Raw genomic sequence first — 115,343 nt, forward strand, 5'->3', positions numbered from 1 at the left:
TGGATCAAAAGTTTTAAAGATTCCGGATCTCCACTTTCTGCAGCTTTATGAACAGGTGTCCAACCCTCATCATTCTTCATGTTTAGATCAGATCCTCTTTGCAAAAGTAATCTTGTGATATCAGGAAATTGAACAGCTAGATGTAAAGGAGTCATCCCATCATTTCGAGTTGCATTTGGATCAGCTCCTGATCTTAAAAACAGAGCGCATAACTCATAAAAACCATGAAGTACTGCTCTATGTAGTGGAGTTTCTCCTTCTCCGTTTTTGGAATTTAACTCCGCTCCTATTTGTAAAAGAAAGGAAGATACTTCATAGTATCCAAACCCTGCTGACTTATGTAGAGGAGTATTGTCTAAATAATCTTTTGTATTTGGATCTGAACCTCTTAGCACAAATCGATTGATATCATCTATCTTTCTCTGGCGAACAGATTCGAAAAAATCTGGATCCAAACTTGGCTCTGTTCTGATAGAACTCCTCAAAATTTTTAAAGAGTCAGGACTAATCAGTATCGTATCACTTTCTGCTAATCTTTGTGCCGCATTTTTGCCTGAATCTGAATGGATAGAATTTGGATTGGCTCCTAGCTTGATGCATGTATCCACTTGTGTTCTGGATTTTTTATCAATTCCTTCATGAAGAAGAAGGTCTGCTCTTTCCTGATCGAATAAATTTTTACCAACCTGAGGCGCTGCCTTATTTCTGAAATGGTTGAAATACTTGATCTGTTCTTCTGAAACGAATTCGGATCTTGCTAAAATTTCCAGGATCTGTTTGAAACCTTCTCCTATCTTTTCTATATAATTTTTCTTACGATCTGGATCTGACTCTAAGGCTTCTGCCAAAAATGATTTTTCTAAATTCTGATATGATCCTGAAAGTTTACTTTGTAGATAGGATCTTCCTGTAGTTTCGGAGGTTAGAATCTTTCTTTCTACTCTTGATTTTAATGCAGAAGATTCCGGTCCGGATCTTAATTTGATAAGCTCACTTCGAACCGCTCTATAATTTAAGATAGCACCTGTGAAATCAAAATCTGCATAAAGCCTGTCTCCTTCTTTCTCTTCCAGACCAAAGATCAGAAAATTTAGTTTTTCGATCCGATCATCTAATGCCTTTTCAAATTCAGCCAATCTAAAAGAAGAAGGAGTTTTGGTAGTATATTCTTTTTTAAGATCCTTATATTGCTCAGTTAATTTTTGCAGAAAAGAGACTTCTCCACCTTTCTGAGCAGATAAGTCCATTTCGGAAAATTTATCTTTATATATTAGAAAATAGGAATTAGATATTTTGCCTCGGATATTTTTTAAATAATCTGACATCTCCGTTTTAGATCTGTCTGAAAGCCTTTGTTCTAAAGCGTTCAAAGTATCCACATATTCTGGAATGGATTTCTCATAGAGTTTTTCTTTCACAAGATCATCTGCCTTGGAAAGTTTTGGCCTGATAGTTTCTATAAAACTTTTAGCACTTTGATCCTCTATTCTAAAATTTAGAACATTGATCTCTCCAGTTTTGTCGTCCTGGACCTTAAAGCTTGGAAATTCTACCTTCTCCACTACTCCAGGAAATGCGGCTGCAAAATTGATCGCATATCTTGGATCGATTAATTTGCGTCCTGCTTCAGAAGAATAATAATCTATTTGGTATTCCGGAAATTCCAGATCGAAAGAAGTTTTGATTGTATAAGTTAGTGCAACCGAATCTCTTTTTTGAGACCTTAAATTGATCTTATAACCCTTATTCGAAGGAAAGATAGTACCTGAAATTAATTCATCAGCATCGATTGCATCTGCGATTTGTTTCATACAGATCTCGTCGCTGCAATTTAACTTTTGGTTTAACTCAACTTGTTTGAGAAGTGCTGCCAAAGAATCATCGTCGGCTATATTATATTTTCCTTCAAAATTTTTTAATATAGAATTGATGATCCCGTTCCTAAACCTGCTTTCTAAAAATTTTGGGACTCCATTTTCTAATTTGAGTTTATGGATATATATTTTCTGGACCGAGCTTTCTTTCGAGAAAAGTCCTGAGCTGGAGAGAAGGAAAAGTAAAAGAACACAAGCAATTTTTAAAAAAGCGCCTTTTGTTGGAATTCCAACATTGCACGACTGCCGATCAACATTCACATTAGAGTTAGTTAACAATCGAACCGGCGACTTCACAAAAATCTTTCCCAAAGGATTATCTCCTATTTTCCAGAACGGAAATCATTTTGGACCAGTTTTCTTTGGTGTATCCGAATTCTTTGAATATTACGTTTTTCTTTTGGACCACGATGGTTGTAGGAGTTCCTGGGAATTCTAAAATTCTCATGCTAGTTTGCAAGCTATCAAAGTATAAGGAAGCTTGTTTTTTAATTCCTAACTCATTCGCTAATTTAGACACAGAACTAGGATCATCTCCTACAAAAACGATCCAAAGATGTAGTTTTGTTTTTGGATGAGAACCGTTCCATTTTTTAGAATATTCTAATAGATTCGGGACTTCTTCTTTGCAAGGAGGGCAATCAGAACTTGTGAAATTCAGAATGACCAAATCTTCGTCAGGGACTTTACCAAGTTCTTGGTATAATGTTTTTCTTTCTAGATCCAAGGAATAAAGTGGAATGTTTTGGATCTCGTTTTGATCTTTTGGACCTGCGGAAAGGTTTCCGAAAGTAAACAGTGAGATTAGAAACCAAAGGATCGTTTTCATACAAAAGTGAAAGGGGCTTCCCTTTTAAAAATTGGACCCAAGTTGGGCACAATTTACTCCCAGGGTTTTTAGATTTAGAATGAAGTTCTAAAAATTAGGAATGGATTTGGGATCAGTTAATCTTCTTCGCTTGTGAATGTGAAAACGAAAGAAGCTAATATACTTAGAACGGATTGGTAGAATACCCAAAGCCAGATCAGTTTTACCGGAAAGGCACCAGTAAATTGAGAGATTGCTAAAGCAGGAGCTACAAAAGCAGCGATTGAAAAACAAATCCCAGTTAGTAATCCGCCTAAAAGACCATAAGGTAACGCAGGTCTAACAAGAGATGCTAATATTCCAATGAAGAATACTTCTAAGATGTCAGCAACAATAGGTCCGATCCAAAATACTTGTGACATTGGAACGAAGAAGTCCTTTAAGTTTGGATCAAAATAGAATGTAGAGAATAATAAAGTTCGAAGGGAAACAGAGGCTACTTCCCAAATTCCAAGAGCTACGAAAAACCTAAGTAAGAATTGATTCCAATCTTTCGCTGTGCGTAAACCCATATAAACGAAAAGCCCGGGGATACCGGGCTTTTCCATTCTTTTTTGTAGAAAGAATTTATTTTCCGACTACGAACACGTAATTGGTGGTTGCTGATCCTCCGATATTGAGCATCAGTCCATTTTTAGCGCCTTCTACTTGGTAATCACCTGCAGTTCCAGTAACTTGTTTGTAGATGTCTAACATCATTCTAACACCGGAAGCTCCAACAGGGTGTCCCGCTCCGATAAGTCCACCGGAAGGGTTGATTGGTTTTTTACCGTGGAAGTCGATCACTCCGTCTTCGATTGCTTCGTGTTCTTTACCAGGTTGAGTGATCCCGAAAGCAGAGATCGCTGCATACTCAGAAGAAGTGAAACAGTCGTGAGTTTCGAAAACATCGATGTCCTTCGTATTCAAACCAGAACGATCGAATGCATCCTTAACGGTTTGACGAGTCCAAGGAAGAACCCATTTGTCACCTTTAGATTCAGCAACTTTTGCTTCGAAGGTGATTGGAGCAACTCTGTGTCCCCATCCTTTGATCTTAGGATAAGCAGAAAGTTTAGTTCCTTTTTTCTTAGCGAATTCTTCTGCGTAATTTTTGTTAGCAAGAACTACTAACGCAGCGCCATCAGTTACCTGAGAACAGTCGGTGATTGCAAGGCGTCCACCCACTGCCATATTGAACTCACCACCCCTTGAATTTGCGTGTTCATTGTTCATGAACCAAGAGCGAGTTTGAGCTTTAGGGTTACGTTTTGCGTTTGCGTAATTAATTCTAGAAATTTCCGCAAGAGCTCCCATATAACGTTTTTCATCTAACTTATAACGCTCTAATAGAACGTCTGCGAGTTTTCCGAAAAGTTTAGGGAATGGGAATTGAACTCCCTTAGCTTCTTTTTCGTAATATGCTGCTGTTCCTAAGAAGTCTCCTCCAACGGAAGAAGAAACTGTTTTCATGATCTCCATACCAACAACGATCGCTACATCATAATCTTTAGAGCGAAGTTTGGTTTGAGCAGCATCAATCGCAACAGAGCCGGAAGCACAAGCTGCCTCATAACGAGCTCCTGGAACTCCGAAGAAACAAGGGTCAACTTCAGTTAAGAAAGCGCCCAAATGTCCTTGGACTGCATATTGTTCCCCGTCAAAGTTTCCTACGAAAACTCCGATACGATTTTGTTTGTTTAACTTTTTGATTTCGTCAGGAGTAAGACCAACTTTTTCTAGTCCGTCTTGAACGGCTTCCCTGAACAAGGACATGAAGGTTTTTCCTTCTTTAGTCCAGTTACGTTGGAAGTCTGTTTGCTCTCCGCCGAGTACGTAAACTGCATCTTTCATGTAATCTTTCCTCCCTTATTATCCTTTAAAAAGAGAACGAGCGTCTAAAATATCTTTCAATTGATAGAAAGGTTTTCCCGCTTTCGCTTTTGCCAATACTTCCGGAACAGGAAGTTTTGCTTTAGTGATTAGACTGATTGCTTCCTTAGGTCCGCCTAAGAAGTCTACAAATGCAGATGCAGGAGCCCAGTTAAATCCGGTTCCCATTGCAAGATCACTCATTTCTTTAGTATCTACAACTTCTCCCACGATGGAAAGAGAGTAGCTTACGTAACGAGCGATAAAGTAACGAGCGATATCTGCTTCCAGACCTTTCGCTTCTTTTACTATATTCATTGCGCCGATATAATCAGCCTCGCCGATCCTGCGGTTTGCTTCTTTGATAAAAGGAATATCAAATTTAGGGACCGGAACATACAGGTCACCTTTGATATCATAATACAATTTTTCCTTTTTACCATCAGGAGTTTTGGTCATTTTATAAAGACCTTGTCCGGACTTTCTTCCTAAGTCACCTTTATCGATTAACTTTTGGAAATAACCAGGAAGTTTGAATGTAGAATGTGCAGCATCTTTAGTCATCTCATAGAGGTTGTCTACGATTGCTTTGTGAACATCTAAACCAACGAAGTCAGCAGTGTCTAGAGGAGCCATTGCTCTTCCAGTGTATCCACTCATGATTGCGTCGATAAGTGCGATACCACCTTTGTCGGAATATTCTTCTGCTTTGAGAGCAGCTTCATTGATCAACTGGAATCCGATCCTGTTACCTGCGAATGCTGGAGTATCATTCGTATAAACTACAGCGCGTCCCAGAGTTTTATCCAGATACTCACCTAGTTTTTTGGTAACTTTCTTATCGTTTCCTGCGTGAGTTACTAATTCACAAAGGATCATTTTATACGGAGGGTTGAAGAAGTGAGTTCCGTAATAATGTTTTTTACCGTCTTCGTCAAAAGCATCTGCTAGACGAGCGATAGAAAGACCAGAAGAAACAGTAGATACGATAGTGCCCGGTCTACGAGCTTTCGCGATCCTTTTGTTAATCGGTTCTTTTACTTCATAACTTTCTGCAACAAGCTCGAAAACCCAATCGGATTCGGAGACTGCTTTTTCCAGGTCTTGGTCATAAGAACCAGGAATTAATCTAGGACGAATAGTGTCCGTTTTGATGGAAGAAATTGCTTTTTCGATCCCTTCTTTAGCCTTGTTTACGTCACGAGCCAACATATGGACTTTCGCTTTGCCGAAGGCTGCTACGATAGCTGCGGATCCGGCGCCCATTGTCCCATTTGCGCCAAGAACGGTTACGGTTTTGATTTCCCTCATGGAATTATACCAACATCTCGGTTTTTATAGAGTTAAGTCCTTGTTTAAAACAGGCTTTTAAGAGGGAAAGGCTTTTTTCTCCTCCGAAGCCCCTGCTTTAGCCGTTATCTATCAGACTTTGTAGAACGGTCGTTACGTTCGAAATAAACGCTGTTCTCCCAAAAAAATCAATTTTCTCTCCAATTATAGGAAGTTTCAGGGTTTGAAGAAGGAGCCATGTCCTCTTTAGAACCTAGAACTCACTCAATTAGGTGACTGGTTTCTTGAGTAATTATCATCTTCTTTGTTACATTCATATCAGGTTTACCGCTTGCCTCTTGTTAGATTAGAATAAAATGATTCCGATAATTTAAATTGATAAGCGAAACATATATCAGGAATCATTCGGGGGAACCTTTTCTATGATCTTAGAAAAGAGCTTATTAGATATACTTTGGGTCTTGGTATGTTCGGGACTAGTGCTAATCATGCAAGGTGGTTTCCTTGTATTAGAGTCCGGACTTACTAGAGCCAAAAACTCCATTAACGTTGCGATCAAGAATGTGGCGGACTTCGGAGTTGCTACTCTTCTTTTTTACACATTCGGATTCGGACTCATGTTCGGAGTGACTTGGAATGGTCTTATAGGAACTTCTTTATTTGCTCCTGTGTTTCCAGAAGGTAAGGCTTGGCCTCCCACCTTCTTCTTATTCCAATTAGTTTTTTGCGGAACTTCTGCAACGATTGTTTCAGGAGCAGTTGCAGAAAGATTAAAATTCCATTCTTATTTATTTGCTACGGCTCTTATCTCAGGAGTGATCTATCCAATCGCAGGTCATTGGTGTTGGGGAGGAAGTTTAACAGAAGAGAATCATGGCTGGTTAGCCGCGAGAGGATTTCATGATTTCGCTGGTTCCACTTTGGTTCATAGTGTTGGTGGTTGGGTATCACTTTCACTTCTTCTTGTCGTGGGAGCAAGGATAGGAAGATTTCCAGAGAATGAACCACCTAAAACTGTAACCGGAAGTAATTTGCCAATGGCGATGTTAGGTGGAATTCTTCTTTGGTTCGGATGGATGGGATTCAATGGGGGAAGTACTCTGGGTTTTAACGAAAAAGTTCCAGGTATTATTCTAAACACGATCATCTCTTCTGGATTTTCTCTCATGGTTGCGATGTTGGCAGCTTGGTTGATCAAAGGTTTTCCAGAAGCAACTGCACCTTTGAATGGATCCTTGGCTGGACTAGTTGCAATCACTGCAGGAGCAGATTGTTTTACTCCGGTTCAATCAGCGATCATCGGAAGTATCGCTGGCTCATTTGTTCTTCCTACAGAAAAACTTTTAGAAAAACTCAAGATAGATGATGCAGTGGGGGCAATCCCGGTCCATTTAATCGGAGGAATTTGGGGAACCATTGCCGTAGGAATTTTTGGTAATCTGGATCTGATCGGGCATAATGTTACCAGGACTTCTCTTCTTCTTACCCAAGTTCTTGGGATCGTTGCCGTGGGAGGATTTGCATTCGGACTTTCTTTACTGATCTTCTACCTGATTAATAAATTTTTCCCTCTTCGGGTGGATGGGGACGAAGAGAGAATGGGCCTGAATATTTCAGAACATAAGGCAACTACTGAGCTCATTGATCTATTCTTAGCGATGGATTATCAAAGAAAGACTGGGGATCTGGCAGTAGATGTTCCTGTAGAACCATTCACTGAAGTGGGTCAAATTGCAGAACGTTACAATTTGGTTCTCGGAACAGTACGTTCTACGCTTGCAGATAATGAAAAAGCAAGAATAGAGATCGAAGAAGCTTATGAGAAGGTGCGTATCGAGCAGGATAAGGCGGAAAAATTGCTACTGAACATTCTTCCTGACTCTATTGCACAGGAATTGAAGTCAAACGCAGGACTCATCGCAGATAGTTATCCGAATGTTTCTATACTTTTTGCAGATATTGTTGGTTTCACTAAAATTTCTGCAGTGATGAAGCCTGAGTCCGTAGTACGCATCTTAAACGAAGTATTTTCTCATTTCGATATTCTGGCAGAAAAGTACGGTTTGGAGAAGATCAAGACCATCGGAGATGCGTATATGGCTGTAGGAGGCCTTCCTTTACCGAATGAAGCACATCCTTTGCTTGTAGCTCACATGGCTTGGGACATGAAGGAACTTCTTTCTAAATTCAAACTCAAGAAAATGGGTACTAAACTGCGTATGAGGATAGGAATTAATACTGGTCCAGTAGTCGCAGGAGTCATCGGAACTAAAAAATTCATCTACGATATATGGGGAGATGCAGTAAATCTTGCTAGTCGTATGGAATCTCATGGTGTTCCGGGAGAAATTCAGGTCACAGAATCCACTGCTGAACTAATTAAAACCGATTTTGCGTTAACAGAAAGAGGAGAGATCAAGGTGAAAGGAAAAGGTTTAGTCAAAACCTTCTTAATTAGCCATCGACTACGTTCTCCTGAAGAGAGTTTTACCGATCTAGGATACTCATTCAGCACAACTTAAGATAGAAATGAATCATTATGAAATGTTTTACATTGCTTTAATGAAATAAAATGAAAAAAGGTTTTACTCTTTTTGCTCTAAGTCTTACGAGTGGAAATTTACTCTAGGAATAACGGAAAGATTCCCCAGATACAAGGAGTATCTATACCATGGTAGCTAAGAAGAAAGCAAAGAAAAAAGTCGCACCTAAGAAGAAAGCGGCAAAGAAGAAAGTAGCGAAAAAAAAGGTCGTTAAGGCCACTAAGAAGAAAGCAGTTAAGAAGAAGTCTGCGCCTAAAAAGAAAGTAGTTAAGAAAAAGACTGCTCCAAAGAAACCGGCGCCTCGTCCTGCTGCTCCAGTTGCGACCCCAGAACCTACGCCTGCACCAAGCCTGTTCCCAACTGGCGGTTCCAGCGAAGGAGAGAGCAATATCTAATTGCTCTTTTTTCTAAAAAAACTGGTCCCGCTCCCTCTTGGGAGCGGGATATTACTCTACCTTCTACTCTTCTCCACCTCCCTATACAGCCAAAACACTCCTCCAGTTTATGCAAAAGTACTCTGCATCAACTCTCCGGAAGGTTGTGAATGTAAGTTTCCTGAAAAGGAACATGGCATCCGTGTATTTCACGGGGAAGCAGTCATTTTAGAAGATCCATTCACCAAGTCAGAAACTTCTAAGATACGTCGCTCTAAAGAGTCCTGCATCTATCCAAGGAGCAATTTGAAACCTCTGGCATACCAACATGCGTTTCGACCCATGCAGACGTCTCTGGATCATTCTCCTAAGCCTCTAGAAAGATTTCTCTCCAATGATGACCTGGAACGTTTGTCGGAATTCCAACCAACGAGTCTAGGAGCCTATTATCCTACGTATTATCATTTAGCATTGGAGGAAGCATTTCCCGGAACAGAAGTGGCCGCTTATTCTCCTTCTGGAAAAGAAATTGGCCGAGCATCTGCTACATTCTTAGAACAAGTACGTTGGGAAGGTTCCGGGATCGCAAAAGATGGGAAGAAATACCATTTCGCCGGAGAAGGAAAATACGAACTCTATGATCTGGAATGGGGTTGGGGTGCTGGATATAATTACCAAGTATTTCCATATCGCACCTTAGCTGTGAGTTTTAAGGATCTATGTGAAAAGATTGGGTCCAGAATTTCTTCCTGCAATAAATCCAAAGTGATCGGTACACTCGCTTTTATTTCTAAGATCAAAGAGAAGAAGATCAAAATGCAGAATGGGAAGTACCATGACGGGTACTTCTGCCTAAACGATACTGGATCTCCTCTGTATATCCGAGATGATAGAGTGGATATGTTCGTAGGAGTTCATGGAGGAGGGAGTCCTTACCAGCCTCAGGAACTTTCCAGAAATATCTTTTTAGATGCAGGGATTCATCCTCTATATCCTTCCGATTGGAAATTATATAGCTCCGAAAAGGAAAGATTCTGGTGCCCTAAGGAAAAACTTCCTAGAAATCCTTTCTCTCCTTCAGAATCAGAATGCAAATTGGATTATCATGCCCAGGCTCCAGAGAAGGGAATGGAAATGAAGATCTTCTTCCGCAAGGATGGAAGTTTGGTACGTTGCAGGACTTGATCCTAAATCTCTAATCAAACAAGCATATTCTATATTATAAAATTCGCCCGATTCGTTTAACAAATCGTTCTATCTTGAATTGACAGTCGTTATATAGATAATTATATAGCGAATATGAGTTCTCGAAAACCGGATCGATATCTAAAAGTTTATCTTGGACTGATCCTCTTTTTAAGTTCTTATTCGATCTGGTCCTTCGATATAATTACAGAAGATAAGAAATTATCAGTTCCTTCTAAATTTACAGTAAACGGAACTTTATGGGTTTCCTATGGACTGAATGATAAAAAGCCGAATGGTGCTCCAGATTATTCCGGACCGAATAGCCAAAGCACTGGTTTTAGAGTCGCAAGAGCCTTAGTAAATATCCAAGGAGATATTGAAGAAGGAGAATATAAGGGTTATGGATTCAGGATCACACCTGATGTTTATTCTACTTATTCTCAAGAAGCAAATGGTTGTACGAATTTTGATGGAAGCCAAGTCTGTCAGGGATTTAATGATTACGCCTTTAGTTTAAGATTCGCTTATTTTAATATGCCTCTGTTCGATCGATTCCTTACCTTAAGGGTCGGGCAACAACCTGCAGCAGTTACGATCAGCCCAGTATTCAATCTCACTGAGATGATGGCACATCGTTATATCGATGGAGATCCAACAGGAAGAATGGGGGCATCTGCTGCATTCCAAAACTTTGGATTTTCCACAGGTGTAGAAAGAGGACTTAGTATTTTTCACAAAGATGAATATTATGGATTTCATTTCATGTTGGGAAATGAATCCACTCATCGCAGAAATAATGCACAAGATTTAGAGATACTTACTGTCACAGGTTCCAGCGATAAATTAAATTCATTATCAAATGGTTCTGGAGATTCTTACGGATTAGATTTTCAAGGGATCTTGAATTTTTTGCCGACTGGAGATTCCAAAAAGTTTCTAGCAGGCTTAAGTTCTCCTTTCATTTTCAAAAATATAACAGGCATTGATAGAGACGAAGTAGAATATAACTCTGCGAATTTTGTATGTACTGCTGATTGCCAAAATCATCCGCGGGTTCGGATGTTTAGAGGGGAAAAAAGAGCAAAGCAGGATATATACTTTGGATTGCAGACGGATCTTGCTTATAATGAAGATTCTTTCTCCTTTGCGTTGGGAGGAGGCCCTTACTATTTTTTAGACAGAAGAGGAAAATCTTCTCTCATCAACGAGCAAATCTTATTTCCGGAAGATTTTTTCAACCAAGGTTTAGATACAACAGTTGCCTCCAACGAATTTCGTAAACTGTATGCAACCAATACTCGAGATGAAAGAGATTCTTTGGCAAAGGGACTCTATTTTTATACTCACGTGAGATATAAAAAAATCGGTGCGTTCTTAATGTATACAACCGGAACAGGGAACGGAATGGGAAGGGCACAAGACCCTGTAACTGGGGTAATGTCTGCACCTTCTAATGTTCCTTGGATAGATCAAGTGGTTCGTTATGATCTGCAAACAGATGGAGTATTAGGTAATGTCAATATCAGAGATATATTCGATCTAAGAAATCATGTAGATCATGGTAAGGCGAGGTTTTATAAAACTGTAGCTTCCTTAAATTATTTTCCAATGGAAAGACTAAAAATTTCCTTAGCCGTTATCCAAATTGTATCCATTGATCAAACTGGAAAACCCACCAGAGTAAATTCTTTGGAAAGGATTAGGGGAGACGAAAGAACAACCGGGGTAGAATCTCATAATGTATCAGATCAATTTTCCGAAGTGGTTCTGACCTCGCTTGGATTTCCAAATGGTGTAACTGTAAACGATCTGATTGGAAAACCTTTGGTAGAAACCCAAACTCTCATCGCTACCGAATATATATTTTAGAAAAAGATGAAACGTTTAGGAAATATCAGCAATTATATTTTATTCTTCTTAGCTGCTTTTTGTACAGTTTGCAGTCCTAAACTTTCTGCTTCTGCCGATGGATTGGCGGTGTTCGCATTTTTGGATTTGGAAACAGAAGATGATCGTTTGAGAAGAGTCCTTGCCTCAAACCAGGTTGGACCTTTGGATAAACACGAATCTCCTTCTGCTGCTGTTCTAAAATTAGGAGAAGCATTATTTTTTGATAAAATACTCTCAGGAAATAAAAACATTTCCTGCGCCACTTGTCATAACCCAGGACTTGTTTCAGGAGACACACTTTCATTATCTATTGGAGAAGGCGGGGCAGGCTCCGGGCCAACTAGAAGTCTGAATACTGGAGTGTTTATCCATAGAAATTCTATGGAATTGCATAATCGTTCTTCTTTGGAATGGAAAAGTTTTTTCTGGGACGGAAGAATATCTATAGATGAGAATTCAAATTTCGTTTCTCCATCTGGAGTCGTTTTACCCTCTTCTGGTCTCAAAAGTTTATTAGCCGCTCAGGCAATGATCCCAGTCCTTTCTAGAACAGAAATGCTTGGACAAAGTGGAAGCAATTCTCTCGCTAATATTTCCGATTCAAATCCCCAAGCAATTTGGAATGGTCTCTTACAAAGATTATTGGATATTCCTGAATATGTGAACTTATTCCAAGACGCATATCCCGAGATAGATGTTTCTGAATTAGGTTTTGAAGACGCTTCTAACGCGTTAGGAGATTTTACAGGTCATCTTTGGGATACTACAGATTCAGGTAATTGGGATCTCTCTCCGTGGAATCGATATTTAGACGGAGATAATAGTGCCTTGAATAGCAAAGCTAAATCAGGCGCATTCTTATTTTATGGAAAGGCAGGATGTTCTAGATGCCATTCAGGTTCTTTGATGACTGACCAAAAATTTCATAATTTGGCAATTCCACAATTTGGTCCTGGGTTTGGGGCAGATTCTCCTTTAGACAAAGGAAGATTCGGAGTGAGTGGAAATACAAACGATACATTTGCATTTAGGACTCCTTCTTTGAGAGAAGTTTCATATACTTCTCCTTATTTTCATAATGGAGCCTATACTTCGTTACGAGATGTGATCCGTCACCATTTAAGGCCTAGAGATTTTCTTTTAAATTATGATCCGAATAATATCCCGACGGATCTAAGAAGTTCTTATTTATCTAGTTCTACGGTAAAAAATGAAATTTTAGCGACTTTAGATCCATTATTAAATGTGAATATAGTACTTTCAGAAGATGAAATGGACCAGTTGCTTGAATTTTTGAGTGCACTTTCTTCACCCACTACTTTGAGTCTGGGCAATAAAATTCCTGCAACTGTTCCAAGTGGATTATCTGTCAGCGACTGAAATTACTCCGCCTTCTTCAAGATAATTGTATTCAGCCAACTCATCTTACGAGGCCCTAAGTTAATCCCGCCTGCAACATCTCCACCATAAGGTGCAGTATCTTCACTGGAGATAGTAGCAATATAATCAGTATCACAAACATTACCTGTACCTGAACAAGAAGTATAATCTCCTAAAGAAGCTGGAGGAGTGTAATAATTTCCTCCCAAACCTTTTTTAAATTCAGTGATTACGATTACTCCAGGAGAAGGAAGGGATCCACTTCCTGAACCTATGATTGTATTCGAAAGTTCTGCGTAAGAATGAGTGATCCTATATTTGTCAGTAGCTTCTAAAATAACATAGTAACTTTGGAAATCATTTGGACTTCTTAAAGTTGATTTAGAAAGAACTTCTAGAAGAGAGACACCTTTTCCTAAAATATAATGTTTACTATTGGAAATAGGGCCGATCGCGCTAAAATCGACAGATGAGAAGTTGGAAACATTTTGAAGATCGGAAATTGAATAATTGAGAGGAGTGATCACATCTCCCGTAACACTGAAAGAAGCGGTTGTTCCGGTCCCACTCTGTGTCAGCCATTCGTTGATCACAGTGATCTTAGTTAAAAATTTAACGTATCGAGTTCCTTGGTTAATATCACCTTTAGAAACGAATGCCATACTTCCTGAATTTGCATCCAGTAGGCCACCATTCTTTTCGTAAGCGATAATCATTTCAGCGCCTAAGGAAGTTCTCATTAGTTCTGTATAAGAGACTACTGCCTTATAACCGTCCTTTCCCTCTAACACTACTACTGTGGCTCTACCATCTTTACCTTTATCTAGAGGTTTGAACTTGCCGCCTATATTGATCAGATCTCTTAAAAGAACTCCGTTAAAGCTACTTACTGTTTCGATCAGATTTCCGTTTTTATCTTTGATAGAAAGATTATTCAGAGTCACCTTTTGAGGAAATTTAGAATCATCTTGTAAGGAAGTCACAGTATATAAACCGGATTCGAAATAAGGAGCCACTGTTAGATCCGTATTTCCGCCATTATCGGGGCCTATTAAAGAGAAAGAATTACTATAGAATGTATTATCAGAAGAACGTAAGGCTAAAGCAGCTAGCCCTGATCCGTCAGTCCCAGAGTTCGGCGAACAAAAAACAATAAGCGAATACGAAACATAAAAGAAGGTTAATTTAAAGAAAATAGATAGGAACCTGCGTTGGGAGAAAAACATAAAAATTAGCATCCTTGATATTGGTAAGGACTCACTAATTCGCTATATAGTCAACTATATAGCGAATGAATAAATTCACATAGTCTTAAAAAATCGGATCTGTGCTTTCCTTAAGGAAAATTTTTGATACTCCTAAGAGTGGCTTTTTCTTATTATAGAACCGGAGAAAAGATGAAGGATAAGTTACAGATCGATGGGGCTCTTTGGCTTAAGTCCAACAAAGAAAACAAATTAGGCAGGGAGAAGATAGAGTTACTTCGTGCGATCGAAAAATGCGGATCCATATCGAAGGCAGCAAAAGAAGTAGGGATTAGTTATAAAACTGCATGGGATTCCATCGACTTGCTAAATAATTTATATAAAGAAATTCTGGTCGAAAAAAGTGTAGGTGGGACCAGCGGTGGTGGAGCAAAACTCACCGATAAAGCCAAAGAAATGATCCAGCTCTATCAAATAGTTGAAGATGAGCACAGAAAATTTCTAACCAGAATAAGCGAAAGAATGGACAACCCGTTCGAACTCTTGAATTTTCTTAACCGTATCTCAATGAAAACCAGTGCAAGAAATCAATTTTATGGAAAGATAAAAACCATCCAAAAGGGGGCAGTAAATTCTGAGATCATTATCTCTCTAAAAGGAGAACAAGAGATTACTGCAGTCATTACCAATCAAAGTGTGATCAATCTTGGTTTGAAGGTTGGCAAAGATGTATATGCATTGATCAAAGCTTCTTTTATTTTTCTTTCTAAAGATACAGATCCATCCATTAGTTCAGAAAATAAACTGAATGGAAAAATTTTCTCCATCATAAAAGGTAGCGTAAACGACGAGATCATTATAGAATTGAATGGTGGAACCAAACTCACATCAATAATCACAAGCCAAGCCACTGAACAGCTTAAGCTAAAAGAAGAAGAAGAGATCTGTGCATTCTTCAATGCTTCTTCCGTAATTTTAGCTACTGAATAATCGATCCACCAATGGCTACAATATTCTCCCATCCAGCAGTTCCGATCTCAATCTTCTTCCTTTTAGGAAAAAAGAAAATCCCTGGATTACTTGCAGTTTTTGGAATATTCTTCTCTATTCTTCCTGATTTCGACGTAGTTGCTTTTAAATTTGGAATTCCATACGAAAGCGATTGGGGTCATCGAGGATTTACTCATTCTATCTTATTTGCATTGGTAATGTCCTGTCTTGTGGCATTTTTTAGGACCAAACTGAAAGCAAGTTGGCTTACTATCTTTTTATTTCTTTTTGTATCTGCAATCTCTCATGGAGTGTTGGATGCGATGACAACTGGCGGGTTAGGAGTTGGATTTTTAATTCCTTGGAATTCTGAAAGGACCTTTTTTGAATATAGACCAATTAGAGTTTCTCCCATTGGTCCAAAGAATTTTTTCACGGAAAGAGGTTGGTTTGTGATCCAGTCGGAACTTTTGTATGTTTGGGCCCCGGCAATTTTGATCTCTATCTTTGGGATTATAACAAGAATGATCTGTAAAAAGAATAATGCTCTAAACTAAAGGATTAACTTTTATAATTATCTATTTCACGGATCCCTTTATAAGTATTTCCGTAAGATCCAAAACATATAGGTAATTTGGAAATAGACCTAAGCTTATTTAAAAACTCAGTATCATCGAGGATTGGTTTTTTTTCATAAACAGGTTTTACTTTTTCCAAAAATTGTGTGATTCGATTTTGTTCTTCCGGATTTCTATTAGGAGTTATTCCTGTAACAGTGAAAGGATCTGCAGCTTTTGTTTGTAAGTAAGCTGATCCTGACTGGTTTTGCTCGCTCTTATATGTTTTATTCCAAAAGATCGGTATACCTTTTGAAAAAATATCTAAATGACTAACTAGTAGACCGCTCAATTTACCAACACAAGAAAGTGCGTATTTAATCAGAATTTCATCTGGGTGACCGCATCTAAATTTTCCTTGCCAACCTTCGTTTGAATTATGTAGTTCCGGAAAATTTAGATTTGGATCTTGAGTGGGTAAGGGACCATTTCCATGCCTAGTTATATAAGTTCTCAATATTCCAAAATGAAGAATTGGCTCAGGCAATTCCCATTCAATAGAAAGATCATTCAGATAATTCGCATGTGTACTACTCCAAGTTGTGTGGGGATGAAAACCAAAATTTTCGTCTAGAAGTATTCCTTGAGCACCTTCGAAAAGACTAGTGGAAGAAGAATGTAATTTTTCTGCGATCCTGCTAGAGGTTAAGGTGGTGACTGAACGAGTTACTATTTTGATAATATTTAACCAGTCGTTTGCAATATTTGTATTTTTTAATACATTATACTCATTCAGAATTATTTCACTTTTATGAACTTCTATTTTGGAAAATTCGGAGAGAAGGTTTTTTCGAATTTCTTCTAACTTATCAAGAACTCGAGAAGGCTGATTTAAATCTTCAAAGAATAAAGTGGATTCTGGAAAATTTAAAGAATATTGGACTGTTTCTCCGATTCCAACTCCGCAGGTACCGTGGGCTTTATCTTCTCTTAAAAGCTCTCTTAGTCTTCCTGCTGCTTGGTGAAAAGGAGTAATAACTCTGCAACGAGGATCTATAAATAAACGATTTAATATATCATTTATCCCGAGTCGATTTAGGAATTCTGCTTCTACTAACAAAGCGCCTGGATGGATTAACACCGGACTTGCTAATATAGTTTCTACTTTTGGAACAAAACTACCGGCACCGAATTGTGAAAATGTATGATGTTGTCCGTTTGGCAATACAACGTTATGTCCTGCTTGCGCACCTCCGTTGAACCTAACGATTGTATCTGCCTTCCAACGTCTAGTGAGAAAATCAGTGAAGATACCTTTGCCGCAATCGCCAAAACTCAATCCGAGTATGGAAGCAAAGCGGGGCGATCCTTCTTTTTTTCTCTTTGAGTCATCAATCAAATATCTTACGCCACCAAGATCTTTTATTAGAATCAGATTTGGATGTTTGAACGTTTAAACGATCAACTATTCCTTTATCTAATAGGTCAGCATAAGGTTGGATCGCTCTCGCTACAGCGCCTACTCTAGATTTACTCAAACCATCCTTCTGTAGTATTTTTACTACTGAATCGACATCGGGGATTGCTTTTTCAGTCAACCCTACAATTGCAGCTGCAACTGTACATGTATCTTCTGGTGATTCCATACAGATTACTTGATCACCTAAAAGTTCACGCCAACGTTTTTCACAATTATATCTTCTTTGTAAATCTGGGATGAGGAAAAAAAGATGATAGGTTTCTGCTGCGGCAGCGATTACTTCTTCAATGGGTAGATCTTCGTCTAAATGATCTCCTACTAAACTTCCTATTTGGTGTCTAGAAACTGTAGGATAAGGCAATTCGTCTCCGGTTAAGAATAGGTAACCTTTTTTCTTTCGTTTATTCCAACAGTCCAGATCGGTATGTTGTGCAGCGAGATAAAATGCAAGTTCGTAACTTTCTTCTCCGGAACCTCCACCTCCGCCTTCTAAGAATGATCTGGTAAGCCATTGGTCCATTAATTCGGCAGTAGATTCAAACTGACCTACTTGCAAAGGTGCACGATCTGAATTTGCATCTCCAATCGCCATAAATAATAATTGAGGATCTGCAATGCCACATGAGTTTAATAATTTCATGAAGGTGGGCAATTCCTTCCTTGCGAGCAGATCGGGTATTGCTCCCATCGATCCAGTGACGTCTAACGCAAAAATTACACTCATAGAATTTGGATGATCTGCGCTGTCTCTAGATTCTCGGACTTTCAGACCTTTTGGATCCATTAGAACGTGAACTCCAGTTTGTGTGAAAACTTCCTTTGCAGATCTATGAGCTCGACCGGCAATCAGCGCTTCGTGAGCTGCGTGTGAATAATTTCCATATCCCATAATATTCTCCCTTTAATTCGAATAAGGACTGAACGGTATAAATTGAGGAGGGCCGAAAGTTTTTTCAGCAACAATTTTCAATTCTTCGTCAATTCCAATTGCACCTAACTTATCACACCAACCCTTATCTTCACAGGCACGTTCGATAAAGGAAGCCAGCGGGTTTGGAACTGACCGGAAGGATTTTTGAGGGTCCTCTTCTCCTTCTAACAAAACTCGGATAGACCAGGCTGCTTGCTGCAAATCTTTTATTTTATCTTGGGACTTCTTTCCCCGTCTCCATCCAATAACTAGAATGCCATGATCTCTTGGTTGTACTAGCAAATGACTAGGATTGATTGCATTATGCGTCCAGCCTTGCTCGTGGATATAGCCAAGAAGATCTAATATCCTTCTCCAAATCCAAACACCATGTCTAGGTTGGATCCCTTTCTTCTGAAATCTTAATACGTCCGATAAACTTCCCCAATACCCAGGATTTGCTCTGGTGATTACGGCTTCTTTTCCTTCGTATTCTGGGTTTATTATTTTCCCGAAGGAAACAATTTGAGGAAGTCTTTGGCTAAAATATGCTGAAATAGGAGTATTCTGTTTTTGTAAACTTTCTAACACAGATACTTCGGAAGAAGCTAAACTTTTTGAAGTTTTGTCCCTCTCAATTTTTATAATGACTCGCTCCATAGCAAGTCCCAACTTTTCTGCAAAAAAAATATCTGCTCTTTCTCCTCCTCCAAGAGGAAGAAGGATTTTATATTTATTCTTACCTATCGTAAGAGTATTCGGGATTGTGTTAATCGACTTTTCGTAGAGCTTCCATGCCTCATGAAAATGTTCTGCAAGCACAGCATTTTTACTATAGGTAACTAATACTCCACAATAAGGACAGGCCACGTATCTCCATCGGACCTGTTTTGGCAAAGCTCCACCGCACTGAGAGCAAAGAAGCGCAGTTATTTCAGCAGTAGACATTTATTTCTAATTACTGAACTACTAGAAGATCTATCTTTCCGTGTTTATTATATTTCACGAATGCTTTTCCTTTTTCGTAGTAGTCGTGATAGTCACCTTGTTTTCTGAATTTAGAACCCAAAAGTTTTTCTGCAGCTGGTTTAGAAGATCCTACAGTGATCCCTTGTCCTAAACCTGGACTATTATCTCCCACTACATTCACCTGAACTACAGTCCCCATATCTAAAATGAAAGCAGTCTCTTTGTTATCGTATTCGAAATATTCCAAACCACTTTTTTTATCCGTTTTGATACGTGTAGGTTTTCCCCAGTTTTTTAGAAGATCTTCCAACTTATCTCCTGGACCAACTCCACCAACCTTAAACGCATTCACTTCATTTGCAGGAGTAGGAGCAGTTAGTTCGATCGCGTGGATCTTTGCTAATACCTTTGCCCAACCAGAAGTAGAATCGTAATTAGTTAAATAATAACTTGCGAGACCTTTAGATTTTGGATCTACCGCAGAATAAGATTCGACCAATGCAATGTTTAAGATTGGGGTGAAGTTCTCATAAATATAATCCGGATCAACCTGCTGTTTTTGAGCAGTGGATTGGCCGATCGTTTTTAGATATTGAGCGATCTGAGGATTGCTTCCGCTTTGATTTGCAAGAGTTCTGATCTTTTGGTCGATAGAAAGTGCAAGACGATTGAAAAGTTCTTTTGCTTCTTCTCTTTTGTCTGTCCAGAATAGAACTACTCCCAAGTTATTCGCTAGTGCAACAGTTCCTTCTGCTTGGAATGCTTTGTTAGCTACACTAACTGCTACATCCAGATCTTTTTCATCCGCAGAATAAGAAAGTAATACAGCATAATTAGAGAGAAAGTAAGGATCATCTGTTTTTACGATCACTTCTCTGTATGCTTTGAGTGCGCGATTATAAGCAGCCTCGTTTCCTGGAACTATCCTCATGACTGCACGTTTGCTTTTGTCTGGAGGAAATACCATTGTGTCTCTAAAGGAAGGCATATCCAATACTGGTTTTAATTTTAATTCTTCATTAGAAGCTGTTGCCATCCAGATCTTGTGCATACAAACAGCGAGAGCTTTGCTTAAGTACGTATTCTCCGGGAATTTTTTAATTCCGTCTTCCAAGTTGGATCTTGCTTCATCCAAATTTCTACCTAGTTGGATATCATCGAAAGTTTTTTCCATCTTAGCTAAGAAGCTATACAGTTCTTGTTTATCCGTTTTTAGTCTGGATAATCTTTCATTGGGAGAAGGATGGCTGGAAAAATAATGAGAACCAATCAGTTCAGGTCTAGTTTTATCTGCTTTAGAAGAAGCTAATGCTTCTTTATAAGATTGTTCCACTTCATTCAAAGTTTGTAGAGTGATGAGCATGAAATCACCACCGTACCCAGCTTTATCTAATAAGAATAAACCTGTTTGATCAGCATCTAACTCTTGCTCTTGTGAGAACTTACTATTTTCTAAAAATGCTTTTCCAGAAGGTTCATCTTTAAGTGCATAAAACTTTTTAACACTATTGAAAACATGTCTATTATAGAAGTGAGCTAACTCGTGAGACAATACTCCTGCGATATATCTTTCACGATGGAAGTCTAACTTCTGAGCGGCATCTGCTTCTTTTTGTTTGATTATCTCATCTAAAGAATCCAAAGCGCCTGAATGAATACAGAATTGTCCGCCGGCCATCGCAAATGCGTTGAAGCTTGCTTCCTTTACAATTTTGTAAACTAGTGGAAAGGGAGGGTTTCCGGAATTTTTGGAAAGTTTACCGAATGCTTTGTCTATCGGCTTCTTCCAACCCTTATGATCTGTAAGCACAGTCTTGGACTTGATCAGATTTGTGAATTGCACATTACTTTGTCTTACTAACTGTGCATACAATTCCGGATCGAATTCTCCTGGTTTACTTTGAGAAAAAATTGGAGAGCCCGAGAAAGATAGGATGCCTAAAACCACCAATAATTTCAGGACATAAGGGCGAACCGAATTCGAAAGATCGATCATGGGAAAAACCTCTTGAGGAGAGAAAACTATCTGCTATTAAGCGACTGTCAACTCTGAAAGGTTTAAAAAGTGAAGTGAAATTTTTTGACCGAAAAACCGGTTTGGAGAACTTTTAATTAGGCGGCGATGGAATGATCGATCAGAATTAAAATATTGATCAAGAACAAGTGAAGAATGCTGAAAAAGAAAAATCCTCTGGCGAACTTAGGTTCTGGATTCTGGAATAATTTTACGGAAAGGTAAAGTATAGAGATACTCAACGCTACAGAAGAGATCATATACAACCAACCCATAGAAGGTTCTGCCCAATAGAACGCGATCACAGATCCAACATAAAGAACGGTATAAAATAAAATAGAACGTCCTGTTTCTTTCACACCTTTTACCACAGGAAGCATTGGAAAATTTGCATCTTTGTAATCTTCTTTCAGGAAGATCGCAAGCGCCCAGAAGTGAGCCGGAGTCCAGAGAAAGATCATTAAAAATAAGATCCAAGCAGGCAAAGGTAAAGAATTACTAACGGCTGCATAACCAATCAAAGGTCCTACACAACCTGCTACTCCACCTATTACAATATTCTGATGTGTTCTTGGTTTTAATAGGATAGTATAAAGAAAAACATAAGCGAGAAGTGCAGCAAATGCACATATCGCAGTTAGCAAATTTGCAAAATAATATAAGATCCCAAACGCAACGAAGGTCATTGCAAATCCAACGATCCAGGCTTGAGCAGTACTGATCCTTCCTGCAGGAAGCGGACGATTTGCAGTCCGTTTCATTTTAGAATCTCTATCTATTTCTATGATCTGGTTGAAGATAAAGGAAGCAGAAGACATTAAAAAAGTCCCAAGCATAGTCATGAAGACAAGAAGTGTGCTAGGCGCGGTCGGGGCACCAAGATATAAACCAGGCACAGCAGTAGCCAAAACAAGGGAGCTTACCCTTGGTTTGATCATCTGGTTCCAGTCTGAAAGAAAACTATTCATTCTATTAAGAAACCTTACTTTTAGACAGCTCTGAAGCTCTCTGCACCCAGACTGCATACATGGATAAGAAAAGAAGAATGGCTACTCCAGTATGAGCAGCAGTCACGAGTTTCGGAAGTTTTGCGTATACGTTGATAACTCCCAATCCTATCTGAATGACTAGAAGAATGATCGCTATCCTTACGTATTTTTTAGTTTCTGCGGAGAATCCTTTGAATATTCCATAAAGGTTTATTAGAAGAATATAAAATGCCACTAAGTAAGCACCCAATCTATGTTGTACCTGGATTTGTATCTTAGGTTCTATAACAGAAGGGAGCCATTCTCCGTTACAAGTTGGAAATTCCATACAAGCAAGTCCTGCGTAGTTGGAACTTACTCTTCCCCCTAAAATAATTTGGAAGAAGATTAATAATACACCGATCAACAGAGGGATCTGGTCCTTCTGCAATAAACTTTGTTTCGTTAAAAACTCATTTGAATTTGTAGAATTTTCAAGATAGCGAGCTTTGAATGCCGCAGTACCTATACAAAGTAAGAACAAAATAGCATTCAACAAGTGAAGATTCACAGTAGCAGGATCTAAAGAAAGAAGAACTGTTAAACCTCCCAAAGTAATTTGAGAAGCAATCAATAAGATCCCTAAGATAAAATAACCTAAGAAAGGTTTTCTTAATTCAGGAATGATTACAGTCCAGACAGTACCAGCAATCAGAACAATTCCTAAAAATCCGGAATAATATCTATGTCCGACTTCCATAAAAATATTAAAATCGAAGTCTGGAAAAAATTTACCGAAACAAAAAGGCCAATCGGGACAAGCGAGTCCTGAGTCTGTAGCTCGGACAAGCGGTCCATATAATAAATTTAGAAAAATTAGAACTGAATAGATTACTAGGAAGAGAGAAAACTTTCTGAATTGAGAATAAGTAGAAGCGATCATTCTGTTTTTTCGGAGAATCCGAGCTCTTCTTTACCATACTTGAGCGAGATTGATTTGGGGCAAGAGATTTGATGTTTGAAAATCGAAAGCTTACATTTTGATCTGAGACTAATTCTCATGCAAAAACATTTCAAGATTCTAAAGAACGACTGTTCTATTCTACCGACCCTCGGTCAGATGCTTTTTATGTCGGTTCTAAACGGTTGAAAAGACTGAAAAGCAAAAACGCTTTCAAAAAAAAGACAGGTCTCCAAAACTGGCTGGTATCTTTCGCTTTTTACAAAAGTGAAACGTTTTTTTCTGATACTTTAGGAGTCATTCCATGAGCCAAAACGGAGACCATTACAACAAGGCAGGTTTTTGGACATTCGTGGTCGTGTTGACCGCCAACATTCTTTATTTCGTTTATCTTTCTGCATTCCACAAAGGTGTTAAAGATTATAATGAAGTAGTTCCTTCCCACACTTCGGCAGCGAAGTAAGGAAAGAATCCGGGAATAAGTACCTTGTTCTCCTCCAATCATCCGCGGTCATTTTTCAAAAGTGCTGCGGCTCTTATTCTTTTCTTACCTTTCCTATCCGTACTATCTTTTGATACAAAAAGAGAATTACCTGCTCACGCAGTTCCTCCTGAACTCGAAGGTGTAGGTCTAGAAGAAAAATTAGGAAATCGTATAGATACCAATTTATCTTTCGTTGATGAACAAGGTAAACAAGTCCGCATTGGCGACTATTTGAAAGAAGGAAAACCACTTCTTCTTACCTTAGTGTATTATAGATGTCCAACACTCTGCAGTCTTTATCTGAATGAAATCTCAACCGCACTCAAAGAATTGAATCTACAAGTAGGAAAAGAATTCAATTACGTAGCGGTAAGTTTTGATCCAAAAGAAAAATCTGATCTAGCAAAAGCGAAAAAAGAAGTATATGTGAAAGATTATGGAAGAGGGGACGGTTCCGGCTGGAGTTTTTTAACCGGAAATGATCCTGAAATAAAGGCTTTGTCTTCCAGCTTGGGTTTTTCCTACAAATGGAATCCATATAATGATCAATGGGTGCATGTTTCTGTTGCCTATGTGATTACCCCTGAAGGACAAATTTCCAGGTATTTAAAAGGGATCCCGATGGATGAAAGGACTCTGAGATTATCTCTCGTAGAGGCTGGAAACGGTAAAATCGGCGATTTGACTGACAGTGTTGCCCTTTTTTGCTTCCAATTTGATCCATCCAAAAATAGGTATACATTATACGCATTCAATATCATGCGAATCGGCGGTTTTCTTACTGTCGTTATCCTTGCGGCGTTCTTATTCCGCTTTTGGAAGAAACAAAACTCGTCTAGTACAGTATAAATAAAGGAAGGAGTGATTTCGATCCGATGAACTGGTTCTCTCTTATTACGGCGACAAGCTTCATGCCGGTTCCAGCGACTAAAGAATCGGGAGATGTAGATAACCTCTATATCTTTCTTCTTGTTTCGGGCCTTATTTCTTTTATCATTCTCATTGGGGGAATGGTAATATTCATTTTCAAGTATAGAAGAAAAACTGAAGACCAGAAAAGTGCGTATATCACGCATAATACTCTTGCTGAGTTCCTTTGGTCCTTCATACCTTTCGTGATCATGATGATCATCTTCGCTTGGGGATGGGATGTTTTCCATGATCTTCGCAGAGTCGGAGAGAAAGGTGATGTTGAGGTTCACGTTACTGCTCGTCAGTGGGCTTGGACTTTCAAATACGCGAATGATATCGAGATCAATAGCCCTACCGATAAAAAGTTACTGGAAAATGAGCCGGACTCTACTCTTCTCAAACCTGAGATCGTAGTAGTTCCACTCGGCAAAACCATTCGTTTCATTCTTACTTCTGATGACGTTCTACATAGCTTCTATGTTCCTGCATTCAGGAACAAAATGGATGCGGTTCCTGGCAGAAGAACTACTTTCACTTTCACTCCGATCGAGAAAGGGGACTTCACAGTATTCTGTACTGAGTATTGCGGAACCAAACACTCCAACATGATGGCTACGATTCGTGTGGTAGACGGAGAAGAATTCGCTGCTTGGCAGGACAAAAAAGTCAAAGAATTGGCTGATGCCGGTAAAGGAAAAGGACCTGCAGAAAGAGGAGAAGCTCTTTTTAAAGGAAGCCTTGGATGTAGCGGATGTCACTCCTTAGATGGATCCAGGATTGTTGGACCAAGCTTTAAAGGTCTTTATGGTAATAAGAGAGACTTCGCAGACGGAACTTCTGTAACTGCGGATGACGCTTATATCAAACAATCCATCCTTGTTCCTACAGCTAAGATTGTAGCTGGTTTCCCTCCTGCGATGTCTTCCTTTCAAGGAAGGATCAAAGAGGACGAGATCAAGGACATCATCGAATTCATTAAGACGCTTAAATAGGATTACGGACAATGGCCCACGAGCAACATAATTACCTGAATCACCAAAAGGGGATTTGGTCCTGGCTTACGACCTTAGATCATAAGCGTATCGGGATCATGTATTTTATCGCGATCATGAGCTTCTTCTTCTTAGGAGGAGTTTTCGCTCTATTAGTTCGCGCAGAATTATTCACACCTGGAAAAACCCTTTTTTCCGCAGATGTTTATAACAGAATGATGACCTACCATGGAGCCATTATGGTGTTCATGGTGATCGTTCCTGGTATCCCTGCAATTTTCGGAAACTTCGTGCTTCCGATCATGATTGGAGCAAAAGACGTAGCGTTCCCAAGATTGAACTTAATGAGCTGGTACATGCTGATGATCGGAGCTGCGATCACGGGTTCCACTCTATTCTTGGAAAACGTTGATACTGGTTGGACTTTCTATACTCCATATTCTTCCATTAAAACTGGATTAGGAGTGATTCCGATGGTTCTTGGAGTATTCATTATTGGATTCTCCTCCATTCTAACTGGATTGAACTTCATCGTTACCACTCATAAACTGAGAGCGCCTGGAATGACCATGAATAGAATTCCTCTCATGGTTTGGGCACTTTACTCAACTGCGATCTTGCAAGTATTGGCAACTCCAGTTCTTGCGATCACTCTGCTTCTTTTGATTGCAGAGAAAACTCTTGGAGTGGGGATTTTTGATCCTCAGTTGGGAGGAGATCCGGTACTATTCCAGCACTTCTTCTGGTTCTATTCACACCCTGCGGTTTATATCATGATCCTTCCTGCGATGGGAGTGATTTCCGAGTTGGTTGCTACTTACTCTCGTAAAGTAATCTTCGGATATACTGCAATTGCTTATTCTTCCTTAGCGATCGCTGGGGTTTCCTTCTTAGTATGGGGACACCACATGTTCGTTTCTGGACAATCTGAGTTTGCGGGAGTTCTGTTCTCCTTCATCACAATGCTTGTAGGAGTTCCTACAGCGATCAAATTGTTCAACTGGATCGCGACAATGTATAAAGGAAGTATCCGTTTGGATGCTCCGATGCTTTTTGCGATCGGGTTCATGTTCCTATTCACCATCGGTGGTTTGACTGGAGTGTATCTGGCTTCTACTGGTATGGACATTCACTTCCACGATACTTACTTCGTGGTGGCTCACTTCCATTACGTGATGGTTGGTGGAACATTGATGGCGCTTATGGGAGCATTGATCTACTGGTTCCCTAAAGTTACCGGAAAAATTTATAGCGACCTTGTAGGAAGAATTTCCTGGGTATTTATCTTCACCGGATTTAACGTTACCTTCTTCCCTCAATTTATCTTGGGAAATATGGGAATGCCTCGTAGATACTATGATTATCTTCCTACATTCACCGAATTAAACCAAATGTCCACTTTCGGATCTTGGTTGATCGGAACAGGATTCTTGGTCGGACTTTTCGGAGTGATCCATGCACTTCTGAAAGGAAAAGAAGCAGGAAACAATCCTTTCGGAGGAAAAACTCTGGAATGGACTACCGCTTCTCCTCCACCACATGAAAATTTTGAATCTACCCCAGTACTAACCGGAGGGCCTTATGAGTACCGCTAATCACTCGGGTGGTTTTCATCACGCGCATCATTTTAATAGCGCAGAGCATCAATATGAATCTTCTAAACAAGGGATCTGGTTATTCCTTGTTACAGAAATTCTAATGTTCGGTGGATTATTCGTAGGATATTCCATTTACCATTCTCTATACCCGCAAGTTTTCCATGCAGGAAGTAAGCAACTTTCCGTAGTTTTGGGAGCTTTAAACACAGTAGTTCTTCTATTCAGCTCATTCACCATGGCGCTTGGAATTAACTATGTGCAAAGAGGTCTTAGAAACAAAGCGATCATTGCTCTTGCAGTGACTATCGCTTGTGCTGCGATCTTCATGGTTGTAAAGTTTTTCGAATATACTCACAAGTTCCACGTGGGTACAGTTCCTGGAAAATACGCTTACACTGAAGAGTTAAGCGCTTCCGGTGAGAAGATAACTAAAGTTGGAGCACTACTTGCAGAAGCTAATAAACTTAGCGTAGTAGAAAGAGAACACAAACTTCACCTGGATGAAACTGAATACGAACACCTGACCCTTTTGGAAAAAACCAAAAACTGGCCTTTGTTCTTCGGATTCTATTTCGTAATGTCCGGTATTCACGGTCTGCACGTTCTTGCTGGTGCATTTTTGATCTTCTGGGTACTTTTGAAAGTGATCAAAAACCAAGTTGGTCCTGAATATTACACTCCTGTAGAAGGTGTGGGCTTGTTCTGGCACGTGGTAGACTTGATCTGGATTTACCTTTTCCCTCTTCTTTATTTGGTGGGATAAGTTAAGTCAAAAGCAAGCAGCTGAAAGGTCTGCTTACGAAAAAGCCGGAGCTTCGCTCCGGCTTTTTTATTTTCTGCCTGAAACTGGCTTATAAAAAAACTGCAAAGAAACGGCGAATCCTGCCGATATTTAAAGAGAGACAGGTTTTCCCGGACGCAATATGCAAAATATAGATTATTCCAGAAGACTGAGACAATCCGGGACCAGAGGTCCGGCTCCACGTCAGGGAGAGTCTTTTCCAACTGTGCAAACAATCCAGCATGTGAGGGGAGGAAATTCTCCGATCCGTTCTTTCCCAAGTTCCAGATCTATCTTTCTGGTTTTAGTTGGGGCCATTTCTCTTTTTACTGGTGGGGTAGTAGTCGGTCTTAGATTGGATCAGAAGGAGCAAACATTTGCTCAAAACGAAACTCAGTCTTTTTATAATGCGGGAAAAAATGTAAGAACAGAACAATCTGTAGAAGAGAGAGAAAATTCTTCTACAGAAACAGTAAGCTCTAATGCTGCAGAAAATTCTGCTGAAACTTCTACTTCTTCCCAAAGCTCTAATCGAAATCCTGGACTCAAATTTCCGGCCAGATCGGATAAGGAAAATTATTTCCTATCTATCCCAACTGAAGATTCAGTCGAGGCGATGGAAATTGGAAAAAAATTGCTGAGAGCAAAACCTGAGTTCCAAGGAAGATTTTTTAGATCCAAAGACGGAGAATTATTCCTAGGATATTTTTACGGAAAAGAAGAAGCTACTAAGGCTCTAGAATCCATTCGCCCTCTGAATGATCCGATTTTTCACAAAACTTCTATTCACAAACTTCAATTTTGATCTGAATTTTCGAACTAAGTTCATATCAGAGCTTAAACTCATTTTTTCCTTGACTTTGCCTCAAAATTTGCTATATTTTTGGGCAGAGTTTTAACGGAAGTCTTAATACTAATTGGCTGGCAAAAAGAAACAATCTGGCTACGATCATGGCGTAGGTGACTACGTCGTATATCCGATCCACGGGGTAGGTGAAATCACCGAAATCTCCAAAAAGGTTATCCTGGGAAAGAAAAAAGAGTGCTACGTAATGGAAATCCAGGGTAGCAAGATGAAGGTGATGATCCCGGTCGATAAAGCAAAGCAGGTCGGAATTCGACCGATTATCGACAAGAAGGATATCAAGAAAGTTATCAATCTACTCAAGAAAGACGAGGTCGATACTGAAGAGGACTGGAAGATCAGGTACCAAAACAACCTGAACAAAATAAAGTCCGGATCGATCTTCGAAGTGGCGGATGTGTGCAGGAATTTATTCCGCAGGGCAAACGGTAAAGAACTGTCTATCATGGAACGTAAATTGTACGAAAGTGCGTACAATCTAGTTAAGATGGAAGTCGCCCTAAGCAAAGGAGTTTCCCAAGAAGAAGCTGGGAACCTTGTGTCAGATGTTTTAGCTAGTACATTCGCTCCGGGAGAAAAAGTTCCCGTAGCAGCAGTCGACATAGACGAAGAATAGTTTCCGATAAAACTCGAATCTTATTTAAAAGGATTTGAGTTATGGCGTATTTTTATAAAGGTCTAACGGCCGTCCTACTCTCCTTAGTGTCGTTCTTTGTAACGCAAAAACAGACTCAAGAGTTTGTATTCTCAGGCTCCAGTGCTGGGCTTGTACTCGTAATTTCTCTCGTACTTTTGTTCGGTGAAACTAAACTATTTCCAAAACTTCGCGGTGACGTTATTTTTTGTGTTGGAGTGGGAGCTCTATTGGGATTCTCACTTGCTTGGTTTATTGGAACTATCATCCGTTTCGAGGAATTGAATCTTGCATTGTACCTGATCCTAGGTCTTTTCGGAGCTAGAGCAGGTAAGTCTTTCGCAAAAGAACCTGGCCTTTCCATATTTGGAGGGGGCGGTGGAGGAACAGCTTCTCTAGTTGATCCGTTTGGCGTAGGCTCTATCGGTAAAGATGAAGTCAGAGACAAAATCCTAGATACTTCTGTTGTTATCGACGGAAGAATATTAGATATTGCTGATACACATTTTATCGATGGTCCTCTCATTCTTCCTAACTTCGTGTTAAGAGAGATCCAGCTTATTAGTGACTCTTCTGACCCAATTAAAAGAGCAAGAGGACGCCGTGGTTTGGAGATGTTGAACAAACTCCAAAGAAAAGGTTCCATTGAAGTTAAGATCACTTACAAAGATTATTCTGACACTAGAGAAGTTGATGCTAAGTTGATCAAACTTGCTAGAGACACCGGTGGAAAGATCGTAACTAACGATTTCAACTTGAACAAAGTTGCAGAACTCCAAGGAGTAAAAGTTCTTAACCTGAACACCTTGGCAAACGCATTAAAACCTGTTGTTCTTCCTGGCGAAGAATTGGCTATCCAAGTCATCAAAGAAGGAAAGGACGAAAACCAAGGTATCGGCTATTTAGAAGACGGAACCATGGTAGTGATAGAGAACGGCGGACATCTTGTTGGTAAAGAAGTGAAAGTTACTGTTACTTCTATCATCCAAACTGCTGCCGGAAAAATGATATTCACTAAAGCTAACGGAAACAGCGGCTTTGATAAAGGTGAACGCGCCCCTGAAAAAGAAAACAGAGGTGGTAAGGGCGGAGAACGCGGAGAAGATCGTGGAAACAGATACGATCGTGGTGACCGAGGAAACGAGGAAAGAGGCAATCGTAAAGATTACCAAAACAAAAACCAGAACCGTGGCAATTACCAAGACAGAGGCGATAAAAACGAAGGTCGCGGAGATGATTTCGGAAATCGTAAAGACTTCCAAGATCAGCAACAACAGCAATAACCAGTCGCTAAAGTGACAGAATACGGGTCGGATTAGGAATTGCCTTCAAATTCGACCCGGTTCCGAATTGACGGTATCTTCCCCCGAAAAAAAATTGAAATACGATCTCAATAAGGAGAGCCAAATGCAGGCCCAAGCGCAAGTGAAGGGACTGAAGGAGCTCGGTATAGAGCCCTCCGAAGTCTTCCATAACCTTTCATACGACGAAATTTTCGAACACGAAAAGAATAACGGTGAAACCGTTCTTTCCTCTAACGGAACCATGATGGTGGATACCGGTATTTTCACCGGACGTTCTCCAAAAGATAAATACTTCGTAGACGAACCTTCTTCTAACAAGAATATCTGGTGGTCTCATATTAACTTTAAAGCTTCCGAAGCAGTTTTCGAAGAGCTTTATCAAAAATGTGTAAACTATCTTAGCGGAAAAAAACTCTACGTATTCGACGGATACGCAGGAGCAAACCCTGAGACCAGAATTGGTCTTCGTGTAGTTTCCGAAAAAGCATGGCAGCACCATTTCTGCACCAACATGTTCCTTCGCCCAAGCAAGGAAGAGTTGGCTAACCTTCTTCCTGAATTCACTATCATCAACGCTTGCGGAGTGAAGAACGAAAAATACAAAGAGCATGGCCTGAACTCAGAAGTATTCGTGATCTTCAACCTTGCAAAAAAACTTTGTATCATCGGTGGAACCGAATACGGCGGAGAAATGAAGAAAGGTATCTTCTCTGTAATGAACTATAAGTTACCATTACAAGGAATCGTTTCTATGCATTGTTCCGCAAATATCGGAAACAAAGATGGAGACACTGCTCTGTTCTTCGGACTTTCCGGAACTGGTAAGACTACTCTTTCCACTGACCCGAACCGTAAACTGATCGGAGACGATGAGCATGGTTGGGACGATAACGGAATTTTCAATATCGAAGGCGGTTGTTACGCGAAAGTAATCAATCTTGATCCTAAGACTGAACCTGAAATTTTCGAAGCAATCAAAAGAGACGCTCTTTTAGAGAACGTAGTTTTCGACGAAAAAACGAAAGTTGTAGATTATACTTCCGCTGCTAAAACCGAAAACACCAGAGTTTCCTACCCGATCTACCATATCAAAAACATCCAAGTTCCTTCTAAAGGTGGCCACCCTAAAGTGATCATCTTCTTAACTTACGATGCATTCGGAGTTCTTCCTCCAGTGTCTCGTTTGTCTATCGAGCAAGCGATGTATCACTTCCTTTCCGGTTACACTGCGAAAGTTGCTGGAACTGAAAGAGGTGTTAAAGAGCCTACCGCTACATTCTCCGCTTGTTTCGGAGCTGCGTTCATGACACTTCACCCAACTGTTTATGCTCAGTTATTAGGTGAGAAGATGCGTAAACATAATGTTCGCGCATACATGATGAACACAGGACTTGTTGGTGGAGCTTACGGAACTGGTAAGAGGATGAACCTTCCTTCTACTCGTAAAATTATCGACGAGATCATGAACGGAAACATCGACAAAGCTCAGTTTGTGAAGCATCCCATCTTCCAAGTAGAATATCCTAAAACTGTAGAAGGTGTGGATAGCTCTATCCTGGATCCTCGCGAAGCTTGGACTGATAAAGCTGCTTACGATGAGTCTTCTAAAAAGCTTGCTGGCATGTTTATTGAGAACTTCAAAAAATATGTAGAAGGTTCTAAAGACTTCGACTTCACAGCGTTTGGACCTCAAGTATAGGCTAATCTCTAAAAAGTCGGATTGTTTTTTCCGGAGGAGTAAGTGGGATTTCCCCTTACTCCTTTTTTATGTCCTCATGGTGTCGGTAAGTTGTTGACAAACCGTTGTGCGGCGCATAATCATCATACAAACATAGGGATCAAAAGTATGGAAAAGGAAATCAAAGAAGCACTGAATTTCGCGATCGGAGCGGCAAAAACCCTGAGGGAACAAGCGGACAGTATTCTTTTAAAAGTGGAAAAAGAATTTAAAGAGCTCTCCACAAAAGGTTCTCAAGACCAAAGCGACGTTGCAAACAATCTTAGAAAGTATATCGAAGACGCATTACGTTCTGTGGAAGGACTTGCTGGCCAAGTTAATTCTAAAGTAGAAGAAGCTAAAAAAGAATTCGGTAAGAAAAACTCTAACGATTAAGATCTTATATCTTTTCGTTTATCCTTCCCCGCCTATCCAAATCAATCTATAAGATTAAAGCCTGGGATCGTCCGATTCCAGGCCCAACCATTTCGCCAATCTTTCCTTGAAAGAGATGGGAGGTGGACTTTCCATATCCAACTCGAAAGAAGTATTCCATAATGAGATATTCTGTTCGAATTTGATCTTTAGGATTTTAAGAATAGTTTCTCTTGAACTGGCAAACCATTCGGAAGAAGGGATCCCTTTTTCTGTCAGATAACCTTCTATTAGATCTATACTTCTATAATCAGAAGAAAGTGAAGAATAAGAAAAAGAATCATCTGCAAATTCTGAGAATACATTTTCCCATTCATCTGCAAAATTTCTTTCTTTGTTCCTACAATCGTAAGCCTGACAAATGGATGCACCGTAAAAGGAATAATTCTGGCTACGTGGATCTCCGGTGTAAACAGGATGGATCATACATCCAATTCTACTTCTGACTTTGATCTCTGGAGAAGTTCCGCTCACTTCTTCTGTAAGCATTCCTAAAAAGGGACAATTATAGGTGAGTGGGTCCTTCTTGATAAAATTCTTTTCTGCTTCTTCTCTTACCTTTCTGAATTCAGCCATGGTATATGGTTTGGAGAAGTCCACGGATTTTTTGAAAGTTTCAGTTCTATCTTTTAATAGAGTTCTGAATTGGTCCGGTCTTAATTCTAGATTGAATAATCCGCAGCAGGCTCCACAAGAGAACGGAACGTCTGCGGAAGGTTGGCAAAGCCCCACTTATAAACCGCCGTGAGGCAGATTCCCAGGCTTAGAAGGAAGAAATCCCAAGAATGAGAGTTCCAATTCTTTTGTTTCAGGATTTTCTACTATATTGCAGTTCAGAGGGAAGATCTGCATTCTATCTTCGTGGAAAACGATCACCTTTCCCCTATACTTTTCGATCTGCTCTCCAATAAAATCTTGTTTGATCATTGGAGCAGCAACTAGAGAGGATTCGGATTTTATTCCACGGAAGAATAGATGATTATTTGAGTTAGTAGAAACTAAGAAGATACTGATCCTTTCTAATTCCTCTAACTCTGTCAGAAGGTTTTCAAAATAATACTGGAATGTGATCAGATATCCGTCTGCAGATTCTGGTTGGATCTGACCTTTGGAGTAAAGATCGATCCAATTGATCATCTTGGAGATGGTATCCTTATTCGCAAAAAGTATTTCAGGAAGATCTGTAACAACAGGAGTGATCTCTAATTTTCTGAAATCATGAAGGCATTGGAACATCAGTTCCCACCATCTCTCCGTATTATAAGCATCGTCAGGATTGTTCGGGATATATTTTCCTAAAGAGTGATTCTGGTGATCACTGAATAAGATCCCACCGATCACTTTTGAAAATTCCTCGAAAGCAAAGATCAAATGTTCCATCAATTGATAGGAAGTAAGTGATTCTTCTTTTTGTTTTTCAGTGAACTTATAATAAGACGCTGCGATTGGATTTGGATAAAACTTAAATATTAAAGAAGGGTTAATGATCTTATGGACCGGTTTACCTTTTGCAGGATCGGAAACCACTCTAATGACTGGCTGTCCATGTAAGCTATAATTGGTCCAAGTAAGATCGCTCGGATCGTAATTCCTTCTGGCATGTTCCTTTGCTAAATACAAGGACTCGCCAATACTTTTATCCGCGAATAAGTTCGTATAAAATTGGATCGTGAAATCGATCGTATTCTGATTGTCTGCGATCTCCCAGTTGGTCCCAATAAAACTTTTGATCCCGGACATCAAAAAGGATCCTGCAAAATTGTTCATTAGATCTGCGTTCAGATTTCGAGTAGCACTCTTGTTGGACTGGCAAGAGTTGGAGAACACCATATCTGTATTGAATCCAGAGTTTTTGATCTCTCTTGCTTTTAAGATCTTTCCTTCTGAGATCAGCCATCCGTTTTCTAAAGGATCATCAGAGAAGTAAAGATGTCCCGAGTAATGGATGATATTCTTTCCTTTGATGAGAGAAAGAAGTTTTAATTTAGTAACTTGGCGTCCGCCTATGAATTCGATCTCTAATCTGGAACTTGGTACCTTCTCACTTAGAACCCTAAAGATCTGTTCTCCTTCTTTCTGAGCCCATTCTAGATCCTCTGTTGGATCTGCGATAATGAGCATACGGAGTTTTTCTTTCTCTTTGAAGGCGCCGCTACTAGATTCTCCTCTTACAGTTTTTCCTATATAGAATTTGTCTGAGAGAAAACAAGTACCATCATGCAGGAGCTCCCATGGGATCACTCCTAACTTAGGATCTATATTAAAGTGAAGATATTTTTCAGTAGTAAGTCTTAACTTTTCTTGGATGGCCGCAGGAAAAAACTGATCGTAGAAAGTTTCTCCCAGGATCTTTAGATCATGCAGAATATCAGTTTCTAGAGTTGGGGTTTGTGCGGATTTTTGGTGGATCGCAACGGAAACACGAACTAAGTTTTCGATTTCCTTAATATACTCTAAAATTAGATCTTCATCCATTGTGGACTGAAGATGTGATTCTGATCCGCTGCCGGAACTATCCAGAATATTGAATACGTTTACGGCACCGACTCTGTCTATGATTAGGTTCAGCATTTGATCTAAAAACTGCGCCTAAGAAGTTTCCTCGCCGTGACATAAGAGTCAGGAAGGAAACTGGTTACAACGCTCTTAATCCAAAAGGATAAAGAGATCTATGGATTTAGACAAGTCTTTTCCCTGAAACTCTACTGTGTACTTTCCTTCTCTCAATCCGGAGAAATTAGTGATCCCTTCGGAGTTGAATTGGTTAGAAAGTATAAATCTTCCGTCCTTAGAAAGATTAACTCGTTGGAAATCTTCCGGTCTTGGACATTCGATTTTGACACTTAAGTAAGCGGTTTCGTCGGTTTCTTGTACGACTTGGTAAGTAAACTTGCAGTCCTTATCCATTTTTTCTTCAAATACAATGAACTCTGAAGAAGAAGGCGATTTTGCTACTGCAGAACGCATAGCAGGCGCATAATCTACACGAGTATTGATCTGAAGAGTTTCAATCAGGCTTCCGAAAAGTTGTGCTCCGGATTTTCCTAATTTAACTACGATAGATTCTTTTCCCTGTGCCTTACGGGCTAATTCCATTTCCACATATCTTTTCAGATATTCAGGAAAAGGTTTAACCTGCCAGCCTTCGTTTAGTTCGGCCTTATTCAGATCCAGATCCTCTTGGAAGGATTGGAAAGAATGTGTACGTGAAGCTGAATCGAAGTAGGACTCACCGGCAGCTTTTAGACTAGCCTGAAGAGCTTCTTCCATTCTAATAAGTTCGTTTTGTAGTTCGGTGTCTTTTTCTAGTTTAGTCAGAACTTCAGGTTTCCCTTCAAATAGTGACTGGATTATTTCTGGCACCGAGTTTTCGCGGTTGGATTCCATTTGAGTAAGATTCTCCAATAGGTTTTAAGACGATTCTTTCTACTCAGACAATTCCGAAAATTTGAGTTTTTTTTGTATTTTTTCGATCAATCTGAGTAATGTAACGCTCACATTTCCCTCGGTTATCCCTAAAAGGTCAGCAACCTCTCTATACGGGGTCCTTGCCAGGAAATGGCCTTTTTTGCGCTTTTCTAATAGTTTTTTGCGTTGTTCGTATTTCTTCTTTAATGCTTGGGAAGTTTTATCTATTTCTTGAGGGAGTAAGGGAGCTTTCTTAACAGTTACGGTCTGCTTTTCTTTCAGCTCTAGAATATTTAAATATAGAGACGTAATCTTGTCTTCCATACGGATATTCTCTTCTTCCCGCTTGGAAAGTTCAGAGCGAAGTCCCAAAATTTTCTTTTTAATTTCTTCTATACCCAGATTTGTTTTTTCGATCAGGAATTGGATCTCTTCCTCGTCTAGGTTGAGGTAATATATATATGAAAGTTTGAAAATGACTCTCTTTTCTACACCTATCTCCCCCAACACTTGGTGGAAATGTTTGGTCAGCTCCTGAGCTTCTTCAATTAAATCAGGGCGAAGATCCGGTTCGTCTTCGATTGTTGCGTATTCTTTTCCTTCCTTGTTGATCTTTCCAAGGTTGGTCATCTTCAGCTCTCGTTTGGTTCTCTGCCAATCGATGAGCATATTACGTAGAACGGAATAGAACCATGTTCTAAAACTAGATTTACCTTTGAAGCTAGAGAATCTTGCTCCGGTTTTCAGTCTTTCGAACGCGTATAAGAAGAAGTCTCCGGCGTCATCTTCACTTAGGTGAAAGATCTTCATCGGGAAATTGTAAATATCTTCGGAATAAGACTCGAAGAATAACTTGAGAGCGGCCTCGTCTCCTTCCCCGCAACGGGTAACTAGGTCGAGGGTTTTATCCTTTGACAAATTCATTCTTTATGTAACCTTGCACCTGAGAGCCAACGATATGAGACGTAGTATATCCCTCGGAATTATCTTGGCCGCGCTCCATCTAAGCACCTTTGCGCAAAACGATAAAGTAATAAATTTTCTTTTCCCGGTGAAAACCGACGGAATCGAGAATAAGGTCACCTCGGTGTTCGGAGAATCCAGGGGGGACCATTTTCACAACGGAATGGACATCGCTTCGACTGGAGAACCGGTTTTGGCGATGGCAGAGGGAAAGATCCTCTATTCACGGTTTGGCGAAGACGATCCTTTCGGGGAAGAATTCGGAACTGGAAATTCTGTTTGGTTAGATCACGGAAATGGGACGTATTCTTCCTATTACCATTTGAAAGACGGACGACTTCCAGGTTTATTAGAAGAGCGTCTAGTCGCCGGCGGAGAAAAGATCGCTTACACCGGAAACACCGGTCATTCCAGCGGCGCCCACCTCCATTTCGTCTTACTTAAAGACTTTGGAAAGACCATCCAAGACCCTATGAAGGTTTTGCCTATCGTGGAAGATGAAAATCCTCCAGTGATCGGAAATTTACTCATTCATCAAGATGAATACAAATATAGCCAGATAAACGACGGAGATAATATTAATATTTCTCGCGCGTTTCCAGTTACTGTCGGAATCCAAGACGCAGGAAAAAAATCGGGCCAGAGAAGAGGAGTTTCTCAGATCCAAGTTTCCTTGAACGGACAATTATTGAAGAAGGCAAGCTTCTCCAATCTACATTACGAAAAAGGAGAATGGAAAAATTCAGAAGGGTTTCCATTTTCAGATCTTTATTTTAAAGATCAATACTTAGTAGGTAATTTGGATTTTCGTAATGGAGAAAATATGATCAAGGTTTTGGCCTGGGACTTCAGACAAAATCTTACCGAAAAAACATTTACATTCTACGTAAACCGTATCCGTTAATTTCTTTCTAAATTATTGTCCGGAATCTAATTTCTCATCCTATTCTTAGGGAAGGGTAAAATTAGTATTGTGAAAACGATCAAATCGTTCTTCAATAGATTCCCTTTCTAAAAATTTATACCGATTTTAAAAATCAAAAGGAGAATCCTGTGAACGAACTTAGTATTTCGAAACTTTCGGAATTCAATTGGAAAAAAATAGCAATATATACTGCTGCGATCGTATTCATTTTAACTGCTAATCCTTTGAAATGTATTAGCTCCGGTCATCGTGGAGTTGTAAGTACATTCGGTGCGGTATCTGATAGAGTTTTGGGAGAAGGTTTGAATGTAATCGTTCCTTTTACCCAATCAGTTCATTCAATCGATGTTAGATTACAAAAGACAGATGTGAATTCAAGTGCACCTTCTAAAGACCTGCAAGAGATCCATACAAGGATCACTTTGACCTATCACTTGATCCCGCAGAGTGTGAATAAGTTATACCAAGAGATCGGATTGTCTTATGAGGATACTATAGTAGCTCCAGCTGTTTTGGAAACGATGAAACATGTTACTGCTCAATTCACAGCTTCCGAACTCGTAACTAAAAGAGATGAGGTTGCTACTCAGATCCAAGATTCCTTAAGGGCGAAACTTACCAAGTTCTATATACAGATCGATGAAGTGTCTATGAAGGATTTTGAATTTTCCAAAACATTCTCCGACTCTATTGAATTGAAGCAGAAGGCAGAGCAAGATGCATTGCGTGCAAAAAATGAATTAGAAAGGGTTAAAGTAGAGGCAGAACAAAGGGTGGCGGAAGCAAGAGCGGAGGCTGAGGCTTTACGTTTAAAAAGCCAACAACTGACTCCGTTGATGGTAGAAATGGAAAGGATCAAAAAATGGGATGGTAAATACCCTGATACTTATATGGGTTCAGGAGCAAATACATTATTCCAAATTAAATAGATTTTTTATAAGAGCCGATCTGGAATCGGCTCTATCCACTTTCTTTCAAAAGCATAATATTCCATTTTTCAAAAATTCATACCGACATTATTCGTTTGTTGCAGAAGCAATATAACATCCGTCTTATAGGTCATTCAGGCTTAGCTTGCAAAGGGTTACTCTTATGTTCGAGATCATAGATACTCCGGGATTACATAGAAAAAATTATCTATTGGGGATTTCTATAGTAGTTGGCTGTATTTCTTTTGGTATTTTGGGTTTCGAATTTTTTATAGGCAATCACACCTTACGTCCTGGCTATACGGTTGCAGGAATAGCTTCTATTCTATCCTGCTTTTTATTATATAAGTCCAGATACAAAGAAGCAGTTTATCTAAATTCTTTTTTGTTTACCATAGCATTGGGACTAGGAGTTGTTTATGGTCCTGGCGTTAAGAATGCTGCAGTTTGGTTTCCGGTTTTAGTATTTTTCCAACTCTATTTTTTCAATCGTAAGATGGCGGCCATAGCAATGTTCTATTGTTTAGGACTTATCTTTTGGAAGACTGGAATTTCGATTGGATCGACTGGTAGTGAAATTTATACAGATTCAATAGCATCACTCTGTGTTCTTACTTTATTTGCTATTTTAATCGGTGCGAATATGGACAAACTGATCTTAGATAAGGATGTTCTTTTAAAAGAACTCTCTCATAGGGTCAGGAATAATATGCAAGTCATCTTAGATATGGTTTCCTTTCTGAAAGATTCTGAACAATCTATGGAAACCAGAAATGTTTTACAGATCTTAGAAAGGAGAATATTGGCTCTTGCTTCTGTTCATACTATCTCACAAGACGCGGAACATGTCCAAAGTGTTTCTATTGGAGAAGTGATCGAAAATTATTTGAATCGTATCGTTTCTAAATATAAGGCTCTTCCGAATTTGGATCCAGTTGCAAAACATTATCAGTTAGATGTGAAAGAAGCGAATCTACTTCTTTTAGTTTTGGGCGAGATAGTCTCCGCAACTTCTGAGTCTGTTACGAATCATGTCGAAGATCTGAAGATCAGTTTTAGAAATCCTACCGTTAAAACTTTGGAACTTCAAGTAGAAGGTGCAAGTTTAACTGAAGGGGATTGGAGTCGTTTTTCTAGGGACTTGCTTAGTCATTCTGGTGGAGATCTAAAAGTAGATCCAAGCGGTAGTGGAAAAGTTTCGGCTAGCTTAGTAACCTTAAGAAGATAAACTTTAAATTTTGTTTTTCCAATCTTCTAAATTGATCCTGTAAAGGACATGGGTTCTAAGTGAAGATCCTATTTGAACTCTAGGATGTTCAAATTCTCCTGAGTAATGTAATCCTATGCTATTCATCACTCCTCTCGAAGCATGATTGATCCTGGAAGTGAAAGAAACGATCTCTCTTGAATATGAATTTTCAAATCCGAATTTTAACGAAGCCATTGCAGCTTCTTTAGCATATCCTTTTCCCCAAAAGTTTTGGTCCAATCTCCATCCGATTTCTAATGCAGGTGTGAAGAATGAATTGAAATTATTGTACATTAGTCCGGTGAATCCAAAAAATTTTCCAGAGGATCTTTCTTCTAAGGCAAATAATCCGAATCCGAATTTATTCCAATGCTCATTGATCTTAAGAATGAGTTTTTCTGTTTCATATTTATTGAGTAGTTTAGGAAAAAATTTCATCACGCTCGGATGAGAATTTATTCTGGAAAAAGGCTCCAAGTCTTCTGGTTTCCATTTTCTTAATAATAAGCGGGAGGTTTCCAGCATCTGTTTGTTAAGGAAGAGTTGGATCGAGAATTAAACGGAAGAATCAAATCTTAACTGCTTGTTTAGTTCCGTTTGTTCCGTAGAGTCTTACATTATCTCCGAAACTTTCGAACACTGTATCTTCGCCCAATAATGTAACCAATCTAGTCATCAGCTCAGGATTCGGCTGGACTGAGTAATGATTATGAGCGCGGATTACTTTCTTCTCTTCGTCTCCAGAGATTAGATGGAAATACACTTGGGAATTTCCTTGGTAAGCTGCGAGTAAAGTATGCAGTTGTCCAATGATATCAGGCATTTTTCTGTGGCGGTCTCCGAGTTTGATATGAAGTGCCTTTTCCATTTTATCTTCGATGGTGGCATCGTTTAAGATCTCGAAACTGTTTACTTTGATCTGTCCTCTGAGTTCAGATTCTCCAGCTTCTATCCTGTCCAGATCTCCTTTTAGGAATACTGCCTGGTCTTCTTTGAGGATTTCTTTGAATTTTTGATATACTTTAGGAAAGGCCACACATTCTATTTCTCCTGTGCGATCTTCCAGTTTGAAGTTTATGAATTCTTCTTTTTTCTTGGTGAACTTGATCTTTAAGGAAGTAAGAATTCCGGCTACTTCTACTTTATTGCCAGCTTTAATATTATCTAATGTTTCGATTGGAACTGAGTTTAGGCTTTTTAAGTGGCTTTTATACTTATCTAATGGATGTCCTGAGAGGAAAAGACCTGTAACAGATTTTTCTCTCTTTAGTCTGTCTTCCATTTCCCATTCGTCTGCGACTTTAGGAAGTTTTAATTCATAACTGAGTCCACTCTCTCCAAAAAGTGAAAATTGGCCTTCTCTTGATCTTTCCTGTTCTTTTTGTGCGAATGAAACTAAACTATCCATGGATTCGAATAAACATTTTCGAGTGTAACCGAAAGAATCTAATGCTCCACCTTGGACCAATGCTTCCAGGATCTTTTTGTTCAATACTCGAGTGTCTATATTGGTCATGAACTCGGTGATTTCTTTGAAACCTCCGAGGTTCTTTCTGGCTTGGATAATATTTTCAGCAGCGCCTTCTCCCACACCTTTCATTGCAGAAATTCCGAATCGAATTGTTTGGTCATCGATTACGGAGAAGGATACGTCTGACTCGTTTACATCTGGAGTCAAAACGTTGATCCCCATTTCGCGAGCATTGTTTATATATTTAGTAATATCAGTAGTTTTGGAATGATCTCCGGCGAGCAATGCAGCCATATACTCGGTTGGATAATTGGCCTTCATGTAAGCAGTTTGATACGTAACTAAGGCATAAGCCACAGAGTGGGATTTGTTAAACCCGTACCCTCCGAATTTTTCCAACTGATCGAAAAGTTCTTCCGCGAATTTTTTAGCATGGCCTTGCCCTTGGGCACCATCGATGAACTTAACTCGCAGTGGATCCATAAGTTCTTTTTTCTTTTTGGCCATAGCTTTTCGGAGCATATCCGATTCGCCCATGGTGTATCCGCCCACAACACGTGAGATACTCATCACCTGCTCTTGGTAAACAGTGAGTCCGAATGTTTCTTTTAAGATAACTTCGCAAGAAGCATGAGGATACGTGACCGGCTTTTTGCCGCTCTTACGTTCCAAATATTCCTCTAACATCCCTGATTCCATTGGACCAGGACGATAAAGTGCGATTAAGGCTACGATCTCATCAAAGTTAGAAACCTGGCTCCGGGCCACAAGATCAGTAATACCGGTGGATTCTAATTGGAAGATACCAAGTGTATTCGCTTTTCTTAATAATGCATAAGTGTTTGCGTCATCCAGAGGGATTTTATCCAGATCTAATTCGATCCCTCTTCTTTCTCTTACAAGTTTGATTGCATAGTTTAGGGTCGTTAAGTTTTTAAGACCCAAGATATCCATCTTGATGAGACCGACGGCTTCCAAATTGTTTTTTTCGTATTGGGTTACGATAGAACGGAAGCCTGGTTTGTCCTTCTCTGCAACTGTGGAAAGAGGAACAACTTCCTCTAAAGGAAAAGGTGAGATAACAACACCAGCCGCGTGGCGTCCGGGCTGTCTATGGTTTCCTTCCAGACGTTTTGCAATCGCAAATATCTTTTTATTTAAGTCGTCTTTTTCACTGGCTTGTTTCAAATCCCCCGACATTGCAAGAGCTTCGTCGATTGTGATACCAGGTTTGCTTGGGCAATAACTTGTGAGTTTATTCGATTCTTCATAGGGAAGATTCATCACACGAGCAACGTCTTTGAGTGCAGCCTTTGCACCTAAGGATCCGAAAGTGATGATCTGGCCGACTCGATCTTCTCCATACTTTTGGCGGATATAATTGATCACTTCTTCTCGGCGTTCCACGCAGAAGTCTGTATCTATATCCGGCATGTCCTTTCTGTCTGGATTCAAAAATCTTTCGAAGAGCAGATTGAATTGTAAAGGTTCTACGTTTGTAATTCCGAGTGCATAAGCTACGATGGAACCGGCAGCGGATCCTCTTCCTGGACCTACTGGAATTCCGGTTTTTTTGGCGAAGTTAATATAATCCTGAACGATCAAGAAATAACCTGCAAAGTGCATGTCCTTGATCGTGTTTAGTTCGAATTCAACCCTTTCTTTGATCTCGGGAGTAACTTGAGAATAACGTTGGCGAATTCCTTCCCAAACCAATTTTTCCATAAAACCGTATTCGTCGAAACCGTCCGGAACAGCAAACTCAGGTAAAAGATAATTTCCGAATTTTAGTTTGAGATCTACTTTATCACGAACTTCTAATGTAGAATAAAATGCCTGAGGAAGTTCAGGAAAAAGAGTTTTCATCTCCGCAGGACTTTTAACGTAGAAGTGTTGGTTGAATCCAAACTCCATTTCGTCTTCGATATTTTTTCTCATTCCGATACGAAGAAGAATATCTTGGGCTTCTTTATCGTCTTTTTTCAGGAAGTGAGAATCATTTGTGACTACTAATTTAATCCCAGTCTTTTGAGCGAGATCGTATACACCTTTTGCAACAATATCTTGCTCAGGAATTCCGTGGTTTTGGATCTCTAAGTAAAAGTCTTCTTTATTGAAAATTTCGTTTAGTTTACCTGCAAGTTGGAAGGACTCAGGTGCTTTGCCTTCTAAAATTTTGCGGTTCACTTCTCCTGCGAGACAAGCAGTAAGACAGACTAAACCGTCGCTATGTCTATCGAGAAGATCGTAATCGATCCTTGCCTTCTTATAAAAACCTTCGGTGTAAGATTTACTCGCGAGCTTTATTAGGTTTTTGTAACCTATTTCGTTTTTAGCGAGAAGAATGAGATGGTATGCGTTTCCGTCGGCGATCTTAAATTCTTCAGTTTCTGCTTTTCTGTTAGGAGAAACGTAAAATTCGCAGCCGATGATAGGTTTTACACCCGCCTTGACGGCTTCGTTATAAAATTCAATGGCGCCGAACATGTTTCCATGGTCAGTCATTGCCACGGAGCTCATTCCAAGCTCCTTAACATGCTGCATTAGCTCTTTGATACGGATCGCCCCGTCGAGCATAGAGTAAGTTGTGTGGAGATGAAGGTGGGCGAAGTCTTCCATACCAAGGGACATAATAGAAATTGGGTCCTACCTCCGTCAAGCGGAGTAGCCGGAAATCTCAAAAACAGGTTCTGGATTTCCGTATCGAAATGCCAGAATTTCCCGAAGCCTTTCCCCTGCGAATCATAATGGGAAAAAATAATAAAATCTACATTTTATAGAATGCTTCTCTAAGGCGATTCACCGGAGTCTAATCCGACTTATTCAAAAGACCCGCTTGTAATGATTTTTGCTACTTATGGATCTGAAAATATTTCAAAAATAAGAGAAAGCTGATGAAAGTTTATGAAAACAATGAGGGAGGAGGTATAATTTAGAAAATCGAAATAGACTTTAAAACGCAGATTGTTTTTATTCCCTTCAAAACACATGCAAAAAGAAAATTCAATCAACATAAGAATCGCTTCCCGTTCCGATCTAGAAGAACTTTCGGAATTATTCGACCTTTATCGTAAATTTTACGAACTCCCTTCCAATCTTGCAGGAGCAAAAAAGTTTTTAGAAGATAGACTTTTGCATAAAGATTCTGTTTTGATCGTTGCAGAAGATGGAGGAAGGCTACTCGGTTTCGCGCAATTGTATCCAATCTTCTCTTCATTATCCATGAGAAGGGATTATATACTTAATGATCTGTATATTAGAGAAACAGAACGTAAAAAAGGAACTGCTAAAAAAATCCTAGACGGGGCCGCGAATCACGTAATAGAACATGGCGGCAAGGGAATGGGATTAGAAACTCATCCAGACAATCGCCACGCGAGACATTTATATGAACGTTTTGGATTTAAATTAAATGAAGAATATTTGCACTATTATTGGGAGATCCCTAAGGAAAAATAGGGAATGAAGATCCTTTACCTCTATTTTTTTTGAGCTTTTCTTGGGAGAGCTTTTTTTAATATATTCTGATTTATTTGGAATCTATTTGAGCTGATTTCAGTAATTAATTCTAATCTTATTAATTCCTGAATATCTCGATCAATTGTCTTATCTGACAAGTCTTTATATATTAAAGTAAGTTCTCTAGATAATAATGTTATTTCCTCTATAGATACTGGCCGATCATACGGCATGGATAATACTAAATTTCTTCTTCTTTTATTTACCTTTTCATTTTTCGCAGTCAAGAGGCCATGACTAAACGTATCATGGATATATCCGCGCCAAAATATTTCAACTTGGGACTTGTTGATGGTTGCCATAACTTTTTTAAGCCCATCTAAATAGCCTTTAACTGCATAAGCTATGAACTCTGATAAGTCTCCTGTCCTAGTTGATTTATCTAAATGTGCATAATATTCCGGTCTTGTTTCATTATAAAAATTTGATAAGATGTGAGAGGCGAAGTCTGGATTCCCTGCTCTCAATAAGATAAAAAATTCTAATAGTCTTGCTGTCCGTCCATTTCCGTCTCCAAATGGATGGATCCAAGCAATGTATACATGCGAAACTATAGATTGAATTACAGTTTCTGCAAAACTTTGCCCTTTTTCAAAATGAAAGTGATTTTTCATCCAGTGGCAGAGCTCATTTAGTAACGATTCTATATTTTGATGATCAGGGGGTCTATATTTGCCTACGACTACATTTTCTTTGCGAAATTGTCCTGGTATAGCACGAAAGATTTCACCTAAATTTTTTCCGACTTTGGTGTGTAATTCTTTAATTAGATCAAGCGATAATAATGGTCGATTACCATCGATTACTTGCGTAAGAATAGTATTGAAAGCTTCTAATATGTTTCTTACTTCTTGGGCTTGATATTCTTTACTAGGGGAGAGTTCTTTCCCTTCTATTAATTCATTTATTTCTTCTTCGGAAAGCGTATTCCCTTCGATGGCGGTTGTAGATTGAGCCCCTTTGACTAGGGAAACATGTAATAGTTGGCGTCTATAATTAGGAAAGATAGGCGTCTCTGATAATGTCAGAATTAAGGCTTCACATTGTCCTAATTCATAGACCGTTTTCTCGTTTATAAGCCATATCGGCTTAAAAGAAATGTGAGCATAGTTGGGCATGAGGCTTAAGAGAATTATCTCCCAAAAGATTGGACAAAAATGATACTAATTTTGTCCAAAAATATGTCCAGCGTTTTGTCTAATTATCGGTCTAACTTCGTCCATACGACTGTACTAATAAAAAAATGATGTGAATACGTATTCTGCGGAGAAGGCTGAATTGTTATACTATGTCCTATTTAAAAATCAGACATAATTCAAGAATTTCGAAAAATCAACCCTTAGGAGGCAGAGGTCCCAATTTATCCAGCAACATCTGGTTCACTAAATTCGGATCTGCTTTTCCTTTGGAAACCTTCATCACATAGCCTACGATTGCGCCTAGAGCTCTGTCTTTACCAGATTTGTATTTTTGGACAGCGTCTTCGTTTGCAGCAATTGCTTCGTCTACGATCCTTTCGATCTCTTTATCGTCACGAACTACGATCAGATTTTTTTCGGTCACGATTGTTTCCGGATCTTTGTCTGAATCGAGCATCTCTTCGAAGACAGTTTTGCCGATTTTACCGGATATTTTTCCGTCAGCGATCAATTTTACTAAGCCGCCGATTCTTTCAGGACTTACTTTGAATTCGGAAATAGTAATACTTTCTTTATTAACAATTCCTAATACTTCGTCTTTGACCCAGTTAGAGGTTTTTTTAGCGTCTCCGGAAACTTTAAGAGCGCTTTCATAATAGTCTGCGATCTCTCTTTCTGCGGTTAGAACTTCTGCATCATATTTAGGAAGTCCCAGTTTTTCTACAAATCTGTCCCTTCTTGCATCCGGAAGTTCCGGAAGAGATTTTCGGATATCTTCCACTGTTTCTTTGGTAAGAATTACTGGAGGAAGGTCCGGATCTGGAAAATATCTATAGTCATGGCTCATCTCTTTGGTTCTCATTGTGAGAGTTACGTTGGATGCCGAGTCCCAAAGTTTAGTTTGTTGAGGGAAAGTTTTTCCCTGAGTGTACATATCTCTTTGCCATTCTACTTCGTAATCGATGGCAGCTTTAACTGCTTTAAATGAGTTTAGGTTTTTGATCTCTACTCTTGTTCCGAATTTATCAGAACCTTTAGGACGAATGGAAACGTTTGCGTCGCAGCGGAGTGAACCTTCTTCCATATTACAATCAGAAACTCTAATATATCTAAGAACTGATTTAAGAGCTAAAAGATAATAATATGCTTCGTCGGAAGAACGCATGTCCGGTTCTGAAACGATCTCTATCAAAGGAGTTCCTGCACGATTCAAGTCTACATAAGATTGAGGAATTTTAGGATCTGCGGAGTGTATTAATTTTCCGGCATCTTCTTCTATATGAATGCGTGTAAGAGTCACGAATCTATGTTTATCTTCTCCCTTGACCGTAAAATAAATTTTTCCACCTTCGCAGATCGGTCTGTCGAATTGTGAAATTTGGTAACCTTTCGGAAGGTCAGGATAAAAATAATTTTTTCGATCGAACTTAGTATGAAGAGTGATATTGGAACCGAATGCAAGACCAGCCATGATCGCCTTTGTCAATGCCTCTTCGTTTAAAACAGGCAAAGAACCCGGAAGTCCCAAACACACAGAGGAAACCTGGGAATTAGGAGGGGCTCCGAACTTGGAAGGGCTATCGGAGAAAACTTTGGAATCCGTATTTAATTGAGCATGTACTTCCAAACCGATGATTACTTCGTATTCCATTAGGGCTCCCTTGCCTCAGTTTCCGAAAGAACAGGAAATTTTTCCTTATTCTTGAAATTTTAGAGGCCTATGTAGTTATTCTTCTAAGAGGACCAGTACCGGCAACGGATTTTTGAATGAAACAAACTCTTTGTATAGCCAATCAAAAAGGGGGAGTGGGGAAAACCACTACGTCTGTCCATCTTGCTGTGGGTCTTGCCAGAAAGGGAGAAAGGGTTTTACTTATAGACCTGGATGCCCAGAGCAACGCGACTTCTGTGTTTTTGGAACCTTCGTCCAAAAATGGTAAGGACTCTTTTTTACTTTTTAGCGAGAAGGTCCCAATTCGTGAATTGATCATTCCTACCCGGATCCAGGGATTGAGTTTGCTTCCAGCTTCTTCCAAATTATCTCAAATAGATGTTTTGCTTTCTGGAAAAATGGACGGCTTTTTTGTTCTGAAGGAAGCCCTGGAAACTGTCGCAAATGATTTTGACTGGGTGGTGATCGATTGCCCTCCTAGTCTTTCCTTGATCACTATGAATGCTTTTGTAGCTGCGACTGGACTTATTGTTCCATTACAAATCTCTAAGTTTTCGTTGGATGGGATAGAAGCGATCTTAGAAGCCAAAAATCATACAGTAAAAAGGTTTAACCCTGATCTGAAAATTTTGGGAGCATTATTGACCTTATTCCAACAAAGGACCACGATGTCTCAAACGGTGGTTCCTATGATTGAAGAACATCTTCGTTTATTCGAATCTAAAATTCCTCCGTCTGTTGCCGTAGAAGAGGCACATCTTTTGAACCAGTCATTGTACGAATACCAACCCAAAAACAAAACGACCAAGGCCTACCAGCAATTCACAGACGAGGTCTATTCTTTTGGCGGGTAAGAAGGACTTATTAAAAAAAGCGGCAGGTGCAGCCGTCAAAAAAACATTAGGGGGAGAAGTTTCCCCGGAAGATAAACCTAATCCTAAAGCTCCGGAGACTTCCGAACAAAATTCCAAGCCCGCGATTTCAGAATCGATTTCCACTTCTTCTTCTGAACCAACTCGGTCTGTCCCTGAGCAAAGTCCTAAGCCAGAGACTCATTCTACTCCTTCTGAAGCGCCGGAAAGCCGGGAAAAACAATTGCCCAAAAAAGAGCCCATTTTCAAGCTAAACAACGGTATGAGGATAGAAGAATACACACAAACGGGACTCCGTGATTCTAACGGAAATAAAAAATGGATCCGCATTCTCGGTGTCTTCTTGGTATTGATCTTTGTTTGGTGGATCTGGCCTTCTAAACACGAGATCTATATGGACGTGGATAAGATGACTCCGGATAAAGTTTCCGGAATGGGTTCTGAAAAAGAATACCATTTCACCCATGGACAAGACTTTTTCATTTATTATAGAAGAGGCGGTTGGTTTTCTCCAGACAAGATCAAACTTACGATCTATAAAGTGGATGAATCCAAAGAAGAGATCAGCGTTCAAGAAAAAGAATTCAAACGCAGATTTGATAAATTCCAAACCTATTATGATGATTCTTTCTTCGATGACGAAGGTTCTTACGAAGCTGAGATCAAAGACGAGAATGGAGAAATTCTCGTTACTAAAAAGTTCACCATCGACTAGATGAAATTTTCAAAATTTATAATATTCTTCATTTGCTCCTTTGCATTCTTTTGTGAATCCGCAGAAAAACCCCAAGGTCTTCCTGCAGGTGCAAAATACGATAAAAACATGAACGCGTATATTCTAAACGAGCCAGGACTCGCCAGAATATATTATGATAATGGAAAGTTATATTTCGAATGTCCTGTAGATGAGAACAAACTCTATCACGGACTATGTAAATCTTATCTCAGATCCGAAGAAGGTGTCTCTTCTATCGGAAAATACGAACACGGCTCTAGGATAGGGGATTGGGTTTGGTATTTTGCAGACGGTAAACCTTATATTAAACAAAGATTTGGAAGTCAGCCCAAAGATCAATTCGCCCAAATGAACGGGGACGAAGGAAACGAAGACGGTCCTTACGAGAGATATTATCCAGAAGGTTCTCTAGAAGCAAAAGGCAATTATAAGAACGGACAAAAATCCGATTTCTGGCAGAAATACTTCAAAGACGGAGAACTGGAATATTCAGGTTATTATTCCAAGGGGAGAAAGATCCGCACTTGGTTCTATTATTTCCCAAATAGACAAACAGAATCTGTCGAAGTTTTTGATGAGAATGGTAACTTCTTATCCAGAACTATCTTTTCCCCAACTGGAAAAGTTCTCTGCGAAGTTCAGAAAAAAGAATCTAGCTGCGGATAATCTTTAATGGATCCTAGGCATCTCAAACTGGAGAAGTTTGTAGCCTGGGGATTTATTATTATTACAGTTTACTTAAGTTTCTATCTTACACTAAATCATTACGCAGGAGAAGGTTTGATACTTTCTCTGATTGTAACTCATCTCGGGATCTTCATCGCATTTAGAAGAGTATTAGACAGATTAAGCTATTCTGTTTTAGCTTTTTCTCATATTGTTCTTTGTTATTGGTTGGGAAAGAACGCTTTAGAGATTCTGTCTACTATCGATGGCTGGAAACAAGGATTCTAAGAACTCGAAATTGATCGTAAGTAGATAATATAAGAATAGAATAAAAACAAATACCAGAACTAAGACCAAAAATATCATCAAAGTGATCCTAATAAATCGGACCTGCAGATAACTGATCCCTAACGCCAAGTTTTGGTAAGTGCTTAGTTCAGGACTTCTTCCGAATTTGAGGTAATTCCGGATATAAAAGGCAGAAATTGCAATGACCGTCCCTGCAATTAAAATCCCGAAAGGTTCCGGATAATTTTTTTGGAGAACAAATAGAGGAATATAAACTATATTTCCGATCAAGGTTCCCAATGCCACAATCCCTAAAAAGTGAAGAAACGCGGTAGCATAAGAACCTTTTCGATTACTTTCGGATCTAAACTCTGATTCATCTTCTCTCAGATTTTTAAGAGAATAAAAACGATCTGCATTTTCTTCAGAGTAAAGTTTTCCAATGGTGAACATCAGATACACCATTCCTATGATCCAAGCAAATGCGAAGAATAGAGATGGTATTACCCAAAAAAGATCTTCTGTTCTTCCGGAACTTGCACCTGCCAAAGCAATATTTGGCATGCTGAAAAGCCCTTGAATAAAACCAAAAAAGTATAGAATTCGATTTAAGAAAGCGTAGAAGAATGCTCTGAAATAAAGAGAAAGAAAGGAAGTCACAGAAAGAATTGCTAAGAATACATAAAAGGAGATCTGCAATCTTTGTCCGAGTAGAACTCTTCCTAATCTATTTTTGATCTCTTCTGGTTGAGAATCATTCGGTAGACTCGGATCTTCTATTTCTTTTAAGATCTTTTCAGTCAGAAGCATTTGAGAAATTGCGCCACCTTGGAAATAAAATCCGGAGATTGGCTCTCTTGCGGTTCCATCTAATAACGCTTCCATGGTAGAAGTGTCGTTTGTATTTAGAAAAGTAGGTTGTAGGAAAAGTTGAAATCCGCTGACCAGCAGGAGAACAAAAGGGATAATGTAAGTGATGGTCAATTTAATGCGAGATCTCATATCTTAATCCGTCGATAGGGCTATGATTTTACTAAGCTACATTCTCTCCATCCAAAAAGTTACGAGAGAAGGTCCTGAATTTTAGAGTAAGAATACAAAAATTGCGATCATTCCAATCCCTACAACTCCCAAAGCGATGAGTACAGTCAGAAGTAGACTGGATTCTCCTGCTTCTAAAGAAGCGCTGGAAGCTGTAGAAGTGTTTGAACCGCCAGATTTTGAAACAGGTTTTTCTCCTGTGTAAAGGCGGACCTTGATTGAATTTTCTTCTTCGTAAATTTTACCGAAAACGTCGTTTCCAATTTTAACAACGGTTTCATTCTCCACACCTTTGTTTTCTGTGGCGACAACCGTAGCTGGAATAGGTTTAATACTTCCGTCTTCCGTTTTGAGTTTCATAGAATCTATGATCCCCATTGTAGTAGGATCACTTCCTGTGAGTTGTACTACGATTTGGTCACCAGGTTTGAGCTGGTTGACTGGAATTCCGGAAACTGGAGAAAGAATAAATTTGAACTGAACTCTTGCTGCAGTAGGAGGAATAGTAGCATCAATCCCAGTCGGAACCCCAATTGGGATTATTGGAGCCTCTTCCGGAGTAGAATCTGCTTGTGCTTCTTCAGAATCCAAAGATTCAAAGGAAGATTTTCCTGAACCAGCCTCATCAATCTTATCACGATCGATCAAAGAATACCAAAGGCTGATATCAGGTTTGGAATTTCCCATCGCCTGGTTTTGGATCTGGTTGATCAGATATTTGATCTTATCGTCTTCGCGTTTATTGATATAATGAATGAGCTGCTCCATAAAATCATCGGAGCGTCCATTGTTTGCAAATAATTCATGAAGTTTGTTAGTAAGGTTTTTAAGTTGTTTACCTTCGTATTTGATCTTCTGGCAAACATTGGTGATGTCTTTGAAGGTGGTTCCGGATAACGGAATATTGATTAACTCGCTATTTCCTACGGCGATTACTTCGAATCTATCGATCCGACTGGAAACCGGGTCTACGATTCCCCCAAATAAGATGTAAAGTGAGGACGCCCCGTCCCTAGACTGAAATAATAAGGAATATACTTGTTCGGATGGCATAAAATTTCGAATGAAACACCGATACTACTATGAGGCCAAATCGGTATCGACTTTTTTTTGACATCCTGCATCGGAATCTGATAATTGTCAAACTAAGGAAATTTGCGGATTTGTTTAATTTCAACCGCCCAACTGATGAATTTCTTCTTTCATAGATCCCCCCTAATCCAACTTCTCACTTCTCGCTATATTCGAGGGTCCAGAGTCACTGGATTACTTTCGCTCAAGTCCAGGATTTCGTTTATCGTAATGGCTGTCGGAGTCGCCCTTCTGATCGTAGTACTTTCTATCTTTAACGGATTTCAAAGGCAACTTAAGGAATCCCTGTGGCAAGGTGGAGAACATATTACAATTGAAAGCAGTTCCAATGGCGGAGAGATCAGAGACTACCAAAAGATCATCAAATATATACAAAACGATCCGGACCTAAAGGGCAGGATCATTTCTGTAGAAGGTGGGATCCAAAGCCACGGACTCATCCAAAGATATAATGTATTTTATCCCGTTCTTATCAAGGCAGTAGCTATTCCAAATGTAGATGCGTTGATAGAACATAAACTTCATAACTTCCCAAGAATCGTTCATTATGATAGAGAAGAGTTAGGTCATCTGAACCGAGAAAGTTATATCATTCTTGGAAAAGAGATGGAGGACCTTTACAATTTCAGTTTGGGCAAACAACTTACTTTAGCAGTTCCTGGAGGAAGATTCTCTCTCGGAAAGGGAGTCGAAGTAAGTGTTCAGAATTTCAGAGTATCTGGATTTTTTAAAACAGGGAACTACAAGTTCGATTCCAGTTTTGTCTACATGTCCTTACCTGTTGCTCAGAAATTTTTCAAAATGAAAGATTCTGTAAATCAGATCACTATCAAAGCAAGATCTTTAGATGACCTTGCGATCAGCAAACGTAAACTGTATAAACTATTTAATAGTTTAGAGTTCGAGCAAGAAATAGATGCTTCTTCTTCTTTGTCCGTTAGAACGATAGCAGAAGAACAGGAAAATCTTTTAGCAGCTTTACAATTAGAGAAGACGATCATCTCTATTATAGTTTTCTTATTTATTATATTAGCGGCACTCGGCATGGTCGTTTCGGTATATTCTCTAGTAAGAGCAAAACGTAAGTCTATTGGAGTTCTGAAAGCACTTGGACTTCCTGCTTCTGATATTCTTTTGATCTTTACATTGAATGCAATGCTTGTGGGGATTTTAGCATCTTTAACAGGTGGAGTTACGGGAGTATTTTTGGCAAACTCTCTCGATACTATTATAGGTTATGTAGAAGAGATCATCAATATGTTCGGACCTTCTTTCACTGGCGGAGACTGGACACCTGTAGAGTTAGTTCCTAAACGTATTTATTATTTTGATAAACTGCCTGTGGATATCAATATACCTTTCATTTTTATGGTAACTACTGCAGCTACCATACTTTCTGGAATAGCCGGATACTTTCCTGCAAGATGGGCAGCAAGTTTGAATCCTGTCGACACCATAAGGAACGACTAACGTGAGCATTATTAAGATCCGAAATCTGGTCAAAAAGTATCATATCCTGGATAAGGAATTTTCCGTACTAGATGGATTGGATATGGATGTAGAAGAAGCTGAGATCTTTTCTATCGAAGGAAAATCCGGGATAGGAAAATCTACTCTTCTAAACATTCTAGGAGCAATGGATAGTTTCGATTCAGGTGATATCGAAGTCTGCGGAATCAATCTAAACAATTTAGATGAGAAGGGAAAAGAAAGTTTCCGTGCAGAAAAGATCGCATTCATCTTCCAGCATCATCTTCTTCTTCCTGATTTTTCTGCATTGGAGAATGTAAGCATTCCACTTTTAATCAAAGGTTATTCTACTTCTAAGGCGGAGAAGGAAGCAATCTCCATGTTAGAGAAAGTTGGGCTAAAGGAAAGGATCCATTCTCATCCTTCTCAATTATCCGGAGGAGAAAGTGCAAGAGTAGGAGTGGCAAGGGCTTTAGTTGCCGGAAAAAAACTCATCCTTGCGGATGAACCTACTGGAAACTTGGACAGAGAAAATTCTAGAAATCTAATGAGTTTGATCCAAGAATTACAAAAAGATCTTAGGTTCAGTCTAATACTAGTGACTCATGATATGGAACTGGCAGCACTCGCTCATAAAAGAAACCAGATCTTCCAAGGAAAACTCAAACCCGCAGTGGTCCCTCAAACGGTATAAACATTTATGGATGGCTGTATTTATTGCGGCTTATCCCTTCTCGACTGGAAAAATCGGGGAAAGATAGGATGTGCCCATTGCATCCAATTTTTGGGAGAAGAATATACTAAGTTTATTCCGATCCAAGCACCCTCCGATTGGGAACCACCTTCTCATTTTCCTGCAATTGATACCTGGGCAGAATTCAGAAAAACAAATTGGGAAGAAGGTTTATCCTACATAGATTCTCATAGTTTGCCTTTCACTTATAGGTTTCGTATCGCCAGAAATCCAAAAAATTCTACATATACCAAACGTACCGAAAAAACGGACCAATTTCTAAATTTGTTTTTAGAAGAGACTGATTCACAAACTGAAGATCTAAATTCGGGAAAAAAACATCCGATCCTAGAATTAAAACAAAGAATTCCCTGGAATTCAGGGACATTAGTGATGGGAGACGAGGATCATATTCGTTGGGAATATGTGACTGATTCTCTGGTTGAGTTAAACTCTGTCCTAAAATCTGATTTTTTAACGAAATTCGAGGCGGAAGATAAGTTTGATTTTCAAAAAGGGATCGGATTCATCAATTCCTGTCCTACCAACTCCGGTTTTGGAGACAAACTTTCTGTTTCTATTCCGGCAAGACTTGCGGACTCGGGAGAGTTAAGGGATTTCAGGCTGCCTACAGACTGGGGCTTCTATCGGGAAGAATTGAAGGGCAGATTGGTCTTTTTCCGAAAAAATTTCGGCCCAAATAGAAAAAATTCCTTTTTCAATTTGGTTTCGTATTTAGCCTTACTGGTAATAAGCGGAAAAGAAGGGACAAAAGCCTCATTTGCCCCGTAATCCTTTTTGGTTAACTAGTCCGATATATTCTTTAAGGGAGATTCCGGCTCCCAGTTGGAAATTGGATGCGAATACAGTCTAACCTACAGAACCCATCAGGAAGGGCGTGCAATTATGTTGGAATTTACTAAAAGAGCAAAACGAGTAATCAACGAGATCGCGCAAGACGAAGCAAAACGTCTTGGTAGCGAATTTATCGGCCCTGAACATATCTTATTAGGATTGTTAAAGGAAGAAGATTCGGTCGCGATAAAAATACTGAATAACCTGAACATCAACCTGAACGAACTTCGTAAAGAAGTAGAGCGCAGGACCAGGGAGAACTCCGGCACATTGTTGATGGACATGGCCCAAGGACAGGATCGATACCAAAAAATTATCGAACTCTCCAAGGAAGAAGCCAAACGTCTTAAACACAACTATGTTGGAACTGAACATATTCTTCTAGCATTGCTGCGAGATAATAATAATATCGCAGGTGGAGCGTTATACTCCTTTAGCGTGAATTATAATGTGATCAAAGGAGAGATCTTACGTCTGTTAGGCGCTCCTCCTACAAGCACAGTGGGTGTATCCAGCCAGCCAACAGCTCAACCTGGAACTCCTCGCGCTGAAAAAACTAAAACTCCAATCTTGGATGAGTTCGCAAGAGATCTTACTCAACTAGCCAGAGATAAAAAACTGGATCCAGTTGTAGGAAGAGCTAACGAGATCCAAAGGGTGATCCAAATCCTTTCTCGTAAAACTAAGAACAACCCAGTACTCGTTGGAGAGTCCGGTGTTGGTAAAACTGCAATCGTCGAAGGACTCGCACTTGCAATAGTAGAGAAGAATGTTCCGGATCTTCTATTCGATAAACGTGTACTTTCCTTGGATCTGGCAAGCCTAATCGCAGGAACCAAGTATCGCGGAGAATTCGAAGAAAGATTAAAGAAGATCATGAAAGAAATTTCTTCTTCTAATAATATCATCATATTTATCGATGAGTTGCATACTCTGATCGGAGCCGGTGCGGCAGAAGGAGCTGTGGATGCAGCAAATATCCTGAAACCTGCACTTGCAAGAGGGGAACTGCAATGTATCGGAGCTACTACCAGCACAGAATATCGCAAGTATATCGAGCGTGATTCTGCGTTAGAAAGAAGGTTCCAAGTAGTAAAAGTTGCAGAACCTTCTGTAGACGATGCTATCCAAATCCTTACAGGATTGAAAAAAGCATACGAAGCTCACCACAAGGTTCGCTACTCAGATCGTGCTTTGGAGCAATCTGTTAAGTTATCACATAGATATATCAATGATAGATATCTACCTGACAAGGCGATCGACATCATCGACGAAGCGGGTGCAAAAGCAAGACTTGCAAATTGTGCTCGTCCTCAAGCAGTAAAAGACTTGGAAGAAGAGATCAAATCACTTTCTCAAAAGAAAGAAGATCTAGTTCGTTCTCAAGAGTATGAAAAAGCTGCTGGAGTTCGCGACGAAGTAAATCGTAAGAAACAAGTTCTGGAAGAAAAGATCAGATCTTGGCAGGAGAAACTGGATGATTTCGCAGTTTCTATCGACGAAGACGATATTCTTTCAGTAGTTTCTCAGTGGACTGGAATTCCATTACAAAGAATGGAAGAGAACGAGTCTGCAAGACTTCTACGTTTGGAAGAAGAACTTAGACTAAGAGTTGTAGGTCAGGACGAGGCTATTGAGAAGATTGCAAAATCTGTTCGTAGAGCGCGCACTGGATTCAAAGCAGAACGTAGACCTACTGGATCTTTCATCTTCCTCGGACCTACTGGTGTGGGTAAAACCGAGCTTGCTAAAGCTCTTGCTGAGTTCTTATTCGGAGACCAAGATGCTATGCTTCGCGTGGATATGTCCGAGTATATGGAACCACATGCAGTAAGTAGATTGATCGGTGCTCCTCCAGGTTATGTTGGTTACGATGATGGCGGACAATTGACTGAGTTCGTTCGTAAAAAACCGTATTCTATCATCTTGTTGGATGAGATCGAAAAGGCTCACCATGATATTTTCAATGTTCTTCTCCAAGTAATGGAAGAAGGTAACCTGACTGACACTAAAGGTCGTAAGGTAAACTTCAGAGATGCGATCATCATCATGACTTCCAATATTGGTGCTAAGGAAATTTCCAGCGCAGTTCGTTTGGGATTTGAAGATCGTTCTGGAGAGACCGACAAATACAAGTCAGACCAAGCTCGCGAGCAGTTGAAAAAACATTTCAACCCAGAGTTCTTGAACAGGGTGGATGAGGTTGTTTACTTCAAACCACTCAGAAAAGAAGAGCTTATGGCGATTATGGATATCATGATCAGAGATACTAATAAGAGATTATTGGATAAGAAGATCAAGATAGACCTGACTCAAGAAGCAAAGGATCACTTCATGGATATCGGCTACGACGAGAAGTTCGGAGCACGTCCATTACGCAGAGTATTCCAACGCGAGTTAGAAGATTATATGGCAGTTCAAACTTTGAAAGGCGCTTACAAAGAGCCTACTAAGATCACAGTTGCTTTCAAAGAAGGTAAACTGGACTTCTTGGAAGAAGTTTGGACAGATTATAAACCTGCAGATCAAGGTTCCGACGGAGGAAGTTCTCCGAACAATCCGGAGCGTTCCGAAGAACCTGCGCTAGTGTAAAAGATCTTTGCCCTCCTCCGGAAACGAAAGGAGGGCTTTTGATCTAAATAGGGAGACTTTATTGGAGAGGGTCTATGCCGTACCTCATTCCCATTATATTTGTGCTCCTTTACCTTTTAGTCCGTAAGGTATGGTTCCATTTACGTAAGATCAGAACCGTAGCTGGGATCGAAAAAATTTCCCTATGTGTTTTCCAGCCTGATTTATTTCTTCCCGAGGTACGCGTCCTCTACAAATACTACTTCCAAGGCGGGGTCTACTTCGGATCCGGTTATATGCTGTTGACTGATTTCCTCGACCAAGAGGAATACGAGATCTACAGAAACTTGGACGGTTTACCTGTTTTGGAAACCGGGGATTTTCAGATCGTATCTGAGGAAAGAATAGAACATTTCCTTTCTATACGATATCCGAGTATAATCGTTTTCATCGACCCGGTGGAGCCATTTCATTCCTTAATTGATTGTCTAAATACAAAATCAATGGGGGTCCCCACCTAAAATTTTTCCCGCCTATAAAAAGTGACCAAAAGATGCACAAAGGAAAAATACTCCTACTTACACTGATACTATTTGTTTTTTCCGCGGGGAATACTTTCGCTCAGAGCGAACCGGATTATCAAACAGCATTAGCAGAATTCCAAAAAGGAAATTCAGAAAAAGCTTTAGAGATCATTCGTGTACTTCACGAACAAGGTAAAAGATCTTACGACACTCATTATTTAGCGGCCTTTTGTCATTATAATGCAGGAAGAAATAAATCCGCTGCCACTCATTGGTCCGAAGCACTAAAACTAAAACCTGGAGATCCTGCTGTAAGTGTGGATTTTGCCAGATATTTGATCCAAGCAGGTAGGAATTCCGACGCATTAGAGATCATTTATAATTCTTACCAAACTAATCCTAAAAACAGAGAAGTAAGATTATTATATGCAACTGCTCTATTATATAATAATAAAGCTAGAGAAGCATTATACATTATCGAAAAATTAAAAGCAGAAGATGGAAACGATTATCGTCCTCTGGTTTTAGAAGCTCAGGTTTACTTCTATTTAGGAAGTGCAGAAAAAGCAGAAGTCAGTTTGAAATGGGCTCAGTCTTTAGTTCCTAATAATCCGAACGTATTGAATAATCTTGGGTTAGTTTACGAAAAAGCGGGAAACCAAGAAGCAAAAAGAGGGAATATCAAAAAGGCCCTTGAACAATTAAAAAATGCTAAAGAACAATTGGATTCTGCACTTAAGTTAAAACCTGACGATGAAAAAATAAAAGGTAATATCAGAAGAATTGAGGCAAGGATCAATGCCCTTTCCGCCAGGTGAAAAAAAGGTACTATTTCATACCTTAGGTTGTAGGCTCAATTTTTTTGAGTCGGATGGTTTATTCTCTTCATTGAGTAAACACGGATATTCCGTGGCTGCTGGAGAGGATATTCCGGATGTGGTGGTGGTCAATACATGTACCGTCACAAATAAAGCAGATTCAAGAAATCGTAATATTATTCGAAACGCGATCAAAAGATATCCAGGTGCTCAAGTCTGGGTTACAGGTTGTTACGCGCAAACTGATAAAGAATCTATAGAGTCAATTCCTGGTATCGCAGGTGTGATCGGTAACGAGAACAAATCCGATCTTCCTAGATTGATCTTAGAAAAAGAAGGTGCTGATTCTTCTCATATCCAAACTGTTTCAGATAGATTTGCATATTCAGATGTTCTTCCAAATGGGCATACTAGAGCTTATCTCAAGATCCAAGATGGTTGTGATCGCCAATGTTCTTATTGTAAAATCCCTCAAGCAAGAGGTAAAGGTATTTCCCGGAACTGGACGGATGTTCTGGATCAGGTTTCCTTCTTACAAGATAATGGAGTAGGGGAGATCATACTTACAGGTGTGAATCTCGGCTGGTATAGAGATGCAGAAGGCAGAAAGGCATTTCCTAAAATGCTCGAAGCCATTTTGAATAAGTTAGAATATTCCAGACTTAGGCTTTCTTCCATCGAACCACCTGATGTGGGTCTGGAACTTGCGGAACTTTTGACTCATCCTAGATTTACTCCATTCTTACATGTTCCTTTACAAAGTGGAAGTAAAGAGATCTTAAAGAGGATGAAACGTAGTTATAATCCTGAAACTTTCCGTAAAAGGATAGAACTTGCTAAATCCAAAGTTCCGGATCTGTTCTTAGGAACTGATGTGATTGTTGGTTTTCCAGGAGAAACAGAAGGAGATTTTAAAGATTCGACTTCTATCTTGGAAGAATTAGGTTTTTCTAAAATACATGCGTTTCCTTTCTCCGTGAGAAAAAATACTTCTGCAGAGCAATTTCCAGAAACAGTTTCGAAAGAAACTAAAAAGGAAAGAGTTCATTCTCTTATGGATCTTTCTCAAAAACTGCATCGTAAATATGCAGAAAGCCAGTTCTCTAAAAAGAGAGAGGCTGTTTTGGAAGGGGGAGGGATCGCAGTTACTGATAATTATCTTAAAGCAGTGATCCCTGAAAACGATCTGAAAAGTTTAAGCCCAGGCCAATTCTTGACTCTAGAGATCGGAGAATATATCCCGGATGCTCACGATAAAGAAGGCAAGGTTTCCGCTCGGATACTTGCTGCGATCGGTTAAGATCTGATCAATTCTTCAGAGTAAGTTTCTTCTTCTCTTAGATCGTAATAACCGTATTCGAATTCAGGACCAGATTGGATCTCTAAACCGTAAACGTTTTCGCTAATACGAACAGTTTTAACAATTTCTAATTTATATTGTTCTGCTAGGAACTTCATCTTATCTAAAGAGATCTTATCATTGATCCTCGGGCCGACTGGATATTCATTTTTGACCCAGTCTAGAACGATTAATTTGCCGCCCTTCTTCATGGAACGAACTAGGCCGTCCATTGCTTGGCCAGGGTCAGCAAAAGTAGAAAGTACTAAAGAAGCAAAGACTACTTCAGGAACTGGGATCCATTCTGGCAATAGAGGACGATCCGCCTTCTCCATATAAAATGGTGTAAATCTTTGGATATCTTCTCTGTTTTTCCAATGTAGTACTTCGTCCAGGAAGTCCTGGTTACATTCTGCACCCCAGACCCAGCCTTCTTTATGGATCGATTTCAGAAGAGTTTCTGTCCAGAAACCCAGACCCATCCCGAAATCTACGATATTCTGCACATCTTTGAGGGAAAAATGTTTCAAAATGGTTTCCGGAGGAGTAAGCTCACGTCTCTTACTAGAGAGGAGAAAATTCTGATATTCTGGGTCGTAATAATATTCTATATCGATCATTTATATGCCGGAAGTCGTATTATGTCTTATGAATGCTCCGATTAGTCAAGATCAAACCGAAGGGAACATTTTCCATATCTTACGCATTTTATATTATTTTCCCCACATTCTCTTAAAAACCGAAGTAAAAATTTCCATTGTAGCAACCGATAATCTAGTTCGGAACCTTATTTCCAGATGAAAATTCGACTCCGGATCCTATCTATATTCTTCCTAATGGCATTGGAAAATTCTATCTATGCCCAGGATACCTTTCGTCTGGACAATGATAACGCAAGTGTCGCAAATTCTATCAACGTAGAAGTCCTTAAAGACGGTAAATCAGTTCGTATTAGCTGGGAAGCGCCAAGAGAGACCGGCGAGATCATCGTGGCTCGATCTTCTTCCATCATTGATAGTCCTGAAAAATGTTATATTTCAGATTCTTTGGGAAAATTTCCAAGCGGTGTAGCTAACGGTGTGAATCAGATCTATGATTATAATCTGAAACCCGGAACTTATTATTATGCTGTAGTGTTAGCGCATCATGTAAGGAAGAAGGATGCAAGATTAGTTGCGAATCGTAACTTCACTACGATCCCAATTGTGATTGAAAACAATCCACAGCCTCAAACTAACAATTATCCTCCTACAAATACCCAGAATAATTATCCACCGGCAACAAATACAAATCAGCCTCCACCTGAAGAGCAGAAGTATCTTTCGGATAACGCTAGAGTTACTGATATATCTGTAAAAAGAGAAGGTCAGTTCTTGCGTGTTTCTTGGGAACCTTATCCAAAAGGTATCCAAGGTGAGACTATCTACACTATTTATAAATCCGCAGAGCCAATGTCTAGTATGACATTGATGAGAAAAGCGGAGAAGTTAGCAGAAGTTTCTCATCCGGAGAATACATTCTTGGATCAAGATCTGACCAAGTCTCAAACTCTATACTATGGTGTTTCGGTAAAACAAGGTTTGAAAGAAGTTTTACCATTGGTTCAGAATCAATCCTTCATTCGTCAGTTTTATGTTTATGATCAAGATAAAAGAAAACCTCCTAAAGAAGATGATGTAGTTACTAATCCTCAATTTGCGTATGATGAAATGCACGTGAAGGATTTAAAGGCGAATATCGTTGATGGAGGAGTTCGTTTAGATTGGAAGGGCCCTGATCGTGCTGACGAAAATACTGTCTATGCCATCTACCAAGCAGGCAAACCTTTATCCGGAGGAGTTTCTACTTTCTTAGGCGGTAATGTTAGAAAACTGGGAGAAGTTTCTCATCCTGATACTAACGTTATGATTAAGATGAAACCATACACTGGAACAATGTATTTTGGTGTTACAGTCAAACGAGGAGATCTAGAAGATTTCACTTTGACTCAGGATCAATCTTATGTTGCGATCGGTGGTCCGGGTGCTTCTGATAATAATACTCAAACTGCAGATAATAACGATAAGCCAAGCAAAAACGAGCCAAAAGAAGAAGATCAAGCTCCTCAGGAAAATAATCAGGACAACCAAAACGTTCAGAATAATGAAAAACAACCTTTGATCGTTGAACAAGAAGAGCCTAGTGAAGAAGAAGTCGATCGAGTTTTAAAATCAACGTATTGGAAAAACGAATACGGAGAAGCAGTAAAACAATTGGCTCCTTATGCAGGCTCAAATGATATCGACATAAGAGGAAAGGCCAAGTTTTTCCTTGGGATGTCTTTTTATAAAAAGGGCGAATATAACAAAGCTCTAAAGTTCTTCGTACAAAAAGATACAAAGAACTATAATCCGGAACGAACCGAGTTCTGGACCAAACAATGTCTGGCCCGGATCGGCGGAGGAAGAAGATGAACCGTTCCATCATATTAGTCACAGGATTTTTATTCGTATGCGCAGGTCTTCTTACGGGGATTTACACTGCGGTGATCCAAGATACCGATTCCACAAATAAAGGGATCATCGAGAAAGTAAGAGAAGGGGAGGAATTTCTAAAACATTCCAATCCTAAATCTTCTGAAAAGGCTTTGGATATTTTTGCAGAATTATCTTCCAAGGATGTAGGTTCGGATCTTTCTTTCAGGATCCAATACGATCTGGCAACTGCTCTGGATAAAACTGGAGATAAGATGAGAGCCCTCGGAATTTTCAGAGAGTTGAACCAAAAAGAAGGTTTGGCTCGCGAAGAAAAAGCAAAGGTAGCCTATGGTCTTGGGAATCTTCTTCTTTTATTAAACAGAGACGAAGAGGGAAAAGGTCATTTAGAGGAAGTTCTTAGAACCTCTGGAGATAATAAACTCAGATCTAACGCGTTATCCGCTATTGCCGACTATTACATGAAAAAAGGTAATTACGATCAGTCTAGAAAGAACTACGTATTGGCCTTACAAGAAGATCCTGAAAACGTAAAAGCTAGAGTAAGATGGGGAAAATCTTTGCGCAGAATGGGCAAAGACTGGTCCGCTTACGACGTTTATGAAGATTACGTCCAATCGGATGCATATTTCGATCCAGACAAAGTTGCAGTAGATAAAGAATTCCGTTCAGGGCTCTTGGAGAAGGGAAGAGAATTATACGTACGCAAAGAATATTATTCTGCGATTGAAACCTTGAAAAAGGCATTGGACATAGGTGTCAGCGAGAGAGCAAGAGAGCAAGCCTGGTATTATATCGCAGAAAGTTACGATGCTTTGGGAAAATCAGAACAAGCAATCCAATATCTGAACAAAATGTTAGAGAACTCAGACGGAACAATGGACCAAGCGGCTATGTTCAGAAAGGGAACCATCTATTTCAGAGGTGGAAAATACGAAAAAGCAGCGGCGGTTTTCCAAGAATCTGCTGATAGAAATCCTGATACTCCTATAGGTAAAAAATCTGCTTCTTGGAAGAAGGAAGCCTTGGATCAGATCGAGGACGATATGAGATACAAGGATGGAGAAGGTGGCGGAAAGGCAAAACCTTCTGATGACGATCGCCAAGATGACGACTGGAAATATTAAGAAATTTTAATTCGTAGATGTCTGAACGAATTCCTGTTCAGACATTTGGATCTGTACCCCTAAACAATCATAGATTGCATGAGGGATATCTTTCAAAGCGTGGATCTTATCCTTCATCTGTTCTGTGTATTTACCATATAGAATGGTTGGCACTGGATTTACAGTATGCACATCCACAGTAAGATCTTCTAGATTTCCATGATCGGAAGTTAGAATGAGTTGGTCTTGTTCTGGATCCATTGCATCCAAAACTCCTAGTAAAAAGTCCTCCAAGTCAGAGATACATTTTTCAGCACCTTTCCAATTCATCTTATGACCTACTTTATCCGTGATAAAGTATTCGTAGATGCATAAGGTATGACCTTTCATTGCGGGAATAATATCTTTTCCAGTTTTGTACGGATCTTGGATCTCTAAAACTGGATCGTCTTTATCTATAAAATCTTTTCCAAACTTTCTGAGAAAATCACGGCTGATATCCATATAAAGACCCTTGCCATCTCTCAGATCATCCATATCTTTTAATGGTTTATCCGCTGCCATTTGGATAAGGGTAGATGCTGATACATGCCTAGGATGTTTTTTTATATGCTCAGCAAATCCTGGAGTATAACAGTTCAGCAAATCGGCTTTAAATCCGTTCTCTTCTAAAATACGAATGATAGAATATTTCGCGATGATACGTTTTAATGTGAATGTAGGAAATCCACTCATATGACGGTTCAGAACTTGACAGGCATTGATCCCAGTCCAAAGGGAAGTTTGTCCTGTTGCGCTTTGGGGAAGTCCTTTAATCCCCATACTCGCATCCGTTTTAAGATAGGTGAGTTCCTTTAATCTGGAAGGAGAATCATCCGGGATGGATTTACCGCCCAGGGGTAGAAAAATCCCTTTTGCGTATTTGGAGAACGGATTTTTATCCGGATTGTTTTCCCCAAAGCCTATCCCGTCTATAAACACATAAAATATCATTCTATTGGCCCGAGAAGTATCGATTATCCTATTGAATTAGACTGATTCTTTATGATGGAATCGCCGATACTAGAAAGGTGAACCCGCGCAAACATAGCAAAAGATCTCGAATTCTCGCTCTGATACTGCTATGTATCGTATTGATTTCCATCCCTTTTTTTCCGGGAGCTTGGAAGGACGCGGTTTTCTTCTCTCCCATCCAAATTCTTAGTTTGTACCCTAAACTGAAAAAGGAATCATTTATAGACTCTATCCTAGAAAGATTTCAAAACAAGTACTATGACCTGGGTTATAGGTTCGAATATTTAATGAGAGAATTTCCTAAACTTGAGACTGACAAGGATGCGGAAGCTTTAGGAAAACATTTCAGCTCTTCTATCAAATTAAAACAGATCCGAATTTATGATTATAATTATAGAGCAATGTATTCTTCTGATCCGAAAGGTCCAGGGTTTCATAAGGGACTAAGATTACTTGGAATGCAGGTGCCTAAAGCAGGTTGGATAGAAGATACAGATGGATTTTTATTATACAGAAATTCTATTGGAGATCTATATTTTCAAATACTGAAAGAAGATGGGGACCGAATTGTACATGAAGCAAGTGGCCCAAAAAAATCATTTTTGCCGCGGGACTTTTCAGAAGGTATCTTATATTGGGTATATAAGAAGAAGGAAGAAGATTCCGAACTCCTAGAAACAAACTTGAATCCCAACAGCTCTTTACTTCCAGATATTACAGAAGTTCCAAGCTCTGAAGAATCCAAAGCGATGATACATGCATTGCTGGATAAAAATTCTAAATCCCAAAACATTCTGCTTCGTCCTGTTTGGGAAAAAACAATTGTAGAAGATCTCGAAATCTTTTTAGCACAACCCAGAAAAACAAGAGCAGAAGAGTTATTATTGATCTTAAGTGCTTTCGGAATTTCTTTAATCGCTTTGATTTGTGGGATACTTGCTTCTAGAATATTATTCACGATCCGGACAGAAAATCGTTTTTCTGAAAGAGAAGAAGTTATCCATGTGAAAACAGAGCTGATTCGTTTACTCGGACAATTTAGGGAAAAGACAAAATGATCGGCTTTAAATTCAGACTTATACTCGCTCTATCTTTTATATTTTCCGTTTCAGTATTACTTTTAGAGCCTTACTTTCCTTCTGGGATTTTTTATAAGTCCCGATTAGAATCTGTATTTTCTTCCTTTAATAAAGAGATCTTAGAATTAGAAAAAAAGATCCGTGAATCTGATCCGGAAGAATTGGATACAAACAATCTATTCCTTCCAGTTCGAAACTTTTTATCATGGGATCCAAATCTAAAGAATACTCCCAACCTAGAGTTTTCAGGAGATAAAGAAAGGTATTTATTATCACAAGCTTGGGAAGGAAAGACTAGTCGTTTTCTTTCTTTGGAGAATGAACCTGTACTATTTGTCCCATTATATTCAAAGTCAGTCGCTGTACTTGCAGTGCTCGATAAGGAAAAATTCAAAATTTCCTTAGACGATAAGATAGAATACTTCGTTCCTGAACCAAGACTTGGTATCTTTCAAGACTGGGAAGAGAAAGGAGACAAAACAGATCCTAGAAAAATTTCAGAAGAAATTTTGAAGTCCATGAAGGATGGAGGAAATGACTTCAAAGAGATCCGTCTGGGAGATAAATTATACAGAGCCTATTACGCATTCTATCCCGAAGATAAAATCGGATTTGTCCAAGGGATTTTGTTATTAGTTCCTTTTGAACGTAATATTTTTCTAATATTATTCCCTGTGTTTTTTGGGTTTCTATTTTTATTGGATGCATGCATTCTAATTGTTAGAAAGAATAAATCCTCTTCTTCTTACGCAAAATCGGATGTATCAAATCTTATCCAAGTTCTTTCTAAAAGAATAGAAGAGACTAATTTTAAACAGGTCGAAGCCGCAAAATTGCAGGAGATCGCTGATATTCCTGAGATTGTAACCGTTCCTCCCGTTTTGGAAACTAAACCAAATGCAAGCGGCACATTCTATGTTTTACCTTTTGATCTGCCTGGAGATTCTTTTTTAACTCCTAAATTTTTAAGAGAGAAGAAGGAGCCAATTCATGTAGAAAGAGATATGGCATCTGCTCCTTCTGCTGTATCTGTTGTGGAAATGCCAGAAGCTCTTCAGAAAAAAAGAGATTCTATCTTTACTGATGAATTGGCAAGACTTGTGGAGAAAGTTAAATCTACTTCGCCTGAAATCCCTCAGATAGAAATTTCGGATCGTCCTAAAGATTCAGGTCTTTTAGCAAAAGCTCTTAGAGTGACTGGACTTGCTGAGATTGGACTGAAGGCAGCGAGAGGTCTTGCTCCTCAGCATAAATCCAGATTTTTCCTTTGGGCGAGAGCTTGGTGGGGAATTCGTAAAACAGATCCGAATGAAGAACTTCCTCTTTCTGAAAAATTCAGAGGCTGGTTAGATAAACAACCTATCCGCGAAAAAAGAAAGATCTTAGAAGTTTTAGATGAGATCCACCAAGGTTTGGATTCTCCTATATCTTCCTTATTAAAATATTATCTTACAATTTTCTCTTCTCTTCATTTGAAATCTTTTAGTATTCATTTTTATGATAGAAGAAGAGGCGCTTATCTTCCTGTAGTTTCTTATGGCTTACAACCTTATAGCCGCCAGAATATGATCTTCTTATATGGGGATCAATTCTTAGGGAAAGAAGTGGGAGATGTTTCTATTATAGATGTTACTGAAGAAAGACGTAATGATCATTTCTTCCGTAAAAAATTTGATACTGCTGACTTGGATGGAGTGATGAGGATTATTTCCTTCCCACTTTTCAGATCAGGATTAGATTTCAGATTTTTCTTAATGTTTCCAGATCCACCTAATAATGATTTAGCGGAACAGATCAGAGAGAATGTAGAAAATTCTATAGAACCTGTAGAAGATGCATTTTTACAATTGGAGATTGAGCAGGCTTCTCATGCCATCCAGGACAAAAGAGATTTGGTCCAAATTCAATTCTTACTTCTTCGTTGGGCAACCCACGGTGAAAGAAGCAGATGTAATTTATACAAGATTAAATGTATTGGTGACTTAGATTATCCTTCTATAGACAAATGGAGAAAGGATGTTCTGGAGGAGATCCAACCTAGACTCGGATCGGAAGATTACGGTTTCGGAGTTTCTCCTTCTGAAATTTTTGTTTTGTCCAGAGAAGAAAGAGAATCAGAACTGAAAATGATCTTGGATTCGATTGGTAAAGAGTATAAGATTACCCCACTTCCTTATCCGGAAAACGGAAAAAATTTATACACTTATATTTAATATTTTCCTAAATCGGATAAGATCTAAACTGAAATGCGCGCCTTTTGTTGTATCATTTTATTTTGTGCAAGTTTATCTTCTTCTTATTCCCAAGAAGAAAATAGAAGAGAATGGAATAAGGCTGCAAAACAAAAAGTTTTACTTCTTCACCAGAGTGGAAAAGAAGCAGAGAGTCTTCCTTTCTTGGAAGAATACGTCAAAAAAAATCCGAACGAGTTGATCTATAAACTCTATCTGGCTCGGGCTCTTTTTTGGAGAGCAGACTTGGAACTTCCTGGTCATTCAGAAGATGTGTTTTCTAGAATGGAGAAGGTCCGAAGGATCCGGGACAATTACCTCCGAGCAGCGAGTCTTTTCGAAGAGAATGTTGGATATTTAGTAAAGGTAAGTCCACGAGATCCTGATTTGGGAAAATGGACCTTTTTATGGGCAATGTCAGAATGGTATGCTGGTAGGGAAGACCGGGCAATTCAGCTATTTAAGAAGTCGTTTAAACATGATTTTCGTTTGAATCAGGCAAATTATAATATAGCTGCCATTTACGAAAACCTGGGACAAATACTAGATTCTCAAATTTATTACGGAACCTACTTGAAAAACGAAAAGGAACTGAAAGAAGAGGAGTAATGGCCCGTGTCGAAAGAAGATTTCAGATGCTCCTCACAGAGGAAGAATTCGAATTATTAAGGACAGAAGCGGAAAAACGAGACCTCTCCGCTTCTGAGTTACTTCGCTCCTGCTTTAGGAACGAAGTTTTTAAATCAGATTCTTACCAAAGATTGGAAGCCTTGAGAGAATTATCCAAAATTTATCCGGAAGCGAAAGTTTGAAATTATTAGTCTCTTCTGATTGTTTTAAGGAATTGGTGCTTGGAAATTCCTCTTCTCGCCGTTCTGTATCGAACGCCATTGAATCACTTACCAAAAAAAATCATATTTTCGTTTTGGCTCTTCCTAGTTTGGATTCAGTGCTTGAAAAAGAATCTGATCCTTTAACAAGAGAGATCATCTGGACCCAATCTAAAAATTTATTTTTGGATTTTCTTCCCGTAAGAAAAGAAGAGATTTCACTTGCGATACGACTTTCTTCTTCTAAGAGCTTAGAATGGAAAGAATGGCTGGAGATTGCTACGGCTTCTTTGGCTGATTTGGATGGGATTTTATGTACGAATGCTAAATGGAAAGAGCAGAATCTAGTAAAGATACTACTCGCTCAGGAAATAGACCTCGACGGAGTCGCTTAAAGGGCTGAGTTGATCTGGTCCATTCTCTGGATCGAATACAGAATTATACGCGGCAACTTTGAAATAATACGTTAGTCCCTTTTGGAAGAATAAAAGTTTTTTATCGTAAGGATCCTTACGAGGTTTTGGCTTTTTCTTTTTGGGTTTTGGATTTTCATCCTCGTCATCATTCTCTTCAGGCTTTTCTGCGTTTAAAGAAATGAGTCTATTGTCTATACACTGACAAAGTTTAGGTCCACTCATATCGTTACGTTTAGGACAAGTGGAATCATCACCCAAGATCGGATCCAAATATTCACTCATTGGATGTTTGGTCTTACCTTTAGTGGTCAGAACGGGCATTTTTCCTTTCGCTAATTCTTTGCTAGTACCTTTTAAGATTCCAACCATACGATTCGGGCCGACTCCGTAATGGATGACGTAGCCGCCTTTCTGCTGCACATTCCTTTCTGGGTTTTGGGTCCAGCTCAAACAAACTTTAGGACCTTGCGCTTCTGGATCATAATCGTCGAAGTTTACTATTTTTAGACCGGCAGGTCTGACTGGAGGAATTGTTTCTCTATAAGAAAATGTTAATGCTTCTAACTCAGGACTGGACTTTGAACCTGAATCAGTCTTAAATTTTACCTTTACTTGGTAATATTTGAAATAAGAAAGTTTATTCCCCCAGACCTTATCCAATGGAATACGATAGCTGGAAGATTTTCCTTTAGGAGAACTTTCTTCTTCAGTTTCCCTGTACGGATCATCTTCTTTAAATTCTTCTTCTATCTTTCGGAGATCAATTGATCTCCAGGCAGGATATTCTTCTGTTTTGGAGAAAATTTTAGGAGAAGATCTGAAATATAATTCTAATACAGAAGATTTAGGAACATTCGCTTTTAATAATACTGCTTCCGGTATAGAATTAGAAAATTTGGTCTTATATACCGGAGAAATTGCAGTCCCAAACTTTGCATCTGCTGTAAAGGAAGAAGGATCATATTTTTGCCCATCATACTGGGTGGATAAAACCTCTGGATCAGGACTTCCTTTGGAAACTAAAAAGTCGTCTAACCAACCGTAAAAACTTTCTCCAATCTTAAATGGAGTACTGTCTTCTGGATGAAAACCAATTCGAATGATTGGTTCTTTGGAGGAAACAGAGGCTCTATCTGTTTCTTTTCCGTTAATATATAATACGATCTCTCTTTGAACAGGTTTGAAGTGAATGATAAAATGATTCCAATCTGATCTGGAAAGTCTGGAATTCCCTGCGAGTTTTAGGGACAGATGTGTTTTGTCCGCTTTTTGGAAAAAATTACGAAATTCTAATATTGGGATCTCATCTTTAATTCTAAGGTCCCAGCCGAATTTTTTTCCTCTGGTATATAAGTCTTTGGAAAGTAAGATTGCTTCCTTATCTAGGTTTCCAGGCAATAAGAAGAAGGAGATATAAAATTCTTCTTTAATATCTGGGCTAGTAAGGATTCCTTTTGTTTTTCCTGAAACTTTGATCCCGGATCTTTTACCCACAAAACCTGCGGATCTTTTTCCGGAATGTGCTTTTGCTGCATCAGGAAGATAAGAAGAAGTTAATATTCTGTAACCGCCAGCCTTATCGTTTAGATCGGCGGCTTCCTTCTCTTCAAAATCTAAGAAAAGATCTGAACCTTCTTTACGATCGCGAGGACTTAATTCTAATTTAGAAGCTCCGTTTTCGGTACTTCCTAAACGAACATATTTAAGAACGAATGCGCTTAGAGAGAATGAATTGGATTCGGCTGAAATAGAGCCGGAGAAAAAGGAAACAAGACCGACCAAACCTAAGAGATAGACCGGATAAAGGATCTTGTTTCGCATTCTTAAAAAGATTTTCCGTTTGTTAAACGATGGTGTCTAACTGACCCACTCTTCTTTCATGACGTCCTGCTTCGAAAGAAGTATTCAGCCATTTCTGAGCGATGCGGATCGCAAGTTCTTTACCTAAAACTCTTCCGCCTAATACCAACACATTTGCATTGTTATGACGACGGGACAATTCTGCAGTGAATTCGTCATGGCATAGAGCAGCTCTAATACCTTTATGGCGATTTGCAGCGATCGAAGCTCCGATACCTGTTCCGCAAAGTGCGATCAGTCCATCCACTTCTTTAGATAGAACTTTTTTGCAGGCCTCAGCGATAATCAAAGGGTAATCCACAGAGGATTCATCCTTTGTGCCGAAGTCAAGGATCTCAATTGAGTCAGCTAATTCTTTGCGAAGGTATTCTTTAAGTTCGAATCCACCGTGATCGGAAGCGATGCCAATTTTTTTCATGTTCTAAAGGTACCGTACCTACGTGAATTCTCTGATTCAAGCAATTTACAGCAAGGATCGGAAAATAAGGAAAAGTTTCTTAATCGAAGAGTCCTTCTTTCAGGAAATCGGGAGCGGTCTGGTAGAATTCCCAATGTTGGAAGAAGAGGGCCATATAGGTATTTTGGAAAGTAGATAAGGGTAGAAGTTTCTCTGATAAGGATTGATATTCTGCCTGGTATAATCTCGATAAAAGTTCTTTTTTAGCCTCTAGAAAGCTGCGTAGGTTTTTCTCTTCGAAAGCGGATAGACGAATGGTCTTCTCGTCAGAGAGCAAAAAATTTTCGTAATAAGAAAACATAAGCTCTTTGGTTTCTCTATGATGAGAATGGTCAGCTAGCAAGGTCATTTGTTCTTCTTTAGTCAGCCCTGACATACGAATACATTCTAAACTTTGGTGAGCAGATTTTGCTTCTTGTAAGGCAAGATTTTCTGCGATCTTGGTTCTTTCTTCTGGAGAAAGTTTAGAAGTATAAAATTCCTTTAATTCTTTATAACTTCCTCCTTGGGATAAGCAATGACCTATCTTCAATTTTGTAGGGAAGAATAAAGGAGAAGCGGATATCTGAAAGATACCCGCACATAAGAATATTAAGATAAGTAGAATATGCTTCATTCTATTCTTCCAGAAGATTTAAGCCTTCTTCTCGAATTCCTTCATATATTCTACCAAGGCAATTACACCTTCTTTAGGCATAGAATTATAGATAGAAGCTCTTAGTCCACCTACAAGTCTGTGACCTTCTAACCCATGAAGTCCTTTTTCTTCTGCTCCTGCTAAAAACTTAGATTCTAAATTTTTATCATGAATAGTGAAAACAACATTCATTACAGATCTTGAATTCGGTTTTACTGGAGCATTATAGAAGGAAGTAGTTTCCAAATAATCATAAAGAATTTTGGCTTTCTCTTCATTGATCTTTTCGATCTTCTCCACGCCACCCAGATCCTTTAACCATTCAAATACAAGTTTAGCCATGTATATAGAATATGTAGGAGGAGTATTATACATGGATTTATTTTTTGCAGTTAAAGCATAATCCAGCAATATAGGAACAGTTCTGCCCGAACGTCCAAGTAAATCCTTACGAATGATCAGAACGCTTAAGCCAGAAGGCCCGATATTCTTTTGTGCTCCCGCAAAGATCGCACCGAATTTACTTACATCTATCTTTCTAGAAAGAATTTCAGAAGTCATGTCCGCGATTAGAGGAGCCTTGGTGATATTCGGAATAGTTACATAACGAGTTCCTAATAAAGTATTATTAGAAGTGATATATACGTATGCCGCTCCAGGATTTACCATGGAGTCATTTAGTTCAGGAGACTCTGTATACTTATGATCTTCTCCGTCGTAAATCTTTTTGACAGGATTGAATCTAAGTGCTTCTTCCATGGCCTTCTTAGCCCAGATACCTGTGACCGCAAAGTCAGCAGACTCTCCATCTTTCAGAAGATTTAAGGGCAGGGCGGAGAAGTGGAGGCTAGCTCCTCCGGAAAGAAACATAATTTCGTAATTTTCCGGAACAGATAATAATTCTCTGAGCAAGGAAAGGGAAGTATCGAGGACTTCTTCAAAAAGTTTTCCCCTATGGCTATCTTCCATGATGGACATACCGGACCCGCGGTAGTTCAGAAACTCGGAAGCAGCCTTCTCCATGACTGGACTAGGTAACATCGCAGGACCTGCGCAAAAATTATAGATTCGGCGCTCAAATTTGCTCATGAGGTTAGGGTAAAAACCAGGTCTTGGGAGGCAACTTCTTACTGTTCCAACATTCATGGAGAATTGAAAAATCCTTGGCAGAGTCCTATCTAGAATCATAAGATAGCCATTCGTCTCTCCCAAGTTTGGGGGGTTCGTTTTTCAAAGGAGTTCCATAATGTCACGGATTCGACTGGCCGTATTTCTAATCTTCTTCGGAAGTTTTAGCTTTCCGATCTTTGCCCAAGAGGGGCCTAAACTTGGAGAAAAGGAAGTTCGTTCTTCTGGAAAAGTGAACTTCGTCAATAGGTCTGCTGCAAGAGCAGATGAAGAAACAAAAGGAAGTAATGCAAGAACCGGTGCTGGGTTATCCGAAGCATTAAAAAAAGATCCAAAATCAGCAGCTTCTGCAGATGGGATCACTGCGCTCCGTATTCTTCCAGATGAAAAAGAGAAAAAGTTCGGAGCAGATCTGATCAGCATTGGTAAAGATGCAGATTACGGACATATTAACTCAATCCAAAGGATACTTTCCGGATATGTGAAAGCTAACTTCGGATATTCAGAAGCAAACTCAGATACATTAGCAACTTATATACTTTATTATAATGCGATCCATCGTAAGGGCGCAGATTATGTTAAACGTAAATACAATACCGAAGTTGTAAAAAATTCACAAAACGATAAGATCGGTATCGGCAGACGTTATACGGAATGGCCTGGAAAAACTCAGATCATTATCCCTATCGTAACCAATATTCTTTCAGATGATGGAAAAGATCTGGATACTGACGAGCTTGAAAAAGAAGTCAATAGAGATCTTGATAAAAAGAAAGAAGGTCAAGACGATAAGAAAAAAATGAACGACCTTCAAAACGAGAAGGCAGAAGAAGAAAAACGTAAACTTAAAGATAAACAAGAAGAGAATAGAAAAAAACAAGATGATGCTTCCAGCAAAGAAAGGAATGCAGAAAGAGAGATCCAGGAACTAAACAAGGATCCTGTCAAGAATAAACAAAAGATCACTCAAAAACAAGAGGAACGTAAACAGGCCCAACAAGAACAACAAAAGGCCAAAAAAGAAGAGCAACAACTAAAGGAAAAAGAGAAGGAGATCGCTAAAAAAGAAGAATCTCGTAAATCGGATTCTAAATCTTCCTCATCCTCTTCTGATTCCAAAAGTTCTTCTTCCGGAGACTCTAAAAAGTCCGAAGCTAAGTCCGACGACAATAAGTCCAAGGAAGAGATCAAACAAGAGTTGAAGGAAACTAAAAAAGAGTTAGAAACAGTTAAAGAAGAACAGAAGAAAAAAGAAGACTTCGACAAGAACGTTGTCGGAGGTAAAATTCTGTTCCTCAAAACTTTAAAATACACTTCAGACGGACATTATAGCAACGAACTTCACGCGTTAGATCCTGCTAAAGATGATACAATCTTCAAAGGTGATTTTAACAAGATTTGCGGACGCACATTCGAAGTAGTGGATGGAAAAGCTCTCGTAGTAGGTTACGAGTCTGATCACTCTGCTGCACACAAACTTATACTGATCGATCAAGAAACTTTAAAACCTGCTGTTTGGTCTGGTGATTCAGTATTCTGGCGAACTCCAATGATCGTCAAAGGAGAAGAGATCTACGCCTTTGAAGAAAGAAACGGAAAATATTATTTAAGCCGTTACGACAAAGGTTTAAAGAAAACTGCTGGAACTGAAGAAGAGATCAGCCCGAACTCAAACGTAACTTTCTTCGGCGAAAAAATTTACGTTACAGGTAAGGAAGAAGGTTCCGGAAAAACGGAAATCGCTGTGTTCAGCAAAGCCGATCTGAAATTGATCAAAAAGATCAAACCTTAAGATTAGCTGATTATTAAGAAGAGAAGGCGGGCTTGCACCCGCCTTTTTTATTTCTGAGGAATGGATCGTTTGTCTTAGTTTTTTCTTAAAAGCCAAGCACCTAAGAATACGGAAACAATTTCAGTAGCCATGCTCATATAAATATATTCATTTCCTGGCCCGTCCAAGAACAGGGTGTATAGTCTTGCTACAAACAATCCTGCCGCACTTGTAACCGAAAGAAGGATTGCTTGGGTTTTGAACTCTTGTTTTACTAAACCGTAATATACAATAAGTCCAACTCCGAAACATAGACCTGAATACATTGCCCTGAAGTCAGCGAGCGCCGCACTTGAGTGGATTGTATAACCAATCGCATTTGCCAAAGGGATCGGAAAGAAAAGGAAGGCCACAGTAAATCCGGCATACACTGCCAAGTTTAAAGCCAGAAAAATTTTAGTGATCCAATATATAAGTGAACCAGTTTGATCTGAAAGTGAATGAGTTTGCATTTTTGTCCTCTCGTTTGGGATGAGAAGAAGATACACCGTTTCCGGAAGACAGTCGTCCGGCGTTATAAAGGCTTACACATTTTTCTGTAAGAAATCGGAGTTTTTTGAGTAAGTTTCAAAAAAGCCTCATTAAAAGAAGAACGATTATTAAAACCCACTGTCATTGCGATTTCCAAAACAGTTTTATCCGTTTCGGACAGAAGTTGTTTTGCATCTTCTATCCTATGGTGGTTGATCAGAGAAAAATATCCTTTTCCCATTCTATTATTGATCAGTTCTGAAAATTGATGAGTGGTTAGGGATAATTCTTTTGCAAGTTCTGCTAAGGACAGATCTTCTCTGCGATGGATTTTTTCTGATTCGAATAGAAAGTTTAATTTTTCTAATATAGAATCAAGTTTCAGGCCTTCTAACCTGGTCCTAGAATATTTTACCTTTGCTAAATCGGAACGAACGGCTTCCGGAAAATCGAAATATTTCCTGCGGATATAATATACAAGTGAGACTGCAAGTGTCACAGTTAAAAGTGCAAGTTTTAGAAAGATAGGATTGTATATCAGCCCGATCATTCCAAAAACAGAAACGATCAAACAATCTAACGCAAATATACCGAATAAGATCTTAAATTTCAGTTCAGAGATCTGAGGAAGTATCTTAAAGATCGGAAAAACAAAACTGAAAGAAAAAATCCCAGCTCCTAAGTATAAGAACCCAGTTCCAGAAATCGGATCTTGGATATTCCAATAAATCTGGTTAGAATCTGGAGATCCGGCGTATTCTCCTAATCTGAAAAATAAAATAACTCCCAAACAAAGTAAGAATGGAAGAAAGAAGAGAGAATGTACAAACTTATATCTGAAATCTTCTTCCAAAAAGGCGAGAAGAGCTAAAAAAGCAAAAGCAGGTGGAAGATATAAAAGAGGAAGATTCCAGAGTTTTAGGTTTAGATCCTGACCAGCATTTGGATTTAAAACCAAAGAACCGGAAAGTTGCATAAATCCTAAAGAGACTAGAGTAAGAGAGAGGTAAACTTGGAATTTATGTTTTCTGTCGGAAGGAAATTCTCCGATTGCGAGTAAAAAAGAAAGAAATCCTCCGAAGAGGATCATCCCGTCTGAAAACCATCCCAATAACTCAGGCATGGTCTTATTGTATTTTAGGAATAGATTAGTCGAATCGAAATTCTAATTAGAAAAATTATCTCATGGAAGTAAGATCTCTATAAGCTCTTACAACTCCATCAGCTAAAGTTTTAGTGAATGTGAGTGCCACTCTTGCTTTTTCAGAAGCGACCATTACTTCGTGAGCATCTACACTATTTGGATCATATACCATTTTTTGAGTAAGTTCGTCTGCTTCTACCTGTAGGTCGTTTACAGATTTGAATGCGTTTCTCATTGCTTCTGAAAAACTTTCAGCAACATAGTCAGGAGCTACCGGCTCTTTTACATCGCCGTAATGACGTTGGTCATCTATCTTTACGGACACTTTATCACCTTTAGGAGAAAGTGGAAAACGAGAATCTGAATAACCTGAGTTATAATTGTACCAAAGTTTGGAATTAAAATCTACGTTCATTCTTCTCTCCTATTAAGCTCTTCCGATCTCTAAGGCTTTGTTAAACATTGCCTTGGATCCATTGATCATCTGGACGTTTGCTTCGTAGGATCTGGAAGCAGAGATCATGTCTGTCATTTCGGTGACTATATTTACGTTCGGCATTTCTACATAGCCTTTTTTAGGTCCGATCTGGATTGCGTCAGGGTGGGTTGGATCATAAGTTAATCGTAAAGGACTCATATCCTTTTCAATTTTCATTACTTTCACACCTTTACCTTCTCCAGGAGAAAGACCAAAAGGATAAACTGGGCTTTTCCATTTGGTTCTAAGATTTACAGGGGTAAGGATCACTCTATCCCTGCGGAAAGGACCATCTCCATTTGTATTTCTGGTAGTAGTTGCGTTCGCGATATTGTTTCCGATCACATCCATACGGAGTCTTTGAGCGGAAAGTCCAGTGGCGGAGATATTAACTGCGCTAAATAGTCCCATCTTCTTCCTCTAAATCTTAGCTATGTCTCTCTTGAGATTAAGCCAACCTCATTACGTTCTTCAAATCGCGGAAGTTCGCATTCATTCTTTCGACCATCATCATGTATTGCATTTGAGAGTTGGAAGCTTCCATTACTTCTTTCTCAGGATCTACGTTATTTCCGTCTGCTCTGACTGTAGTCAGATAATCTATGTTTGCCTTAGGCTTTACAGATTTATAATCTAATGGAGTAAAAAAGGAAATATGACGTTCGTCTTCGATCCTGGTCGGGATCGCTTTAGAAGCTTCTATCTTTTCCGATTCTAATGCTCTTTTGATCATGGATTCGAAAAGTACTTCACTTCTTTTAAAATGGGGAACATCCGCATTTGCGATATTGTCTGCGAGGACTTTTCTTTTCATAGAGGCGGCGTTCATTCCCTTCTCTAATAAGTCCTGAGTCTTCATGAAATGTGTTTTTTGGAACATAAAGCTCTCCCATTTAAAATTTCGGTTGAATTTCAAAATTCCCAAAGATAAAAAAAGAAATCTGGCCGAAAATTTCTCAGAAAAGGCCAAAAAAGGACTCAAATCGAAAATGGGTGAAAATTCGGAGATTATCGAGATCAAGCCGGAGCTGACTGCCCTTTTTAACGACTATTACGCATTTCGAAACCAGTTGATGGACGCAATCGCTAAAAAACCGGTTAAAATCGTCCTGGATCTGGGGAAAATTCCTGTGATGAATTCTATTTCCATCAGTTCCCTGGTTTGGTTTTGTAAAAACGCTAAGTTAGAAGGGATAGAGATCGATATAAGAGAGATACATCCTGATCTAATGAAAACTTTCGAAGTTCTCAAGATAGACGAATACTTTCAGCGAATCTAAAATTTGCAAGATCAGATCCCCGTGCTGACTCTTTACATGCTTAAGAGTGTCTGGAATTCCCTGGACATCCTTACTACGCAGTATAGCTTGGCTTCCATGAAAAAAATTCTTTTTTCCTTAGCGGTCTTATCCTTACTCATTGGTTGCCAAGCTCCTCTTCAGGAGAGAATCTTAGGTATATGGGAAAGAACTTCCGTTTGTGCAGCAGACGGGCAGTGCAAAAATCCAGAGCCAGGAAAGGCTCCTAAACTTTCTATCTTCAGACCTGGGCTTGCGATCTACGAAAATCCGGAAGATCCTGAAAACCAACGCAAGATTGAATATGAGTTTTACGAAAAAGAAACCAAGTCCAGAGAGCCTGAGCTTATATTTAGATTTTTGAATCTAGGATTTGATATTCGTTATATCGTGAAAAAAGCGGATAAAGAAACTCTAGAACTATTGAATCCAGACCTGAACAATACAGAAGTTTATAAAAAATTAGGTCCTGCTCCCGAATGATTATTTGTCGGAAGAAACTTTCTGCACTAATCCTAGGTTTTATACTTCTATTCGGAGTTGGCCTAGGATCTAAGGAAACTGAAACTTCCGACGAAAACCAATCTATACTTGCCCCTTCGCCTGAAGGGGAATTACCTCTTCCTCCTCAACCTACAGATCAAAGTGAAGTTTCTAGAAGAAAATACCAGATCCTAGCTTTAAATACAGAGACAATCAATCTATTAAGATCCAATGCTATAGCCCGTGCCCAAGCAAATATAGAACGTTTGAAAAAGTTGGATCCTGATTGTTTAGAATATCATTATCTGAACGGCGCGTATTTATACGTGATAGGAAGGTATCCACAATCTAAAAAAGCACTTTTGAAAGCTGTGGAGATCAATCCAAGCCATGATCCATCCTATTATCTTCTTGGAATGATCTTTGTAAGAAGAAGTAAATGGGAATCTTCTGTTCAATACTTCCAAAAAGCAGTGGAGCTTGCGAATTATAATCCTTTTTACAGATTGAATATGGCTCTGGCTTATTTTGAAACAGGTCAATATCTAAAAGCAAAAGCGGAAGCGGAGAAGGGGATAGAACTTAAACCTAATTACAGAAACTTAAAACTGATCTTACTAAAAGTGAATTTTCTTTTGGGAAATAAAGCGGATGCTTTGGCTCAGTGTAAGGAATTTGCAAAAGAAGGTTTTGTTCACAGAGAATTTGCATATATCTATGCAAGACTTGCAATGGATATAGATAAAAATTTCCGTAAAGCGATCAAACTTTATAATCAGTTTCCTGACCTTCCTTTTAACGAAAAAAGATTTTTAGCCCATGCTTACTTTCACACTTCGAATTACAGGGCTGCTGCAAATATTTATTCAATCGTTTCAGGTTCTAAGATACTTATAGAAGAAGATAGAGTAAATTATCTTAGATCTTTAGTGTATATTAAGGATTACAGAAGATTAGAAACTTTTGTAGCTTCTTGGATGTTAGAAGAGCCCGAAAAAAAATTAAAGATCCAAGAAGCTTTGGATACAGCGGAACTTTTGAGAGAGAACGATCCGAAAGTGTATCATATGCTTCCTTCGAGATCGCCTTATAACTGATTATTCGACAACTTCTTCCTTTTTAGTGGGAAAGCGAAGAATATAAAAGATTACGCATATTCCAATCACTGCCATTCCAATTCTTACATAAATGATCGGTGCAAAAATTGCGCTGATAGTCATTGTGATCACTATCGTAGAAACAGAAATGATCTTTGCTTTAAGAGGTATCGCCTTATGGATCCTCCAATCTCTGATAAAACTTCCGAAATATTTATTATTCATCAGCCAGTTATAGAACTTCTGAGAAGCCCTTGCATAACAAGCAGCAGTTAAAAGTAAGAATGGAGTAGTAGGAAGAACCGGGGTGAAGATCCCGATAATTCCCAAAATCAAGGATATGGTCCCTATTATGATCAATAAATAACGAACGAATCCATATCTATGAAGTTTTACTTCGTGGCTATAATCCTTTTTTTCTGCCAATGGAATACCTCTACTTCTCAACCCAAAGTTGTTTCGTTTTCAATTTGCGCTGAAAATAAAAAAGGGAGGCCAAAGCCTCCCTTTTGCAAGAATCATTTCCTGAATTTTTCGGAAAATCTGGATTAGGTATCCTTGAGTGCTGTCACGATTTCTTGGGTGGCTTTTTTACCATCTTGGAAATACATGAGGCAGTTTTCTTGGATGAAGAGTGGGTTAGGAACTCCTGCAAATCCTGGGCTCAAGGAACGTTTGATCACGATAATGGTTTTTGCTTTATCCACATCTAAGATCGGCATTCCAGCGATTGGAGAACCTGGATCTGTTTTTGCCAGAGGGTTTACCACGTCGTTCGCACCATTGATGATTACTACGTCTACAGTGTTGAAAGTAGGATTGATCTCATCCATTTCTTTCATTTTGTCGTAAGGAATATCAGCTTCTGCTAATAGAACGTTCATGTGACCAGGCATCCTTCCAGCAACTGGGTGGATAGCAAACTCAACTTCGATGTTCTTATCAGTAAGTTGGTTGTAAAGCTCGCGAACCGCGTGTTGCGCTTGAGCAACTGCCATTCCATAACCAGGAACGATAACTACTCTCTGAGCCATATCCAGTAACATTGCCACTTCTTCAGCAGAAGTTGCTTTTGTTTTTCCAGTATAGATGTCGCCAGAATCTGCGGAAGAAGGAGCAGCACCGAGCCCACCAAAAAGAACGTTTGGAAGAGAACGGTTCATCGCCTTACACATGATCTGAGTGAGAAGGATACCGGAAGCTCCTACAAGAGATCCGGAGATGATAAGAACATTGTTTCCTAAAACGAATCCAGTTGCAGAAGCTGCAAGTCCTGAATAAGAGTTAAGAAGAGCGATTACCACTGGCATGTCCGCTCCACCGATCGGAATTACTAACAGAACTCCAAGGATAGAAGCAACAAGTACGATGTACCAGTACCAATCAATCTTAGTAGGCTCGGTTACGTTTAAATAACCTAAGTAAAGAGAACCAATTAAGAATAAAACTTTTACGATCTGGTCTCCGAAGTAACGAACCGCTTTTTCTGAGATCAAACCTTGTAGTTTTCCGAAAGCGATCAAACTTCCTGTAAGAGTTACAGCTCCGATAATACCAGTTGCTGCAGTAGAGATTGTGAACTGATAATCTGCAAGTTGTGCAGTATCATGACCCGGTTGTAGGATCTCCATCAAAGAGTTTCCACCAACTAAGAAGGAAGCAAGTCCTCCAAGTCCGTTCAGAAGTGCCACGAGCTGAGGCATTCCAGTCATTTCTACTTTAAGAGCGATAAACGTTCCGATTGCAGTTCCTACTAAGAGCGCTGCACCGATAATGATGATATCACTTTGATTGATCGTTCCGTATTCGAAGAATACTCCTACAACCGCGAGGAACATACCGAAAGCTCCGGTAAAGTTCCCTTTTACTGCAGTTTTAGGATGAGAAAGTAACTTTAATCCAACGATAAAAAGGATACTTGAAACTAGATAAATGAGGTTGATATACGCTTTTTCCATTTATGTATTAATCCTTTTTCTTGAACATTCCCAACATGCGGTGAGTTACTACGAACCCTCCGATCACGTTGACGGTTGCTGCAACGATTGCGATAAATCCTAATACTTGAATAATCCAATGATTTGTAGTATGAAGAGTTAAGATCGCTCCGATGACTGTGATACCCGAAATGGCGTTAGAGCCTGACATAAGAGGGGTATGTAATAAAGGTGGAATACGGTTGATGACCTCGATTCCTACAAACACTGCGATTAGAAATATCGTCAGGTAGCTTACGAACTGTTCCATATTAGCTTCCTATGGACGGCGGCAGGGAAAAATCCTCAAAACCGATGCCTTAAAATCTGTTCGTTCACTTTTCCGGGACGCCTGCTTCCTGAAAACCCTTTTTTCGAAGCAAGCAGGAGTCGCATTTTCCGCAGGGTTTGCCTCCCACGGGATCATAACAAGAATGAGTCATAGAAAACGGAACGCCTAATTTAGAGCCTAGTAACACGATCTCTTTTTTATCTAAGAACTGCAAAGGTGTGCATATTTCTAGAGGATGACCTTCTGATCCTGTTTTGGTCCCTATACGGATCGCGTCAGAATACGCTTTTATAAATTCAGGTCTGCAATCTGGATAACCGGAATAATCCAAAGCATTCACACCAATATAGAGTCTTTGGGCTCCGATACCTTCTGCCAAAGAAACTCCGAAAGATAAAAACAAAATATTCCTTCCGGGAACATAAGTGTTTGGGATCTCAGAATGACCTAAAGAATTTTTAGGCACCTTGATCTTCTTTTCAGTAAGAGAAGAACCTTGGAAAAATTCAGGACTCAATTTTTGGATTAAATGAGGTACTTCTAAAAGTTTTGTGATCTTTTTGGCAGATTTGAGTTCTTGTTTATGTTTTTGATTATAATCGAAGGAAAGAGCGATAGGGGAATAACCATCTTGGATGGCTTGGTACAAACAAGTCGTAGAATCTAATCCACCTGAGAAAAGAACGATAGCTTTTGGATTTTTAGAATGAGATTTCGTTCGAACGCTGTTCGACTTAGAAGAAGATCTCATCTTTTATTTCTCAGAAGGTCCGTTATAAACACATGCACTCGTGCAGGTTTCGTTTAAAGTGATCTTGTATAAAAGAGAAAGTTGAGGTTTCAGTTTTTTCCACAACCAGATGCTGATATTCTCGCTGGTTGGATTTTCTAAACCTTCGATTTCGTTTAGAAGATAATGATCTAAATAGTTTTCGAGTAAAGGTTTAACAACCTTGCTGACTTCTGCGAAGTCCATCAACCAACCAGTTTTTTCGTCTACCGTACCTTTTAGATGTAATTTGAATCGAAAGCTGTGGCCATGCATCCTTCTACACTTATGACCTTCCGGAACATTCGGTAAGAAGTGAGCGGCATCGAAACGAAATTCTTTAGTAAGTTCTATTTCTTCCATTTAGATGTTGGACGAATGATTGATTCTGAAAAATGAAAGTCCGGTTTCGGAGTACCGATCCGGGAAATACGCGGACCGACTTTGTAAAGTCGGTCAAGAAAGATCAGTAGCGGATTACTTTTTAACCAGTTCTTTCAGGATTTCCTGTTTTTTCTGGTCCTTCTGAAATTCGTTTAATACCAGCCACTCACGTTTGATTTGTTTCTCGTTAATACCTTTTGCTTCCGCGTATTTTTTGAGAAGTTTAGCTGTTTTTTGGTTCATACCAACCAAAATCCGGGCCGTTTCCCCACTGTCAAGTATAGACTGCTGACAAGTAGACGCCATAGGAAGTGGGCCTTGTTATTGGAGGAAATGGGACTGTATGATTATGTCTCGTTATATATGACATTGTTTATAAGTATTATTGGAGTTCCAATAAGTGAGGGGGCGGCTCCTCACTTCGTTCGGACCGGGCTACTTCGGGTTCGCTATTGCTCATCCGGGCCTCGCCCGGACTAAAGCCCTGCGTATCCCTTCCGCAGCGACCCTAGGGAGCGAGGAAACGACCGCTTAGATCTTATTCCTCACGTTATCTGATTTTTTGATTTTGTCGGATCTTTACATTTTCACGCGAAGGCGCTAAGAAGAGAAGGCATTCGTTTTAGATTTTATGATTCTCTAAAAAACTCTTTTTACCTTAGCGGCTTTGCGAGCCAAAAAGAATACAGAATTGTAGTTTTAGCATTCTTGGTAAGGACATTCTGCTCCTGCGGGTTCTACTTCCACAGTTGCATGAGGGATATGGAATTCTTTAGTGATATTACGGATCTTCTCTTTTAACTTCTGAGCTTGAACAATAGAAGTTTCCTGAACACCTACATGAAGAGTTAGAACATGATAATCTCCGTCCATGGACCAAAGATGAAGATCATGAACTGAACGAACCCCTTTCAATTTTAAGATCCGATTTTCTAATTCTTTTGTATCGATCCCTTCTGGAGAAGATTGAAGATGTAAAAGAAGTATCTTTCTTAAATTGCGGAAGGATTGGATCCCAACCCAAAGAGAAATTGCGATAGATAAAACTGGATCTACCCAAGACCAACCGAATACGATCAAAGCAATACTACCGAAGAATACTGCGACCCATCCTAACACATCTTCCAGAAGATGAAGGAATGCAGTCTTTGCATTCAGACCTGAACTATTCTTTAATTTGAATAATGCAGCTCCGTTTACGATCACACCTAAAATAGAAAGTCCTAACATCCCCCAACCATTAGGAGAACCTGGTTCGTTTAATTTGCTAACCGCAAAGAATAAGATCGCAAATGATCCTAAAAATAGAACAAAAGAATTTACTAATGCAGCAGAAAGACTTAATCTTCTGTAGCCGAATGTGAAGGTTTGTGTTCTTGGTTTTGCAGCAATCTTTTGGAAGATCCAAGCAAGAGCTAAGAAACCACTATCTCCCAGATCATGTAGAGAATCAGAAAGAATTGCTAAACTGTCGAAAAGATATCCGCCTACAAATTCTATCCCTGCAAACCCAAAGTTTAATAGGAATGCAAATAAGAATGCACGGGAATTTTCAGGCATAGAACTAGAATGAGGATCACCCGAGTGTGAATGAGAGTGTCCATGATGATCATCGTGAGAATGATGATGGTGCCCGTGCATGGATCTAAAATAAAGAACATGTGAAAATTCTTCCAGTCACTTTTTTAGAAATTGGTTGCAGGATAACGGGTTCTCTTTATCGATAAGAGCTGGTATGAGTGAAAATTCAAAAGAACAAGAGCTTGCGATCATCGCAAGAGAAGTGGCTCCTTGCGTTCGATGTAAATTGAATACGACTCGGACCCAAACCGTTTTCGGAGAAGGAAATCCGAACGCTGAAGTCATGTTCATAGGAGAAGGTCCAGGCAAACAAGAGGACCTGACAGGCAGACCATTCGTAGGAAAAGCAGGAGAATTATTAACTAGAATTATAGAAAGAGGGATGGGAGTTTCAAGGGACAGTGTTTATATTGCGAACGTCACTAAGTGCAGGCCTACAGTAGATCTAAAATTCGAAAAAGACAGACCGCCCGAAGATGATGAAGTAATCGCATGTTCTCCTTTTTTACTCAGACAAATTTCTATCATACAACCTAAAGTGATCATTACCTTAGGAAACCCTTCCACTAGATTCATTTTAAGAACAAAAGAAGGGATTACTAAACTCAGAGGGCATTGGGGAGATTTTCATGGAATCCCTGTTATGCCTACTTATCATCCAAGCTACGTCATCCGCAACGGTGGGGAGAATAGCCCCTTAAAAAGAGATGTTTGGGAAGATATAAAGAAGGTCTTGGACAAACTAGATTGGAAACGTCCGGGATAAACTATCAGATTTACTTTTTAAGCGATGTCGGAACTCCAACATCGCATTTTCAAAACTAGGTTTTGTATTATTCTCCCTTCTTCTTAGCTAACCAATCTGCGATCTTCTGATAGATATCAGAAGGAGCGGATTCATGTGCGAATAAAGAAAGGTGATCGTAGTCTATCTTTCCACCATTATCACGTCCTGCTTCGAAGAATTGAGTGAATCCTCTTTTTCTGCGATAAACTGGATGAATAGATTCTGAAGTTGCAACATTGTCTAACTTGCCTGCGACGAATAGAGTAGGAAAGTCCATTAACTCGAAGTCTGCCCAAACTTTTGGATTTTCCTCTAAGGAAGGAAGATAATTCCATAATGTTTGGTAAAGATATAAGGTTGTAGGATTATCTTCATCTAAAGAGATAAATCTAGAACAGAAACTATCTTTGTTCTTACAAGAATTGGATAGATCAGTTCCGAATCGTTTCTCTTTTTTCATATCATCTATGAAACTATCGTTATACTTATAATCCATTCCAGTTCCTAAAAAGAAAACCTTAGAGATTGCTGGATCTTTTTTGGATCGGATATAATGAAGGATTGCCTGGCCTCCAACTGAGACCCCGCCTAAAATATAATCTTTACGATTGCTTAAACCCTGGACCTGAGAGACTGCTTGAGGGATCAGCTTTTCTCCCACTTCTTTCAGATCTAATCCTGGATATACTTCGAAATGTAAAAGGAAAACTGAAAACCCGTTTCCACTTAACACTCCGATTAGTCCGTTATAATCTCCGAGATACAAAGACTTTTTATTCACAAGGATCGGATCCAAAAGTAGAACCGGTGGATAATCAGAACTATGTTTTAAAAAGTTTGTGAGATAAACGTTAGATGCTATATTTGCAGTTTGATTCTTAAAAGTTTCTTCTGTGATCACTGCATATCGAGTGCAGGAGAAAAGTAGAAAAATGGAAAATAAGAAGAATATGATTTTATTTTTGAATTTCATTTTATGATCCGGAATTAATTTCTTTTGTTTAACCAATGGATGATCGTAGGAAACACTTCGTCATCCGCCTTCTTTCCTACTACTAGGTCAGTGTGACCGTAGTCTTCTGAAAAACCTTTTCCTTTAGATAATACGAATAAAGTTTTATCTGCAGAACCCAATTGGTCATAAACATATCTGAGAGAATATGTGAATCCCAATTTGTCCCTTCTACCCGCAACGAGTAATACAGGGATCTTAATATTTCCGAAAGCTTGTGAATAGATAAGTTTTCCATCTTCGGAGCGAAATTGTCCTGTCTCTACGATCTTATCCATCTGCCTTGCTTCTCTTTTAGAAACTGTTGCGATGGAATCAGTGAAGATCCCGGATACAATTTTAGGTTCTATATTTGGTGCGTGCCAGAATACTTCTTCGAAACTTCTTTTAGGAAAGATAGGGAACCCAGTTCCTCCTCTGACTCCAGACCAAGTTTCTGTAGGAACAGCAGGCCATAAATTTAGCGCCCAAGTAAAACTGGACCATAATTTTAAAGCATCAGATGGAGGATCCATGATCGCAGGTGAGCCGATCGCTACGAAGTTAGCTACTCTGTTCTCACCTAAACTTCCGAGTCTTGCGTATTGGAGCATTCCTCCCATACTATGACCGATCCAGTTTACTTTTTCTTTGCCTGTGCTCTTAAGAACATATTGGATCGCAGCATCTGCATCTTGTTTGATATAATCGTCGATCGAATAATCAAAAGTTTTATCTCCCCAGAATAAAGAAGGAGATCCAGCTTCTTGTTTTCCTCTTAACTCTAAAAGCCAAACATCGTAACCTTCTTTTTGAAGATGTGCTACTATGGATGACTTTTCATTGATCTTAAGATAGATACGATTCGCTATAAATCCGTGACAGAGTATCACAGGATATTTTTTATTAGCGGTTCCTTGCAGAGGAGGAAAATGTTCTAGAGTGATGTCCCAGCCATCTGAGGTCTTTGGATGAAGGATCTCTCCTTTTAACGCGATATTCGCGGAACAAGAAACGATTAGCGGTAAGCATACGAAGAATGCGAAAAGAAAACGAAGCATACCCGCGATCCTCCTTCTTGCCGAAATGGAATCAAGGAAAATTCAAAACTTAATTTTAAGTAAAGAACGATGTTCGTATTAGTTGATACGGAGAAAATTTAGAAAGGAGTCCACTGACTTCTTCACAGTTGGAAAAAATCGGATCTTATGAAGTAACGGATTCCACCAACCAGTCGTAATACAAAAATACGTATCGTATGGAGCCGTATGATGTATTTTATGATGCTCTGGAGAAAGTATCCAACGCTTTTTTTGCATATATTTAATAAGTTTATTCGGCTCGTCTTGGTGGGCCCATTTATGGATCTGATTAGTGAAGAAGATCCCGACTAGCACAAGTATCCAAAATGTTCTGGCCCAAGGAAAATTCCCGTTCTCTAAAGGAGCATAAAAACAATACAGAAGAATGGGAAGTGATACTAGACAATTGTTCCCGTTAGTCTCCACAAAATCATGTCGAGTGATCCCTTTTGGGTCCACATGATGATCTCTAAAAGGAAAAATAAAAGCGGGTCCAATATAAGGAGTGAATTCGTTCCCGAAACTATCTCCTAAAAAATGAACAAAACCGGAAAGAAAGTCTGCAGTAATATAAGCTATGAATAAGAGAACTACAAGTCCAGATAAGAATATCCAGGGAGAATCCTGAAGAACCGATAAAAATAATATTCCGAACTCATACAGACATAGTCCTGAAAAAACTAAGAATAAGAAGATACTTAGAACTTCCACGAGTCTATGGATCTTAAAAGGAGAAGGGAATAAAATTCTCAGGAAGTTCATAGTTATTATTTATATGCTATGTTTCGGTTTGCAAAATTTTTTTTGCCTGATCTGTTAACTCAGTAGAAAAAAGGACCGTTTTAAAACCGATACATAAGAGACAAATCGATTAAGAATTTAGATATTTTGGATTAATGGAAAGTTCTCGATTCTTTGAATTTTATTCGGATTTTTAAATCCCGCTTTCCAATCTCGCCTAAGAAATCCATATTTGAAAGTCCGCAGCATTAAGTATGATTTTACGACGTCTTAAAAGATTTATTTATCCACCATTATCCGCTGATCCTGAAAAAGACGTTTCGATCAAACTTCTTTATGGTCTGATGTATATCACCTTCACAGTTGCGGTTTTATATAGGATTATTCATCCGCTCGTCTCTGAAAAACCTAAGAATACCTATTATTCTTTCTATATTATTCCTTCTGCAGTGATACTTTGCCACCTTCTTGCTAAATCGGGAAGGGTTAAGCTTGGTGCAAATATCATGATCTTTTTACAATGGCTGGCACTTTGTATCGTGTCTTTGAGAGAAGGTGGAGTTTATGCTACATCATTCACTCAGTTTATGATCATTGTTGTACTTGCCTCTTTGGTTTTGGGACAAGCTGGCTCCTTATTCTATGCGCTTCTTTCCTTCTTTACTGGACTCTTAAGTATTTATTTAAAATCCAAGGGTATGATACCTGCTCCAAATTATCCCACAGGAGAATGGTCCGTATTTATAGGAAATTCAGTGGGCTTATTTATGTCTTGGATCCTGATGAAATTCGGTCTATCGGGATTATCTAAAATACGAGAAGAATTGTCCAGAGCACAGATCCATGCCAAGTTAGGCGGGATCACTCTTAATTTAGAGACTAAGGAAGTAACCTTAACCAAAGAATATCGTATTATGCTTGGAGACAAAGCTGCAAAAGAGTCCAGGACAATGTTTATGGATCAGTTTTTGGAAAAATATGTAGAAGGAGATGATAAGGAAAGGATTGTGGCCGCACTTACAGAAGGAGCAAAACATTTTAATGATCCTTCTTATTCCACTGAATTTATTTTTAGAGCCAAAGGAGATGATGGAAAAACCAGATATATTTTGGCTAAAGGGAAATATAAGGATTCCATAATAGGTTATGGAACTGGCCAAGATATTACTGAAAAACATATCGCGGGCGAAGAGATCAAGGCCAGCCAGGAATTATTCTCTAAAGTATTCAAATTAAGCCCTTATGCTACTTCTATCTCCAACTTCGAAGATGGAAGATATGTTGATATCAACGACGGATTTACCGAATTACTTGGTTTCACAAGAGAGGAAGCGATCGGCCGAACTAGCGTAGAGTTGGGTATTTGGTTGCATGAAACTGAAAGAGAAAATTTTAAGGAAAAGATCAAAAAAGACGGATTCTTATATAATGAAGAAGTAACCTTCAGAAGAAAGGATGGACGTTTGCTCCAGGTGGAATTTTCCACCAGATTTGCGATGATCGACGGAGAAACACGTATGATCAATATGGTAAAAGATATTTCTTCCAAAAAAGAAGCAGCAGAATTAAGGATCTTAAATAATGAAATCTCTACTCAGAATGAATTGATCGAAAAACAAAAAGCAGAATTAGAATCTACACTTGAGTATCTTCAAAAAACCCAAAACCAATTGATAGTCTCCGAAAAGATGGCTTCACTCGGACAGCTTGTTGCAGGGATAGCACATGAGATCAATAATCCGATCGGAGTGATCCGTGCCGCGAACGAATCTGTTAAAAACCATTTTGATCGTGTCTTAGATAGAATGCAAGAGGCTGCTTCCGTCTTGGAAAATCTAGGCAATGAAGCAAAGCTAGAATTCCAAACCTTATTAAAGAAGGGAAGGGCTTACCAAGAAATTATTCCTCCTAAAGAAGTAAGAGCTAAAACTAAAATTTTAGAATCTAGATTGAAGGAACTTGGAATTTCAGAAGCAAGAAATCTAGCAGAAGGTTTGGTAGAAGCAGGATTAGAAGCTGCGTTAGAAGATTTCCCAAAACTATTTATCGGAGAAAAAATCCAACAAGTCATTCAGTATGCTTTGGATGAGATCCAAGCAAGTAGAAGTTCCAAATTGGTGGATATGTCTGTAGACAGGACTTCTAAGATTGTATATGCACTTAAAAACTTTTCTCATTTTAGTAATGGTGGGCCTAAAGCTCCAGTCGATATCAGAGAAAGTATAGATACAGTTCTTACAATCTACCAAAACCAATTAAAGTCTGGAATAGAGATCATTAAAGAATATGAAGCAGGAACTCTCATCGTTCCAGGATACGCTGATGATCTATTACATGTATGGACTAACTTAATTTATAATTCAGCCCAAGCGATGGGGTTCAAAGGAATTCTAAAAATAAACGTAGGCAATAGAGAAAAAGATAAGATCTGCATTAAGATTTCAGATAACGGTCCTGGGATTCCTGAATCCATCCAAGAGAGAATATTCGAACCATTTTTCACAACCAAAGCTCCAGGAGAAGGTTCCGGACTCGGTTTGGATATAGTAAAACGTATCGTGGAAAACCACGGCGGAACAATCGGATTCGAAACTTCTCCTGAAGGTACTGCGTTCTTAGTTATATTGCCTCAGTGAGTTTTCTTTTTTAGAAATTTTTCAATCTTAGGACGGATCACATAATGACAGTAAGGCTGTCCTGGATTTAATCTGAAATAATTTTGGTGATAATTTTCCGCTGGGAAAAATTTCTCTAGTGCAACAATCTCAGTCACGATAGGAGAAGCAAACTTAGGCCCAGCCTCTGATCTGGAAGTTTCTGCAATATCTTTTTGGTTTTGGTTTTCATATAAGATGATACTTCTATATTGAGGCCCTTCGTCGTTTCCTTGTTTGTTTCTTGTAGTAGGGTCGTGAGCTTCCCAGAAAATTTCTAAAATATTTTTGTAGGAGATCTTACTTGGATTGAATCCAACTCGGATCACTTCTGCATGACCTGTGAGTCCTGTACAAATTGATTTATAATTTGGTGCAGGATCATGTCCTCCCGCGTAACCGGAGACAATGGATTCTACTCCATCTACCAATTGGTAGATCGCTTCGACGCACCAAAAACATCCTCCACCTAAAACTGCGTATTCCAGATCTTTTTGTTCCGACATTCCATCCTCCTTTCTTATAGTCCGTCCCAAAATATAGGTTATAGGCGAATAATAAGCCACGGGCTTCAAGAGCCTGGACCTTTTGGGACAGGCTCTTATTAGATTGGATTCCGGTCAGAAAGTCGGATGAAGGAAACATTTTTCCGAATTTCTTCCGAAAAAACGTAAGCAGAAAGCAAGGACTGAGACCGGGACGAGCATGAAGTTCAAACTAATATTAAACCCCAAACCGATCAAAAATAAATCTTGGAAGGCAAAATCTCCCAGAGAATCTATGCCAACCTGCACTTTGATCCTACCAGATAGGTTGTATAAAAATTATCTGAAAAATTGGAAAGGATCCAGACCGGGAGCAACATGTCTCAAAGACTTATTGGAATTGTACGGACCGGATCTTCAGTTTCAAGAGAAACTAAATCCAGATTCTACTATGATGATGTACCAAAAAAAGGAAGAAGGTAGAGGCAAGCAGAAGGACTGGAGTCGACTTAATTTCAGACCCGACCTGCAAGATTGGAATCTATTAGGAAACTATGCAAGAAAACACGGAGTTTCTAAGTGTTATTTGTTTACGTTTTTATTAAATAGATACTTTTCGAATTCTCCTTTGGAGATTTTCAAAAAGAAGAAGGTTGCCTGATCAAAATTTAATCTCTGCTACGGATCGGATGAATAGGTTGTCCTGAACTTAATTTTGCAATTTCATCTTCTACAGAAACCAATCTATGGATTGTAGTATTTAGAAGGAGCGAAAAGAATTTAGGATTCGTTTGTCCGATCCTATAGAACATTTCCTGATCCAAGATACCTATTTTTGCTTTTTCAGTGATCACTCTTGCGGTTGCAGCTCTTGGTACATTATTAATTAATGCGATCTCTCCGAAAAAGGATCCAGGTTCTAAATTGCGGATCACTCTTTCTTCTCCGTCATAAGACTTCCTGATTTCCAGAGCACCTGTGAAAACAAAATACATCATTCCGTTAGAAGGATCTTTTTCTTTAAAGACATCTTCTCCTGCAAGATAGGTTTTAACGGATACGTTATTAATGAATTCTAAAATATTAATTCCCATCTTATACTTCCTTATTTACTACCGCTTCTGCAGAAGTTTCTTCTTGTGTAGTTTCAGAGTTTGTTGTTTCGGAAGTTTCTGAAACAACTGTTTCATTTTCTGAGCCAGGTTCTACAGCTGGTTTGGATTCTTCTTCTTTTTTGTGGATCTCTGTATAAAGAGCTTCGAGTTTCATCTCCGCTCGATTCAGTTTTTCGAAAGTGTTTTTAAGAAGTAAAAGAAGGAATTGAGGACTTGTTTTTTCTAACTTTTCGAAAACGCCCTTATTTAGGACTCCAAGTTTTGCAGAAGGAGAAAGAACTTGGACCGACATTGCTCTTGCTCTTCCTGAAATCAAAGCGATCTCTCCGAAAAATTCTCCAGGAAAAACTTCTTTGATGGATTTGTCCCCTGCGTCCGGGCGATTTTTGCTGACCTTTAAATGCCCTTGGAAAAGAAAATACATGTTTCCATCGGATTCTTCTCCTTCTTTGAATATGAAGGAATCTTTGGGATAAACCCGGGTAAAAACACTATGAACGAAATCTAAAATGGTCGGCATTTTATGTAAGACGGCAAAAATCCTACATATCCAAACCAGATCCGAATTTTTTCACAGATCAATTTTGATGAGTCGTTCTAAAATAACGTTCGACCAGATTTCAGTCGAATCCGTCCAAGCTTGCCAGCGCTAGAAAAGAGAGCATAAAACTTATATAAACTATAATTTGAAATGCTGCAGTAGAGATCAAATAAATGGATCTGAATTTTAAACCAATTGTTCTAGTCAGATAATTTTCCCAGCTTGCAACAAGGATTATAGGAATAGCCATTAGAAGTTCTGGAGTGCTGATATCTGTCTTAAACAAACTTCCAAGTTTGGAGCCGATCAGAAATAAAACAAGGCTTACAAAACTGAAAAGTAAAGCTTCAACACTTCTTAAACCTTCTTGCTCTTCTGAAAACTTTTCCAGGAATAAATTCCGAAAAGAAGCAATTCCTGCATTATATAAAATTAATACAGTAATTACTAACCAGATTAGTCCTATAATCTCAGTATTTGTTGCAGATGCCTGGCTTCTCAAAGTGGGAGAAGAATAAGTCACCACAAAAATGAATATAGATATTGCGGAAACTATGGATAGAATGAATAGGATTAGAACAGGATTTAAAAATTTAGACTTCAATTGCGCCTTCCGGTTTCGGAAAGGATCAAACTCTCTATAATTTCAGCAAGGAAAAGATAATATTATAAAGAAAGGCCGCCTATTTTAAGTAAGGCGGCAAATACAAATAACGCTTCGAATTAATAAACCTTATTCAAAAAAAAATATACACGGAGTATAAATTCTTTAAACTTAGGTTCGATCTTTAATTCCCTTTTCTTAAAATTAAAAAGGAGAGTCCCTGCCTATCTAATAGAACCGAATGGAATGATTTATATGTACTATAATCCAAAATCGCTAGGTTCTTGGTTTGGTCCGCAGCAGCGTTTAATGAGAAAGGGATCCAAGGTTTGAACAGATTTGTTTGGTTTAGTCCAAACTCTGACTGGTTTACTCCCGAAAGAACAGGGATCGGTTTTTCTATAAAAGTAGAAAGACCGCTAGAGAATGGAAAAAGTGGAGCAGAATCCAAACCAGGAGAATAGATAATCGGTTCTATTGGAGAGATAAGTCCGTTATCTGCAAGAACTGCAATATCAAGTTCAGATAAATGTCTAAGAACATCTCCTACCTTTCCACCCAACAAATCATCAGAGAATAAAGAACGAGCAGCACCTAATAGAAGTAAGTCGATCTCCTTACTTTTTGCGATCTCTACTATTCCTGGAACAATCCAATCGGAAGGAAATCCTACAGTTTCAAAACTGAATTCGGAACCTGCAGCTTCTTCTCGAACTGCTTGGAAAATTTCATCTTCTTCTAATATGGGAAATCCTTCTGATTTAGATTCCACCGAAACGACATGTAATGCTACTATAGAAAGATTCTCTTTGGATTTGGAGAATAGGGCCCTTGTTAGCCCGAAAAGTTTTGCTCCCATCTTGGGATTGGCAAAAGAAATTAGAACTTTCATTTTCGCCTCCTAGGTTATAATTTCCCCGGAACTATTTCACTGGATGAAAAAATCCCAGGGTCAGAATGAGCCGGGAAGATTGGAAGGTTACTCCTGTCTTCTCTCCATGCTTACGAAGTTAGCTGACGGGCTAGGAAAGAGAGATTTCCCCCGTTAGAAACGGTTAGCCCCAAAATTTGGTTCCTCCGCTCCGACTTCTGTCGGATTAAGCAGACTCTGATTGAAGTGTAGCTGGAAAAACGAATTTGTCAAGTAGTAGATTGAAGTGATTATATAACTACTACAAGACAAGTAGCGTAAATAAACTCGGGTTTAATCTAACTTTCGTTAATTACTCAAGATAAGAACAGCAATAGTCGCTGAGCTTTTTAACGTTCAGTTTGAATTTGGAATTTGCAGGAACTTCAAAAGATTGGCCGCCTTTGATTTCCTTCCATTCAGGATTTCCAGGTAATTGTACCAAAAGATCTCCATCTAAAATTTCCATAATTTCTTTATCGTCTGTTCCGAACTCGTATTCTCCAGGCATTAAAATACCTAGTGTCTTTTTTTCTCCGTTAGAGAATAATACAGTTCTACTGGTGACTTTGCCGTCAAAGTATACGTTTGCTTTTTTGATTACTGTTACGTTCTCGAATTGTTGCATTATAGAATCAAGCTCCGATGCTAAAATTTAGAACGGAGCATAGAACGATACAAAATAATTTCTTATTTGGAGGTCAACCAACGCATTCCTTCTTCTCTTGAAGGAGTATTGATCAGATCTATATTCCCAGCTTTCATGGACTTAGTATCTATAGAAAGTTCGGATAATACTGATTGAGGTATCACGATTGCAATCTTTCTCAAAGGAGAAGCAATTGCTTTTGGGAACCAGGTTTCGTTTACCCAGGTTTGTGCTTCTGAAGAAACAATTCCCATATTAGATGTGTCTGCCATCCATTTGGTAACTTGCTTTTCCCTTACAAGCTCCAGGCCCTTCTCCAACATTTCTCTGTAACCTTCGTAACTGAAATTTTCGGTCCATACGATCTCAACCAGATCATGTTTTTTAACATAATATAGTTTTCCGATCGCAGCCGTGAATTTTAGCTCGTGGGTTTTGGAATCAAAGGTCTTTTCAGCTACTTTTGCTTTTGCAGCAATTCGGAACATTTCTACTGTGCTTCCGAGCTTGTTTGCAGTATTAGAGATTTCTAAAATTCTTTCCGCCAAAGAGTCACTGTTTTCTGAGTTACTTACAGCTAAATTACTAATAGAAGAAACTGAATCCACAACTTCCCTTGTTGCAGTATTATGCTCTGTAACTGCATTTCTGATCTCATCTGAACGTTTAAGAACAAAATCAGCTTCTTTTAAAACTGAGTTCCTGAGTTCTTGCTGAGAATTGACCGCGGCTTTCACTTCTGTAATCTGCGCGGACATTCTATCAATTGTTTCTATAATTTCTTGGATCTCTTTTGTAGTGATCTGGATCCTTTCCAAACCTTGGGACATATCGTCTTGGTTTTTTTTCACCAATTCATTGATACTTCTTACACTTAAAGCGGTTCTTTCTGCAAGTTTAGAAACCTCGTCGGCAACTACAGCAAAACCTCTTCCTGCTTCACCAGCTCTTGCTGCTTCAATTGATGCGTTAAGCGCTAACATATTGATTTTTTCGCTGATATCTGCAATATTCCCGATAGTTTTAGTAATCTCTTTCGAACTTTTAGAAAGATTGTCTATGGCCTGTCCCATATAATTTAAAGATTGGGAACCCTTCTCCGCACGCTTTGAAATATCTTCAAAAGAAACTAAGGTCTCGTCTACTTGGCCTTTTGTTTTTTCAATTGCAGAAGAAAGTTTTTCTACTTCTGAAACCAAACTCCCCATACTGTTTGCATTTTCTCCCGCGATAGAAGAGATTGAAGTTGCTACTCCAGAAATTTCTTCGATAGAGGCGGAGACTTCTTCCGTTGCGGCTGATTGAGATTGTATATTAGAGCCGAAGTCCAAAACAACAGTTCTCATTTCTCCAGATTCTGTAGAAAGATTTTCTGCGGTGCTTCTGATCAATCCGATCAACTCAGATTGGCCTTGTAACATTCTATGAAAACTTTCGTAAAAATCAAAAAGTAGATCTTTTGAATTTGTTTCTATTCTGGCAGTTAGGTCACCTTTACTGACCTTCTTGAATGAATCTTGTATAGTTTGGAATGTACTAGCAAGCCAGGTGCCTGAAAAAATTCCCATGCAGAGAGAAAAGAAAACTCCTATTCCCGCTGAGATAGAAGCAGCGAGTCCGAATTTTTCCGCAGGAAGAATTCCTAAAAAATAGAATGTTCCGAGTATAGAACCTAAAACCAAAGAAGTGAAAATGGAGTAAGAGAAAAAATAATAAAGCCTAAGTTTGAATAACATTGAGATTCCTTTCTGTATAGGACGGAGAACTTATTTTGGAACCTATTCTAAGTCAGTCTTAAATTGAAAATAGATCCGAATCCTCGGGACCTTCTTCTTTTCTTTTAAAAGTATAAGGGGAGAAGTTTCACTGTTTGGAAACCTTATTTATATCCCTTATGGGATATTTTATGTTTATTTTTTCTGTCAGACAGGCGCCGGGATTGCTTAAAATCCAAAATTCTTGACTTTTTTAGAATCTTACGGAAACTTGAGAGATACTTTGGCACTCTAACTTGCAGAGTGCCAATAAGAATAGATATGGAACTATCCCAAAGACATAGGATGATCCTTAAGGCCACTGTGGATGAGTTTATACAAGAAAACCGTCCAGTCGGCTCTAAAACCTTATTCGATAAACATGATATAGGTTTATCCCCGGCATCTATACGTACAGTTCTTAAAGAATTGGAAGAGATGGGGTATCTTGCTTCTCGCCATACTTCCGGGGGAAGGATCCCAACAGAGATAGGCTACCGATTCTATGTGGATTCATTAGTGGTTCTTTATGAGTTAACCATTAAGGAAAAACAAAGGATCCAGGAAGAATATCTGAAAATGCAGTTCAAACTGGATCAGATCCTGAAGGCGACTGCAAGTGTTCTCGCAAGTCTTTCTAATTCTGCGGGTGTGGTTTTAGGACCAGCCAAAAGTTTGGACACCCTCAAACATGTGGAATTGATCCATGTTCATGGGGACGAGGTCCTGATGATCATGGTAATGAGATCCGGAGCGGTATTAAACCGGAGCGTTTTCTTAGATAGGAATTATAGCCAAGAGGAATTATACCAGATCTCAAAGTATCTGAACGATAACGCGAAAGGTTATGATATGTTCGAGATCCAAGAGAAGGTAATCCCTTCTCTTCTGTTGAGAAAAGACGGACCATTAGATTTTTATAAAGTATCTGAAGTGATCTCTTCTGCAATGACACCGGATAATTCAGAAGTTTCTTTATATATAGATGGTCTCAAAAATTTATACGGAAGATTTAAGGACGAAGAGGAACAACTCAACCAGGTTCTCTCCCTGCTGGATGATAAAAGATTCCTCACCGGAATGTTCGGGGACTATCCTGAACATGATGGAGTGTATACTGTTATAGGAAAGGACGGGGACGGAAGAATGGGTGGTGTGAGTATCATCACTTCCGGATATAGAATGGGAGAAAAACGGATAGGTGCTATGGGGATCATAGGTCCTCAGAGAATGGATTACCATAGAGCACTTCCACTTGTGGATTTTACTTCGAAATTAGTTTCGGAGATGATCACGCGTATTAGTAAGTAGTAATGAACCATGCAAGGAAATGATAGAGAGATGAGTCAAGAAGAAGCGGTCGCAACGCCTACCGGGGAAAATTTGGATGATTCCCAAAAACCGGAAAGTGTAGAGGAAACTTTACGTAAGGAATTGGATATTGCGAAAAAAGAGATCGAATCCTTAAAAGATTCTTGGACCAGAGAAAGAGCTGAGTTCCAGAATTATAAAAGAAGATCCGCACAAGAATTTTCTAATATTAAAAGGGAAGCAGTCAAATCTCTGGTAACAGAATTTTTGAATCCTATTGATAATTTGGATCGTGTAGCTTCGGGCGTAAACGTTACGGAAGAATTAAAACCTTTCGTGGACGGTGTATCAATGATCCAAAAGGAATTTTATTCCGTATTAGAAAGATCCAATGTATTCAGGCAATATCCACAGGGAGAATCGTTTGATCCAACTTTAATGGAAGCATTGTCTTCTGAAGAAGGGGATCAATACAAAGAGGAAACTGTGATCGAAGTTTATCAGGCAGGATTTTATATTAAGGAAAATGAAGATAAGTTCTCCTTAAGACCTGCAAGGGTAAGGATCGGAAAACCCAAAGCTTAAGCTTTGGACCTTAGGTGCGTTGGCACCTTGAATAGAACGAATTAAATCATGAATAACCGCCGGGAAGGATCCAAGGGCGGAAGGAGAAACCAAAATGTCAAAAGAGAAGATTATCGGAATCGACTTAGGAACCACAAACTCTTGCGTTTCCGTAATGGAAGGTGGAGACCCGGTAGTAATCCAAAACTCCGAAGGTGCTAGAACTACTCCGTCTATCGTTGCTTTTACCGCTAAGGGAGAAACTTTAGTAGGCCAGTTCGCAAAGAACCAAGCAATTACGAATGCGGTAAATACAATCCGTTCTGCAAAAAGATTTATAGGACGCAGATTCAACGAGACCGAACAAGAGTTGAAGCACGTTTCCTATAAAGTGATCAAAAGTGGAAACGACGGATTAAAATTTGAAACTGCTACTGGAGAGTTCACTGCTCAAGAGATCTCTGCTCGTGTTCTTCAAAAGATGAAACAAACTGCAGAAGATTATCTTGGTCAAAAAGTAACCAAGGCAGTAATTACTGTTCCTGCTTATTTCAATGACGAACAACGTCAGGCAACTAAAGACGCAGGTAGAATTGCAGGTTTAGAAGTAGAAAGGATTATTAATGAACCTACTGCTGCTGCACTTGCTTACGGTTTCGATAAGAAGAAGAGTAATGCAAAGATCGCTGTGTACGACTTGGGAGGAGGAACCTTCGACGTTTCTATCCTTGAGTTGGGAGATGGTGTATTCGAAGTAAAATCCACTAATGGTGACACTCACTTAGGCGGGGATGATTTCGATATGGTCATCATGGAATGGATGATCGAAGAATTCAAAAAACAATACGGGATCGATATCTCTCAAGATAAAAATACAGTTCAACGTTTGAAAGAAGCTGCGGAGAAGGCGAAGATCGAACTTTCCGGAACCATGTCTACTCAAGTGAACCTTCCATTCATCACTGCTGATGCAACTGGACCAAAACACTTGGATATGAATCTTACTAGAGCTAAGTTTGATCAGTTGACTGGCCGTTTAGTAGACAGAACTCGTATCCCGTGTGAGAACGCGCTACGTGATGCTGGCTTAAAAGCTTCCGATATCGACGAAGTAATATTAGTGGGAGGATCCACTCGTATCCCTGCGGTCCAAGAACTTGTAAAAGGAATTTTTGGAAAAGAACCAAATCGTTCCGTAAACCCTGACGAAGTAGTAGCAATCGGTGCTGCTATCCAAGGTGGAGTTTTAGCGGGAGAAGTTTCTGACGTTCTTTTATTGGATGTAACTCCACTTTCACTCGGTATCGAGACTTTGGGTGGTGTGATGACCAAGTTGATTGAAAGAAACACTACGATCCCAACTAAAAAATCTCAAGTGTTCTCTACTGCTGCAGATAATCAAAATGCAGTGTCTATCCATGTTCTCCAAGGAGAAAGAGATATGGCTGCAGGAAACCGTACACTCGGAAGATTCGATCTAATCGGAATTCCACCTGCACCTAGAGGAGTTCCTCAAATCGAAGTTACATTCGATATCGATGCGAACGGAATCGTGCATGTTTCTGCAAAAGATCTGGGAACTAGCAAAGAACAAAAGATACGTATTGAATCTTCTTCCGGACTAAGCGAAGACGAGATCTCTAAAATGGTAAAAGATGCGGAAGCTCATGCTGCTGCTGATAAGGCCGCGAGAGAACTTGTAGAAGCTAAGAACGAGCTAGATACAATCACTTATTCTTTGGAAAAAGCGGTTACTGATGCCGGTGACAAACTTTCTGACAGCGAAAAACAATTGGCGAATGATGAGATCAAACGTGCAAGAGAAGCGATCGAGTCAGGTGAGATCGGCCGTATCAACGCTGCGAAAGAATCCATCACTAAGAGAGCTTCGGAAATAGGTTCTAAAATTTATTCCCAAGGTGCTCCAGGTCAGGAAGCAGGTCCAGGACCTAACGGTGCGGGACCAGGAGAAGGCGCAGACAATTCCCAAGCTAAGGAAGAAAAGGTCGTGGACGCCGACTATACCGTAGTGGACGATGAGAAAAAGTAACTAAGACATGAGTGACAAAAGTTACTACGATATCCTCGGAGTTTCCAAATCCGCGACTGATGAAGAGATCAAGTCTGCGTATCGGAAGTTAGCTATCAAATATCACCCTGATAAGAATCAGGGTGATAAAGCTGCTGAAGAGAAGTTTAAGGAAGCTACCGAGGCCTACGAAGTTTTAAGAGACGCCAATAAACGTCGCATGTACGACCAATACGGTAAGGCCGGAGTGGGTGCAGGCGCACAAGGCGGATTTGGTGGAGGAGCATATACTGACTTCTCCGATATCTTCGGTGATTTCGGAGATATCTTTGGCGACTTCTTCGGAGGAGGAAGAGGAGCTGGCGGCGGTGCTCGCAGATCAGGTCCAGGGCGCGGTTCAGATCTTCGTTATAATCTAGAAGTTTCCCTCGAAGACGCGGCTCTAGGCAGGGAATATAAAATCGAAATTCCAAGACTAGAAACCTGCGTAGATTGCGGAGGTTCCGGTGCGAACAAAGGAAGCACTCCTGCTACTTGTCCGGACTGCGGTGGTTCAGGACAGATCCGTAGAACTCAGGGCTTCTTCTCCGTTGCTACTACCTGCGGTACTTGTCGTGGAAAAGGTACAATCATCTCTAACCCATGTAAGACCTGTCATGGACAAGGCCTAGTAGAAAAAAGACGTACCATCAATATTAAGATCCCACCTGGTATCGAATCCGGCAGCAGACTAAAAGTTTCCGGAGAAGGGGAAGCAGGACCTAACGGTGGTCCTCATGGCGATCTATATGTGGTAACACATATTAAGAAACATGAATTATTCGAACGCCAAGCGAACGACTTGATCTTGAATAAAAAGATCAGCCTAACACAAGCAATTTTAGGCGGAGACATTGAAGTCCCAACCATAGACGGCAAAAAGGTGAAGATGAAAATTCCGGAAGGAACTGAATCAGGCCAAGTGTTCCGTCTGAAAGGTCATGGTATTCCGTATCTAGGCGGATATGGAAAAGGGGACCAACATGTGATCGTTCGCATTGAGATCCCTAAAAAACTGACTAGACGACAAAGAGAATTGATCGAAGAATTTGCCCGCGAGTCCGGAGAGTCTGTTTCCGGTTCTAAGGGTAAAATTTTTACGAACAAGTAATATCCACAAAAAGGAAGTTTCATGACTAACAAAGTCAAGATCGGAGTAATCGGAACAGGCCATATGGGCCAATACCACGTTAACGTGGCAAAAACATTAAGCGATGCGGAGTTGATCGGTATTTACGACTCCGACTCCGAAAGAGCCTCTCAGATGGCGGAAAAACATAAAACTTCCGCCTTCTCCACTGTAGACGATCTGATCAAACATACTGATTCAGTGATCATTGCGGTTCCTACATTCTTACATCATGAAATAGGTAAGAAGGCGCTCCTTGCAGGCAAACATGTTTTAGTAGAGAAACCAATTGCAGAAACTTTAGAACAAGCAAAAGAACTAGTGGACCTTGCTTCTAAAAACAATTTGGTCTTACAAGTAGGTCACGTTGAACGATTTAACGGAGCAGTTCTTGAACTCGGAAAGATCGTAACTGAACCTTTATTGATCGAATCCAGAAGATTAGCCCCTTTTAATCCTAGGATTAAGGATGTGGGTGTAGTTCTAGATATGATGATCCACGATATAGATATCGTTTTGAATCTTGTAAAATCTCCCGTCAAATATCTAAGTGCAGTTGGGACCAAAGTGGTTTCCGCTCACGAGGATATTGCTTCCGTTGTTCTTCATTTTGAGAATGGCGCGATCGCGAATATTTCCGCGAGCAGAAATACACAATCCAAAATTCGGACCCTGAATATCACTCAGAAAGATGTGTATATCACATTGGATTTTAGCGACCAAGAGATCGAGCTTCATAGACAAGCAACTTCGGATATTCTACTTAGGACCGGAGAGATCAAGTATCGCCAAGAATCCATTGTTGAGAAGATCTTTGTTCACAAGGATAACCCTTTAAAACAGGAACATGAACATTTTGTAAAATGTATCCTGAAAGAAACGGAACCTTTAGTGGATGGAAGATCCGATATCCAAACTCTGGAGATCGCGTACAAAATTTTGAAAGAGATACATAAAAACTGATCGGGTAGTATGGAAAACGGATTCAGCGGAAAAGTATTAATCTCTAATTCATCTATCGTAACGGATTATTTCAATCGTACAGTGATCCTAATGGTGGAACACGATCAATCGGGTGCATTCGGTCTTGTACTGAATAAAAAGATGGATGTCGCATTAAGTGAAGTGATCCAAGGGATTCCGGAAGGAATAGATGGTTCTTCACCTATCTATTCCGGAGGTCCTGTAGATCCTACATTTGTCTCCATTCTTCACGATAATCCTAAATTAAAACAACCTGGGATCGAAGTTATCCCTGGTGTGTTTCTCGCCAGAAGTTTCGAAGCTCTGGTGGAACTATTAGAACATCCTGATAAAACAAAGTTTAACGTATACCAAGGATATTCTGGTTGGGGAGCTTCTCAACTAGAAGGTGAGATGGAACGTAAATCTTGGGTGGTTCACGATCCGAATGCAGAGTGGATCTTTACAGAAGATCCTGAAGCAACTTGGCAAGAAGCCTTAAAGAGCAAAGGCGGATTGTATAAGTATTTCGTGGAACATACTAAAGACCCAATGTTAAACTAGGACTTTTGACTAAAGAAAGAACCTTCCTTTTCAAGAAGGTTCTTTCGGTGATTTAGGGATCAGAAGCCCTTTTAACTGATCTAATATATGTCCTCCCCCTACTAGTTGGATCTGATTGATTTTTTCACTCAATCTTTCGATATACTCCAACTCTTTTAGTTTGAACAATACTTGATTCTCTTCCATTAGTTTTGCTGTATTCAGTAAACTTCTGGTAGAAGCAGTTTCTTCTCTTCTAGTAATAATATTCGCCTGCGCCTTTTTCTCAGCGATCAAAACCTGATTTAGGATATCTTTTATCTCTCCTGGAAGGATGATATCCTTAACCCCTGCAAATAAAATTTCTAAACCTAAATTTTCAGCATTTGATTTTGCTTTTTCTAAAACAAAGGAACCAATTTCCTCTTTTTTAGTGAGAATTTCATCAAGAGTTAGATTTCCAATATATTCTCTTAAAGCAAGTTGCAAGAAGATATAGATTTGTTCTGAGAAGTCTTTAATCTCTTTAAAAATTTTCTCTGAATTTACTATCCTATAATGAAACACAAAATTGAGACGAAGATTGATCTTATCCTTAGTCATCAATTCTTGGCCGCTAATCTCATGCTGTATTCTGCGAAGATCTAATTTTGGAACAGAAACTGAATTGATCCCTTTCCAGAAATAATATGTTCCCGGCTCTAATAATTTAGAGAAAATTTTCTCTATGAATAAACCGCCGATCTCATGAGGTTCCACAGTGAATGCAGAAACAAATTTGGAAAGTTCAGGCTTCGCTAAAACATTCTTATCTAAATTCTGAGGTATTTCACCCTGGTTTAAATCAAATTTCTGAAAGGTATAATTATGTAATCCCTTCCAATAGAAATGGTTTCCAGGTTCTAAAACTTTTTTAAAAATCCCTTCAGCATAAAGAATAACGATTTCATTATCTTTTACCTCGAAAATTTCCAATTGAGATTTTAATTCTGCGTCTTCTAGATAAATATTCTGCCTTTGATCCGGTGTAAATGGAAGGCTTGCATCTAGGATTTTCACAAAGTCAAAAGGAGAAACAAAATGGTTTCCAGGTAATAATAGTTTTTTATAATCTCCTCTATGAAAGAGAAGGCCTCTTTGGTGTTTTAGTATTCTAGTCATAACAGTAAGTAAAGAGAGGTATCCGTTTGTTCCCGAAATTTGACGGGGAACCTTTTGAGTAGGAATCTTTCTATTTCATTCTTTATCTTTAGTTATATTCCGTAAAACAGAACGAAAGACAAAAAAATCTTAAAAATTTTCATACGGTATCCAAGATTCCGCAAAGTGCTAAGATCAGTTGAATTTTTGGAATATGGTTCCAAAATATCGAACTCCCGAATACCTCCTTTTGAATTTGATTGGTGGGCTTTCGCCCGGTAGATTAACAGTCTACTGCTCGTCCATTGAGCTATTTTGCGCCTTAAGCAAGTGGGATTCGAACCCGTGGAGAAAATCGATTTTTATATTCGGTATACGTATCGGATATATCCGAACGCACCTCCGGGTATTACAAACCCAGGAATAGAGTTATAACTCTAATTTTCCCCATCCAAATCCTTGAAAGTTTGCCTAACTTAGCAAGCATATAATTCAATTTACATTTACCTGATTTTATCCAAACTAGCAATTATGATCTCTTCTTTGATCGGAACTGAAATTTTAGCAGGTATGATTACTCCGGCCGTTTTGATTTCGGCCAGTGCTAGTTTAATTTTTTCCACTGCAAATCGATTGGGTAGAATATTCGATCGAGTTAATTTACTCAAAAATGAGATAGAAGGTGTCGTGGACGGAAAACTTTCCTTTCCTGAAGAGCGACAAGCTTATCTCAGAAGACAATTAAAGATCCAAAAGAAAAGAGCAAATCTGATCCAAAGATCCATGGCCGCGCTTTATACTGCGACTTTGTTTTTTGTTTCTTCCAGTTTGAGTCTGGGGATCATAGTCGCAATTGCGAGTCCTGCGTCTTGGGTTGCAACTGGGCTGGCTTTGGTAGGTGGGATTTTCTTGTTTATCGCAAGTAGTCTTTTGCTGTACGAAAGCCGTTATAATTTAAACTTTATCCAAGGCCAGATAGAATTTGCAGAATTTCTGGAAGATAAAGTGGAGAAGAAGTCGGATAGCCCTTCCTCCAAAAGATAGGAGTTTCATTTGAAAAAGGTTTTATATTCTCTTTCTATCATATTCTTTTTAGGTTTTGCCGGATTTACCCAAAGTCTTTCTGCAGACGGTTGTTATCTTTGTTCCGTAAATAGTGCAGATGTTTGCCGGGATTATTGTAGATTTTCTGGATCTGATTCTTTCGACACAAGGAAACGTTGTGAAACTAAAGGATGTAAGATCACTGGAACAGCGGCCTGTCCGACCGCTTCCAATTATAAGGTTTGTTCTGTGAGATTGGATTCTAAGTTTGAATATTTGTTTGCTGGCCGCTCGAAATAATTTAAACTTCTTTCAGATATAAAGTGGGGCTTCTTCTCCATTCGCCTCTTAGAGCTCCGAAATACATTCCTACTACTGCAATATTCAGAGAAATATAAAAGATCCCTATTTCCAACCAAGGAACGCTTGCTTGTATCTCGAATATCATCTCAGACATATAAGAAGAAACTCCCCAAACCAAAACAAAAGCCAAAACGAAAGATAAGTTCGCTAAAAGTAAAGACTCAGCCAAAAAGTATTTTCGTAAGAATGTTTTTGTCCCACCGATGATCCTAAGAAGGGAAGTCTCTTCTAATCTTTCCTTTCTGCTCAGTTCCAAAGAAGAAAGTATCAAAAGCAGAGAAGATAAAACGATCAGTCCTGTCATCCAACGGATCGCAAAAGACATCTTTTCTAAAATTCCCAAGAAGGATTGAACTGCTTTTTCAGTATCTACGATCGTAAGATTCGGAAATTCATTCGATAATTCTTTTTGTAGAGAATATCTGGAATCAGAAGAATCTAATAAAAACGAACTCAAATAAAACTTAGGAGCTTTTTCCAATATTCCTTTTGAAAACAAGACCACGAAGTTCGGTCTCATGTCCGACCAATTGACTGTTCTGAAATTTCGAATGGTTCCGGTGACTTCTACCCCGCCAATGGAGAAGGAAAGTTTATCTCCTAAATCCACTTTTAAGTTTTTGGAGAATTCCTTTTCGACTGAGATTTGGTCTTCTTCTCCTTTTCTCCAAAAATCACCGTCAGTGACTTTTTCTGTAGGATATAAATTCTCTCTATAAGATAAGAAATATTCTCTGGTCCTTGCAGTAGATCTCCAATCTCTTCTGAGAGCGGAAAGTTCCATATCTTCTTTTTTAACAAGTTCTCCGTTTACATGAGTGAGTCTCGCTCCGATCACAGGTGCAGTTAAAAGTTTTTCTACTTTATACTTCTCTGCTGTTTGTTGGAAGCTTTCTAGTTGTTCTGGTCGTATGTCCAACACGAACATATTCGGTCTTCTTTCCTTGTCTTTTGCTCCGCTATACTCTAATAAGCTATCGCTTAGAAAAATACTGAGTAATAGAACGAAAACGGAAGAGCCAAGTCCTACGGATACCCAAGATAATCCTGTTCTAGGTCTATCTAATTTTCGTAATGCCATTCTTACACTTGCAGAAAATTCAGATCTTTGCAAAAGGAATCTGATCGCAAAACGAATTCCTAAAATACCGAGATAAACAACAACAGGTAAGAAAAGTAGAGTTGCACAAAGTATTAATCCTTTGATCCAATCTCCAGTTTCCCACCAAGCTAATACAAAAAATAATCCAAACACTGCAATGAATGAGATGGATTGTTTTAATTTCAGTTTTGGAACAGAAGAAAGTTCATTTGCAAAATCTGATTTAAGAGCATACATTGGACTCAGGTTTCGAGTAGTGGAAAGGCTTTCCCAAGCAGAAACTAATGGGACTACCCAAGCTAAAACAAATGCCCATAAGAATGCTTTTAGATCTGGGATTAATTTTGGTTCAAAAAGGAATTCTTTGTCTGCCATATTCGGGATCTGAGTTTGTAAAAAACTTCCGAATAAAAATCCAAATATAGCACCTATAGTGGATAATATTAAAAGTTCAGAAAGAACAAGACCTAAAACTAGATTCGGTCCTGCTCCTAAACATTTATAAACTGCGAATGTAGTGGATTTTGATCTTACGACTGCTCTGCTTGTAAGAAGAATCGAGATCCCTCCTAAAAAAAATGCGCATAATGCCAATAAGGAAAAGAAATCCAATGTGTTTGTAAGGAATTTTTGCGATCCTGAATTTGCTTCCGTGCTTTCGTATAAGATCAGATCATTCTTTGCGAATTCTGAAAATTTACTTTTTTTGAATACATTTGCATCTGTTCCGTTAGGAAGAAGGATCGGAACTTGATAACTGATCCGAGAACCTCTTTGTTCTAATCCTGTTTCAGCTAAAGATTCTTTTTTTATAATGGAACTAGGCGCCATGGAGAGAAAATTCCCTGCCATTCCTGGTTCCTTTAAGATACTTCCTTTTAATACGAAGTTACTTTCTCCTAATTGAACCTTTGAACCGATCTTAAGTTTTAAATTTTTGATCAGCCCACTTTCTAAGAGTATTTCTCCAGGTTTTAATCTACGAAAAAGGCCTTTTGGTTCCGTTTCTAATTCGCCAAAATAAGGATAATCACCTTGGATCGCTTTGATCAATGATAAGCTTGAATCCTGCGAATCAGGGTTTCGCAACATAGAAGGGAATTGCACTAATTCGGATAATTTGCTTCCTTTTGGCAATTCCTTCGAAAGAAACGCTGTTTGTTCAGAGGTAAGTGGAGAAGGGCTCGTAACCACAAGATCAGAACCCATGATGTTTTTGGCTTCTCTGATGATAGAAGAAGTAAATTGGTCCCTATAAGAATGAACTGCGAGAACAGCTCCAGTTCCTATGGTGATTGCAAGTATGATCTGTAAGGAAGAAGTCTTTTTAGAAAAGATTTCTCTGAACATTACCCTTAGAAAGAACCTAATATTCATTTTTTCTTCCTGGATGCAGACTTCTTAGCAGTTACTTTTGGTTTTACACCGTTTAAGATGACTCCATCTCTCATTTCTAAGATCCTATCTGCCATAGAAGCAACCTTAGGATCATGAGTAACAACTAACAAAGTAGATTTACGATCCCTATTTAGTTGTTTGAGGAGAGACATTATATTCTCACCATTCTTCTTATCTAAGTTTGCGGTAGGTTCATCTGCGAAAAGAAGTTTAGGTTCATGTATAAAAGAACGAGCAATCGCTACTCTTTGCTCTTCTCCGCCCGAAAGTTGGCTTGGAAAGTTATGTGCTCTATGAGCGATGCCAACCTTCTCCAACCAATACATAGCTTTTTCATGTATCACTTTTTCTGAAAGATTTGTTGTCAAAGCAAGAGGAAGAGAAACGTTTTCTAAAGCATTTAATGTCTTGATCAATTGAAAATTTTGGAATACAAAGCCGATGTGTTCTCCTCTGATCTTCGCCAATTCATCTTCTGATTTATCAAAGAGAGATATTCCATCTAAAAGTACCGTTCCTGAATCAGCTTTGTCTAATCCAGCTGAAACTGCGAGTAACGTGGACTTGCCTGAACCGGAAGGTCCGATCACAGCAACGAATTCTCCAGACTTTACCTGGAATGAAACATCTTTTAATACATTAAATGTTTGGTCTGCAACTGTGTAAGACTTGTTTAAGCCTGATATAGATAACAAATTATCACCTTCCTTATGTTTTGACTGACCTAAACTCGGCACTTGACAGGAAATTAATTTTTACCTGAAAAAAACCACACTTGAAAATCTATTCCAAATAAAAGCGCGCTCAGAATTTTTTTCAAAAAAATTGCAGTCATTTTCACAAACTTCCAACCTAATTTTTTTTGACTCTAGAGTGAGCCGATTTTATAAAGTAACTCTCGACGTACGGAGAGAAGTTCCGAAAGCAAGAATCAATCTTCGGACTTATTTACACTCCGTAAATAAAAAGACAATCGATGGAATTTTCTGGGAGCAAAATGCAATTATTAGCAGTGACGGATTTGAACGAAGAAGAAGCGGAACTTACACAAGCGCAAAGTAAGCAATATACATGCAAAGGATGCGGTAAAGAAACACCGAATCTCTTTCAGTACGACCTCTGTCGAGATTGTTTGAACTTAACATTTCGTCGACTTATCAAGGTTATTGACTCAGTACGTAAATAAGTCAGATTCTTATCCAATATTTTTGTCCGTTTTCTAAGCAAGAGCTTAGAATTTCACTCCCAGAGAAAGCCGGTTTCCCTCCGGCTTTCTTCATTTCGGACCCGAATTGATATCTTTGGTTCCCGAGAATTTAAAAACACTTCTTCTAGTAACAATTTATAATGCCTTTTTTCTTCCTAAAAGGAAAGAAACCACTGATTCTAGAATTTTCAGCTCTATAATCAGCTTCCAGTATAACAAAAAAGAATTGGATTCTAGGCCTGAGGAAAAAACTTCACGGTATGGACTATCCGTTTCGGAAAATTGAATCAAAATGGCAAGATTATTGGGAAAAGAATTCTTCCTTTCGAACGGATCTACGCTCTTCTAAACCAAAGTTCTATTGTTTAGATATGTTTCCTTATCCCTCGGGCGCGGGATTGCACGTCGGTCACCCTGAAGGTTATACAGCCACAGACATAATTTCTCGTTATAAGAGAATGAAAGGTTTCGAAGTTTTGCATCCAATGGGCTGGGATGCATTTGGTCTTCCTGCAGAAAGATATGCAATGCAGCATGGGATCCATCCTGCAGTCACTACAAAGCAGAATGTGGACAATTTCAGAAGACAGATCAAATTGATCGGTCTTTCCTATGATTGGGACAGAGAAATCTCTACCACAGACCCGAAATATTACAAATTTACCCAGTGGATCTTCCTGAAATTATACGATTCCTGGTATGATTCCAAGACTTCTAAAGCTAAATCAATCTCTGAATTGGTGCAAATATTCGAATCTAAGGGCTCAGAAGGGTTTGAGGACCTCGAAACCTTCTCCGCAAAAGATTGGAAAGAATTTTCAAACGTAAAGAAGGAAACCATTCTTTCAGGATTTCGTTTAGTATATCAGGCAGAAATACCAGTAAACTGGTGCCCAGGTCTTGGAACAGTTCTCGCAAACGAAGAAGTAGAAGAATGGGTTGGTAAAGGTTACGAAGTAGTTCGTAAACCGATGAGGCAGTACATGATGCGTATCACTGCATATGCAGAGAGACTGTTAGAGGATCTATCTTTAGTTTCTTGGCCAGGCTCTACTCTTGAAATGCAGAAGAACTGGATCGGAAAGAGTGAAGGTCTAGAGTTAATCTTTCCTTTTGATGTATCTTCTCCACAAAACGGGATCAAGGTGTATACTACTCGTCCTGATACTGTATTTGGGGTAAGTTATATGGTGCTTGCTCCGGAACATCCTTTAGTGGATTCAATCACTACCAAAGAACAATGGGAGAAGGTTCAGGAATACAAAAAGGTTTCCGCTTTAAAGAGTGATCTGGATAGAACAGAACTTTCTAAAGAGAAATCTGGTGTATTCACTGGAGCATATGTTTTAAATCCAGCAGATCCTTCTAAAAAGATCCCAGTGTGGATCGGTGATTATGTTTTATATGGTTATGGAACTGGTGCAATCATGGCGGTTCCTGCTCATGACCAAAGAGACTATGAATTTGCAAAAGCTTTTGGATTGGATATCCTACCTGTAATCGAAGGAGATCTTTCTCAGGGTGCTTTCGATTCTAAAGAATCAGTTTGTATCAACTCTTCTTCTTCCGAAGTATCTATCAATGGTCTGAAGTATAAAGAAGCATTTTCCAAAACTGCTGATTGGGCAGAGAAAAAAGGAATTGGAAGAAGAAAAACACAATTCAAATTAAGAGATTGGTTGTTCGCTCGCCAAAGATATTGGGGAGAACCTATTCCTTTAGTTCATTATCCTTCTGGAGTTACAAAGGCGATCTCTGAGTCTGAACTTCCATTAGAACTTCCTAATTTATCTGAATTTAAACCTTCTGGAACTGGAGAATCTCCCCTTGCTTTAGCGGGAGATTGGTTAAAATATAAAGATCCTGAAACAGGTGAGATCGGAACTAGAGAAACAAACACTATGCCTCAATGGGCTGGTTCTTGTTGGTATTATCTGCGTTATATAGATCCTGAAAATCCAGACAGGTTTGTAGATGCAGATTTGGAAAAAACATGGATGCCTGTGGATCTATACGTGGGTGGAGCAGAACATGCGGTTCTTCACTTACTTTATTCACGTTTTTGGCATAAGGTATTATTCGATCTAGGTTATGTAACTACTCCAGAACCTTTTAAAAAATTGGTTCACCAAGGTTTGATCTTAGGCGAGGACAAAAGAAAAATGTCCAAGTCTTTAGGGAATGTGATCAATCCGGACGAAGTTGTTACAAATTTCGGAGCAGATAGTTTACGTCTTTTTGAAATGTTCATGGGACCATTCGAAATGGTAAAACCTTGGAGCACCAGAGGTGTAGAAGGTGTATTCCGATTCTTAAATCGTGTTTGGAGATTATATCATTCAGGCGCAGAAGAATCTTTCCGCTTGGAAGATATTGAACCGAACGAAGACGAATTAAAGATCCTTCATAGAACTATCAAAAAAGTGGATGATGATATTAATAATTTCTCATTCAATACTGCTATTTCTCAGCTAATGATCTTTGTGAATGAGTTAACTCCAAGTACTCGTAGATCTCGCAAGATCCTAGAACCATTTTTGCTTTTGATCGCTCCATTTGCTCCTCACTTAGCGGAAGAACTTTGGTCCTTAGCTGGAAAATCTGATTCTTTAACCTACCAAGGTTTTCCTGGTTATGAGGAGAAGTATCTGACTGATGACGAGATACTGATCGTAGTCCAGGTAAATGGAAAGTTAAGAGCGGAATTCAAAGCAGCAAAAGAGATTGCAGGTGACGAAGCAATTAAGATTGCAAAATCCTTGGATAAGGTGCAAATTTTCTTAGATGGAAAACAGATCCGAAAAGAGATCTATGTTCCTGGAAAACTGGTGAATCTAGTAGTTGGATAATGGGATCTGAGCTTTTTTACAATCAAGAAGTCCAGAGATTAGATCAAAAATTATATCCTAGAAAAGAGATCGTAAACAGAGTAATCCGATCCAAACAATATATGGATCAAAACTTCCATACAAAATTGGATCTAGATTTTGTTGTAGGGACAACATTCCTTTCTAAATTCCATTATATCAGATTATTTAAATCCTGTTACGGAGTAACACCTCACCAATATCTGATCTCTGTTCGATTGAGAAATGCAAAAGAATTACTTTTGAAAGAAGCTTCAGTATCTGAGGTTTGTGCTGGAGTAGGATTTGAAAGTCCGAGTTCTTTTGCCGGATTATTCAAAAAATTCACCGGGTTAAGCCCTTCTTCTTTTCAATCCAAATATAAAAAAGCAATTTTAGAGAAGTAGATCTTCTTCATTAAAATTGACCTAATTTCTGTAATATCCTTAAGATATGCAGAATGAAGGCTTTTAAAATTATAATCTTCTCCATTATCGGGATAGTTGCGGTATTACTTATTGCTGCGGCTTTTACTTCTAAAGATTTCCAAGTACAAGAAGAGATCGTGATCGATAAACCTAAACAGGTAGTTTTCGATTATATTAAAAATCTAAATAATCAAACCAAGTATGCTAAATGGTTTATGCTAGATCCGGAGACAGAATTTTCTTCTAAGGGTACTGATGGAGAAATTGGTTTTATACATTCTTGGAAAAGTAAGAATGAGAACGTGGGGATCGGAGAACAAGAGATCATAAAAAAGATAGAAGGCGAATATCTGGAAGTTCAGATCAGATTCGAATGGCCTTTTGTTTCCAATGACTCTGCTTTTACAAAACTGGAAACTATCTCTGAAAATAAAACCAAACTGATCAATAGATTTAACGGTAAGATGATGTACCCAATGAACCTCATGATCCCAATTATATGCGGTGATCTAGGTAAGGACATGAGAGATAATCTGGTCCGATTAAAATCTATATTAGAAAAGTAAAAAGTAAT

The 115,343-nt window shown here is 39.1% G+C and carries 111 protein-coding genes and 1 riboswitch (1 of these 112 only partly in view); of the genes, 58 read left to right on the forward strand and 53 right to left on the reverse strand.

Translation table 11 applies throughout. The features are described 5' to 3' along the window. The 5 genes from EHQ52_RS08570 to EHQ52_RS08590 form a co-directional block, all read right to left on the reverse strand. On the reverse strand, window positions 1–2,186 hold the 5' portion of the coding sequence (locus EHQ52_RS08570; RefSeq protein ID WP_244244826.1) for an ankyrin repeat domain-containing protein. It extends 145 nt beyond the left edge of the window; only the first 2,186 of its 2,331 coding nucleotides appear in the window; the start codon lies at window positions 2,184–2,186; its stop codon lies off the left edge, out of view. Window positions 2,187–2,190: 4 nt separating this feature from the next. Then, entirely contained in the window at window positions 2,191–2,703 is a 513-nt protein-coding gene (locus EHQ52_RS08575) for a TlpA family protein disulfide reductase (RefSeq protein WP_135614777.1), read from the reverse strand. Window positions 2,704–2,819: 116 nt separating this feature from the next. Further along, window positions 2,820–3,254: a hypothetical protein gene (locus EHQ52_RS08580; RefSeq protein ID WP_208653503.1), complete on the reverse strand. Its 435-nt coding sequence runs from the start codon at window positions 3,252–3,254 to the stop codon at window positions 2,820–2,822. Window positions 3,255–3,309: 55 nt separating this feature from the next. Then, a complete protein-coding gene (locus tag EHQ52_RS08585; RefSeq protein WP_135614779.1) occupies window positions 3,310–4,575 on the reverse strand; it encodes an acetyl-CoA acetyltransferase in 1,266 nt (421 codons plus the stop codon). 18 nt (window positions 4,576–4,593) lie between these two features. Then, entirely contained in the window at window positions 4,594–5,904 is a 1,311-nt protein-coding gene (locus tag EHQ52_RS08590; RefSeq protein ID WP_135614780.1) for a 3-hydroxyacyl-CoA dehydrogenase family protein, read from the reverse strand. A gap of 401 nt (window positions 5,905–6,305) precedes the next feature. Between EHQ52_RS08590 and amt the strand changes: the two genes are divergently transcribed. The 5 genes from amt to EHQ52_RS20380 all read left to right on the forward strand — a co-directional run bounded on the left by amt (window position 6,306) and on the right by EHQ52_RS20380 (window position 13,258). Next, window positions 6,306–8,405 carry an ammonium transporter gene (gene amt / locus EHQ52_RS08595; protein WP_135614781.1) on the forward strand — a complete coding sequence of 700 codons (2,100 nt, stop codon included), beginning with the start codon at window positions 6,306–6,308 and terminating at the stop codon, window positions 8,403–8,405. Between the two features lie 149 nt (window positions 8,406–8,554). After that, a complete protein-coding gene (locus EHQ52_RS20170) occupies window positions 8,555–8,821 on the forward strand; it encodes a hypothetical protein (protein ID WP_208653464.1) in 267 nt (88 codons plus the stop codon). Further along, window positions 8,822–9,985: an RlpA-like double-psi beta-barrel domain-containing protein gene (locus EHQ52_RS08605; RefSeq protein ID WP_135614782.1), complete on the forward strand. Its 1,164-nt coding sequence runs from the start codon at window positions 8,822–8,824 to the stop codon at window positions 9,983–9,985. Window positions 9,986–10,099: 114 nt separating this feature from the next. Next, complete coding sequence (locus tag EHQ52_RS08610) at window positions 10,100–11,857, forward strand: hypothetical protein (RefSeq protein WP_135614783.1); 1,758 nt, start codon at window positions 10,100–10,102, stop codon at window positions 11,855–11,857. A 6-nt stretch (window positions 11,858–11,863) separates the two neighbouring features. Next, window positions 11,864–13,258 carry a cytochrome-c peroxidase gene (locus EHQ52_RS20380; RefSeq protein ID WP_135614784.1) on the forward strand — a complete coding sequence of 465 codons (1,395 nt, stop codon included), beginning with the start codon at window positions 11,864–11,866 and terminating at the stop codon, window positions 13,256–13,258. Between the two features lie 2 nt (window positions 13,259–13,260). Here EHQ52_RS20380 and EHQ52_RS08620 read toward each other — a convergent pair whose 3' ends face one another. After that, window positions 13,261–14,484: a molybdopterin-dependent oxidoreductase gene (locus EHQ52_RS08620; RefSeq protein ID WP_167492192.1), complete on the reverse strand. Its 1,224-nt coding sequence runs from the start codon at window positions 14,482–14,484 to the stop codon at window positions 13,261–13,263. Window positions 14,485–14,655: 171 nt separating this feature from the next. On the opposite strand from EHQ52_RS08620, the gene EHQ52_RS08625 reads away from it, so the two are divergent. Both EHQ52_RS08625 and EHQ52_RS08630 read left to right on the forward strand, forming a co-directional pair. After that, window positions 14,656–15,453, forward strand: a complete 798-nt coding sequence (locus EHQ52_RS08625; RefSeq protein ID WP_135614786.1) for a TOBE domain-containing protein — start codon at window positions 14,656–14,658, stop codon at window positions 15,451–15,453. Between the two features lie 11 nt (window positions 15,454–15,464). Next, window positions 15,465–16,010, forward strand: a complete 546-nt coding sequence (locus EHQ52_RS08630) for a metal-dependent hydrolase (protein ID WP_135614787.1) — start codon at window positions 15,465–15,467, stop codon at window positions 16,008–16,010. Window positions 16,011–16,014: 4 nt separating this feature from the next. On the opposite strand, the gene EHQ52_RS08635 is transcribed toward EHQ52_RS08630, so the two are convergent. From EHQ52_RS08635 to EHQ52_RS08660, 6 genes are all read right to left on the reverse strand, one after another. Further along, window positions 16,015–17,349: an adenylosuccinate synthetase gene (locus tag EHQ52_RS08635; protein ID WP_167492193.1), complete on the reverse strand. Its 1,335-nt coding sequence runs from the start codon at window positions 17,347–17,349 to the stop codon at window positions 16,015–16,017. A 52-nt stretch (window positions 17,350–17,401) separates the two neighbouring features. Next, the gene (locus tag EHQ52_RS08640; RefSeq protein ID WP_135614789.1) at window positions 17,402–18,379 is read right to left on the reverse strand and encodes a VWA domain-containing protein; all 978 of its coding nucleotides are present in this window, start codon (window positions 18,377–18,379) and stop codon (window positions 17,402–17,404) included. A 12-nt stretch (window positions 18,380–18,391) separates the two neighbouring features. Continuing rightward, a complete protein-coding gene (locus EHQ52_RS08645) occupies window positions 18,392–19,348 on the reverse strand; it encodes a protein kinase family protein (protein ID WP_135614790.1) in 957 nt (318 codons plus the stop codon). 10 nt (window positions 19,349–19,358) lie between these two features. Next, complete coding sequence (locus EHQ52_RS08650; protein WP_135614791.1) at window positions 19,359–21,365, reverse strand: M48 family metallopeptidase; 2,007 nt, start codon at window positions 21,363–21,365, stop codon at window positions 19,359–19,361. A 116-nt stretch (window positions 21,366–21,481) separates the two neighbouring features. Beyond that, window positions 21,482–22,351: a heme o synthase gene (gene cyoE, locus EHQ52_RS08655; RefSeq protein ID WP_135614792.1), complete on the reverse strand. Its 870-nt coding sequence runs from the start codon at window positions 22,349–22,351 to the stop codon at window positions 21,482–21,484. Between the two features lie 4 nt (window positions 22,352–22,355). After that, on the reverse strand, window positions 22,356–23,294 hold the full coding sequence (locus EHQ52_RS08660; RefSeq protein WP_135614793.1) for a COX15/CtaA family protein: 939 nt from the start codon (window positions 23,292–23,294) through the stop codon (window positions 22,356–22,358). A 322-nt stretch (window positions 23,295–23,616) separates the two neighbouring features. On the opposite strand from EHQ52_RS08660, the gene EHQ52_RS20065 reads away from it, so the two are divergent. From EHQ52_RS20065 to EHQ52_RS08705, 10 genes are all read left to right on the forward strand, one after another. After that, window positions 23,617–23,775: a hypothetical protein gene (locus EHQ52_RS20065; protein WP_165780220.1), complete on the forward strand. Its 159-nt coding sequence runs from the start codon at window positions 23,617–23,619 to the stop codon at window positions 23,773–23,775. 24 nt (window positions 23,776–23,799) lie between these two features. Further along, window positions 23,800–24,645, forward strand: coding sequence for an SCO family protein (locus EHQ52_RS08665; protein ID WP_135614794.1), 846 nt, complete (start codon window positions 23,800–23,802; stop codon window positions 24,643–24,645). A 26-nt stretch (window positions 24,646–24,671) separates the two neighbouring features. Next, the gene (coxB, locus tag EHQ52_RS08670; RefSeq protein ID WP_208653465.1) at window positions 24,672–25,700 is read left to right on the forward strand and encodes a cytochrome c oxidase subunit II; all 1,029 of its coding nucleotides are present in this window, start codon (window positions 24,672–24,674) and stop codon (window positions 25,698–25,700) included. Window positions 25,701–25,711: 11 nt separating this feature from the next. After that, window positions 25,712–27,295 carry a cytochrome c oxidase subunit I gene (gene ctaD / locus EHQ52_RS08675; RefSeq protein WP_135614795.1) on the forward strand — a complete coding sequence of 528 codons (1,584 nt, stop codon included), beginning with the start codon at window positions 25,712–25,714 and terminating at the stop codon, window positions 27,293–27,295. Then, window positions 27,282–28,061 carry a cytochrome c oxidase subunit 3 family protein gene (locus EHQ52_RS08680; RefSeq protein ID WP_135614796.1) on the forward strand — a complete coding sequence of 260 codons (780 nt, stop codon included), beginning with the start codon at window positions 27,282–27,284 and terminating at the stop codon, window positions 28,059–28,061. The genes ctaD and EHQ52_RS08680 overlap by 14 nt, the downstream gene beginning before the upstream one ends. A 160-nt stretch (window positions 28,062–28,221) precedes the next feature. Next, complete coding sequence (locus EHQ52_RS08685; RefSeq protein WP_135614797.1) at window positions 28,222–28,884, forward strand: hypothetical protein; 663 nt, start codon at window positions 28,222–28,224, stop codon at window positions 28,882–28,884. 112 nt (window positions 28,885–28,996) lie between these two features. Further along, window positions 28,997–29,560: a CarD family transcriptional regulator gene (locus EHQ52_RS08690; RefSeq protein ID WP_135614798.1), complete on the forward strand. Its 564-nt coding sequence runs from the start codon at window positions 28,997–28,999 to the stop codon at window positions 29,558–29,560. 41 nt (window positions 29,561–29,601) lie between these two features. Then, complete coding sequence (locus EHQ52_RS08695) at window positions 29,602–30,861, forward strand: PIN/TRAM domain-containing protein (RefSeq protein ID WP_135614799.1); 1,260 nt, start codon at window positions 29,602–29,604, stop codon at window positions 30,859–30,861. Between the two features lie 124 nt (window positions 30,862–30,985). Then, a complete protein-coding gene (pckA, locus tag EHQ52_RS08700) occupies window positions 30,986–32,581 on the forward strand; it encodes a phosphoenolpyruvate carboxykinase (ATP) (protein WP_135614800.1) in 1,596 nt (531 codons plus the stop codon). 147 nt (window positions 32,582–32,728) lie between these two features. Then, a complete protein-coding gene (locus tag EHQ52_RS08705; protein ID WP_100708835.1) occupies window positions 32,729–32,995 on the forward strand; it encodes a phasin-related domain-containing protein in 267 nt (88 codons plus the stop codon). 54 nt (window positions 32,996–33,049) lie between these two features. Here the strand turns inward: EHQ52_RS08705 and EHQ52_RS08710 are convergent, their stop codons facing one another. The 4 genes from EHQ52_RS08710 to EHQ52_RS08725 all read right to left on the reverse strand — a co-directional run bounded on the left by EHQ52_RS08710 (window position 33,050) and on the right by EHQ52_RS08725 (window position 37,366). Next, window positions 33,050–33,766 carry a hypothetical protein gene (locus EHQ52_RS08710; RefSeq protein ID WP_135614801.1) on the reverse strand — a complete coding sequence of 239 codons (717 nt, stop codon included), beginning with the start codon at window positions 33,764–33,766 and terminating at the stop codon, window positions 33,050–33,052. Continuing rightward, entirely contained in the window at window positions 33,767–35,605 is a 1,839-nt protein-coding gene (locus EHQ52_RS08715) for a CHAT domain-containing protein (RefSeq protein ID WP_135614802.1), read from the reverse strand. It abuts the gene before it with no gap. 75 nt (window positions 35,606–35,680) lie between these two features. Further along, window positions 35,681–36,421: a hypothetical protein gene (locus tag EHQ52_RS08720; protein ID WP_135614803.1), complete on the reverse strand. Its 741-nt coding sequence runs from the start codon at window positions 36,419–36,421 to the stop codon at window positions 35,681–35,683. A gap of 39 nt (window positions 36,422–36,460) precedes the next feature. Beyond that, window positions 36,461–37,366 carry a sigma-70 family RNA polymerase sigma factor gene (locus EHQ52_RS08725; protein ID WP_135614804.1) on the reverse strand — a complete coding sequence of 302 codons (906 nt, stop codon included), beginning with the start codon at window positions 37,364–37,366 and terminating at the stop codon, window positions 36,461–36,463. A 34-nt stretch (window positions 37,367–37,400) separates the two neighbouring features. On the opposite strand from EHQ52_RS08725, the gene EHQ52_RS08730 reads away from it, so the two are divergent. From EHQ52_RS08730 to EHQ52_RS08740, 3 genes are all read left to right on the forward strand, one after another. Beyond that, window positions 37,401–38,309, forward strand: coding sequence for a M23 family metallopeptidase (locus EHQ52_RS08730; RefSeq protein WP_167492194.1), 909 nt, complete (start codon window positions 37,401–37,403; stop codon window positions 38,307–38,309). A 197-nt stretch (window positions 38,310–38,506) separates the two neighbouring features. Further along, window positions 38,507–39,259 (forward strand): prohibitin family protein, encoded by a 753-nt coding sequence (locus tag EHQ52_RS08735; protein WP_135615697.1) that lies wholly within the window; start codon window positions 38,507–38,509, stop codon window positions 39,257–39,259. Window positions 39,260–39,422: 163 nt separating this feature from the next. Next, window positions 39,423–40,487, forward strand: coding sequence for a histidine kinase dimerization/phosphoacceptor domain -containing protein (locus tag EHQ52_RS08740; protein WP_135614805.1), 1,065 nt, complete (start codon window positions 39,423–39,425; stop codon window positions 40,485–40,487). 3 nt (window positions 40,488–40,490) lie between these two features. Here EHQ52_RS08740 and EHQ52_RS08745 read toward each other — a convergent pair whose 3' ends face one another. Further along, complete coding sequence (locus EHQ52_RS08745) at window positions 40,491–41,033, reverse strand: GNAT family N-acetyltransferase (protein WP_135614806.1); 543 nt, start codon at window positions 41,031–41,033, stop codon at window positions 40,491–40,493. Between the two features lie 43 nt (window positions 41,034–41,076). After that, on the reverse strand, window positions 41,077–44,598 hold the full coding sequence (gene dnaE / locus EHQ52_RS08750) for a DNA polymerase III subunit alpha (RefSeq protein ID WP_208653505.1): 3,522 nt from the start codon (window positions 44,596–44,598) through the stop codon (window positions 41,077–41,079). Between the two features lie 369 nt (window positions 44,599–44,967). Between dnaE and EHQ52_RS08755 the strand changes: the two genes are divergently transcribed. After that, a complete protein-coding gene (locus tag EHQ52_RS08755; RefSeq protein WP_135614808.1) occupies window positions 44,968–45,438 on the forward strand; it encodes a GNAT family N-acetyltransferase in 471 nt (156 codons plus the stop codon). A 20-nt stretch (window positions 45,439–45,458) separates the two neighbouring features. Here EHQ52_RS08755 and EHQ52_RS08760 read toward each other — a convergent pair whose 3' ends face one another. Next, a complete protein-coding gene (locus EHQ52_RS08760) occupies window positions 45,459–46,616 on the reverse strand; it encodes a Fic family protein (protein WP_135614809.1) in 1,158 nt (385 codons plus the stop codon). Window positions 46,617–46,830: 214 nt separating this feature from the next. Then, on the reverse strand, window positions 46,831–48,288 hold the full coding sequence (gatB, locus tag EHQ52_RS08765; RefSeq protein ID WP_135614810.1) for an Asp-tRNA(Asn)/Glu-tRNA(Gln) amidotransferase subunit GatB: 1,458 nt from the start codon (window positions 48,286–48,288) through the stop codon (window positions 46,831–46,833). A gap of 116 nt (window positions 48,289–48,404) precedes the next feature. Here gatB and EHQ52_RS08770 point away from each other — a divergent pair, with 116 nt between their 5' ends. Genes EHQ52_RS08770 through EHQ52_RS08785 form a run of 4 tightly spaced genes read left to right on the forward strand, consistent with a single transcriptional unit; the run spans window position 48,405 to window position 50,871 of the window. Beyond that, the gene (locus tag EHQ52_RS08770) at window positions 48,405–49,163 is read left to right on the forward strand and encodes a ParA family protein (protein ID WP_135614811.1); all 759 of its coding nucleotides are present in this window, start codon (window positions 48,405–48,407) and stop codon (window positions 49,161–49,163) included. Continuing rightward, window positions 49,153–49,896, forward strand: coding sequence for a hypothetical protein (locus EHQ52_RS08775; RefSeq protein ID WP_135614812.1), 744 nt, complete (start codon window positions 49,153–49,155; stop codon window positions 49,894–49,896). The genes EHQ52_RS08770 and EHQ52_RS08775 overlap by 11 nt, the downstream gene beginning before the upstream one ends. After that, window positions 49,897–50,583 carry a toxin-antitoxin system YwqK family antitoxin gene (locus EHQ52_RS08780; protein WP_135614813.1) on the forward strand — a complete coding sequence of 229 codons (687 nt, stop codon included), beginning with the start codon at window positions 49,897–49,899 and terminating at the stop codon, window positions 50,581–50,583. It abuts the gene before it with no gap. Between the two features lie 6 nt (window positions 50,584–50,589). Further along, window positions 50,590–50,871, forward strand: coding sequence for a hypothetical protein (locus EHQ52_RS08785; protein WP_135614814.1), 282 nt, complete (start codon window positions 50,590–50,592; stop codon window positions 50,869–50,871). Here EHQ52_RS08785 and EHQ52_RS08790 read toward each other — a convergent pair. Both EHQ52_RS08790 and EHQ52_RS08795 read right to left on the reverse strand, forming a co-directional pair. Next, entirely contained in the window at window positions 50,827–51,873 is a 1,047-nt protein-coding gene (locus EHQ52_RS08790; RefSeq protein ID WP_135614815.1) for an LIC_10230 family protein, read from the reverse strand. The genes EHQ52_RS08785 and EHQ52_RS08790 overlap by 45 nt on opposite strands. Before the next feature lie 81 nt (window positions 51,874–51,954). Next, window positions 51,955–52,965, reverse strand: coding sequence for a hypothetical protein (locus EHQ52_RS08795; RefSeq protein WP_135614816.1), 1,011 nt, complete (start codon window positions 52,963–52,965; stop codon window positions 51,955–51,957). 135 nt (window positions 52,966–53,100) lie between these two features. Between EHQ52_RS08795 and EHQ52_RS08800 the strand changes: the two genes are divergently transcribed. The 7 genes from EHQ52_RS08800 to mtaB all read left to right on the forward strand — a co-directional run bounded on the left by EHQ52_RS08800 (window position 53,101) and on the right by mtaB (window position 61,275). After that, complete coding sequence (locus EHQ52_RS08800; RefSeq protein ID WP_135614817.1) at window positions 53,101–54,474, forward strand: ABC transporter permease; 1,374 nt, start codon at window positions 53,101–53,103, stop codon at window positions 54,472–54,474. A gap of 1 nt (window position 54,475) precedes the next feature. Further along, on the forward strand, window positions 54,476–55,168 hold the full coding sequence (locus EHQ52_RS08805) for an ABC transporter ATP-binding protein (protein WP_135614818.1): 693 nt from the start codon (window positions 54,476–54,478) through the stop codon (window positions 55,166–55,168). A 6-nt stretch (window positions 55,169–55,174) separates the two neighbouring features. After that, complete coding sequence (locus tag EHQ52_RS08810; protein WP_208653467.1) at window positions 55,175–55,999, forward strand: ATP--guanido phosphotransferase; 825 nt, start codon at window positions 55,175–55,177, stop codon at window positions 55,997–55,999. A 114-nt stretch (window positions 56,000–56,113) separates the two neighbouring features. Beyond that, entirely contained in the window at window positions 56,114–58,654 is a 2,541-nt protein-coding gene (locus EHQ52_RS08815) for an ATP-dependent Clp protease ATP-binding subunit (protein ID WP_135614819.1), read from the forward strand. Window positions 58,655–58,728: 74 nt separating this feature from the next. Continuing rightward, complete coding sequence (locus EHQ52_RS08820) at window positions 58,729–59,154, forward strand: hypothetical protein (RefSeq protein WP_020769211.1); 426 nt, start codon at window positions 58,729–58,731, stop codon at window positions 59,152–59,154. Between the two features lie 32 nt (window positions 59,155–59,186). Further along, window positions 59,187–59,975, forward strand: a complete 789-nt coding sequence (locus EHQ52_RS08825; protein WP_135614820.1) for a tetratricopeptide repeat protein — start codon at window positions 59,187–59,189, stop codon at window positions 59,973–59,975. Then, window positions 59,956–61,275, forward strand: coding sequence for a tRNA (N(6)-L-threonylcarbamoyladenosine(37)-C(2))-methylthiotransferase MtaB (mtaB, locus tag EHQ52_RS08830; protein WP_135614821.1), 1,320 nt, complete (start codon window positions 59,956–59,958; stop codon window positions 61,273–61,275). Before EHQ52_RS08825 ends, mtaB begins: the two co-directional genes overlap by 20 nt. On the opposite strand, the gene EHQ52_RS08835 is transcribed toward mtaB, so the two are convergent. Continuing rightward, window positions 61,272–61,934: a class I SAM-dependent methyltransferase gene (locus EHQ52_RS08835; protein WP_135614822.1), complete on the reverse strand. Its 663-nt coding sequence runs from the start codon at window positions 61,932–61,934 to the stop codon at window positions 61,272–61,274. The genes mtaB and EHQ52_RS08835 overlap by 4 nt on opposite strands. A gap of 177 nt (window positions 61,935–62,111) precedes the next feature. On the opposite strand from EHQ52_RS08835, the gene EHQ52_RS08840 reads away from it, so the two are divergent. After that, window positions 62,112–63,767 carry a hypothetical protein gene (locus EHQ52_RS08840; RefSeq protein ID WP_135614823.1) on the forward strand — a complete coding sequence of 552 codons (1,656 nt, stop codon included), beginning with the start codon at window positions 62,112–62,114 and terminating at the stop codon, window positions 63,765–63,767. Continuing rightward, the gene (locus tag EHQ52_RS08845; protein WP_135614824.1) at window positions 63,764–64,915 is read left to right on the forward strand and encodes a tetratricopeptide repeat protein; all 1,152 of its coding nucleotides are present in this window, start codon (window positions 63,764–63,766) and stop codon (window positions 64,913–64,915) included. The genes EHQ52_RS08840 and EHQ52_RS08845 overlap by 4 nt, the downstream gene beginning before the upstream one ends. Window positions 64,916–64,921: 6 nt before the next feature. Here EHQ52_RS08845 and EHQ52_RS08850 read toward each other — a convergent pair whose 3' ends face one another. Next, the gene (locus EHQ52_RS08850; protein WP_135614825.1) at window positions 64,922–65,887 is read right to left on the reverse strand and encodes a metalloenzyme; all 966 of its coding nucleotides are present in this window, start codon (window positions 65,885–65,887) and stop codon (window positions 64,922–64,924) included. 140 nt (window positions 65,888–66,027) lie between these two features. Here EHQ52_RS08850 and EHQ52_RS08855 point away from each other — a divergent pair, with 140 nt between their 5' ends. Genes EHQ52_RS08855 through EHQ52_RS08875 form a run of 5 tightly spaced genes read left to right on the forward strand, consistent with a single transcriptional unit; the run spans window position 66,028 to window position 70,443 of the window. Further along, window positions 66,028–66,966: a hypothetical protein gene (locus EHQ52_RS08855; protein WP_135614826.1), complete on the forward strand. Its 939-nt coding sequence runs from the start codon at window positions 66,028–66,030 to the stop codon at window positions 66,964–66,966. Then, on the forward strand, window positions 66,963–69,200 hold the full coding sequence (locus EHQ52_RS08860; protein ID WP_135614827.1) for a hypothetical protein: 2,238 nt from the start codon (window positions 66,963–66,965) through the stop codon (window positions 69,198–69,200). Before EHQ52_RS08855 ends, EHQ52_RS08860 begins: the two co-directional genes overlap by 4 nt. Before the next feature lie 33 nt (window positions 69,201–69,233). Further along, entirely contained in the window at window positions 69,234–69,827 is a 594-nt protein-coding gene (locus EHQ52_RS08865) for a tetratricopeptide repeat protein (RefSeq protein WP_135614828.1), read from the forward strand. Next, on the forward strand, window positions 69,827–70,030 hold the full coding sequence (locus EHQ52_RS08870) for a hypothetical protein (protein ID WP_036089237.1): 204 nt from the start codon (window positions 69,827–69,829) through the stop codon (window positions 70,028–70,030). The genes EHQ52_RS08865 and EHQ52_RS08870 overlap by 1 nt, the downstream gene beginning before the upstream one ends. After that, window positions 70,027–70,443 (forward strand): hypothetical protein, encoded by a 417-nt coding sequence (locus EHQ52_RS08875; RefSeq protein ID WP_135614829.1) that lies wholly within the window; start codon window positions 70,027–70,029, stop codon window positions 70,441–70,443. The genes EHQ52_RS08870 and EHQ52_RS08875 overlap by 4 nt, the downstream gene beginning before the upstream one ends. On the opposite strand, the gene EHQ52_RS08880 is transcribed toward EHQ52_RS08875, so the two are convergent. The 4 genes from EHQ52_RS08880 to serC all read right to left on the reverse strand — a co-directional run bounded on the left by EHQ52_RS08880 (window position 70,405) and on the right by serC (window position 74,507). Further along, the gene (locus tag EHQ52_RS08880) at window positions 70,405–72,285 is read right to left on the reverse strand and encodes a hypothetical protein (RefSeq protein WP_135614830.1); all 1,881 of its coding nucleotides are present in this window, start codon (window positions 72,283–72,285) and stop codon (window positions 70,405–70,407) included. The two genes, EHQ52_RS08875 and EHQ52_RS08880, sit on opposite strands and share 39 nt — an antisense overlap. A gap of 22 nt (window positions 72,286–72,307) precedes the next feature. Then, the gene (gene rpiB / locus EHQ52_RS08885; protein ID WP_135614831.1) at window positions 72,308–72,742 is read right to left on the reverse strand and encodes a ribose 5-phosphate isomerase B; all 435 of its coding nucleotides are present in this window, start codon (window positions 72,740–72,742) and stop codon (window positions 72,308–72,310) included. A gap of 79 nt (window positions 72,743–72,821) precedes the next feature. Continuing rightward, complete coding sequence (locus EHQ52_RS08890) at window positions 72,822–73,397, reverse strand: hypothetical protein (RefSeq protein ID WP_135614832.1); 576 nt, start codon at window positions 73,395–73,397, stop codon at window positions 72,822–72,824. A gap of 18 nt (window positions 73,398–73,415) precedes the next feature. Further along, entirely contained in the window at window positions 73,416–74,507 is a 1,092-nt protein-coding gene (serC, locus tag EHQ52_RS08895; RefSeq protein WP_135614833.1) for a 3-phosphoserine/phosphohydroxythreonine transaminase, read from the reverse strand. Between the two features lie 157 nt (window positions 74,508–74,664). Between serC and EHQ52_RS08900 the strand changes: the two genes are divergently transcribed. Continuing rightward, entirely contained in the window at window positions 74,665–76,338 is a 1,674-nt protein-coding gene (locus EHQ52_RS08900; RefSeq protein WP_135614834.1) for a P83/100 family protein, read from the forward strand. A 74-nt stretch (window positions 76,339–76,412) separates the two neighbouring features. On the opposite strand, the gene EHQ52_RS08905 is transcribed toward EHQ52_RS08900, so the two are convergent. The 5 genes from EHQ52_RS08905 to flgB form a co-directional block, all read right to left on the reverse strand. Next, window positions 76,413–76,829, reverse strand: a complete 417-nt coding sequence (locus EHQ52_RS08905; RefSeq protein ID WP_208653468.1) for a DUF4345 family protein — start codon at window positions 76,827–76,829, stop codon at window positions 76,413–76,415. 62 nt (window positions 76,830–76,891) lie between these two features. Then, on the reverse strand, window positions 76,892–77,971 hold the full coding sequence (locus EHQ52_RS08910; RefSeq protein WP_135614836.1) for a helix-turn-helix domain-containing protein: 1,080 nt from the start codon (window positions 77,969–77,971) through the stop codon (window positions 76,892–76,894). A gap of 55 nt (window positions 77,972–78,026) precedes the next feature. Then, window positions 78,027–78,407 carry a flagellar hook-basal body complex protein FliE gene (fliE, locus tag EHQ52_RS08915; RefSeq protein ID WP_086447832.1) on the reverse strand — a complete coding sequence of 127 codons (381 nt, stop codon included), beginning with the start codon at window positions 78,405–78,407 and terminating at the stop codon, window positions 78,027–78,029. A gap of 12 nt (window positions 78,408–78,419) precedes the next feature. Next, window positions 78,420–78,881 (reverse strand): flagellar basal body rod protein FlgC, encoded by a 462-nt coding sequence (gene flgC, locus EHQ52_RS08920; protein WP_008594730.1) that lies wholly within the window; start codon window positions 78,879–78,881, stop codon window positions 78,420–78,422. A gap of 37 nt (window positions 78,882–78,918) precedes the next feature. Continuing rightward, on the reverse strand, window positions 78,919–79,350 hold the full coding sequence (gene flgB, locus EHQ52_RS08925; RefSeq protein ID WP_086447833.1) for a flagellar basal body rod protein FlgB: 432 nt from the start codon (window positions 79,348–79,350) through the stop codon (window positions 78,919–78,921). A gap of 109 nt (window positions 79,351–79,459) precedes the next feature. On the opposite strand from flgB, the gene EHQ52_RS08930 reads away from it, so the two are divergent. The 3 genes from EHQ52_RS08930 (at window position 79,460) to EHQ52_RS08940 (ending at window position 81,348) form a co-directional block, all read left to right on the forward strand. Next, window positions 79,460–79,750 carry an STAS domain-containing protein gene (locus EHQ52_RS08930; protein ID WP_036089317.1) on the forward strand — a complete coding sequence of 97 codons (291 nt, stop codon included), beginning with the start codon at window positions 79,460–79,462 and terminating at the stop codon, window positions 79,748–79,750. A gap of 96 nt (window positions 79,751–79,846) precedes the next feature. After that, window positions 79,847–80,251 (forward strand): LIC10301 family lipoprotein, encoded by a 405-nt coding sequence (locus EHQ52_RS08935; protein ID WP_244244827.1) that lies wholly within the window; start codon window positions 79,847–79,849, stop codon window positions 80,249–80,251. Further along, complete coding sequence (locus EHQ52_RS08940) at window positions 80,248–81,348, forward strand: tetratricopeptide repeat protein (RefSeq protein WP_135614837.1); 1,101 nt, start codon at window positions 80,248–80,250, stop codon at window positions 81,346–81,348. Before EHQ52_RS08935 ends, EHQ52_RS08940 begins: the two co-directional genes overlap by 4 nt. Here EHQ52_RS08940 and EHQ52_RS08945 read toward each other — a convergent pair whose 3' ends face one another. From EHQ52_RS08945 to EHQ52_RS08970, 7 genes are all read right to left on the reverse strand, one after another. Beyond that, window positions 81,349–81,774, reverse strand: a complete 426-nt coding sequence (locus EHQ52_RS08945; RefSeq protein WP_135614838.1) for a YbaN family protein — start codon at window positions 81,772–81,774, stop codon at window positions 81,349–81,351. A 122-nt stretch (window positions 81,775–81,896) separates the two neighbouring features. Then, window positions 81,897–83,306: an NAD(P)(+) transhydrogenase (Re/Si-specific) subunit beta gene (locus tag EHQ52_RS08950; protein WP_135614839.1), complete on the reverse strand. Its 1,410-nt coding sequence runs from the start codon at window positions 83,304–83,306 to the stop codon at window positions 81,897–81,899. Window positions 83,307–83,313: 7 nt separating this feature from the next. Next, entirely contained in the window at window positions 83,314–83,595 is a 282-nt protein-coding gene (locus EHQ52_RS08955; protein ID WP_008594681.1) for an NAD(P) transhydrogenase subunit alpha part 2, read from the reverse strand. A 64-nt stretch (window positions 83,596–83,659) separates the two neighbouring features. Continuing rightward, window positions 83,660–84,367 carry a 7-cyano-7-deazaguanine synthase QueC gene (gene queC / locus EHQ52_RS08960; RefSeq protein WP_135614840.1) on the reverse strand — a complete coding sequence of 236 codons (708 nt, stop codon included), beginning with the start codon at window positions 84,365–84,367 and terminating at the stop codon, window positions 83,660–83,662. A gap of 3 nt (window positions 84,368–84,370) precedes the next feature. Continuing rightward, complete coding sequence (gene queD, locus EHQ52_RS08965) at window positions 84,371–84,748, reverse strand: 6-carboxytetrahydropterin synthase QueD (RefSeq protein WP_135614841.1); 378 nt, start codon at window positions 84,746–84,748, stop codon at window positions 84,371–84,373. A gap of 114 nt (window positions 84,749–84,862) precedes the next feature. Next, window positions 84,863–85,012, reverse strand: a complete 150-nt coding sequence (locus tag EHQ52_RS20070; protein ID WP_008594055.1) for a hypothetical protein — start codon at window positions 85,010–85,012, stop codon at window positions 84,863–84,865. Between the two features lie 456 nt (window positions 85,013–85,468). Then, the gene (locus EHQ52_RS08970) at window positions 85,469–86,410 is read right to left on the reverse strand and encodes a cation diffusion facilitator family transporter (RefSeq protein WP_135614842.1); all 942 of its coding nucleotides are present in this window, start codon (window positions 86,408–86,410) and stop codon (window positions 85,469–85,471) included. A 94-nt stretch (window positions 86,411–86,504) separates the two neighbouring features. Here EHQ52_RS08970 and EHQ52_RS08975 point away from each other — a divergent pair, with 94 nt between their 5' ends. Further along, a complete protein-coding gene (locus tag EHQ52_RS08975) occupies window positions 86,505–87,116 on the forward strand; it encodes a uracil-DNA glycosylase (protein ID WP_135614843.1) in 612 nt (203 codons plus the stop codon). Between the two features lie 67 nt (window positions 87,117–87,183). Here the strand turns inward: EHQ52_RS08975 and EHQ52_RS08980 are convergent, their stop codons facing one another. The 3 genes from EHQ52_RS08980 to EHQ52_RS08990 form a co-directional block, all read right to left on the reverse strand. Continuing rightward, window positions 87,184–88,110, reverse strand: coding sequence for an alpha/beta hydrolase (locus tag EHQ52_RS08980; protein WP_135614844.1), 927 nt, complete (start codon window positions 88,108–88,110; stop codon window positions 87,184–87,186). A gap of 14 nt (window positions 88,111–88,124) precedes the next feature. Beyond that, the gene (locus tag EHQ52_RS08985) at window positions 88,125–89,189 is read right to left on the reverse strand and encodes an alpha/beta fold hydrolase (protein ID WP_135614845.1); all 1,065 of its coding nucleotides are present in this window, start codon (window positions 89,187–89,189) and stop codon (window positions 88,125–88,127) included. Window positions 89,190–89,267: 78 nt separating this feature from the next. Beyond that, window positions 89,268–89,972 carry a fatty acid desaturase CarF family protein gene (locus tag EHQ52_RS08990; RefSeq protein ID WP_167492195.1) on the reverse strand — a complete coding sequence of 235 codons (705 nt, stop codon included), beginning with the start codon at window positions 89,970–89,972 and terminating at the stop codon, window positions 89,268–89,270. Between the two features lie 233 nt (window positions 89,973–90,205). On the opposite strand from EHQ52_RS08990, the gene EHQ52_RS08995 reads away from it, so the two are divergent. Next, window positions 90,206–92,587, forward strand: coding sequence for a PAS domain-containing sensor histidine kinase (locus EHQ52_RS08995; protein WP_135614847.1), 2,382 nt, complete (start codon window positions 90,206–90,208; stop codon window positions 92,585–92,587). Here EHQ52_RS08995 and msrA read toward each other — a convergent pair. After that, entirely contained in the window at window positions 92,581–93,111 is a 531-nt protein-coding gene (msrA, locus tag EHQ52_RS09000; protein WP_135614848.1) for a peptide-methionine (S)-S-oxide reductase MsrA, read from the reverse strand. The genes EHQ52_RS08995 and msrA overlap by 7 nt on opposite strands. Window positions 93,112–93,310: 199 nt before the next feature. Between msrA and EHQ52_RS09005 the strand changes: the two genes are divergently transcribed. Next, the gene (locus EHQ52_RS09005; RefSeq protein WP_135614849.1) at window positions 93,311–93,751 is read left to right on the forward strand and encodes a DUF1564 family protein; all 441 of its coding nucleotides are present in this window, start codon (window positions 93,311–93,313) and stop codon (window positions 93,749–93,751) included. Between the two features lie 7 nt (window positions 93,752–93,758). Here EHQ52_RS09005 and EHQ52_RS09010 read toward each other — a convergent pair whose 3' ends face one another. The 6 genes from EHQ52_RS09010 to EHQ52_RS09035 all read right to left on the reverse strand — a co-directional run bounded on the left by EHQ52_RS09010 (window position 93,759) and on the right by EHQ52_RS09035 (window position 98,645). Then, window positions 93,759–94,184 (reverse strand): cyclic nucleotide-binding domain-containing protein, encoded by a 426-nt coding sequence (locus EHQ52_RS09010; protein WP_135614850.1) that lies wholly within the window; start codon window positions 94,182–94,184, stop codon window positions 93,759–93,761. A gap of 1 nt (window position 94,185) precedes the next feature. Next, entirely contained in the window at window positions 94,186–94,725 is a 540-nt protein-coding gene (locus EHQ52_RS09015; RefSeq protein ID WP_135614852.1) for a Crp/Fnr family transcriptional regulator, read from the reverse strand. 100 nt (window positions 94,726–94,825) lie between these two features. Then, window positions 94,826–95,350 carry a hypothetical protein gene (locus EHQ52_RS09020; protein ID WP_135614853.1) on the reverse strand — a complete coding sequence of 175 codons (525 nt, stop codon included), beginning with the start codon at window positions 95,348–95,350 and terminating at the stop codon, window positions 94,826–94,828. A gap of 184 nt (window positions 95,351–95,534) precedes the next feature. After that, the gene (locus EHQ52_RS09025; RefSeq protein WP_135614855.1) at window positions 95,535–96,242 is read right to left on the reverse strand and encodes a universal stress protein; all 708 of its coding nucleotides are present in this window, start codon (window positions 96,240–96,242) and stop codon (window positions 95,535–95,537) included. Window positions 96,243–96,335: 93 nt separating this feature from the next. Continuing rightward, window positions 96,336–96,464, reverse strand: a riboswitch (cyclic di-AMP (ydaO/yuaA leader). A 109-nt stretch (window positions 96,465–96,573) separates the two neighbouring features. Then, window positions 96,574–96,888, reverse strand: a complete 315-nt coding sequence (gene ppnP, locus EHQ52_RS09030; protein ID WP_135614856.1) for a pyrimidine/purine nucleoside phosphorylase — start codon at window positions 96,886–96,888, stop codon at window positions 96,574–96,576. Window positions 96,889–96,950: 62 nt separating this feature from the next. Beyond that, window positions 96,951–98,645 (reverse strand): methyl-accepting chemotaxis protein, encoded by a 1,695-nt coding sequence (locus EHQ52_RS09035; RefSeq protein ID WP_135614858.1) that lies wholly within the window; start codon window positions 98,643–98,645, stop codon window positions 96,951–96,953. Between the two features lie 300 nt (window positions 98,646–98,945). On the opposite strand from EHQ52_RS09035, the gene hrcA reads away from it, so the two are divergent. The 6 genes from hrcA to EHQ52_RS09065 all read left to right on the forward strand — a co-directional run bounded on the left by hrcA (window position 98,946) and on the right by EHQ52_RS09065 (window position 105,262). Then, a complete protein-coding gene (gene hrcA / locus EHQ52_RS09040) occupies window positions 98,946–99,974 on the forward strand; it encodes a heat-inducible transcriptional repressor HrcA (protein ID WP_135614860.1) in 1,029 nt (342 codons plus the stop codon). Window positions 99,975–99,983: 9 nt separating this feature from the next. Beyond that, window positions 99,984–100,559, forward strand: a complete 576-nt coding sequence (grpE, locus tag EHQ52_RS09045; RefSeq protein WP_425269384.1) for a nucleotide exchange factor GrpE — start codon at window positions 99,984–99,986, stop codon at window positions 100,557–100,559. 94 nt (window positions 100,560–100,653) lie between these two features. Further along, a complete protein-coding gene (gene dnaK / locus EHQ52_RS09050) occupies window positions 100,654–102,588 on the forward strand; it encodes a molecular chaperone DnaK (protein ID WP_135614863.1) in 1,935 nt (644 codons plus the stop codon). 7 nt (window positions 102,589–102,595) lie between these two features. After that, window positions 102,596–103,717: a molecular chaperone DnaJ gene (gene dnaJ, locus EHQ52_RS09055; RefSeq protein ID WP_135614865.1), complete on the forward strand. Its 1,122-nt coding sequence runs from the start codon at window positions 102,596–102,598 to the stop codon at window positions 103,715–103,717. Window positions 103,718–103,738: 21 nt separating this feature from the next. Continuing rightward, a complete protein-coding gene (locus EHQ52_RS09060) occupies window positions 103,739–104,698 on the forward strand; it encodes a Gfo/Idh/MocA family protein (RefSeq protein ID WP_100722103.1) in 960 nt (319 codons plus the stop codon). A 9-nt stretch (window positions 104,699–104,707) separates the two neighbouring features. After that, window positions 104,708–105,262 (forward strand): YqgE/AlgH family protein, encoded by a 555-nt coding sequence (locus EHQ52_RS09065; RefSeq protein WP_086447857.1) that lies wholly within the window; start codon window positions 104,708–104,710, stop codon window positions 105,260–105,262. Between the two features lie 30 nt (window positions 105,263–105,292). Here EHQ52_RS09065 and EHQ52_RS09070 read toward each other — a convergent pair whose 3' ends face one another. After that, window positions 105,293–106,402 carry a slipin family protein gene (locus EHQ52_RS09070; RefSeq protein ID WP_135614868.1) on the reverse strand — a complete coding sequence of 370 codons (1,110 nt, stop codon included), beginning with the start codon at window positions 106,400–106,402 and terminating at the stop codon, window positions 105,293–105,295. Window positions 106,403–106,912: 510 nt separating this feature from the next. Between EHQ52_RS09070 and EHQ52_RS09075 the strand changes: the two genes are divergently transcribed. Beyond that, window positions 106,913–107,425 carry a DUF2721 domain-containing protein gene (locus EHQ52_RS09075; protein WP_135614870.1) on the forward strand — a complete coding sequence of 171 codons (513 nt, stop codon included), beginning with the start codon at window positions 106,913–106,915 and terminating at the stop codon, window positions 107,423–107,425. 9 nt (window positions 107,426–107,434) lie between these two features. After that, window positions 107,435–107,725 carry a hypothetical protein gene (locus EHQ52_RS09080; protein ID WP_135614872.1) on the forward strand — a complete coding sequence of 97 codons (291 nt, stop codon included), beginning with the start codon at window positions 107,435–107,437 and terminating at the stop codon, window positions 107,723–107,725. A 1-nt stretch (window position 107,726) separates the two neighbouring features. On the opposite strand, the gene EHQ52_RS09085 is transcribed toward EHQ52_RS09080, so the two are convergent. Both EHQ52_RS09085 and EHQ52_RS09090 read right to left on the reverse strand, forming a co-directional pair. Next, on the reverse strand, window positions 107,727–110,267 hold the full coding sequence (locus tag EHQ52_RS09085; protein WP_135614874.1) for an ABC transporter permease: 2,541 nt from the start codon (window positions 110,265–110,267) through the stop codon (window positions 107,727–107,729). Continuing rightward, a complete protein-coding gene (locus EHQ52_RS09090) occupies window positions 110,264–110,983 on the reverse strand; it encodes an ABC transporter ATP-binding protein (protein ID WP_135614875.1) in 720 nt (239 codons plus the stop codon). The genes EHQ52_RS09085 and EHQ52_RS09090 overlap by 4 nt, the downstream gene beginning before the upstream one ends. 302 nt (window positions 110,984–111,285) lie before the next feature. On the opposite strand from EHQ52_RS09090, the gene EHQ52_RS09095 reads away from it, so the two are divergent. From EHQ52_RS09095 to EHQ52_RS09110, 4 genes are all read left to right on the forward strand, one after another. Beyond that, window positions 111,286–111,474: a PIN domain-containing protein gene (locus EHQ52_RS09095; RefSeq protein ID WP_423789901.1), complete on the forward strand. Its 189-nt coding sequence runs from the start codon at window positions 111,286–111,288 to the stop codon at window positions 111,472–111,474. Window positions 111,475–111,755: 281 nt separating this feature from the next. Further along, window positions 111,756–114,344, forward strand: coding sequence for a leucine--tRNA ligase (gene leuS / locus EHQ52_RS09100; RefSeq protein ID WP_135614877.1), 2,589 nt, complete (start codon window positions 111,756–111,758; stop codon window positions 114,342–114,344). Next, complete coding sequence (locus EHQ52_RS09105; RefSeq protein ID WP_135614879.1) at window positions 114,344–114,748, forward strand: helix-turn-helix domain-containing protein; 405 nt, start codon at window positions 114,344–114,346, stop codon at window positions 114,746–114,748. The genes leuS and EHQ52_RS09105 overlap by 1 nt, the downstream gene beginning before the upstream one ends. Before the next feature lie 53 nt (window positions 114,749–114,801). Then, on the forward strand, window positions 114,802–115,335 hold the full coding sequence (locus EHQ52_RS09110; RefSeq protein WP_135614880.1) for an SRPBCC family protein: 534 nt from the start codon (window positions 114,802–114,804) through the stop codon (window positions 115,333–115,335). The last annotated feature ends 8 nt before the right edge of the window (window positions 115,336–115,343 follow it).

The sequence above is a fragment of the Leptospira koniambonensis genome, from assembly GCF_004769555.1.
GTDB classification, from domain to species: domain Bacteria; phylum Spirochaetota; class Leptospiria; order Leptospirales; family Leptospiraceae; genus Leptospira_B; species Leptospira_B koniambonensis.

What these genes read in the sequence shown, in the direction of transcription:
- EHQ52_RS08575 (WP_135614777.1), bottom strand. Translation starts at nt 2,703, where the DNA reads ATGAAAACGATCCTTTGGTTTCTAATCTCACTGTTTACTTTCGGAAAC.
- EHQ52_RS08580 (WP_208653503.1), bottom strand. Translation starts at nt 3,254, where the DNA reads ATGGGTTTACGCACAGCGAAAGATTGGAATCAATTCTTACTTAGGTTT.
- EHQ52_RS08585 (WP_135614779.1), bottom strand. Translation starts at nt 4,575, where the DNA reads ATGAAAGATGCAGTTTACGTACTCGGCGGAGAGCAAACAGACTTCCAA.
- EHQ52_RS08590 (WP_135614780.1), bottom strand. Translation starts at nt 5,904, where the DNA reads ATGAGGGAAATCAAAACCGTAACCGTTCTTGGCGCAAATGGGACAATG.
- amt (WP_135614781.1), top strand. Translation starts at nt 6,306, where the DNA reads ATGATCTTAGAAAAGAGCTTATTAGATATACTTTGGGTCTTGGTATGT.
- EHQ52_RS20170 (WP_208653464.1), top strand. Translation starts at nt 8,555, where the DNA reads ATGGTAGCTAAGAAGAAAGCAAAGAAAAAAGTCGCACCTAAGAAGAAA.
- EHQ52_RS08610 (WP_135614783.1), top strand. Translation starts at nt 10,100, where the DNA reads ATGAGTTCTCGAAAACCGGATCGATATCTAAAAGTTTATCTTGGACTG.
- EHQ52_RS20380 (WP_135614784.1), top strand. Translation starts at nt 11,864, where the DNA reads ATGAAACGTTTAGGAAATATCAGCAATTATATTTTATTCTTCTTAGCT.
- EHQ52_RS08620 (WP_167492192.1), bottom strand. Translation starts at nt 14,484, where the DNA reads ATGTTTTTCTCCCAACGCAGGTTCCTATCTATTTTCTTTAAATTAACC.
- EHQ52_RS08625 (WP_135614786.1), top strand. Translation starts at nt 14,656, where the DNA reads ATGAAGGATAAGTTACAGATCGATGGGGCTCTTTGGCTTAAGTCCAAC.
- EHQ52_RS08630 (WP_135614787.1), top strand. Translation starts at nt 15,465, where the DNA reads ATGGCTACAATATTCTCCCATCCAGCAGTTCCGATCTCAATCTTCTTC.
- EHQ52_RS08640 (WP_135614789.1), bottom strand. Translation starts at nt 18,379, where the DNA reads ATGGGATATGGAAATTATTCACACGCAGCTCACGAAGCGCTGATTGCC.
- EHQ52_RS08645 (WP_135614790.1), bottom strand. Translation starts at nt 19,348, where the DNA reads ATGTCTACTGCTGAAATAACTGCGCTTCTTTGCTCTCAGTGCGGTGGA.
- EHQ52_RS08650 (WP_135614791.1), bottom strand. Translation starts at nt 21,365, where the DNA reads ATGATCGATCTTTCGAATTCGGTTCGCCCTTATGTCCTGAAATTATTG.
- cyoE (WP_135614792.1), bottom strand. Translation starts at nt 22,351, where the DNA reads ATGAATAGTTTTCTTTCAGACTGGAACCAGATGATCAAACCAAGGGTA.
- EHQ52_RS08660 (WP_135614793.1), bottom strand. Translation starts at nt 23,294, where the DNA reads ATGATCGCTTCTACTTATTCTCAATTCAGAAAGTTTTCTCTCTTCCTA.
- EHQ52_RS20065 (WP_165780220.1), top strand. Translation starts at nt 23,617, where the DNA reads ATGAGCCAAAACGGAGACCATTACAACAAGGCAGGTTTTTGGACATTC.
- coxB (WP_208653465.1), top strand. Translation starts at nt 24,672, where the DNA reads ATGAACTGGTTCTCTCTTATTACGGCGACAAGCTTCATGCCGGTTCCA.
- ctaD (WP_135614795.1), top strand. Translation starts at nt 25,712, where the DNA reads ATGGCCCACGAGCAACATAATTACCTGAATCACCAAAAGGGGATTTGG.
- EHQ52_RS08680 (WP_135614796.1), top strand. Translation starts at nt 27,282, where the DNA reads ATGAGTACCGCTAATCACTCGGGTGGTTTTCATCACGCGCATCATTTT.
- EHQ52_RS08685 (WP_135614797.1), top strand. Translation starts at nt 28,222, where the DNA reads ATGCAAAATATAGATTATTCCAGAAGACTGAGACAATCCGGGACCAGA.
- EHQ52_RS08695 (WP_135614799.1), top strand. Translation starts at nt 29,602, where the DNA reads ATGGCGTATTTTTATAAAGGTCTAACGGCCGTCCTACTCTCCTTAGTG.
- pckA (WP_135614800.1), top strand. Translation starts at nt 30,986, where the DNA reads ATGCAGGCCCAAGCGCAAGTGAAGGGACTGAAGGAGCTCGGTATAGAG.
- EHQ52_RS08705 (WP_100708835.1), top strand. Translation starts at nt 32,729, where the DNA reads ATGGAAAAGGAAATCAAAGAAGCACTGAATTTCGCGATCGGAGCGGCA.
- EHQ52_RS08715 (WP_135614802.1), bottom strand. Translation starts at nt 35,605, where the DNA reads ATGCTGAACCTAATCATAGACAGAGTCGGTGCCGTAAACGTATTCAAT.
- EHQ52_RS08720 (WP_135614803.1), bottom strand. Translation starts at nt 36,421, where the DNA reads ATGGAATCCAACCGCGAAAACTCGGTGCCAGAAATAATCCAGTCACTA.
- EHQ52_RS08725 (WP_135614804.1), bottom strand. Translation starts at nt 37,366, where the DNA reads ATGAATTTGTCAAAGGATAAAACCCTCGACCTAGTTACCCGTTGCGGG.
- EHQ52_RS08730 (WP_167492194.1), top strand. Translation starts at nt 37,401, where the DNA reads ATGAGACGTAGTATATCCCTCGGAATTATCTTGGCCGCGCTCCATCTA.
- EHQ52_RS08740 (WP_135614805.1), top strand. Translation starts at nt 39,423, where the DNA reads ATGTTCGAGATCATAGATACTCCGGGATTACATAGAAAAAATTATCTA.
- EHQ52_RS08745 (WP_135614806.1), bottom strand. Translation starts at nt 41,033, where the DNA reads ATGCTGGAAACCTCCCGCTTATTATTAAGAAAATGGAAACCAGAAGAC.
- dnaE (WP_208653505.1), bottom strand. Translation starts at nt 44,598, where the DNA reads ATGGAAGACTTCGCCCACCTTCATCTCCACACAACTTACTCTATGCTC.
- EHQ52_RS08755 (WP_135614808.1), top strand. Translation starts at nt 44,968, where the DNA reads ATGCAAAAAGAAAATTCAATCAACATAAGAATCGCTTCCCGTTCCGAT.
- EHQ52_RS08760 (WP_135614809.1), bottom strand. Translation starts at nt 46,616, where the DNA reads ATGCCCAACTATGCTCACATTTCTTTTAAGCCGATATGGCTTATAAAC.
- gatB (WP_135614810.1), bottom strand. Translation starts at nt 48,288, where the DNA reads ATGGAATACGAAGTAATCATCGGTTTGGAAGTACATGCTCAATTAAAT.
- EHQ52_RS08770 (WP_135614811.1), top strand. Translation starts at nt 48,405, where the DNA reads ATGAAACAAACTCTTTGTATAGCCAATCAAAAAGGGGGAGTGGGGAAA.
- EHQ52_RS08780 (WP_135614813.1), top strand. Translation starts at nt 49,897, where the DNA reads ATGAAATTTTCAAAATTTATAATATTCTTCATTTGCTCCTTTGCATTC.
- EHQ52_RS08785 (WP_135614814.1), top strand. Translation starts at nt 50,590, where the DNA reads ATGGATCCTAGGCATCTCAAACTGGAGAAGTTTGTAGCCTGGGGATTT.
- EHQ52_RS08790 (WP_135614815.1), bottom strand. Translation starts at nt 51,873, where the DNA reads ATGAGATCTCGCATTAAATTGACCATCACTTACATTATCCCTTTTGTT.
- EHQ52_RS08795 (WP_135614816.1), bottom strand. Translation starts at nt 52,965, where the DNA reads ATGCCATCCGAACAAGTATATTCCTTATTATTTCAGTCTAGGGACGGG.
- EHQ52_RS08800 (WP_135614817.1), top strand. Translation starts at nt 53,101, where the DNA reads ATGAATTTCTTCTTTCATAGATCCCCCCTAATCCAACTTCTCACTTCT.
- EHQ52_RS08810 (WP_208653467.1), top strand. Translation starts at nt 55,175, where the DNA reads ATGGATGGCTGTATTTATTGCGGCTTATCCCTTCTCGACTGGAAAAAT.
- EHQ52_RS08815 (WP_135614819.1), top strand. Translation starts at nt 56,114, where the DNA reads ATGTTGGAATTTACTAAAAGAGCAAAACGAGTAATCAACGAGATCGCG.
- EHQ52_RS08820 (WP_020769211.1), top strand. Translation starts at nt 58,729, where the DNA reads ATGCCGTACCTCATTCCCATTATATTTGTGCTCCTTTACCTTTTAGTC.
- EHQ52_RS08825 (WP_135614820.1), top strand. Translation starts at nt 59,187, where the DNA reads ATGCACAAAGGAAAAATACTCCTACTTACACTGATACTATTTGTTTTT.
- mtaB (WP_135614821.1), top strand. Translation starts at nt 59,956, where the DNA reads ATGCCCTTTCCGCCAGGTGAAAAAAAGGTACTATTTCATACCTTAGGT.
- EHQ52_RS08835 (WP_135614822.1), bottom strand. Translation starts at nt 61,934, where the DNA reads ATGATCGATATAGAATATTATTACGACCCAGAATATCAGAATTTTCTC.
- EHQ52_RS08840 (WP_135614823.1), top strand. Translation starts at nt 62,112, where the DNA reads ATGAAAATTCGACTCCGGATCCTATCTATATTCTTCCTAATGGCATTG.
- EHQ52_RS08845 (WP_135614824.1), top strand. Translation starts at nt 63,764, where the DNA reads ATGAACCGTTCCATCATATTAGTCACAGGATTTTTATTCGTATGCGCA.
- EHQ52_RS08850 (WP_135614825.1), bottom strand. Translation starts at nt 65,887, where the DNA reads ATGATATTTTATGTGTTTATAGACGGGATAGGCTTTGGGGAAAACAAT.
- EHQ52_RS08860 (WP_135614827.1), top strand. Translation starts at nt 66,963, where the DNA reads ATGATCGGCTTTAAATTCAGACTTATACTCGCTCTATCTTTTATATTT.
- EHQ52_RS08865 (WP_135614828.1), top strand. Translation starts at nt 69,234, where the DNA reads ATGCGCGCCTTTTGTTGTATCATTTTATTTTGTGCAAGTTTATCTTCT.
- EHQ52_RS08870 (WP_036089237.1), top strand. Translation starts at nt 69,827, where the DNA reads ATGGCCCGTGTCGAAAGAAGATTTCAGATGCTCCTCACAGAGGAAGAA.
- EHQ52_RS08880 (WP_135614830.1), bottom strand. Translation starts at nt 72,285, where the DNA reads ATGCGAAACAAGATCCTTTATCCGGTCTATCTCTTAGGTTTGGTCGGT.
- rpiB (WP_135614831.1), bottom strand. Translation starts at nt 72,742, where the DNA reads ATGAAAAAAATTGGCATCGCTTCCGATCACGGTGGATTCGAACTTAAA.
- EHQ52_RS08890 (WP_135614832.1), bottom strand. Translation starts at nt 73,397, where the DNA reads ATGAAGCATATTCTACTTATCTTAATATTCTTATGTGCGGGTATCTTT.
- serC (WP_135614833.1), bottom strand. Translation starts at nt 74,507, where the DNA reads ATGAGCAAATTTGAGCGCCGAATCTATAATTTTTGCGCAGGTCCTGCG.
- EHQ52_RS08900 (WP_135614834.1), top strand. Translation starts at nt 74,665, where the DNA reads ATGTCACGGATTCGACTGGCCGTATTTCTAATCTTCTTCGGAAGTTTT.
- EHQ52_RS08905 (WP_208653468.1), bottom strand. Translation starts at nt 76,829, where the DNA reads ATGCAAACTCATTCACTTTCAGATCAAACTGGTTCACTTATATATTGG.
- EHQ52_RS08910 (WP_135614836.1), bottom strand. Translation starts at nt 77,971, where the DNA reads ATGCCTGAGTTATTGGGATGGTTTTCAGACGGGATGATCCTCTTCGGA.
- fliE (WP_086447832.1), bottom strand. Translation starts at nt 78,407, where the DNA reads ATGAACGTAGATTTTAATTCCAAACTTTGGTACAATTATAACTCAGGT.
- flgC (WP_008594730.1), bottom strand. Translation starts at nt 78,881, where the DNA reads ATGGGACTATTTAGCGCAGTTAATATCTCCGCCACTGGACTTTCCGCT.
- flgB (WP_086447833.1), bottom strand. Translation starts at nt 79,350, where the DNA reads ATGTTCCAAAAAACACATTTCATGAAGACTCAGGACTTATTAGAGAAG.
- EHQ52_RS08930 (WP_036089317.1), top strand. Translation starts at nt 79,460, where the DNA reads ATGGGTGAAAATTCGGAGATTATCGAGATCAAGCCGGAGCTGACTGCC.
- EHQ52_RS08935 (WP_244244827.1), top strand. Translation starts at nt 79,847, where the DNA reads ATGAAAAAAATTCTTTTTTCCTTAGCGGTCTTATCCTTACTCATTGGT.
- EHQ52_RS08940 (WP_135614837.1), top strand. Translation starts at nt 80,248, where the DNA reads ATGATTATTTGTCGGAAGAAACTTTCTGCACTAATCCTAGGTTTTATA.
- EHQ52_RS08950 (WP_135614839.1), bottom strand. Translation starts at nt 83,306, where the DNA reads ATGGAAAAAGCGTATATCAACCTCATTTATCTAGTTTCAAGTATCCTT.
- EHQ52_RS08955 (WP_008594681.1), bottom strand. Translation starts at nt 83,595, where the DNA reads ATGGAACAGTTCGTAAGCTACCTGACGATATTTCTAATCGCAGTGTTT.
- queC (WP_135614840.1), bottom strand. Translation starts at nt 84,367, where the DNA reads ATGAGATCTTCTTCTAAGTCGAACAGCGTTCGAACGAAATCTCATTCT.
- queD (WP_135614841.1), bottom strand. Translation starts at nt 84,748, where the DNA reads ATGGAAGAAATAGAACTTACTAAAGAATTTCGTTTCGATGCCGCTCAC.
- EHQ52_RS20070 (WP_008594055.1), bottom strand. Translation starts at nt 85,012, where the DNA reads ATGAACCAAAAAACAGCTAAACTTCTCAAAAAATACGCGGAAGCAAAA.
- EHQ52_RS08970 (WP_135614842.1), bottom strand. Translation starts at nt 86,410, where the DNA reads ATGCACGGGCACCATCATCATTCTCACGATGATCATCATGGACACTCT.
- EHQ52_RS08975 (WP_135614843.1), top strand. Translation starts at nt 86,505, where the DNA reads ATGAGTGAAAATTCAAAAGAACAAGAGCTTGCGATCATCGCAAGAGAA.
- EHQ52_RS08980 (WP_135614844.1), bottom strand. Translation starts at nt 88,110, where the DNA reads ATGAAATTCAAAAATAAAATCATATTCTTCTTATTTTCCATTTTTCTA.
- EHQ52_RS08985 (WP_135614845.1), bottom strand. Translation starts at nt 89,189, where the DNA reads ATGCTTCGTTTTCTTTTCGCATTCTTCGTATGCTTACCGCTAATCGTT.
- EHQ52_RS08990 (WP_167492195.1), bottom strand. Translation starts at nt 89,972, where the DNA reads ATGAACTTCCTGAGAATTTTATTCCCTTCTCCTTTTAAGATCCATAGA.
- EHQ52_RS08995 (WP_135614847.1), top strand. Translation starts at nt 90,206, where the DNA reads ATGATTTTACGACGTCTTAAAAGATTTATTTATCCACCATTATCCGCT.
- msrA (WP_135614848.1), bottom strand. Translation starts at nt 93,111, where the DNA reads ATGTCGGAACAAAAAGATCTGGAATACGCAGTTTTAGGTGGAGGATGT.
- EHQ52_RS09005 (WP_135614849.1), top strand. Translation starts at nt 93,311, where the DNA reads ATGAAGTTCAAACTAATATTAAACCCCAAACCGATCAAAAATAAATCT.
- EHQ52_RS09010 (WP_135614850.1), bottom strand. Translation starts at nt 94,184, where the DNA reads ATGGGAATTAATATTTTAGAATTCATTAATAACGTATCCGTTAAAACC.
- EHQ52_RS09015 (WP_135614852.1), bottom strand. Translation starts at nt 94,725, where the DNA reads ATGCCGACCATTTTAGATTTCGTTCATAGTGTTTTTACCCGGGTTTAT.
- EHQ52_RS09025 (WP_135614855.1), bottom strand. Translation starts at nt 96,242, where the DNA reads ATGAAAGTTCTAATTTCTTTTGCCAATCCCAAGATGGGAGCAAAACTT.
- ppnP (WP_135614856.1), bottom strand. Translation starts at nt 96,888, where the DNA reads ATGCAACAATTCGAGAACGTAACAGTAATCAAAAAAGCAAACGTATAC.
- EHQ52_RS09035 (WP_135614858.1), bottom strand. Translation starts at nt 98,645, where the DNA reads ATGTTATTCAAACTTAGGCTTTATTATTTTTTCTCTTACTCCATTTTC.
- hrcA (WP_135614860.1), top strand. Translation starts at nt 98,946, where the DNA reads ATGGAACTATCCCAAAGACATAGGATGATCCTTAAGGCCACTGTGGAT.
- grpE (WP_425269384.1), top strand. Translation starts at nt 99,984, where the DNA reads ATGCAAGGAAATGATAGAGAGATGAGTCAAGAAGAAGCGGTCGCAACG.
- dnaK (WP_135614863.1), top strand. Translation starts at nt 100,654, where the DNA reads ATGTCAAAAGAGAAGATTATCGGAATCGACTTAGGAACCACAAACTCT.
- dnaJ (WP_135614865.1), top strand. Translation starts at nt 102,596, where the DNA reads ATGAGTGACAAAAGTTACTACGATATCCTCGGAGTTTCCAAATCCGCG.
- EHQ52_RS09060 (WP_100722103.1), top strand. Translation starts at nt 103,739, where the DNA reads ATGACTAACAAAGTCAAGATCGGAGTAATCGGAACAGGCCATATGGGC.
- EHQ52_RS09065 (WP_086447857.1), top strand. Translation starts at nt 104,708, where the DNA reads ATGGAAAACGGATTCAGCGGAAAAGTATTAATCTCTAATTCATCTATC.
- EHQ52_RS09070 (WP_135614868.1), bottom strand. Translation starts at nt 106,402, where the DNA reads ATGACTAGAATACTAAAACACCAAAGAGGCCTTCTCTTTCATAGAGGA.
- EHQ52_RS09075 (WP_135614870.1), top strand. Translation starts at nt 106,913, where the DNA reads ATGATCTCTTCTTTGATCGGAACTGAAATTTTAGCAGGTATGATTACT.
- EHQ52_RS09085 (WP_135614874.1), bottom strand. Translation starts at nt 110,267, where the DNA reads ATGAATATTAGGTTCTTTCTAAGGGTAATGTTCAGAGAAATCTTTTCT.
- EHQ52_RS09095 (WP_423789901.1), top strand. Translation starts at nt 111,286, where the DNA reads ATGCAATTATTAGCAGTGACGGATTTGAACGAAGAAGAAGCGGAACTT.
- leuS (WP_135614877.1), top strand. Translation starts at nt 111,756, where the DNA reads ATGGACTATCCGTTTCGGAAAATTGAATCAAAATGGCAAGATTATTGG.
- EHQ52_RS09105 (WP_135614879.1), top strand. Translation starts at nt 114,344, where the DNA reads ATGGGATCTGAGCTTTTTTACAATCAAGAAGTCCAGAGATTAGATCAA.
- EHQ52_RS09110 (WP_135614880.1), top strand. Translation starts at nt 114,802, where the DNA reads ATGAAGGCTTTTAAAATTATAATCTTCTCCATTATCGGGATAGTTGCG.